A 110,513-nucleotide genomic window follows, 5' to 3' on the forward strand; every position below is an offset into this window, starting at 1 on the left:
ACTGATCATCGACCTTCGAGACGCCGCCCAGGATGGGCGCGACCTCGCCCGCCGCTACGCCGACGTCCTTCAAAACGTCGTCGACGAGTACTGCATCGAATTTGAAAAGCGCGCTGAAGCCGCGCTCGCCCGCCTGGAGGCCGCCGCATGAGCTTTGTATCCGTCAACATCGAGTCCGGTTCCGAAACCCCGGTGAAGCTGACCCGCCGGGCGCTCGCCAAGCAGCGCACCCGCGAACGCGTGCTGTCGGCCGCCCGCCAGCTGTTCAGCGAGCGCGGCTACGAAGGCGCCACGATCCGTGACATCGCCCAGGCCGCCGGCATGTCGACCGGCGCGGTGTTCGCCAGCTTCTCGGACAAGAGCGAGCTGTTCGACGAGATCCTGACCGCCGACTACGAAGTCATCTACGCCCAGATGAAGCAGGCGGCTCGCGACGGCGAGAACGTCGCCGACGCCCTGATCGGCCTGTTCGGCGTGGCCTACAGCTTCCACCTGGAGCAACTGCCGCTGCTGCAAGCCAGCATCGCCGTTTCCTGGACCCGTTCGGACGCCGCCGAGAAGCGCGCCCGCGGCGACATCAAGCACCTGTTCGCCCTGATCAACGACGCCCTGGAGCGCGGTGTGAAGGCCGGCGAACTGAAGGCCGACGTCAACACGAAACTCGTGGCCGAGATCGCCTGGGACGTGTATGTCGCCAACTATCGCCGCGCCGTCTTCGACGGTTGGACGGTCGAGAACCTGGTGGCTCACCTGCGCGAACAGCTCACGCTGATCCTCGCCGGCGCGCGCGCCTGAGGACGGTCCCGCCGGGGGGCGGATCGTCCCCCGGTCGGCCAGGCCAACGAAAAGAATGACGATGCGGACGTCCGTTGGGGTCGGGCGTTCGGGTCGATGTGCAATCAGCGCTGCGTGTCCGGAGGGGGAACTGCGTGGGCGTACGTGACGAACAGAAACAGGCGACGCGCGAGCGCGTGCTCGAGGCCGCGCGCGACCTGTTCAACGAGACCGGCTACGAAGAGACGACCATCCGCGCCATCGCCGAACGGGCGGGCGTGTCGGTGGGCAGCGTCTTCACGACCTTCGCCTCCAAGGCCGAGGTGCTCAGCCATGTGATGCAGCGGCGGCTCGGCGATCTCTATGCCGAGTTCGACCGGGTGCTGCCGTTCCTGCGCGGAACCACGGCGGATCGGCTGTGCTCGATCTTCGCCATCCACTACGAGTTCGAGACGCGACGGGTGCGGCTGTTCCTGGCCCACATCGCGGCTTCTTACAGCCCGACCAACGACCCTGGGGTCACCCCCTACGGCCGCAACGAACACCTGGCCGACATGCTGGAGATGGTGCTGCGCGACGGCGTCGGCCGCGGCGACGTGCGCCCCGACCTCGACTTCGCCCTGACGGTGGAAGTGCTGAAGGCCTGCTACGCCTCCAACTACCGCCTGGCGGCCGCCCAGGGCGCCGACGCGACAGCGATGTCGGCGGCCATGGACCGCCAGATCGGCCTGATCGCCAGCGGCTGGCGGCCGCGCGCCTGATCCCTCTCCCCTTGCGGGAGAGGGTGGCCCGCGAAGCGGGTCGGGTGAGGGGTCTCTCAGAAATCGAAGCTGCGTGCGGTGTCCAGGCTGGGTGAGGCGTCTCAAGTCTGAGAGACCCCTCATCCGACGGTCGGAGTTTACCCTCGGGCCGGCTTCGCCGGACCCGGGGGGCCGCCACCTTCTCCCGCAAGGGGAGAAGGACCCTAGTTCCCGTCTTCCAGCAGGCGCCGGGCGATGACCTGGGCCTGGATCTCGCCGGCGCCCTCGAAGATGTTGAGGATGCGGGCGTCGGCCAGCAGCCGGCTGGCGGCGTATTCCATGGCGAAGCCGTTGCCGCCGTGGATCTGCAGGGCGTTGTCGGCGGCGGCCCAGGCGACGCGGGCGGCGATCAGCTTGGCCATGCCGGCTTCCAGGTCGCAGCGCTTGCCCTCGTCCTTCTGGCGGGCGGCGAAATAGGTCAGCTGGCGCACGCCCATGATCTCGGCCGCCATCATGGCCAGCTTGTTGTGCACCCGGGGGAAGGCGAAGATCGCGTCGCCGAACTGCTTGCGGTCCAGCGCGTAGGAAAGCCCGACCTCCAGCGCCGCCTGGGCCACGCCCACCGCGCGGGCGGCCGTCTGGATGCGGGCGCTCTCGAAGGTGGCCATCAGCTGCTTGAAGCCCTGGCCCGGCACGCCGCCCAGCAGGTTCTCGGCAGGCACCGCGAAACCGTCGAAGCCCAGCTCGTACTCCTTCATGCCGCGATAGCCGATGACGCCGATCTCGCCGCCGCTCATGCCCTGGGCCGGGAAGTCGGCGCCCTCCACGCCGCGCGGCTTGGGGGCCAGCAGCATGGAGAGGCCGCGATAGTCGGTGGTGGCCGGGTCGGTGCGGACCAGCAGGGTCATGACGTCGGCGCGGGCGGCGTGGGTGATCCAGGTCTTGTTCCCGGTCACCACGTACTGCTCGCCCTCCAGCACGGCGCGGGTGCGCAGGGAGCCGAGGTCCGAGCCGGTGTTGGGCTCGGTGAAGACGGCCGTCGGCAGGATCTCGGCGCTGGCGATCTTGGGCAGCCAATACTGCTTCTGCGCTTCGGTCCCGCCGGTCAGGATCAGCTCGCCGGCGATCTCCGAGCGGGTGGCCAGCGAGCCGACGCCGATCCAGGCCCGCGACAGCTCTTCGGAGACCACGCACATGGCCGTCTTGCCCATGCCGCTGCCGCCGTATTCCTCGGGGATGGTCAGGCCGAACACGCCCAGCGCGCCCAGTTCCTCGACCAGCTCGATCGGGATCAGCTGGTCCTTCAGGTGCCAGTCGTGGGCGAAGGGCGTGACCTTCTCCTCGGCGAAGGCGTGGAACTGGTCGCGGATCATCTCGAAGGTCTCGTCGAGACCGGTGTGCTCGAGCGTAGGACGTCCCCGGGCCTCGGCCAGGCGCTGGGCGACGCGGGTCTTCACGGCCTGGGTCCCGCCCTCGACCATCAGCTTCATGATGCCGTTGGAGAACAGCCGGTTCATCACCGAGCGATCGGTGACCAGGTGCGCGGGACGCACGATCTCGCCCTGGTTCATCGGCACGCCGCCGATCAGCTGGGCGGCGTATTCACTGAACAGAAGCTGGGCCAGCAGGGCCTCGATCTCGCCGAAGCGCCCCTCGCCTTCCAGCCGCTCGGCCCAGCCGGCGACCTGGTTCATCAGCTCGGCATAGGCGGCGTACCAGCCGAAACCGTGCACGGCGTGCTGCTGGGCGTCGGCAAGCTTGCGGTCGATCCTGCCATCCTCACCGCTGACGCCCGCCTTCACCGCCGGCTTGGCCTCGGCGACGAACAGCTGGGCCGAGGTCGCCGCTTCGCGCAGCAGACCGGTCAGGCCGGGAAGGATCAGGGACTTGGACTCCTGGGCGACCGCGTCGGTCATGGCTCTCGAACTCCCCTGCGCCGTACTTCTATTTTTCCGGCACTCTGATCTCTTTCGCACCTGCGAGCAATGCCGCGACGCAGCATGCGGTTGCGCGCGGCATGGCCCTTAGATCGGGATCGGATCAGGAGAGCGCGCGCCCGCCCCGAAGGACGGGCGCGCATCAGGCTACTTGGGCTTGGCGGCCGCGGGAGCCTTGGCGGTCGTCGTCGGCGGCACCACCGCCGCACCAGCCACCGCCCACGAGAAGTCGGCCTGGGTGTTGCTGGTGGTGAAGTAGGTCGTGTCGGTGAAGAACGAGATCGGCGCGGTGTAGTTCGCCGGATAGGGCGCGTTCGCCGCGATCACCGCCACGCCGTGGCAGCTCATGCAGTTGGAGGTGATGCCCGACGGGATCTGGGTGCTGGTCTCCAGATAGGGGTTGAAGCACACCGTCATGGTCGAGCCGCCCGGCGTGGTCGTCTGGTTGTAGGCGGTGCAGCTGGCGTAGTTGTTCCACGGCGTCTTCAGCGTGGCGGGTTGGCCCTGCTTGCTGCCGGGGAAGCCGTTGGGCGTATCGCCGCCCGGCTGCCACCAGAAGGTCTGCCAGGTCCAGAACGGGATCTCCTTGGTGTTGACGTGCATGGCCTGCAGCACCGCGTAGTCGCCTTCCGCGGCCGACGGCGGCGGCGGGGCTGGCGGCGGCGGCGGCTGGTTGGCGGCGTTGTAAGCGACCGCCTCGGCCTTGCTGAGCTTGACCGCGTAGAAGGTGTCCAACCCGCCCCACAGGTAGGTCTTGCAACCGCTGAAGTAGTTGAACCCGGCCGCGTCCTTGGCCTTGGCGGCCTCGTCCTTCGTGGCCGGCCGCACCGCGCCCTTGTAGGTCGGGTCGATCAGCACGCAGGTGGTCCAGGTCGGCGGCATCGGGTTGGTCGCATTGGTCGAGCCCGACGGCCCCTGCCACAGGGGCTGGATCGTCAGGCCCGTGGCCTTGACCAGGCCGAACACCGGCTTGAGTTCGATGCCCCGCACCGGAAAGACATTGATCGTGCGGTTCTGGGCCGGCGTCGTGGCCGGCCAGGCCGCGTTCAGCAGGCCCAGGTCGTTGCCGTTGGAATAGGTGTAGGTCCCGCCCGGTCCCTGTTGGGTCGAGTCGATGAAGGCGGCCGCCTCGGGGCTGAACTTGTTGAACGCGGTGATGGCGCCGTCGAATTGCGGGCTGGGGATCCCGCCCCGGCCGTGGTGGAACTGGTTGGGCGAGATGAACTGGTGCGGCGAGCGCGGCGCCTTGACCCGGTCGGCCACGGTCGTCTTGGGCGTATTGGCCGTCGCCTGCAGGCCGGTCGGAGCCGGCGGGAACACTTCGTTGCTGCCGGCCCAGGTGTCCCAGATGGGCAGGTCCTGGCCGTTGAACACCTGGCCCGACGGCTGCGACATGGCCTGCCAGATCTGCCAGGCGTGGTTGCGGATGGCCGCGGTGTCGCTGTTGTTGATCCAGCCCTGGATCGTGGCCTGGGCGACCGGATAGTCGGCGGTGGTCGGCAGCGGCACGGGCGTGATCACCGCCGCATCCAACAGGACCTCGGGCTTGGACGCTTCCGGAGCCTTGCCGCAGCCCCACAGCCCCGCGCCCAGCACGACGGCCGCGGCCGCCGCGAAAGCGATCTTCCTCATGACATCCCTCCCCGACGCGGTGTTGCGGGCCGCGTGGCGGCCGCATCATGACGCATGACGATCCTTCTGGTTGTGTATTTCGACACCACGACCCCAGGGGCGCGAAAAGCGCCGCCTGACCGGTCTCCGAGAAAAATTTCAACATGAACGAATTCTGTCGAACGGCCTGACGGCGCGGTTCAGCTTCGCCCTGCCATGTTGCGTCTCACGGGGCCGACGCGCCCCGGCAAAATCATAAGGGACGAAGGACACTCGCCATGCAAAAGACCACCACTCTGAAGACCATCGGTCTGACCATCGCCGCCGCCGCCACCGCCTTTACCATGGCCGCGGCCCCGGCCGCCAACGCCGTCGAACAGCGCCTGGGCGGCGTCGTCGGCTGCGAGGCCTCGGGCAAGAAGCAGGAAACCGGCGCCGTGATCGGCGGCCTGCTGGGCGCCGTCGCCGGCTCGAACCTGGCCAAGAACGACCGCGGCACGGGCACCGCCATCGGCGCCGTGGTCGGCGCGGGCGCCGGCTCCTACGTCGGCTGCAACATGCAGAAGAAGGACGCCCGCAACGACGTCGGCGGGGCCTACAAGACCAGCAACGGCATCCGCATCTCGCACAACATCGACGCCGCGCCGATGACCAAGATCAGCGGCAAGTACGTCGCCCGCTCGAACCTGAACCTGCGCGCCTCGGCCTCGACCCGCGGCCAGCGCGTCGGCTCGGTCGTCACCGGCGAGACCTTCCAGGCCCTGGGTCGCACCGGCGACGGCAAGTGGATCCTGGTCGGCCAGAACGGCGTCGGCGTCGGCTACGTCTCCAGCGCCTACGTCTACCGCGCCTAACGGACGCTAGGGGCGCGCCCCCACCCCCGTCCCCCGCGCGCTCCGTGCGAGCCCGCCTGGCCCTTCCCCCCCCTGGCCAGGCGGGCTTTCCGCGTTTTGCCACCCTCTACTCCCGTCATTCCCGCCCTTGTGGCGGGAACCCCTGGTTCCGCTCGCAGATGAAGAGCCAGCGGACTGCTCAGCAGTCCGCCCCATCCGCCCTTGCGGCTGACAGAGGGTTTCCCGCCACAAGGGCGGGAATGACGGGAGGAAAGGAAGGCGGGACTGGAGCACGCGCTCCCCGCCTCACCCCAGCGCACTGACCCCGCCCAGCCAAGTCTGCCACACGATCACGAAGCCGCCGTGCAGCAGCACCGCCGGCCACAGCGACCCGGTGCGCAGCCGCATCAGGGCGCAGGAAAGCCCCAGGATCGTCGTGCAGACAAGGAAGTCCCAGCGCAGGAACGTCGTCGCGTGCGGCAGGAAGGTCAGGGTCTCCAGCGGGTGCCAGGCGACGTAGAGCGCCGTCGAGACGGCGACCCACAGCCAGGGCCGGCGGGTTTCGTCGCGGCCTGGCAGCAGCAGGCCGCGGAACGGTAGCTCTTCACCGAGCGCTGGGATGATCCAGACCAGCAGCAGCCTCAGCGGCAGGCCCGGCGCCGTCTCGGTCAGGCGATAGAGGCCAGTCGCGAACCCGATCGCCGCCATCAGCGCGCCGCAGATCACGGCCGCCAGCGCGCACCACCGCCAGCCGGCCGCGTCGGGCAGGGTCCGCAGCAGCGAGACCAGCCGGCGAACGACCGGGCGAAGCGGCGTCGAAGGCGGCTGGGGCGCCGGCGGCCGCCCGCGCACCTGCGCCAGCCGTGCGATCACGGCCTCGACGGCCTCCGTCGGCCCCTCGATCGACAGGCCGACATAGGTCTCGGCTTCGACCACCACGACACCGTGGGCGGTTTCCCACGCCTCGTGCGAGACGTCCTGCGAACCGCCAACGCCGGACCAGCGGTCCTTCAGCGTCGCGCCGCTTTCCAGCAACGCCGTCAGCAGCGCCGCGCGCAGATCGCGGTCGTATTCGTCGCCCAGATGGACGCCAAGCCGGTCGCTCAGCTGCGCCACTTCAGCGTGGTTTCCTTGACCGGATTGACGAAGGGCCGGCCCTCGGCGCGGCTGGCGGTCCATTCGCGCTTCAGCTGCTGGTACCACTTGGCCTGGGTGTCGGCGTCATCGATCCAGATCAGGGCCGGGTCGTATTTCAGCCCCTCGTTCTGCAGGTTCACCATGCGGCCGTCCTGGCGCAGGAACTCGCGGGCGAAGGGGGCGATCAGGGCGCGGAAGGCCATCACCGGATGGTCCGACCAGATCAGCTGGCTGATCCGCGTGCTGGTCTCGGTCAGCGGCGTCAGGCAGGTCAGGGCCAGCACCTGATGCTTGCCCACCACGATGTGCTCCCAGCGATAGCCGGGCAGGCGGAAGGTGATCTCGATCTCCGGCGCACCGCCGAGGATGTCGTACAGGCGGTTGGCCTTGCTGCGCCCGTGGCGGCGCATGACGAAGCCCTCGGGCGAGGGCGCGAAGACCTTGGTCTTCTCCGACTGGCGCTTGGACGAGCGGGCCCACCAGGCCTCGTGCACATAGGGGGCGTGGGTGGGGTCCATCAGCCCGACCACCGCGTGGTCCATGTGGGTCTCGAAGATCATCGAGTCGACGATCTTGGCCTGGCCGCCGACCACGCCGGGAAACTCGGGCGGCGGTTCGGGCGGCTCGCCGTCGAAGCGCGGGTCGGCGCTGATCCAGACGAAAACCATCCCCTGGCTCTCGGCCGCGGGATAGCGCCGCACGCGGATGCGCGAGACCTCCAGGCTCTGGTCGCTGGTCAGCGAGGGGATGGAGGCGCAGACGCCGTCCGAACCGAACCGCCAGCCGTGATAGGGGCACTCGACGCTGGAGCGGCCGTCGGCCTCCTGCGTCAGTTTTCCGCCCGACAGGGGCGCGGCGCGGTGCGGGCAGACGTCGCGGATCGCGAACACCTTGCCGTCCTTGCCCCGGCTGACCAGCACCGGCTCGCCGAGGATCTCGTAGCGGGTGAGCTTGCCGGTCTTCACCTCGCGCGACAGAGCCGCGTAATACCAGGCGTCGAACAGGAAGCCCTTGCCGAACTTGGCGGGCGGGGCCTTGGCGGCGCCAGCGGCGGTGGAAGCGATACGAGCGTCGTCGGCGGGCATGATCGGGGTTCTAGCGTCAGTAGCCCGGCATTTTAAGGGCGTGAACGTCCTCTCCCGCAAAATCCCCGCGAAAGCGGGGACCCAGGCTTTTTCTGCAACCCATGGCGCTCAACGATAAAACACCTGGGTCCCCGCTTTCGCGGGGATTTTACGGGAGAGGTATGGACGCGATCAGCGCCCCGCCGTCTCCACCAGCCGCTGGTAGAAGCGCACCATCTCCTCGAGATTGGCCACGGTCATGTGCTCGTTGGTGCCGTGGATCATCTTGGTGCCGTCCATCGACAGGGTGATCGGCTGGAAGCGGTAGATGTCGTCGGCGATCGGCGACATGAAGCGGCTGTCGGTGGCGGCGATGACGAGGCCCGGGGCGACCGGCGCGCCGCTCTCGTTTCCGGCCAGCGAGGCCAGGGTCTTCCAGCCGCCGGAAGAGGTCGACGACACCGGCGAGGGATCGTTGGGCTGGCGCTCCCAGGCGAAGGTCACCGGCAGGTCGCCGACGGCCTTCTTGGCGCGGGCCATCACGGCGTCGGCGGTGTCGCCCGGCGCGATACGGTAGTTGATCCAGGCCGTGGCGTCCTGCGGCAGGACGTTGTCCTTGGGCGAGCCCTTCAGCATGGTCGGGGCCGTGGTGGTGTGCAGCATGGCCGCCCCGGCCGGCGAGCGGGCCGTCTGCTTGATCAGCAGCGGCGAGAACAGCCAGGTGTTGGCCGCCGCCATCTTCACCACCGGCGAGGCGCTGGGGGCCAGGGCCTTCAGCATGTCGGCGCCGGGACCTGAGAACGTCATTGGATGCGGGTGGTCGGCGATGGCCAGCACGGCGCGGGCGAGGGTGGTCACCCCGGTCTGGGCGGGCGGGGTCGAAGAGTGGCCGCCCGGCGCTGAGGCGGTGATCCGCATGGTGCCATAGCCCTTCTCGGCCACGCCGATGATCGCCGCCGGACCCTGGGTGACCGGATTGTCGGCCACCACCACCATGCCCTCGTCGAGCACGAACCAGGCCTTGACGCCCCGCGCCTTCAGCGTCGCCGCCACGGCCCGGGCCCCGGCGCCGCCGACCTCCTCGTCATGGCCGCTGGCGATGATGACGGTGCGCTTGGGCGTGAAACCGCCGGCCGCCAGGCCATCAACCGCTTCGAAGAGGCCGATCAGCGAGCCCTTGTCGTCGACCGAACCGCGGCCCCAGACCGCGCCGTCAGCCACCACGCCGGCGAACGGCGGATGCTTCCAGTCCTTCTCGGTGCCGGGGGTCACCGGCACCACGTCCTGGTGGGCCATCAGCACCAGCGGCGGCAGCGACGGGTCCGAGCCCTTCCAGGTGTAGATCAGGGCGTGGCCGCCGACGACCTCGCGGGTCATGGCCTTGTGGGCGGCCGGATAGGTGGCCTGCAGCCAGGCGTGCAGGGCGTCCCATTGCGCCAGATCGTTCTGCGCGGCGTCCTGGTGGCTGACGGTCTGGAAGCGGACGGCCTCGCCCAGGTGGGCGGCGGCCTTGGCGGCGTCGAACGGACGGGCGGCCGCCAGGGGAACGTCGCCCGCCGGGGCCGGCGGCTTGAAGGTCGCCGTGCGCACCACGACCACACCGGCCAGCACCGCGACGACGCCGACCGTGCCCAGCGCGACCTTGCTCTTCCACCCCATGACGCCCCTCCGCGAATGTCAGGGCGAGACTGTGCGACGGGGCGGCGGGGTTGCCAATCCCCATTTCGATACGTGATGGATCGAAATAGTCTCCCGATCCTTCTCCGCCATTTCCGCTCGGCTCGCGGAAAACGGGCGCGCCCCTTCCGCGAAACCATGGTTTGTTGCCCCGCTCCCTTTCGCGAGCGGCCCTATCGGAGACTTCCATGATCGCAGCCATGCTCGCCGCCATCGCGCTCGGCGGTGCGGTCCCGCCGGCGTCCTCGACGAACGCCGCCGTGGCTGAAAGCCCCGCGCAAGCGCTCGATCCGGCGACCGTGAAGGCGGTCGAGGCGGCGGTCTATGACTATGTGGACGGCCAGCTGGAGGGCGATCCGGCCCGCGTCGCCCGGGTCCTGCACCCTGACCTCGCCAAGCGCGCCGTGCGCTCGCGGCCGGATCCCGACGAGACCCTGGGCCTTCGGCGCATGACCCGCGACGAACTCGTGGGCCTGACGCGGCAGGGCGCCCTGCGCACGCCGCGCGAAAAGTGGGACCGCAGCGTGAGGGTCCTGGACGTCGCCGGCAACGCCGCGGTGGCGCGCGTGGAGACGCCCTGGTTCGTCGACCACCTCAATCTGGGCCGGTTCGGGGACCGCTGGGTGATCGTCAACGCCCTGTGGTTCCCCAAGCCGCAGCCTGCGAAGTCCTAGTCCTTCACGTGCGTCGTCGGACGGTCGTGGCCGTCCGACAGCTCCTCGCGCCACTGGCCGCGCTCGTCCTCGTAGGTGATGCCGACCGTATCGCCCGCCACCTTCTGCTCGCCGGCCGCGCGCTTGGCGGCGGCCAATGCCGCGTCGTGCGTCCGGAAGGTCTCGGAGAACACCGCGCCCAGCTTGTAGGCCCAGCCGCCGTCGTGCTCGACGATGGTGTAGGTGATGTCGGTCATGGGCGATGCTCCTTCAGAGGCGAAACTGGAGGGAGAGGGACGCGGTTCCGACGGCGCTGTCTTGGACGCAGGCGCCGCATTCTCGCGCCCCACCCAAATTCGTCATCCCGGCCGGAGCGCAGCGTAGAGCCGGGACCCAGGGGACTGGGCGCAGGCGGGTCGGCTGGCTCCCGGCGTCGGCGGCGACGCGGTGCGGCGGCCCCTGGGTCCCGGATAAGCCCTGCGGGCTTTCCGGGATGACGGCGGTGGGGTTGAACGCCCCTACCCCTCCCCAGCCAGCTCCTGCACCTCCTCGAAGGTCCGCAGGCCGGGGCGCTGGGCGCAGACCAGCACGCCCATGTTGCCGGGCAGGTGCTGGTTGGCCAGCATCTTCTCGTGGGCGGCGGGGATCTGGTCCCAGGGGAACACTTCCGACAGGCAGGGATCGACGCGGCGGTCGATGACCAGCTGGTTGGCGGCGCTGGCCTGCATCAGGTTGGCGAAGTGGCTGCCCTGCACGCGTTTCTGCCGCATCCACAGGAAGCGGGCGTCCATGGTCAGGTTGAAACCGCTGGTGCCGGCGCAGATGGCCACCATGCCGCCGCGCTTCACGACGAACACCGAGACGGGGAAGGTCGACTCCCCCGGGTGCTCGAACACCAGGTCGACGTCCTTGTTGCCGGTGATCTGCCAGATGGCTTTGCCGAACTTGCGGCTCTCCTTCATGTAGTCGGAGAACTCCGGGCCGTTGACCTTGGGCAGCTGGCCCCAGCAGTTGAATTCCTTGCGGTTCAGCACCGCCTTGGCGCCCATCGACAGCACGAACTCGCGCTTGTCGTCGTCGCTGACCACGCCGATGGCGTTGGCCCCGGCCACCGCCGCCAGCTGCACGGCGAAGACGCCGAGGCCGCCGGACGCGCCCCAGACCAGCACGTTCTGGCCGGGCTTCAGCTCGTGCGGCTTGTGGCCGAACAGCATGCGGTAGGCGGTGGCGAGGGTGAGGGTGTAGCAGGCCGCCTCTTCCCAGGTGAGGTGGCGGGGCCTGGGCATCAGCTGGCGCGACTGCACGCGGCAGAACTGGGCGAAGCTGCCGTCCGGCGTCTCGTAGCCCCAGATCCGCTGGCTGGACGAATACATCGGGTCGCCGCCGTTGCACTCCTCGTCGTCGCCGTCGTCCTGATTGCAGTGGATAACGACCTCGTCGCCCAGCTTCCAGCGCTTCACCTTGGCGCCCACCGCCCAGACGATCCCGGAGGCGTCGGAGCCGGCGACGTGGAAGGGATGCTTGTGGCCGTCGAGCGGGCTGATCGGCTCGCCCAGGGCGGCCCAGATGCCGTTGTAGTTCACCCCCGCGGCCATCACGAGGACCAGCACCTCGTCCTCGCCGATCTCCCAGGTCGGCACCACCTCGACCTGCATGGCCGAGCCCGGCGGGCCGTGGCGCTCCTTGCGGATCGTCCAGGCGTACATCGACTTGGGCACGTGGAAGGGCGGCGGGATCTCGCCGATCTCGTAGAGGTCTTTGACAGCAGACGTGGCGGTCTCAAGGGTCGCGGCGGTCATATCACTCCCCGGCTTTTGGCCCCGGCTCTTCGGCGCTGCAACATGAACGCCAAAAGGACTGTTTGCGCTCCGCGGTACGGTTTGGCGCGAGTGAAAAACGCGCCGCCGGGCCGTCGTTCTTATCGTGTTCTCCGGCAGCGCTCAGCCTGCCGGTATGGCGAAGGCTGTGACAAGCATCCGGATCTGGCAAGCGGAATCCTTGTGCGTCGCAGCATGGTTGCACATGAAACCACATGTCGAGCCGGAGGTTGCGCGCTTCCCATTCGGCCCGCGTCGGGCGAGGTTGGCGACATGACGCCGACGATCCCGCCGCTGCTTCACGTCTCGCGCCCCACGGGCTCCATCATCCTACTGGAGCTGGACGCCCCGCCGGCCAATGCGCTCAGCCTGCCGCTGCGGGCCCAGCTGGTCCGGGCCCTGGACGAGATCGCCACCGACGACGACGTCCGCGCCGTGGTGCTGACCGGCCGGGGCGCGGTGTTCTGCGCCGGCGACGACCTGCGCGAGGCGGCCGTGCGCGGCGACGGCGCCCTGGCGGCGGTCGAGGACTTCAACCGGCTGATGGACTGGGTCGAGGCCCTGCGCGTGCCGACCATCGCCGCCATCGACGGCTGGTGCTTCGGCGGCGGGCTGGAACTCGCTTTGGCCTGCGACATCCGCCTGGCCAGCGACCGGGCGGTGTTCGCCGCCTCGGGCGTCAACATCGGCCTCGTGGCCTCGGCGACGCGCCTGCCCAGGCTGATCGGCGCGGCGAGGGCCAAGGCCCACCTGCTGACGGGCGCGAAGTTCGATCCGGCCCGCGCCCTGTTCGACGGCGTCGTCACCGCCGTCCACACGCCCGCCACCCTGCTGCGCGAGGCCATGAAGCTGGCCGAAGCCATCTCCTCCCGCGCGCCCCTGGCCGTGGAGGCGACCAAGCGCATCGTCGACGGCAAGGCCTATGTGGAAGAGGAACTGCCCGCCCTGATCGCCAGCGCCGACCACAAGGAGGCCATCGCGGCCTTCATGGCCAAGCGGACGGCGGATTTCCGGCGGCGATAGCCTCGCCGGCGACGATCACATGAGGGGGAGACCATGACGCACTTTTTGCGACGCCCGCTGGCGGCCTGTGCCTTGGCGCTGCTGGCCACGGCCTGCGCGACAACGCCGCCCGCCGGCCCGACCCGTTTCTACGCAAGCTACAGCGGCGATCATCCACCCACGAAGCCGCTGTTCGAGGCGGTCGACACGCGCATGCGACTGGAACCCGACTTCGTACGGGACTTTCGCGAACCGATGAGCATCCACATCGCCGATGGCGCGCCGACGTCCGACGGAAGGCTGCGCTATGCGGTGCGTATCAAGATCCCTGCGCGTCTTGCCGACCGGCGCGTCAGCGAGCGCAACAGAACCCTGGCGACCTTCGACGTCACCTGCGCCCCGGATCGTCCGGAGCCTTGCGTGGAAGAAATCGTCGCGCGCGCGAAGCTGCAGCCCGCGAGAATTCGCCGGATCCTGTCCCGCTCTCCGAAGGCGTGAAGATCACACCGGCCGATCGCCCGCGATCGTCACCCGGAAGCCCGAGCGCACGTCCGGGAAATAGTCCCAGATCGCCTGGTGCCAGGTGCAGCGGTTGTCCCAGAAGGCCACCGAGTTCGGCCGCCAGCGGAAGCGCACCTGGAAGTCGGGGTTGCCGGCGTGGTGATAGAGGTAGCCGAGGATCGCCGCGCTCTCGGCCTTGGGCAGGCCGGCGATGTGGGTGGTGTAGGACGGGTTGACGAACAGGCTCTTGCGGCCGCTGACCGGGTGGGTGCGCACCACCGGATGGGCGGTGCAGTTGTATTGCCGGTCGATGTCCGGAAAGATCGCCTTGTAGATCGGGTTGGCGTCGTGGACGGCGGTCAGGCCCTCCAGATAGGTCTTCATCCGATCCGAAAGGGTGTCGTAGGCCGCGTACATGCTGGCGAAGACGGTGTCGCCGCCGTCGTCGGGCACGACCGGCATGTGCAGGATGCTGCCGAGCGGCGGCTCGGGATCGCAGGTCAGGTCGGAGTGCCAGCTCTCGCCGGCCACGAACTTGGAATTTTCGTCGGCGTGGATGGCCACCACCTCGGGATGGTCGGCCAGGCCCGGCACGCCCGAATGGATGGCCAGCGGCCCGAACTTGCGGCCCAGGGCCTTGTGGGCGTCGTGGGTCATCTGCTGGTCGCGGAAGAACAGCACCTGGTACTGGGTCAGGGCCTGGTGCAGCTCCTCGAACTGCCGGTTCGACAGCGGCTGGCCCAGGTCGACGCCGAACACCTCGGCGCCGATCCGGCGGGTCATCGGCTTCACTTCCAGCACGTCGTAGGCCATCGAACGCTCTCTCAATTTTTCTTGGTCGCGTGGCAGGCGCCGAAACCGCTCACACTTTCGGCTGCCACGCTCAGGATTTAAGGAACTGGCCGCGCACATAGACGAGCGGCGGCTTGGACTCGTCGATGCGGACCGAGACGACCCGGCCGACGAGGATCTCGTGGTCGCCGCCGTCGTGGGCGGCGTGAAGCTCGCATTCGACCGCCGCGACGCCGCCGGCCAGCACCGGGGCGGCGGTCGCGCCCGGCTCCAGGGCGGCCAGGGCGAAGCGGTCGTCGCAGCCCGACTTGGCGAAGGCGTAGGCCAGCTCGCCCTGGTCGGCGGCCAGGATGTTGACGCAGAACACTCCGGCCTCGCGCACGGCGGCCAGGGTGCGGCTCTCGCGCTTCAGGCAGGCCAGCACCAGCGGCGGGTCCATCGACAGCGACGAAAACGCGCTGACCGTCGTGCCCGACAGCTGTCCGTCCAGCGCCGTGGTCACCACCGTCACGCCGGCCGCGAAGCCGCCCATGGCCTTGCGGAACAGGGCCGGATCGGCGTCCTGGGCCAGGGCCGCGCCCATCACTCGCCCCCGAACGGGTTGTCGCCATAGACCGGCGGGGCGCGGTTGGCCGCCTCGCCCGTCTCGGCACGGCCGCAGACCGCGAGCGCCGTCAGGGCGTAGACCAGGGCGCTGTCCACCAGGTCCTTCGGCGTCGGCCGCCAGCGGGCGAAGCCCGTGGTGATGGCCGGGATGCGGTGCATGTTGAAGACGTTGTGGTCGCGCCACATGCTGGAATAGACCGGTGCGGCCTTGGCCACCGGATGGCCCAGCGACAGCTGGGTGGCGACGTCCACGGCCCCGACCAGCGGGGCCACCTCGGCGGCATCGGCCTCGAAGCCGTGGCGCACGACCACCGGCTCGATCTCGATCCCGGCGATGCCCGTCTTGCGCGCCATGGCCTCCAGCGAATGCTGGATGTCGGCCACGCGCTGGCGGGGGTTGAGGCCCACTTCCAGATAGAGGTTCACCCGCTCGGTGCCGGCCCCGAAGGCGTAGGGGATGCCGCCGCGGATCGAGGCCAGCTGCGACTTCGGCTGGGCCGTGCCGCCGGGGCTCTCGTACAGGCTGGCCTTCTCCCATTCGCCGCTCCAGGCGTGGATGGCCTCGGTCAGCTTGCCGATCTTATAGAGCGGGTTGGGATGCTCGGCGGCCGTGGCCGGATGGGTCAGCAGCGGGGTGAACACCCCCTCGCCCCACACCGTGATCCGAAACACCGCATAGCCGCAGCCGACCCAGGTCAGGCCGAAGTCGCAGCCCTCGGCCGCGATGGCGTAGTCGGGGGCGACACCGCCGTGGTGGAACAGGTAGTGGGCGCCGATGTCCTTGCCCATATAGGCGATCCCGCGATGCTCCTCGATCGGCTCGGGGCCGATCTCGCCGGGGCAGGCGGTGAGATACATCTTGCCGGCCAGCTCGTAGCCGGCGGCCTTCAGCGCCTTGGCGGCGATCAGGAAACAGGCCATCGGCCCGCGGTCGTTGGCGATCGGATAGCCGTAGAGCTTGCCGTCCTCCAGCCAGCACTTCTCCCACTCGGGATTGGCCAGGGTCGAGGGGCTGTACTTGTAGGCGTCGAGATCGGGGTTCCAGGTCGGCGCCTCGGTGTCGAGGTGGGCGGTGAACAGCAGGTTCTTGCCCACGCCCTTGCCGCCGTGCGTGCCGATGATGTTCGGACGCTCGGGCGTGGCCCCCACCTTGCGCGGCGAGAAGCCCTCGCGCGCCATCCAGTCGTAGACGTAGGTCGCGACCTCCAGCTCCTTGCCCGAGGGGGCGGGGATGTTGCCGAGCGTCAGGGCCAGCTCGACGATCTCGCTTTCGCTGATCGCCGCGGCGATGGCGGCGCGGTCGGCTTCCGTCACCGTGTAAGGGGCGGCGACGCCCGGGATGTTGGCGAACCCGTCGGCCATCACGCGGCCTCCTTCCAGGCTTTGGCGACCTCGACGCTGTCGGTGAGGATCGCGGTGTTCAGCGCCATGGTCTTCAGAGCCACCTCGTGCAGGTCGGGCTCGTAGGCCGCGCAGGCGTCGGCGGCGACGAAGACATGGTAGTCGAGGTCGAAGGCGTCGGCGGCGGTGGCGGCCACGCAGCACTCGGTGGTCAGGCCGCAGACCACGAGCGTATCGACGCCCATGGCCTTCAGCTTCGTATCGAGGTCGGTGCCGACGAAGCCGCTGTAGCGGGTCTTGGCCACCACCAGTTCACCTTCGACGGGCTGCGGACCATAGAAGGCGCTGCCGGGTTGGCCGGCGCGGCACAGGGCCGCCTCGCTGTCGGGATCGCCGCCGCGACGGCGCATGCGCTCGTTCCACGACGGGCTGTCGGTGTCGGGCGAAGTGAACAGGCCGACGAACACCACCGGCACGCCCGCTTCCCGCGCGACGGCGACCAGCGCCGCCGCCGCATCCACGGCCGGCGCGGCCATGCCCATGTCGACGCCGTACTGGCCCAGCAGGCCGTCCGGCGAGGCGAAGTCGACCTGGATGTCGATCACCGCCAGCGCCGTGCGGCTGGGCGCGATCCAGGCCGGAAAGTCGCTCACGAGAACACCGAGCGCAGGCCCGGCAGGATCTCCGAGCCGAACATCGACAAGCCTTCCACATAGTCCGGGAAGATCAGCATCAGCCCGTCCAGCTCGCAGTCGGTGACGAAGGCCTGGATCTGCTCGGCGCAGGTGGCGGGCGAGCCGACCACGGTGTGGGTCATGAACGCGCCCTGCTGGGCCGCGACGCTCGACAGCTTCTCGGCCGGCACGCCCCAGCTTTCCAGCATGGCCAGGATGGCGCCCATGTCGGCCCCGTCCTTGTAGCGCTGGACCAGGGCCTCGGCCCCGGCGTCGCGCTCGGCGTGGACGACGGTGCACATGGCGTAGGTCTTGATGGTCTTGCCCATGCCTTGCGCGGCCAGTTTCGCCCGGCGGCTGGCGTCGCGGCGCTCTTCCGGCGTGCGGCCGCCGATGAAGCAGACGTCGGCCTCGCGCACCGAGAACTGGAAGCCCCGGTCGCTCATGCCCGCGCAGACCAGCTCCGGACGGGGACGGCTCAAGGGCTTGGGCTTGGACTGGCAGTCCTTCATCGTGAAGAACCGGCCGTCGAAATCGACGCTGTCCTCGCTCCACAGCCGCTTGACGATCTGGGTCCATTCCTCGGTCAGGACGTAGCGGTCGTCGTGGGTCAGGGCGTCATCCCAGGCGCCCATCTGCGAGAACTCGCCGCGATAGGCCCCGGCGACGATGTTCAGGCCCGCGCGGCCGCCGCTGATGTGGTCCAGCGTGGCGATCATCTTGGCCGCCACGGCCGGGTTCTGCAGCAGCGGGTGGATGGTGGCCCAGATGCGGACGTTCTTGGTGGCCTCGGCGATGCCGGCCATCATCGTCACCGACTCCAGGGCCGTGCCCCAGTGATCGGTCTCGCCGCCGAAGCCGCGGAACTTGCCCATCGACATGACGAAGTCCATGCCGACCTGGTCGGCGGCCACGGCCGCGGCCTTGTTGCTCTGGTAGAGGCCGTCGAGGGTGGGCGTGGTCTTGGAGATGATCCAGCCGCCGTTGGCCACCGGCAGGAAGACTCCGAAGTCCTTGTGCTTGGAGGGGCTGTGGAACATGGCGGACATCCTTGATTACGCGGCGTCTTGCAGAAGGGTGGGAACGGGCTCGCCGATCGGCTCGGCCTCGGCGGCCTTGCGCGGCGGGCGCATGAACAGGGCGGCGACGAAGATCACGCCGATCACCGCGGCGAAGACCTGGAAGGCCGGGGCGAAGCCGCCCAGCTGGTCGCGCATGAAGCCGCCGATCGCCGGCCCCAGGGCCGAGGCCGCGCCCGCCAGGCAGACCAGCGAGAAGAGCTCGAGATTGTTCTTCCGGCCGTAGTAGTTGAGCAGCAGGATGCTGACGGCCAGCACGGTCATGCCAAAGCCGATGCCCACCCCGACGGCGAACAGCATCATCAGCGGCCAGGTCGTGGCGTGGGTCAGGGCCAGCAGGCCGACGGCCATGACGCCTTGCGCGCCCGCCAGCAGCCAGCGCGGATCGATCCGGTCGCCGACCAGACCACCGCCCAGGCGCGCGGCCACCTGCATCAGGGATTCCAGGCTGATCGCCGAGATGGCGATGGTCATCGGCACGCCCAGCTCGCCGAAGTGGCTAGGGGCCAGGCTGACGGCGGTGACCCCGCCCAGCAGGTGGGCGAAATAGGCCGCCAGGATCACCCAGAACTGCGGGGTGCGGACGGCCTCTTTCACGGTCCAGTCGACGGCCGTGCGGTAGACGCGGGTGTTGGCCGGCGCGTTCTCGACATCCTCGGCGACGGCCTTGTCGGTCTCGGCGGCGGCGGCGTCCAGCCAGGCCTTTCCGCCCACCAGGGCGGTGCACAGAACACCGACGACCAGCGAGGCGGCCGCCTGCATCCACCAGTAGGGCCGCCAGGCGCCGCCGGCGATCTCCATCCCCGACAGGGCCATCCACGGCCCGACCACCCCGCCCAGCGAGCCGACGGTGAAATAGATCCCGAACGGCAGGGCGCGCTTCTTGAACAGCATGCCCAGCACGTGGGTGCCGGGGATCAGGGCCATCATCTGGTAGCCGACGCCCAGCAGCGCCGTGCCGAACAGATAGACGTAGAGGCCCGGCGTCGCCGCCAGGCACGAGAAGCCCGCCACCATCACCGCCGAGCCGGCCAGGATGGTCGGCCGCACGCCGAGCTTGCGGATCAAGAGGGCCGGCAGCCACGACGAGCCGCCGCAGAACGCCCCCAGCAGGGTGAAGCCGGTGAAGGCCGGGCCGAAGCCCCAGCCCTGCTCCTTGATCATCGCCGGCAGCACCACCCCCAGCGACGAGAAGGTCGAGGCGGTGATCAGAAACAGCAGCAGGGCGAAGACCGACAGGATCAGCCAGGCGCGCCAGGGGGAAGTCGACATCGCAGGGCTCCACGCAAGGTTGGAGCGACGCGCCCGTTGCAGCGGGCGCGCCGCAGGGGAACTAGAACTTCCGGGACAGGGTCACTCGCCACTCGCGGCCCTTGGAGGGCAGCGCGCCGAGGTTGGCGTAGGTGTCGGCGTCGGGGGTGAAGTAGAGCTTGTCGAACAGGTTATCGACGTTGAGCGTGGCCGTGTACGGACCGTACTCGTAGTAGGCGCTGGCGTTGGCCACGGCGTAGGCCGGATAGACCACAGCGCCTGGCAGCACGCCCGAGGTCTTGGTCACGTGCGTCACGCCCAGCGTGCCGCCGACCTTGCCCCAGTCGTAGGCGTCCGACGTGTAGGAGCCGTACAGGCTGACCACCGACTTGGGGATCAGGGTGTAGTCGTAGTCGCCGGCGCCGACGACGCTGCTGTAGCTCCACACCACGTACGAGCCGCCAAAGCCGTTGGCGCCCGAGACGCCCGCGGCCCAGGCCGGGATGTACTGGAACGAGGTATCGGGACCCTTCACCGAGGTGTGCTGGCTGTTGCCCGAGAAGGTGAAGCTGAAGTGCTCCGAAGCGAGGTAGCGCACTTCCAGCTCCACGCCCTTGGCGCGGGTGCCGGTGACCGTGCCGGCGATGCCGGTCAGCTGGGTGCGGTTCTGGCGGTAGCCGGCCAGCGAGCCGATCAGCGTGCCGTTCAGCCACTGGAACTTGACGCCGGTCTCGGCCAGGTCGCCGTCCGACAGCCAGGTGCCGTTGTTGACCAAACCAGGCGCGATGTCGCCCGCCTGGCTCATCTCCAGCGACGAGGTCTCGGCGTAGGTGATGTAGGGCATCAGGCCCAGCGGCAGCTTGTAGGTGGCGCTGGCGGTGTAGGTCCACTTGCCCTTCGACGCCTTCTGCACGCCGGCGATCGTGTAGGACAGGTAGCCGGTGTCGTTGGAGGTGACGTCGTAGTCGTCGTAGCGGCCGCCGACCATCAGGTTCAGCTTGCCGCCGATCATGATGTCGCTGGTGAAGAAGACGCCGACATCGCTCCACTGGCTGGAGTTGTCGTTCTCCCACTGCACGCCGTCCCCGGCGTTGAACGGGCTGCCGAGGATGTCGGTGGCGGTGGCCCCGTAGGAGAGATCGCGGCGGTCCAGCGCGATCATGCCGCTGTTGTAGCTTTCGCGGCGGCGGCCGTCGAAGTCGCGGTAGGAGGCGCCGACGAACGATTTGGTCTCGACCGCGCCGTCCAGGAAGTCGTGGTCGATGTTGTAGGTCAGGCGCGCTTCCCAGACCTTGCTGTCGAACCACGCCGGATAGCCGTAGGACGAGAAGCGCTTGTTCTCGAGGTCGTCGTAGAACAGCTGCAGCTTGATCGAGCTGTCGGCGCTGAGATCCTTGGCCAGGTCCCAGTAGAAGGTGTTGGTGCGGGTCTTCGAGAAGTCGGCCGACGAGACATAGACCGTGCGCGGCGACAGCTTGGTCATGCCCACCCCGGTGTCCAGCGTGTGCAGTGCGTCGCTGGCCGGGTAGCCGTAATAGGCCAGGTACATCGACGCGGCGTAGGGGTAGTAGCCGATCTCGTTGGGCGTCAGGCGGCCGTTGCCGTCGCTGTCGGTCAGGCTGGTGTCGCGGCCGGTGATGTAGGTGCCGTTGTCGATCAGGCTTTGCGTCAGGCGGTTCCAGCCGGCCGTCTGCACGTCGCCGTCGGAGTGGTAGAGCATCGCGCCCATGGCGGTGCTCCAGCCGTTCCCGAGGTCGAAGTCGGCCGAGATTTCGCCCGTCTGCCGCTTGGGATAGATGCCGTGGTAGTAGCTGTGGCTGTCTTCGGCCTCGCCGTAGAGATAGACGCCGCCGACCACGTCGCCGAACGACACGGGCAGGCCGACCTGGGCCGTGGCGTTCTTGCGATTGTAGCTGCCGTAGGTGGCCGTCACCTCACCCGTGGGTTCGGAGAGATAGCCGCCCTCGTTCTTGCCCGACTTCGGAATGAAGTTCAGCAGGCCGCCCACCTTGCCGGGACCGTAGATCGGGGTCGGCGGACCGCGCACGACCTGGATCTGCTCGGCGGCGCCGATCGGGGTGGAGTAGGTGCCGCGGTTCTCGACGCGCTTGAAGCCGCGGAAGTAGTTCTCGGCCAGAGTGCCGCGAATGTTGAGCGAGCCGGGCACGCCGTAAAAGCTGGCGGTGTAGGTGCCGGGCGAGACGGCGGTCAGGCCGTCGATGGTCTCGATGCCGTAGCGCTGCAGGGTCAGGTCGGAGACGAAGCTGGCCGAGCGCGGCGTCTCGATCAGCGGCTTGTCGAGACCGAATACGGTGTTGTTCGGCTGCTTCTCGATCAGGCCGGCCTTGTCGCGGGCCTTGACGACGATCTCGTCGACGGCGTCCGGCGCGGCGACAGGATCGGGCTCGGCCGCGTGAGCGGCGCCGGCCAGAGCGAGCAGAACGGCGGCGGAGCAGCCCGCCAGCAACATCCGTTGGTTCGACATGACGTCCTCGTTCGAGGCCGTCGCACCTTCCGCCCTCGGCGGTTATCCCCAGGGGCGACACCTCTTGGAGAAACCATCGCCTCACCGGTTCCGGACGTCCGGAGCCGCATCTGTAATTTCACTCAAAATGTTCGGGTCGCCCAGGATTTGCCCCGCCCTGCGCGGCTTTCGCCCACGGCGGGACCAGAAAACTTGATCCAGGGCGAACGAGACCGAGACTCAAGCGGCCTTGAAGCCAGGCCTTGGCGATCCGATCTACCGGTCGCTCCCGACAGCCCGGGTAGAGCCTGACGAAAATGTAATCCGCGGGCGAACGGCTCAGCTGTTTACAAACGTCTTACAACGCACCACGTTTCTATCCATGGTCGCGCTGAACACACCCTTGAGCGTCAGGTTGTCCGAGGAGGACGCCCTTTTCCTCGCCGGTCTCGAACTGGAGGGGGCGGTGACAGCCAGCGACAAGGTGCGCGGCCTGATCCGCCAGGCCCGCCAGCGCGCCCAGACGCCCGCCACCTGGGACGCCGCCCTGGCCGCCGCCCACGACATCGCCGCCCCGGCCCTGAAGGCCCTGCGCGCGGCCGAGCTGGCCAGCGACCGTCACTCCACCGTCGCCCTGGCCCTGACCACCGCCGTCGAGGAGCTGCTGGCCGTGCTGCTGGCCGCCCCCGCCGAGCTGGCAGGCGGCGATCCGCAAGCTCTGGCCCGGCACGAGGCGCGGCTCGTCGACGCCGCCGCCCGCCTGACCGAGCAGATGCTGCGCTGGGGCGTCACCCCCAGCGCCCCCGCCTACGATCCCACGATCGTCTCCCGCCGCGTCGCCGCCCTGGGCGAGCTGACCCGCCTGATCACCGCCGCGGCCGACCGCCCGGCGAGCGCCTGACGAGGACCCGATGGCAGATTCCCTTCGCGCCCGGGTGGGCCGCATCGTCAGCGGCGGGGCCCACGCCCTGATCGACGCCCTGGAAGAGGTGATGCCCGACGCTCTGGGCCAGCAGGCCCTGCGCGAGGTCGACCAGGCCGTCGACGAGGTGCGCGCCGAGCTCGGCCGCGCCATCGCCGCCCGGCATCTGGCCGCCAAACGCCTGACCGAGCAGTCCAGCCGCCACGACGACCTGTCGGCCCAGATCGAACTGGCCCTCTCGCAGGACCGCGAGGACCTGATCCGCGCCGCCCTCGAACACCAGCTCGACATCGAGGCCCAGGTTCCGGTGCTGGAGACCGCCGTCGCCGACGCCGCCCAGCGCCAGGCCGAGCTGGAAGGCTATCTGGCCGCCTTGCAGGCCACCCGCCGCGAGATGGCCGAGGACCTGACCGACCTGTCGGCCGCCCGCGCCAAGGCGCCCAGACCGCCGACCGACGGCGAACTGGCCCAGGGCGCCAAGCTCTCCGAACTTGAGCGCCTGACCCGCCGCCACCGGGTGGAGGAGCGCCTGGCCGCCCTGCGCGCCGCCAGGCAGGAGGGCTGACCGCGATGTGGAGCTTCCTCGCCGCCGACGGCAACACCCTGTTCCTGGCGGCCCTGCTGCTGATGCTGCTGATCGGCGCGGTCGAGGCCGCCGGCCTCGGCGCGGGCCTGGGCCATGACGGCCTCGACGGGCACGACCTGGATCATCCCTCGCTGCTGGGCTGGCTGAACGTCGGCCGCCTGCCGCTGCTGATGATCATCGTCGTCTTCCTGTTCGCCTTCGGGACGCTCGGCCTCGTGCTGCAGCAGCTGATCGCCGGCGTGTTCAAACATCCCGCGCCGATCTGGATCGCCGGCCCGCTGGCCGGCGCCGTCGCCCTGCCCTTCACCCGGGTTCTGGGGCGCCTCTTGGCCCGCATCCTGCCCGGCGACGAGACCACCGCCGTCTCGCGCGAGACCCTGGTCGGGCGCGTGGCCACCATCGTCACCGGCCAGGCCAAGGTCGGCTCGCCGGCCCAGGCCCGGGTGCGCGACGCCCACGGCCAGGCCCACTACGTGATGGTCGAGCCCGACGAGGACGGCGAGACCTTCGACCAGGGGACCAGCGTCATCATCGTCCGCAACGCCGGCGCCCGGTTCCTGGCCATCCGCAACGAAAGCGACGCCCTGCGCGAGCGCTGATCCCTTCCTCCCTTTTTCGCTTATCCAAACTTCGGGGGTTACCCACATGCCTGCCTTGATCGAAATCGGCGTCATCGCCGGCGGCAGCCTGCTCGGCCTGCTGATCCTGGGCCTGATCCTGGCCCGCCTCTACAAGCGCGCCTCCAAGGAGACGTCCTTCGTCCGCACCGGCTTCGGCGGCGAGAAGGTGGTGATGAACGGCGGGGCGCTGATCCTGCCGGTGTTCCACGAGACCATCCCCGTCAACATGAACACCCTGCGCCTGGCCGTGGCCCGCAGCGCCGAACAGGCCCTGATCACCAAGGACCGCATGCGCGTCGACGTGCTGGCCGAGTTCTATGTGCGGGTGCAGCCCAGCGCCGAGGCCATCGCCAGCGCCGCCCAGACGCTTGGCCAGCGCACCATGCACCCCGAGCAGCTGAAGGATCTGGTCGAGGGCAAGTTCGTCGACGCCCTGCGCTCGGTGGCCGCCGAGCTGACCATGACCGAGCTGCACGAGCAGCGCACCCACTTCGTCCAGAAGGTGCAGCAGGTCTCGTCCGAAGACCTGCTGAAGAACGGCCTGGAGCTTGAGACCGTGTCGCTGACGGGCCTGGACCAGACCGCCATGGAATACTTCAACCCCTCGAACGCCTTCGACGCCGAGGGCCTGACGCGGCTGACCGAGGAGATCGAGCTGCGCAAGAAGCTGCGCAACGACATCGAGCAGGACACCCAGGTGCAGATCCGCACCAAGAACCTGGAGGCCCAGCGCCGCACGCTGGAGATCAGCCGCGACGAGGAATACGCCAAGCTCGAGCAGGAGCGCGAACTGGCCATCCGCCGCGCCGCCCAGGCCGCCGAGGTCTCGCAGAAGGAAGCCGAGAAGTCGCGCGAGGCCGAGGGCGCCAAGATCGCCGCCCAGCAGCAGATCGAGACCGCCAAGATCGAGGCCGACCGGGCCGTGGCCCAGCAGCGCATCGCCGTGGAGCAGGAACTGGGCGAGCGCGAGATCGCCAAGGAACGCGCCGTCGAGACCCAGACCATCGAAAAGGCCAAGGCCATCGAGCTGTCCGAGCAGGACCGCGCCATCGCCGTCGCCGAGAAGTCGCGCGCCCAGTCCGAGGCCCAGGCCGACGCCGACAAGGCGCTGGCCCTCGCCGTCGCCGCCGAGGAACAGGTCAAGACCGTCCGCGAACGCGAGGCCGCCGACCGCCAGAAGATCATCGAGCTGATCGAGGCGACCAAGGAAGCCGAGCGCGAGGCCATCGCCGTCAAGATCGCCGCCGAGGCCGAGAAGACCGCCGCCGCCGACCGGGCCGAGGCCCTGCGCGAAGAAGCCAAGGGCGCGGCCGACAAGACCCGCATCGGCGCCGAAGCCGAGGCCCAGGCCGTTCGCCTGTCCGCCGAGGCCGCCCGCGTCCGCTACGCCGTCGACGCTTCCGGTCAGGAGGCCCTGAACAAGGCCGCCAACCTGCTGTCGGCCGACCAGGTGGCCATGGCCATCCGCATCAAGCTGATCGAGAACCTCGACCGGATCATCGCCGAGTCGGTGAAGCCGCTGGAGGCCATCGACTCGATCCGCATCGTCCAGGTCGACGGCCTGAACGGCGCGACCGGCGGGGCGGCCAACGACTCGGGCAGCGGTTCGAACGGCGGCGGCAACCTCGCCGACCAGGTGGTCAGCGGCGCCCTGCGCTATCGGGCCCAGGCCCCGCTGCTCGACCAGCTGATGGCCGAGGTGGGCCTGAACGGCGGCGCCCTGTCGGGCCTGACCGCTCCTCTGTCCGAGGCCCCGCCGCTGACCGCCGTGGTCGAGGACGCGCCCACGCCCCGTCGCGGCAAGAAGGCCAAGCCCGCCGCCATCGCCGCGCCGGTGGAAGCTGTCGAGGAAGAGGCTGAGGAAGAAGGGGAGGAGGAGGCGTAAGGGCGCTCTTCTCGCTCTAAATCGTCATCCCGGCCGAAGCGCAGCGAAGAGCCGGGACCCAGGGGCCGCCGCGATACGCCGGCTACCGTGAGGGCGCCCTGTCAAAATGCGGCGTCCAGTCTCCTGGGTCCCGGATAAGCGCTACGCGCTTTCCGGGATGACGACCGGGGGGACGTTGGCGGGAAGGTCGATCAGATCCGATTGTACGGATACCGGTCCCTGATCATCCGCTGGAAGAACCGCCCCTTCGACCGCGATCGCGTGAAGGCGGCGGTCACCCGTTCGGGCACCCCGACATAGACGTACTCGTCGCCGTCGATGAAGGTGACGATCAGCTTGCCGTGTTCGGGCTCGTAGTCGATCGCTCGGATCGCGGTGGAATTCACGAGCATGCGCGAGACCTTTCCTGAGAAGGGTTCGGACGGGTGTCTTCGAAGCTGAAAGCGCATGGACGCGGCGGCCGGTTCCGCCTTGGCCCTCGCGGCTTTGAGCTTCAACCCTGAATACGCTTAAGCTCCCCCCGCGCGCGCCGCCTTGAGCCGCGTCAAAAGGGGGAAGAACACGCCATGCAAACCCACGCCCTGGTCGCCATCGTCACGCTGGCCGCCCTGATCTGCTACATCTGGATGATCCTGCGGGTGGGCGGCGCGCGTCGCCGCACCGGCATCCAGGCCCCGGCCATGACCGGCGATCCCGATCTCGAACGCCATGTGCGGGTGCAGGCCAACACCCTGGAATGGCTGCCGATCTTCCTGCCGTCGCTTTGGCTGTTCGCCATCTACTGGAACGACCTGTTCGCCGCCGCGGCGGGCGTGGTGTGGATCCTCGGCCGGATCATCTATGCGCTCAGCTACACGGCCGATCCCAAGAAGCGCGGCCTGGGCTTCGCCATCCAGGGCCTGGCGACCTTCGTCCTGCTGCTGGGCGCGCTGGGCCGCGTGATCTGGGTGGCGGTTACGGTGGGGATGTAACCACCTCCTCTTCTCCCGTCATTCCCGCCACAAGGGCGGGAATGACGGGCGGATAGGCTGGAAGAAATTGAGGGAACGCTCCGCCTGGCCTATAGCCCCGCTCATGGTCCTGCCCGTCGATCCCGCCCGCTACAGCGCCTTCCTGGCGGCCATGTTCGTCATGGCCATCACGCCGGGCCCGGCCAACCTGTTCGCCATCGCCACCGGCATGGAGAAGGGCAAGGGCGCGGCGCTGCTGGGCGTGGTGGGGATGAACAGCGCCAGCCTGTGCTGGTTCGTGGCCGCGGCCCTGGGCCTGGGGGCGCTGATCGCCGCCTTCCCCGCCGCCTTCCACGTGCTGGCCATGGCCGGCGCGGCCTATCTGGTCTGGCTGGGGATCAAGTCGATCATCGGCGCCCTGAAGCCGGCCGCCGGCGAGGGCGCGGCCCTGGCGGCGGTGCGGACCTCGACCGGCCGCTCGGCCTTCCGCGACGGCTTCACCGTGCAGATCGCCAATCCGAAGATCCTGGTGTTCTTCGCCGGCGTGCTGCCGCCGTTCATCGACATCCACCGCCCACTGGTCCCGCAGCTGATCATGTTCGCCTGCGCCACCATCGGCATGGACCTGATCAGCATGAGCGCCTACGGCCTGGGCGGAGCGGCCCTGGCCACGTGGATGAACGAGCCGTCCTTCCGCAAGGGTTTCGGCCTGGTGGTGGGGGCGCTGCTGATCGGCGCGGCCTGCCTGATCGTCCTTCGCGGATAGGGCCGCGGGTAAGCCCCTTTTTTCGCTTTTGGAAACGGATCGCCTTGGCGAAACCGTAAAGCTGCGCCATCCGTTACGGTACGGGAGTAACGAGTTGTCGCAAAGGAGCGCGCCATGTCCCAGAAAAAGGTCAAGTGGCTCGCGATCGCGGCGGTGGCCGCCGCGCTGAGCGCCTGCGCCACGGCCACCCCCTACCAGCCCGCCGCGCCCGGCCAGAAGGCGTCCGGCGGCTTTTCCGAACTCCGCCTCGAGGGCGACCGCTATCGCGTCACCTTCGCCGGCAACAGCCTGACCGGCCGCGAGACCGTCGAGCGCTACCTGCTCTATCGGGCCGCCGAGCTGACCGTGCAGCAGGGCTACGACTGGTTCGAGACGGCCGACCGCCGCACCGACCGCACGGCCCGCACCGTGATCGACGAGGATCCGTTCATGCGGCCGGGCTTCGGCTACGGCTATCCGTACGGCGCCTGGCGTCCGTCCTGGCGCTACTACGGCCCCCGCTACGGCGGCTGGCGCGCCTGGGACCCGTTCTGGGGCGACCCCTTCTTCGCCAATCGCGCCGAGATCCGCACGATCGAGAAGTTCGAGGCCAGCGCCGAGATCGTCCTGCACAAGGGCTCCAAGCCCTCGGGCGACCCCCGCGCCTACGACGCCCGCGAGATCGTCAAGAACCTGGAGCCGAGCATTCAACGCGCTCCGGCCGGCTGATCCTTTCCTTCTCCCCTTGCGGGAGAAGGTGTCGGCGAAAGCCGACGGATGAGGGGTCTCTCAAACGCAAAACGCCGCGACAGCCGATCAGCTGTCGCGGCGTTTCTGTACGTGCAACCCCTCACCCGACCTCCTTCGGAGGCCACCCTCTCCCGCAAGGGGAGAGGGATCAGGCTCAGGCCACGCAGGCCTCGAAGCCCTTCTTCAGCTCGGCTTCGTCGAGGTCGCGGCCGATGAAGACCATGCGGCTGTAGCGGTTGTCCTTGTCGGTCCAGGGACGCTGGAAGTCGCCTTCCAGGATCATGTGCACGGCCTGGAACACCAGGCGGCGCTCCTCGCCCTTCACGTCGATGATGCCCTTGGCGCGCAGGATGTCGACGCCCTTGGCGGCCAGCAGGTTGTTGAGCCAGACGGTGATCTTCTGGCCGTCCACCGGCTTGTCGAGCGTCAGGGAGATCCCCTTCACACCGTCGTCGTGGATGTCGCTCTTGTGGTCGTGCCCATGATCATGACCGTGGTGATGGTCGTGACCGCAGTGCTCGTCATGCACGTGGTCATGGTCGTGGTGATGGTGACCATGATCGTGGCCGCAGTGCTCGTCGTGCACGTGGCCCGGCTCGCCGTGGCCGGGGTTCAGGAAATCCGGCTCCAGCTCGGTGATCCGTTCCAGGTCGAAACTGTGCTTGCCGATGATGGCGCTCAGCGGAACGTTCGAGCGCTGGGCGCGGTGGATCGGGGCCAGCGGGTTGATCTTGCGGATCCGCGCCTCGACGTGGCGCAGGTCGTTCTCGTCCACGAGGTCGGTCTTGTTGAGCACGATCTGGTCGGCGAAGGCGATCTGCTCGACCGCTTCCTTGCTGTCCGACAGCCGCAGCATGATGTGCTTGGCGTCGACCAGGGCGGTGACCGAGTCGAGATAGGTGCGAGCCTTGACGTCCTCGTCGACGAAGAAGGTCTGGGCCACCGGGCCGGGATCGGCCAGGCCCGTGGTCTCGACGACGATGGCGTCGAAGCCGCCCCCCTTCATGCTCATATGGCGCTTCATCAGGCCCGACAGAACGCGGATCAGGTCGCCGCGCACCGTGCAGCAGACGCAGCCGTTGTTCATCTCGAACACTTCTTCGTCCGCGCCGACCACCAGGTCGTTGTCGATGCCGACCTCGCCGAACTCGTTGACGATCACGGCGTAGCGCTTGCCGTGCTCCTCGGTGAGGATGCGGTTGAGCAGCGTGGTCTTGCCGGCGCCGAGATAGCCGGTCAGCACGGTGACGGGGATCTTGCCGGGGGCGGAAGCGGTCTGGGTCATGGCCGCTATTTAGGGGGCCGGACGCGGAAGCGAAAGTCAGGTCTTCAGGAACGCCACCGCCAGGCCGACCAGCACCAGGGCCGCGCCAAGGATGGTCTCCTCGTAGCGCTCCAGCCAGTCGAGGTTCAGGCGGCGCACGCCGGCGAGACTCAGGCCCGTGAACAGCAGCATCCCCGCCGCCGTCGCCGCCAGCAGCACGACGCTGAGCAGCAGGAACGCGGCCCAGCCGTGCTTCATCCCGGCCAGGTAATAGGGCAGGAAGGCCTCGCAGGGCGACAGGGTCAGCAGCACCACCAGGGCCATGATCGCCGCCCGGTCCGAAGTGTAGGCCTTGCGGCCGGCTTCCGGCAGGCCGTGGCTGTGGCGGCCCCGCGCTATATAGAAGAGACCGACGGCGACCATCAGCCCGCCGACCACCCAGTGGAACAGGCCGCCCAGCTTGGGCTCCAGCGCCAGGCCCGCGATCACCAGAAAGAGGCCCAGGAGGATGGTCAGGGCCACGTGGCCCAGGCCCGCCAGCAGGGTGACGCTCAAGGTGCGCGCCGCCGACCATTTCTGCGCGCGGCCGACCAGCACGAACGGCAGCCAATGGGTTGGCAGGGCCGCATGCAGGAAGGCCACCATAAAGCCGGTGGCCGCGATCGAGGCGAAGAAGGCGGACGTCACGCCCGCGCTATAGCCTGTTACAAAATAACGAGCCAGAGGACTCGTGCGCCGACGGCTGCTTGCCTCGCCTGGCGGTGGTAGAAGCGTGGCCATGACGCCTGGTCCGGAACTGCAAGCCGCCATCGACGCCGCCTATGACGTGTTCGCCGCTTACCGCCGCCCCGGCCGGCTGGAGGCCGCGCCGGCGCGCGACCCGGACCGCATCCTGGCGGACCTGACCTCCGCACCGCTGCGCGAGCTGAATTCCGAGCGGATCAGCTATTACGCCGGCAAGGCCATGACCACGGTCGGCGACGACAGGGATTATCGTCACTTCCTGCCTCGGCTTCTCGAACTCGCCGCCCAGAATGACTGCGGCGACATGGGAACCGATCCCGAAGGTCTCGCTAGAAAGATCGTCTATGGCGACTTCCACACATGGCCGCGCGACGAGCGGGCGGCGGTGATCGGCGTCTTCACGGCCGCCGCGCGCCAGGCGATCGGCGAGGCGCTCGACCAGGCCACCCCGGAGCCGTGGCTGATCGGCCTGGGCGAACTGGGCGAATCCGTTTCGCCGCTTCTGCAGGACTGGTTGGCCGCCACGTCGGTGGACGCGGGGCTGCAACTGGTCGAGGCGGTCCGATCCGAAGCCTTCCGCTCCGATCGCGACGCTCCGACCCAATCTCATCCCGAGGCCCTGGCCGTGCGGCTCTGGCTGCGGGGTCCGGCGGTCCGCGAACGGCTGGAGGCCCTGCTTTTCGAGGTCCCCGAGGACGAAACCTGGCGTGTCGAGGCCGCCCTGATCGAAAGCGCCACGGCCGACTGACCCCCGCCTGTTGCAGGGCCGCATATTGAATCTCGTCAAGCGCTTGAGAGGCGTCCTTGGCCGTTGACTCACAGCCTTTCGGCGCTATAAGTGCGCCCCTCTCGCCCGCCGGGTCTCCTCGCGGGCGTTCCGTTATTTTGCGAACAGCACGTTATTTAAGGCGCTAACCTATGTACGCGGTCATCAAAACCGGCGGCAAGCAGTACCGGGTCCAAGCCGGCGACCTGCTGGTCGTCGAGAAGCTCGACGGTCAACCTGGCGCGGAAGTCGCGTTCGGCGAAGTTCTGCTGCTGGGCGAAGGCGAGGCCGTGACGGTCGGCGCCCCCACCGTTGACGGCGCCGTCGTCAACGCCACCCTGATCGAAACCCGCAAGGGCGAGAAGGTGAAGATCTTCAAGAAGATCCGCCGTCAGGGCTACCGCCGCACCCGCGGTCACCGCCAGACCGAGTCGGTCCTGCGCGTGACGTCGGTTTCGGGCGCCGGCAAGGAAACCAAGTGGGAAGGCGCGATCGACCTGACCCCGAAGGTCATCCTCGACGCCCGCGCCCGCGGCCTCGGCGACGCCGCCGTGCCGGCCACCATCCCGGAAGCTCCGGTGAAGGCCGAAGCCGCCCCCGCTCCGAAGAAGAAGGCCGCGCCGAAGAAGGCCGCGGCTTCGGAAGCTCCGGAAGCTGAAGCTTAAGATCCGCCAGGGTCTTTTTTGGAATTGATCTGACCCAGGTCCGCTCGCGGAAACCAGGTCGAAGATTAGGAGAGCATCATGGCTCACAAGAAATCTGGCGGCTCGTCGAGCAACGGTCGCGACTCGGAATCGAAGCGCCTTGGCGTAAAGAAGTTCGGCGGCGAGAAGGTTCTCGCTGGCAACATCCTCGTGCGTCAACGCGGCACCAAGTTCTACCCGGGCGCCAACGTCGGCATCGGTAAGGACCACACCCTCTTCGCTCTCGTGCAGGGCGCCGTGGGCTTCGTGACCAAGAAGAACAACCGTACCTACGTGACCGTGGCCCCGGTGGCCCAGGCCGCCGAATAGTACGATCAGAAGTCTCCCTTCGGATCGTGCTTCCAAAAGAAGACGATCCGGACGCGACGAATACGAAGCGGGCAGTCCGGACGCCGGACTGCCCGCTTTTGTTTTGTCCACGCTCCACGAAATAGCCCCACCATGGCAATTGGAGCGTCACGGTCCCGCACTATCTGAGGCCTGTCGGAGCGACGGCCTCGGCGTGAAGAAGGACCGGGAAAGGGAGACGCGCCATGTGCGTGATCGAAAGAAGCCCCGTCATCGAGACGCGGCGGCTGACCTTGCGGGCTCCGGACATGTCCGACGCGCCGCGCATCGCCAGCCTGGGCGCTGACTACGCCATCCCCAAGATGACCACCCGCATGCCCTGGCCCTACGCCCTGGGCGACGCGGAGGAGTTCGTGGCCCGCGTGCAGTCGCAGGACTGGAGCCGCGCGGCCACCTTCGCCATCGAGCTGGAAGACGCCGGCGTCGTCGGCGTGCTGGGCTTCTTCCCCAACGAGGACGATCGGCTCGAGGTCGGCTACTGGATCGGCCGGCCGTTCTGGGGCCGGGGCCTGGCGACCGAAGCCCTGCAGGGCGGCCTGTCCTGGGCCGCGCACGACTGGCGTCGCAAGCTGGTCGTCGCTGGCCACTTCGCCGACAACCCCGCCTCGGGCCAGGTGCTGGTCAAGGCCGGCTTCCTCTATACGGGCGTCGTCGAGGACAAGCCCTCGGTGTCGCGCGGGGCGAGCGTGGCGACGCGGATGATGGTGTGGCTGGCCTGAGGGTGGCCCGCCCTCCCCCACACTCCCGTCATTCCCGCCCTTGTGGCGGGAAACCCTGCTTCCGCTCGCACGTGAAGAGCCGGCGGACTGCTTAGCAGTCCGCCCCTTCCGCCCTTGCGGCTGACAGAGGGGTTCCCGCCACAAGGGCGGGAATGACGGGAGGTGGAGGTAGAGGGGCACATCATGTAGAATGCATGCCCATAATATGGGAGGCATCATGCATCGTCGCGTTCTGGCCGGTCTGGCGCTCGCCCTGGCCCTTACGGCGCCCGCCGCCGCTTTCGCCGAGGCCAAGAAGCCCCTCTATCGCGACCCGGTGTTCGACGGCGCGGCCGACGTCGCCATCGCCTGGGACAAATCGGACAAGCTTTGGCGGATGTTCTACACCAACCGCCGCGCGACGCTGAAGCTGGAAGACCCCAAGGACGTGGCCTGGCTGCACGCCACCGCCATCGGCGTGGCGACTTCCAAGGACGGCCTGTCCTGGACCTATGCCGGCACGGCCAACATCCCGGCCGCCTGCACCGGCGAGACCCTGTGGGCGCCGGAGATCTTCACCGAGAACGGCGTCCACCACATGTTCCTGACCGTGGTGCCGGGGATCTTCCACCGCTGGAACCTGCCGGAAGCCGGCGCGAAGATCGTCCACCTGACCTCGACCGACCTGAAGGCCTGGAGCTGCGCCGACACCCTCGACCTCGGCTCGGACCGGGTGATCGACGCCGGCGTCATCAAGGCCCCGCAGGGCGGCTACCGCCTGTGGTTCAAGGACGAGCGCAAGAACAGCCGCATCTTCTTCGCCGACAGCCCGGACCTGAAGACCTGGACCCGCCAGCCGACCTTCGTCGCCGACTTCGCCGGCGAGGGCCCCAAGGTGTTCTTCTTCGAAGGCTCGTGGTGGATGATCGCCGACGCCTGGAAGGGCCTGGCCGTGCTGCGGTCCAAGGACGCCGTCACCTGGGAACGCCAGCCGGGCTTCCTCCTCGACAAGCCGGGCGCGGCGCCCACCGACCGCGACCTTGGCCACCACCCCGACGTCGTGGTCAACGACGGCCGGGCGCTGCTCTACTACTTCGTCGGCCAGGGCAAGGAAGACGAGGCCAAGACCGACCCGATCTGGAACCAGCGCACGGTGATCCAGCTGGGCGAACTGAAGGTGGTGGACGGCTGGCTGGCCGTGGACCGCGAGGCGGTCGTGAGCAAGGGGCTTAAGAGGCCCAAATGATCCCTCTCCCCTTGCGGGAGAGGGTGGCCCGCGAAGCGGGTCGGGTGAGGGGTTGCACGAACAGAAACGCCGCGAAAGCCGATCAGCTTTCGCGGCGTCTGACTTTTGATAGACCCCTCATCCGTCGGCTTCGCCGCCACCTTCTCCCGCAAGAGGGAGAAGGACCAGGTCAGGCCGCCCGGTGGGTGTGGATCACCTTCTGCGGGCCTTCGCGGAAGCGCTTTTCGGCCGTGACGATCCGCTCGCACAAGGCGTCGAGGTCGCTGAGCAGCGAATAGGTGGCGTAGATCGGGATTTCCATCATCGCCACCTGCGCCCGGGGCATGAACTCGCAGTACTTCTTCCACGAGATGTGGCTGTCGCGGGCGTTCATGGCGCGCTGGCCGAGCGGGTTCCACAGGTCGAGATCGACCAGCTCGTCACGGCATTCCTTCATCACCGGCAGGGCGATGTAGAGGAACAGGAAGGTCGGGGTGGCCGCGCGGCTGAACTGCGGCTGCACCTGCATGTGCCAGATGCGGAAGGCCTCGAAGAAGTTGGCCTTGCGGGTCGGATCCGGCGGCAGCCAGGTGGCTTCCTGGTTGATCACCTCGGCGGCGCTGGCGGCGCGCTTGACCAGTTCGTCGGCGCTGCGGCCGCCGGCCATGGTCTTCGACAGGGCGGCGACCGGGATGTTCAGCTTCTTGGCGACGTCGGTGAAGCTGACCTGCTGGCCGCCCATCGGGGTGAACTGGCCGAAATTGGGGGCGTTGGGAGCCTTGGCGCGGCGGATGGCGGCGGCCTCGTGCTCGATCTTCTGGGCCTCGCGCTTCTTCTCGGCCTGGAGGCGATCGAAATCGGCCTCGTGCGCGGCCTGCTCTTCCGGCGTCATCCAGCGGGCGCGACCGGGTCCGTAGGTGCGCTCGAGCCGGTTGATCAGGACCAGGACATGGTTTTCGGACGGCCGGGTGCCGATGTCGCCGAGGAAGGCGCGGAAGTCGCGCCAGGTGCCGGTCACGCCGGTGCCGCGGCTCATCAGGATGTTGCGATGGATCGAGGCCTCGCCGGCGTATTTGCGGCAAAGCGTCTGCAGAGTCAGATCCTTGAGATCCTGATCCAGTTCGCCTCTGACGTTCGCATCCGTCGACAACGTCAGCCTCCCCCTCCACGAGAAATAGAGAATTTTCGCCCCGGGACCGTTTGTCGCACCCGTACGTTTAACATTTCGTCACGATACCGAACAGCGTTCAAGGCAGCGTTTGTTTGTCGCAATCCCGACACGGGAAGCGTCCGAACGCACTTTCTCGAGGTTGCGCCAAGTCCATTTTACTCGACGCGAAACCCGTGTTGAGACAAAAGACGCCCATGAAATTCCTGGATCAATGCAAGATCTTCATCCGCTCCGGAAACGGCGGCGGCGGGTCGGTGTCTTTCCGACGCGAGAAGTACATCGAATACGGCGGCCCCGACGGCGGGGACGGCGGTCGCGGCGGCGACATCTGGATCGAGGCCGTCGAAGGCCTGAACACCCTGATCGACTACCGCTATCAGCAGCACTTCAAGGCCGGCACCGGCGTGCACGGCATGGGTCGCCAGCGCCATGGCGCGGCCGGCGACGACATCCTGCTGAAGGTCCCGGTCGGCACCGAGGTGCTGGAGGAGGACAAGGAAACCCTGATCGTCGATCTCGACACGGCCGGCATGCGCGTGCAGCTGGCCAAGGGCGGCAACGGCGGCTGGGGCAACCTGCACTTCAAGGGTCCGGTCAACCAGGCCCCCACCTGGGCCAATCCCGGCCAGGAGGGCGAAGAGCGCTGGCTTTGGCTTCGGCTGAAGCTGATCGCCGACGTCGGCCTGGTGGGTCTGCCCAACGCCGGCAAGTCGACCTTCCTGGCGGCCGCCAGCGCCGCCAAGCCGAAGATCGCCGACTATCCCTTCACCACCCTGACGCCCAACCTGGGCATGGTCGACCTGTCGACCAGCGAGCGCTTCGTCCTGGCCGACATCCCCGGCCTGATCGAAGGCGCGTCGGAAGGCGCGGGCCTGGGCACCCGGTTCCTGGGCCACGTCGAGCGCTCGGCCACCCTGATCCACCTGGTGGACGCCACCCAGGACGACATCGTCGGCGCCTGGACCACCATCCGCGGCGAACTCGAAGCCTATGGCGACGAACTGGCCGACAAGTCCGAGATCCTGGCTCTGAACAAGATCGACGCCCTCGACGAGGAGACCCTCGCCGAGAAGATCGCCGAACTGGAGGACGCCGCCGGCGTCCGGCCGATGCTGGTCTCGGGCGTCTCGGGCCAGGGCGTGACCGAACTGCTGCGGGCCGCCTACCGCCAGGTGCGCGAGCGTCGCGGCGAGGTCATTCCCGACGACGAGGACGAAGGGCCGATCGAGGAGACGCCGGGGGGCTGGCGGCCGTGAACCTGGGGGTCGGGGGACCGCTGGGCCAGGCCCGGCGGATCGTGTTCAAGGTCGGCTCGGCCCTGCTGGTCGACGCCGCCACCGGCGCCGCCAACAAGGGCTGGCTCGAAGCGTTCTGCGCCGACGCCGCGGCCCTGCGCGCGGCCGGCAAGCAGGTGGTCGTGGTCTCGTCCGGCGCGGGGGCCCTGGGTCGCCGACGCCTCGGCCTCTCGGGCCGCAAGACCACCCTGCCGGAAAAGCAGGCCGCCGCCGCCGCCGGCCAGAGCCTGCTGATGCGGGCCTGGGAGGAGGCGTTCGAGCCGCACGGCGTCGGCGTCGCCCAGATCCTGATGACCCGCGACGACACCGAGATCCGCCGCCGCTGGCTGAACGCCCGCGCCACGGTCGAGACCCTGCTGTCGCTGGGCGTGGTTCCCGTGGTCAACGAGAACGACACGGTGGCCACCGAAGAGATCCGCTACGGCGACAACGACCGCCTGGCCGCGCGCGTCGCCCAGCTGGCCGGCGCCGACCTCTTGGTGCTGCTGTCCGACATCGACGGGCTCTACACGGCCGATCCGCGCCGCGACCCGACCGCCACCCACATCGCCCGCGTCAGCGAGATCACCCCGCAGATCGCCGGCATGGCCGAGGGCGCCAACGCCTCGGCCGGGGTCGGCACCGGCGGCATGGCCACCAAGATCGCCGCCGCCCGCATCGCCCGGGCCGCCGGCTGCGCCACCCTGATCACCCTGGGCTCGCGCCCGCATCCGCTGGCCGCCATCGAGGAGGGCGCGCCCGCCACCCTGATCGAGGCCGGGGCCTCGCCCGCCGCCGCCTACAAGGCCTGGATCGCCGGCTCGCTGGCCCCCCAGGGCTGGGTGACGATTGACGCCGGCGCCGCCGCGGCCCTCGCCAAGGGCAAGAGCCTGCTGGCCGCCGGGGTGCGCGCAGTCGAGGGTCCGTTCGACAAGGGCGACGCCGTCCGCGTCCGCGACGAGACCGGCCAGGAAGTCGCCCGGGGTCTGGTCCGCTACGACAGCGCCGACGCCCACAAGATCGCCGGCCTGCGCAGCGACGCCATCGAGGCGGAGCTGGGCTTCACCGAAGGCCCGATGATCCACGCGGACGACCTGGCGGTGGGCGGCTGATCATCAGCTTAGCCCTCCCCCTTGATGGGGGAGGGTTGGGTGGGGGTGACAGCAGCCTTGCCGGCTGAGCCGCCGCATCACCCCCATCCCCGGCCCTTCCCCCATCAAGGGGGAAGGGAGACGTCTTACCGATGCGGGTTCTCGAAGATCTCTTCGATCGGCCGCTCGAACACGGCGGCGATGCGGTAGGCCAGATCGAGCGAAGGGTCGTGCTTCTCGGTCTCCAGGGCGTTGACCGCCTGGCGCGAGACGTTGAGCACCTGGCCCAGCTGCTCCTGGGTCCAGCCGCGCTCGACGCGCAGCAGCTTCAGGCGGTTCTTCAACGGGTGCTCCGGACGAAGACGGCCGTCAGGCCGAACATGGCCCAGAACAGCGGCAGGATCAGCCAGCCCGGGGCGTGCGGGGCGTGGGCGTAGCTCTCGCCGAAACCCCAGCCGGTGAACAGGGCGATGGCCAGGCCCGCGGCGATGATGAACTGGCGCGCCAGAAGGCCGCGCACGAACTCGTCGGACTCGGCCATCAACGCCAGCAGCGCCCAGATCTGTCCGACCACCGGCGCGGCCACCACCAGGGCCAGCAGCCAAGCGGCGACAGGGTTGGCGCCTACTTCGTCGAAGGCCCCGAAGATCGCGCCCATGTTGACCAGCACATAGGGGATGGTGAAGGCCATGATGCGGATCGTGTAGCGCTTCTGCGCCGAGGTCTGGAATTTGCCGATGGCCAGCATGGCTCGCCTCCCGTTGATGTAAGGCAAACCTCACACGGGCAAAATGTCATGTCAACCTGACATAATGTCGGGAAAACACGACATCACTTCGGATAGGGCGTCAGCGAGTACGGCCGCGCGTCGGCCTTGGCGCCCCACGTCTTGTTCGGCGTCGCGCCCATGGTGAAGACCAGCTCGCCGCCGGCCCGGATCTCGGCGTCGCGCAGGAAGACGCGGTCCAGCGGCTTGCCGTTCAGGGTGACCCTGGCGACGTAGGGATGGGCGTCCGACAGCCCCAGCGTCCGCACCGTGAAGCGCTTGCCGCCGTCGAGGGTCAGCACCGCCCGCTCCACGAACGGCCGGCCGATGACGTATTCGTTCGAGCCCGGCGCGACGGGGTAGAAGCCCAGCGCCGTGAACACCAGCCAGGCCGACATCTGGCCCAGGTCGTCGTTGCCCGACAGCCCCTCGGGCGTCGGCCTGTACTGGCTCTCGACGATCTGCTTCAGCCGGGCCTGGGTCCGCCACGGCGCGCCGGCATAGGCGTACATGTAGGCCACGTGGTGGCTGGGCTCGTTGCCATGGATGTACTGGCCGATCAGGCCGGCGATGTCCTCGGCGTGCGAGTAGTCGAGCTTGGAATTGTCGTACTCGAACATGGCGTCGAGCTTCTTCACCACGGCCGCGTCGCCGCCCATCGTGGAGACGAGCCCGCCCAGGTCGTGCGGGGCGAACCACGAATACTGCCAGGCGTTGCCCTCGGTGTAGTCGGAGCCGTAGTTGATCGCCGTCGGGTCGAAGGGCTCGCGGAACGTCCCGTCGCTCTTCCTGGCGCGCAGGAAACCGGTCTTGGGATCGAAGCTGTTCCTCCAGTTCAGCGAGCGCTTCTCGAAGGTCGCGGCGATATCGGCCCTGCCCAGCGCCTTGGCCATGCGAGCGATGGTCCAGTCGTCGAAGGCGTATTCGACGGTCTTCGACGCCGCCTCCGGCTCGCGGTCGATCGGCACGTAGCCCAGGGTCATGTAGTCGGAGAGCCCGCCATAGGGGCCGTAGGTCGCGCTCGCGACCATGGCGTCCAGCGCCGCGTCAGCGTCGACGCCGCGGATCCCCTTCATCCAGGCGTCGGCGATCACCGGCACGGCGTGATAGCCGATCATCGTCCAGGTCTCCTGGCCGTGGAACGCCCAGACCGGCAGGATGCCGTAGGGGCTGACCTTCTGCGAGGCGACCAGCGAATTGACGAAGTCGGCGTTGCGCCGCTGCGGCTGCACCAGGGTCAGCAGCGGGTGCTCGGCGCGGAAGGTGTCCCACAGCGAAAAGGTCGAGTGATATGTAAAGCCTTCAGCCTGGTGCACCGCATTGTCGGGACCGCGCCAACGGCCGTCGACGTCGCCGGAGACGCTCGGCGCGATCAGGGCGTGATAGAGGGCGGTGTAGACGTTGGTCCGCATCGGCGCCGGCGCGGCGATATCAAGCGCGCCCAGCGCCTTCTCCCAGTCGACCCGGGTGCGGGCGCGCAAGCCGTCGAAATCGAAGCCCTTCTCGTCGCTGTCGAGATTGGCCAGGGCCCCGGCCTCGTCGACGGTGGAGATGGCGACCTTCGCCACCAGCGGCCCGTCGATCTGGCCGAAGTCGAAGACGCCGACCAGGGCGCGGCCTTCGAGCTGGGCGCGGTCGCTGCCGGTGCGGCCAGGCTGTTTGAAGCCCTTGTAGGCCACGTCGGTCTCGGTGCTGGTCAGGCTGCGGCCGACCATCGGCCTGTCGAAGCGGATGGCGAAATAGAGCTGCCGGCCCGGCGCCCAGCCGCGCGTCTCGCGCATGCCGGTGACCGTCCCGTCGTCGCGCACCCGGATCCGCGACCAGGAGACCTTGCCCGGATAGTTGTAGATCGAGCTCCTCAGGTCGAGCAGCACCTGGGCCCGCGCGCCCTTCTCGAAGGCGTAGCGGTGCAGGCCGGTGCGCGCCCCGGCGGTCAGCTCGGCCCGCACCCGGCTGTCGGTCAGGGTGACGGCGTAGTAGCCGGGCTGGGCGATCTCGCCGTCGTGGGTGAAGCGCGAACGGTAGCCCGAGCCGGGGACCTTCGGATCGCCGGGCTCCAGCCTGGCCTCGCCGCTGACCGGAGCCAGCAGGATGTCGCCCAGGTCCGAATGGCCGCTGCCCGAGAAATGGGTGTGCGAGAAGCCGAGGATGGTCGGGTCCGAGCGCCGATAGCCGGCGGCGCGGGCGTAGCTCTGCTTGAACGGCAGTACATCGGTGTCGGGCGACAGCTGCACCATCCCGAACGGCGCGACCGCGCCCGGGAAGGTATGCCCCTCCCCGTCCGTGCCGATGAACGGATCGACGGCCTCGTAGGGCGTCTTCGCTGGAGCCTGCGCAAGCGCGGGGGCCGCGCAAAGGGCCGCCAGCGCGGCGAGCACCAGTCCAGGACGCATGATCTTCCTCCTCGGGAGGCCGACCCTAGCCGCAGGACGCGCGCGCCGTCACGCCGCTTCCAGCTGCGCTGAGGGCGAATCCAGCGTTTGGCCATTCCCCCCGAGGCCCAAAGCGCCTAGGTAAGGCTCACTCTGAGCATATCCGGGGACGGACGAGCCATGGACGACGCGGCCGGTGGCCTGCAGGCGACGATGAGGGCGATGGGCCAGGCGGCTCGCGAGGGCGCGCGCGCGCTGCGCCTCGCCACGCCAGCCCAGCGCACCGCCGCCCTGACCGCCATCGCCGCCGCCATCCGCGCCGACGCCCCCGCCATCCTGGCCGCCAACGCCCGCGACCTGGAGAAGGCCGGCAAGAACGGCCTGACCGCGCCGATGATCGAGCGGCTGATGCTGAACGAGCAGCGCCTGGAAGGCGTGGCCGCCGGCGTCGAGGCCGTGGCCGCCATCCCCGATCCCCTGGGCGTGGAGACCTCGCGCTGGACCCGGCCGAACGGCCTGGACATCGCCCGGGTGCGCACGCCGATCGGCGTCATCGCCATGATCTACGAGAGCCGTCCCAACGTGACGGCCGACGCCGCGGCCCTGACCCTGCGCTCGGGCAACGCCGTGATCCTGCGCGGCGGCTCGGAGTGCTTCGAGTCCAACCTCGCCATCCACGGCGCGGTGCTGAAGGGGCTGGAGGCCGCCGGCTTGCCGGCCCAGGTGGTGCAGATGGTGCGGACCACCGACCGCGCCGCCGTCGGCGCCATCCTCTCGGGCCTGGACCGCAGCATCGACCTGATCATCCCGCGCGGCGGCAAGAGCCTGGTCGCCCGCGTCCAGGCCGAGGCCCGCGCTCCGGTGCTGGGCCACCTGGAAGGCCTCAACCACGTCTTCGTGCACGCCGCCGCCGACCTGAAGAAGGCCGCCGACATCGTGCTGAACGCCAAGATGCGCCGCGTCTCGGTGTGCGGCTCGGCCGAGACCCTGCTGATCGACCGCGCGGCCGCCGCCAGGCTGCTGCCGCCGATCGCCGACGTGCTGATCAAGGCCGGCTGCGAGATCCGCGGCGACGCCGCCTCGCGCGCCATCGAGCCCGACCTCAAGGCCGCCACCGTCGAGGACTGGACCACTGAATACCTCGCCCCGATCATCGCCGTGGCGGTGGTCGACGGCGTCGAGGGCGCGGCCGAGCACATCGCCACCTACGGCTCGGGCCACACCGACGCCATTGTCACCGAGGACGCGAACGCCGCCGAGGCCTTCGTCGCCAAGGTCGACAGCGCCATCGTGCTGGTCAACGCCTCGACCCAGTTCGCCGACGGCGGCGAGTTCGGCTTCGGGGCCGAGATCGGCATCGCCACCGACAAGCTTCACGCCCGCGGCCCGGTTGGGGCCGAGCAACTGACGACGTTCAAGTATGTGGTTCGCGGGACCGGCCAGACTCGTCCCTGAGGCCGGTCGTCCCAGCGCCCAGCGCCTCGGCTTCCACCTGGAGGCCGGGATGCGCGTCGGGCTGTTCGGCGGCAGCTTCAACCCGGCGCACGAGGGCCACGCCCACGTGGCCGAGACGGCCATGCATCGCCTGGGCCTGGACCGGGTGATCTGGCTCGTCTCGCCGCAGAACCCGCTGAAGTCCTCGCACGAGACCCGCCCCCTGCCCGAGCGCATGGCCCAGGCCCGCAAGTGGGCGCGCGGCTCGGGCATGATCGTCTCCGACGCCGAGACGCGCCTGGGCTCGCAGTACACGATCGACACCCTGCGGGTGCTGAAAGCCCGCTATCCCGGCGTGAAATTCGTCTGGGTGATGGGCGCCGACAGCCTGGCCACCTTCCACCGCTGGCGCGGCTGGACCCAGATCATGCGCTCGGTGCCCGTGGCCGTGGTCTCGCGGCCGTGGGCGGCGCTGAAGGCCCGCACCTCGCCGGCCGCCCGTCGCTTCGCCTTCGCCCGCCGCCCGGCCAGCGCCGCGTCCACCCTGGCCGACGCCGACACGCCCGCCTGGGTCTACCTCACCGGCCCGCTGAACTTCGCCTCGTCGACGGCGCTTAGGGCGCGGCCGCCCAAGGGTTAGGCTGGATCGCGCCTAGTGCGGCGCGATCGGCCCTGTCCACAGGGTGGCGACGTCGCCGTCGGACGCGATCGAAAGCGTCCACCCCGTCCGTCCGGCCATCTCGCCGTTCAGCGTCAGCGAACCGCCTTCCGAGCCATGGACGCTTCTCAGGTCCTCCAGCCGCACCTGGGCGATGTCGCAGCCGGGATGCGCGCAGCTGAACCGCCAGCGGCCGGGCGCGGCCAGCAGATTCGCCAGCCGCTTCACGCCGAGGCTCGCCACCGCGTCGGACGACGCCTTGAACGGCGGCCAACCGGCCCCCGCGCAGTCGCGACCGCCCGGGGCGACGAGCAGATAGTCGTCGGCCACCGACAGCCGGTCGGCGACGCTGGGCGGATCGACGCGACGGACGGCCCCATCGGCGGCCACGGGCTCGAAAAGAATGGTCAGGGTCTGCTGGCGGCAAACGCGGTCGGCGATCGGGCGCGGCGCCATCCGCACGTTGATCTTCCGCAGGGCGTAGGCTTCGGGCGTCCCGTCCTCGATATGGACGGAAGGATCGGAGCCCACGGCCTGGGCGAGCACGCGGGCGACAAGCTCGGCCGACGGCAGATCGCGGACCTCTTTCAGCGTCAGTCCGTTCTCGCCCGCCAAGGCCGCGACCGGCGACGACGCGATCAGCAGCAGCCCCGCCGCCCAGCTCGAAAACCCGCCTCCACGCACGATTCCCCCCTCCCCGAACCGCCGCAATATAGCCCGCCGCCGCCCTGCGACCACGATCCCCCTCACGTTTCGAGTCTTTCCGTGCTAAGGGAGGCTTTGCGCGAAGCCAATAAGGAGCATTCCGCTGCGTAGCGACCCCGCGCCGACGGCGCACGAGGGACCGGCTGGAGCCGAATCCTCGACTGAAAATCCGACGCTCAGTACGGACCTGAACATCAAGGCGCTCGAGACGCTGATCCTCTCGCGCCTCGACGACGACAAGGCCCAGGACATCGTCCACATCGACCTCACGGACAAGAGCTCCGTGGCCGACAGCCTGATCGTGGCTTCCGGCCGCTCGCACCGTCACGTCGGCGCGCTGGCCGATCACGTGCTGCGCGCGCTGAAGGACCACGGCCTGGGCAAGGCCCGGGTCGAAGGCCTGCCGCACTGCGACTGGGTGCTGATCGACGCCGGCGACGTCGTCGTTCACCTGTTCCGCCCCGAAGTGCGCAGCTTCTACAACATCGAGAAGATCTGGGCCGTCGACGCCCCGCACCGGATGCCGGCGGCTTCGAACTGATCTCTCGCAAGGCGGGCCTCGCCCCTGAGCAGCGCTCGGGGCGGGGCCTCGCCATGCCCTCTCCCCCATGAAGATCACCATCCTCACCGTCGGGAAGCTCGGCCGCATGGTCGAGGCGCAGCTGGCGCTGGACTACGCGTCCCGCGCCACCGCCTCCGGTCGCGCCCTGGCGCTGGGTCCCGTCGAGATCCTCGAGGTCGAGGCCCGCAAGCCCGGCAAGGCCGCCGAGGCCGAGGTTCTGCGCCCCCACCTCGAAGGCGCCTATGTCGTCGCCTGCGACGAGCACGGCAAGGTCCACACCTCGCGCGCCTTCGCAGGGCGCCTGGAGCGGCTGCGCGACGACGGCCAGCGCAAGATCGTGTTCCTGATCGGCGGCGCCGACGGCCTGGACCCGTCGATCCTTAGCCAGGCCAACGAGCTCCTGGCCTTCGGCCCCCAGACCTGGCCCCACGCCCTGGCCCGCGCCATGCTGGCCGAACAGATCTATCGCGCCGTCACCATCCTGTCGGGCTCGCCGTATCACCGGGATTGAGACGGCCGGTCACCTCGACAGCCCTTTTTTCCTCCCGTCATTCCCGCCCTTGTGGCGGGAAACCCTCTGTCAGCCGCAAGGGCGAATGGGGCGGCGTGCTCAGCACGCCGCTTGTACTTCACGTGCGAGCGGAACCAGGGGTTCCCCGCCACAAGGGCGGGAATGACGGGAGGTTGGTGGGGCAAGGCCTTTGAAACCGGCGCGCCCTCAGGCAGATAGGGACGCAATGCCCCGCCGCCTCGCGATCGCCGCCGCCAGCGCCTGCGCCCTGCTCCTCGCCGGAGCCGGGGCCGTCGTCGCGCAGCAGATCGGCGACCAGCGCACCCGCGACCTGCAGCAGGCCGCCGACACCCGCCGCGAGATCGAGGACCTGCGGGCCGAGCTGACCCGGCTGAACCAGCAGCAGGTCTCGGCCGGCGCCGATGTCGACATCAAGCGCCAGCGGCTGGAGGTCCTGCACCGCCGGGAGTCGGCGCTGATCGGCGAGATGGGCCGCGACCGGGGCCAGCTGGCCCGGCTGCTCAGCGCCCTGCAGCTCTTCCGCCGCAATCCGCCGCCGGCCCTGCTGGTCAATCCCGGCGACGCCCGCGACGCGGTGCGGGCGGCGATCCTGATCCGCGCCATGACGCCCGAGCTGCAGGCCCGGGCCGACGCCTACGCCCGCCAGGCCCGCGCCGTCGGGGCCCTGCGCCGCGAGGCCGCCGCCGCCTCCGAGCAGCTGTTCACCGCCGAAAGCGCCGTGGCCGACCGCCGGGGCGAACTGGAGCGGATGATCGTCGAGAAGACCGAGTTGGAGCGCGCCTACGCCCAGGACGCGATCGCCGCCGACCAGGAGCGCCGCACCCTGGGCGCCCTGACCGACGGCCTGACGACCGCCAGCACCGGCCCGCTGGCCCTGCGCGCCCCGGCCCCGGGCGATGTCATCCGCCGCTTCGGCGAGGCCCTGCCCGTCGGCGGCAAGTCCGAGGGCCTGTCGATCCGCACGGCCAAGGGCCAGGCCGTCGGCAGCCCCGCGGCCGGCACCGTCGAATACGCCGGTCCGCTGAACGGCTGGGACATGGTGGTCATCGTCCGCACCCAGGGCGCCTATCACCTGGTCATGGCCGGCATGGCCGACGTAAAGGTCGCCCCCGGACAATCGGTCGCAGCCGGCGCCGAGCTGGGCAGCATGACGGACCGTGGACCTTTGGAGCCGGAGCTCTATCTTGAAGTGCGCGAGAACGGCGTTCCGGCCGACCCGGGACGTTGGCTCAAGCAGGAGTCGCGGTAGACGTCTTTTTCAGCAATGATGGGCGTTCATCATGACGCACGGCCGCGTCGGGGATGGACACGGCCGGACCAGTAACGCGGCGTCACCGCCGCAAGGGAGCCTTTCAGGCCTTATGCGCAAGTACCTGCTCATCGGTGTTTCGGCCTTCATCCTCGGCGCGGGGACGATGGCCTATGTCAGCCCCATCGCCCAAGCGACCATCCCCTCGCAGAAGGCCAAGACCTACAAGCTTCTCGAACTGTTCGGCGACGTGCTCGCCACGGTCGAGGACCAGTACGTCACCGAGGTCGACGACAAGAAGCTGATCGAGGCGGCGCTGGACGGCATGCTGACCAGCCTCGACCCGCACTCGGGCTACCTGTCGCCCGACAGCTTCGAGGATATGCAGGACACCACCCGCGGCGAATACGGCGGCCTCGGCATCGAGGTCACCAGCGAGGACGGCGTGGTCAAGGTGATCTCGCCGATGGACGGCACGCCCGCCGACCGCGCCGGGATCCACGCCGGCGACTACATCACGGCCGTCAATGGCCAGTCGGTGCTAGGCCTGACGGTCAACGAGGCCGTCAAGCAGATGCGCGGCCCGGCCGGCGAGACGGTGACCATCACCATCGCCCGCGAGAAGACCGACCCGTTCGACGTCAAGCTGGTGCGCGAAGTCATCAAGCCCAAGGCCGCCATCGCCCGCATGGAAGGCGACTACGGCTATGTGCGCCTGCCCGGCTTCAACGAGAAGTCCACCGACGCGCTCTCGGCCGCCATCACCGACCTGAAGACCAAGAACCCGCAGATGAAGGGCCTGGTCTTCGACCTGCGCAACAATCCGGGCGGTCTGCTCGACCAGGCGCGCGGCGTCGCCGACCTGTTCCTGCAAGGCGGCGAGATCGTCAGCCAGCGCGGCCGCAATCCGCGCGACATCCAGCGCCTGAACGCCACCCCAGGCGACATCCTGAACGGCATGCCGATGGTGGTGCTGATCAACCAGGGCTCGGCCTCGGCCGCCGAAATCGTCGCCGGCGCCCTGCAGGATCGTCATCGCGCCGAACTCGTCGGCATCACCAGCTTCGGCAAGGGCTCGGTGCAGACCGTGATCCCGCTGCGCGGCGGCGCCGACGGCGCGCTGAAGCTGACCACGGCCCGCTACTTCACCCCGTCGGGCCGCTCGATCCAGAAGACCGGCATCGAGCCCGACCTGGAAGTGGCCCAGACCAAGGACCAGGCCCAGGACATCGCCAACCGCGTGTGGTTCAGCGAGGCCAGCTTCAAGAACGCGCTGAACGCCGACGAGGGCAAGGCCCGCAAGGGCGTCCACACCCCGGCCGAGGCGCCCCCCGCCGGCTTCGACGAGAAGAAGGGCGACTTCCAGCTGGAACGCGCCGTCGCCGTGCTCAAGGCCGGCTCGGTCGAAGCCGTGGTCAAGCTGCCCAAGCCGCAGCCTAAGATCGCCGAGGTCACCGCCAAGGCCGCCGCCGCGGCGGCCACGCCCGGCAAGCCCCCGGTCGAGAAGAAGTAAGGACGTTTTCCAGCGTTCGAACGAAGAGCCGCCCGTCGAAAGATGGGCGGTTTTTTCTTTTGAGACCTTGTCCCGTGGCGGAGGTGGCCGAAGGCCGTTCGGGGACGTTTTCAGCCACGCATCCCCCTCCCCCGTGGACACCCCGGCCCCTCTCCCCTTGCGGGAGAGGGTGGCCTGCGAAGCAGGTCGGGTGAGGGGTCTCTCAGAAATCAAAGCTGCGTGCAGCGGCAAGGCCGGGTGGGGCGTCTCACATCTGAGAGACCCCTCATCCGTCGGCTTCGCCGCCACCTTCTGCCGCAAGGGGAGAAGGAAACCGCGCTATTACATCCCCAGCGCCGCGATCAGCACCACGGCCAGGCCCAGGGCCAGTCCCGCCCCCGCCCGCAGCACCGCGGCGAGGCAGACGGCGCGGGCCTCGGGGGCCGCGGTGGTGGAGAAGCGGGCGATCTCGGTCATGCTCATCGGACGAGGCCTCCTGATCCGAAGCTTGCGCCCGAGGATCGGCCGGCGGAAAGGCCCGTAAAGCCCCCAAGGCCCCGCCCACCGCCAGACGGTCATTCCTTCACCGCCCTCGCCGCAAAAACCGGCGCCCAAGCCCCATACATTTCGCCGCAGCTTTCGCCAAACAGCGTTAACCATATCTTGGAAGCTTGCCTCGTAAGGCTCGTCCATGGCCGCCGTGTTCTCCCGCAAGCCCGCCTACACCGCCGCCGCGCCCGCCGTTGACGCGGGCGGCGGCGACCTGCGCGCGCGTCTGCTGGCGGCCGCCGGCAATCCCTATATCGGCGCCAGCGCCGCGGCCTTCCTGTTCCTGCTGAGCCTGGCCGTGCTGGTGATGATCACCGGCGACCCCAAGGCCGGCGCGCCCGTGCTGCGCCTGGAACTGACCAAGATCGGCGCCACCACCAACCCGCCCGAAGGCTGGCGCGAGGCCCTGGCGCCGGAAGGCGCCGAGGAAGCCCCGCTGCTGCCCGGCGCGATGGACCTGTCCGACCACCCCTTCGCCCGCCGCGCGGCCGCGCCGGAAGCCGAAAGCGAAGCCGTCGATCTTGCCGCCCCGCCCGTCCCGTCCGGCGGCGCCCTGGTCCAGGCCCCACTGCCCGGCCTGTCGGTTCCCGGCCCCGGCGGCGGTCCGCTGCCGGTGATCGGCCCCGACGGCCGCACGGTCGCCGAGGCCTATGCCCGCCCCTTCACGCCCGACGGCCGCCCGCGCGTGGCCCTGGTGATCGGGGGCCTTGGCCTAAACGCCCAGACCACCCGCGCCGCCATCGAGACCCTGCCGCCCGAGATCACCCTGTCGTTCGCGCCCTATTCCGAGGGCCTGCAGGGCTGGATCGATCTGGCCCGCTCGCACGGCCACGAGGTGCTGCTCGAGACGCCGATGGAGCCCAACGACTATCCGGCCAACGATCCGGGTCCCTACACCCTGATCGCCGCAAACCGTCCCGACGAGACCGTGCGCAAGCTGGAATGGCTGATGTCTCGCGCCACCGGCTATTTCGGCCTGACCAACTATCTGGGCTCGAAGTTCCTGGCCTCCGACCCGGCCATGGCCACCTTCATGGCCTCGCTCAAGGCCCGGGGCCTGGCCTTCGTCGACGACGGCGCGGCCGCCCGTCGCGGCGGCCCGATCCCGCGCGCCTCGGCCGAGCGCGGCATCGACGATGATCTGTCCGGCGAGGCCATCGAGGGCCAGCTGCGGGCCCTGGAAGCCGGCGCCGGCGCGCGGGGCGCGGCCCTGGGCGTGGGCTTCGCCTACCCGGTCACCATCAGCCAGGTGCGCAACTGGGCCGGCGGGCTGAACGCACGGGGCGTGCAACTGGCCCCGGCTTCGGCTATCGCCAGGCGATGAGCGCCAAGCAAGACCTCTCCCACTACCGCCCCAATGTGGGCGTCGCCCTCTTCCACCCGACCGACGGCCGCGTCTGGCTGGGCATGCGCCACAAGCAGGAGCCGCCCTACAACTGGCAGCTGCCGCAGGGCGGCGTCGACGAGGGCGAGGACCTGGAAGCCGCCGCCCGCCGCGAGCTGCACGAGGAGACCGGCGTCACCTCCGCGACGCTGCTGGGCCGCACCGAGGGCTGGCTGACCTACGACTATCCGGCCGACTTCCTGGGCACGAAACGCGCGCGCGGGTACCTGGGCCAGAAGCAGGTGTGGTTCGCCTTCCGCTTCACCGGACCGGAATCCGAGATCGATCTGGCCGCCCACGGCGACATCGAGTTCGACGCCTGGCGCTGGGGCGCTCTCGACGAAACGCCCGAACTGATCGTACCCTTCAAACGCGGCGTCTACGAACAGATGGTCGTCGCTTTCTCGGGGTTCGCGCGCGTCGCCTGACACCCAAGGCTCGCGCGCCGATCCTCCCTTGGGGATTGGAGGCGCGGGCGTGACCAGAACCATCCTGATGATCCATGGCTACGGCATGACCGGCGACGGCTGGTCGCCGGCGGCCGAGGTGTTTCGCAAGGCCGGCTATGCGGTCGAGACGCCGACCATCCGTCCGAAGCTGCGCGTATCGGCCTCGCCCTCGGCGGAGCTGGGCGGGCTTAGCCTGGCCGACTATGTCGCCGAGCTCAGCGCCTTGGCGGCGGTGACCGCCGCCCGCGACGGGATCAAGCCGATCGTCTTCGGCCACTCGATGGGCGGGCTGATCGCCCAGAAGCTGGCCGAGAGCGGCCTGACCTCGGGCATCGTGCTGTTCGCCCCCGCCTCGCCGGCCGACGCACGCGGCAAGCCGAAACTCTCGCCGCTGATCACCTTCCTCAACGCCGTGCTCAGCCAGGGCGGTCCGCCCAAGCCGGTGAAGATGTGGAAGACCGGCTTCAAGTTCGGCGTGGTCAACGCCGTGCCCGCCGCCCGCCACGACGCGCTCTACGCCACGGCGGTGTACGACTCCGGCCGGGTGCTGCAGGACCTGGCCTATCCCGACCGCGATCCCTCGCGCACCGCCCATGTCGACGCCGCCAAGGTGACCGTGCCGGTGCTGGTGCTGGCCGGAGCCCGCGACCGCACCACGCCGGTCGAGGACGTGCGGCTGGTCGGCCGCAAGTACGCCGGCGCCGACTATCGCGAATATCCCGACCACGCCCACTGGCTGATCGACGAGCCGGGCAGCGCGGCCCTGTACGACGCGGCCAAGGCCTGGCTGTCTGAAAAGGGCCTGGGCCCGGCCTCCGCCCCGCCGCCGAGCAAGGCCAAGGTCGAGCCGAAGGCCGAACAGGCCCCCGCTCCGACGCCGGCTCCCGAACCCAAGGCCGAGGCTCCGGCGCCCGCTCCGGCCGCCAAGTCCAAGGCGCCCGCCAAGGCCCCAGCCAAGACCAAGACGCCCAGCAAGGCCAAGGCCGTCGTCGCCGAACCGGTCGTGAAGCCCGCCGCAAAGGCGCCGGCCAAGCCCAAGGCGGCCCCTGCGCCGAAGCCTGTCGCCCCAAAGGCCGAAGTCGCGCCCGCTCCCGCCAAGACCGAGGCGAAGCCGAAGGCCGCGCCGGCCAAGACCGCCAAGCCGAAGACGCCGCCGCCCGCGCCGGTCGAACCGGCTCCTGTGGCGAAGGCCCCGGCCAAGTCGGCGCCCAAGCCCAAGACCGAAGCCAAGACCGCGCCCGCCGCCAAGGTCGCCAAACCCAAGGCGGCCGCCAAGCCCGCAACGCCTCCCGCCGAACCGGCAAAGCCGGCGACCGCGAAGCCTGCCGCCAAGGCCAAGCCTGCTCCCACCGCCAAGACGGACCCCGCGCCGACGCCAGCCAAGGCCGCGCCGAAGGCCAAGAGCGCGCCCGCCGCGAAGGCCGCTCCCAAGGCCCCTCCGGCCCCCAAGGCCGAAGCCAAGCCCAAGGCGACCCCGAAAGCCGCCGCAACCAAGACTGCTGCGACAACGACGCCCGCCAAAACTTCGCCACGCGGCAAGAAGAGCGTGTAGGCTCCATTGAAACGCTCGTATCAGTCACACGGGCGGGGTTGACCTAAGAGGCGGGCGTGAAGGCTCCGGTGATCATGGTCCACGGCGCCTTCTGCGGCGGCTGGACGTTCGATGTGTTTCGCGCGCCGTTCGAGGCCGCCGGTCATCAGGTGCTGACGCCCGACCTGCCTGGCCGCGCGCCCGGCGAGTCGACCGTCGGCCTGTCGATGAGCGACTACGCCCGCGCCGTCGTGCGCCTGATCCGCTCGTGCGAGAAACCGCCGATCCTGATCGGTCATTCGATGGGCGGCCTGGTGGCGCAGCTAGCCGCCGGCCGCGCCCCGGTCGACCGCCTGATCCTGCTGGCCCCCTCGCCGCCCTGGGGCGTGCACGGGGCGAGCCTTGAGGAGGCGGTCTCGGCCGTCAGCCTCTATTCGCTGGGTCCCTACTGGCTGCAGGCCATCGCGCCGGACTACGGCGTGGTGCGCCGCTACAGCCTCGACCGCCTGCCCCGCGAGACCCGCCGCGCCCTCTACGCCCGCATGACCTCGGAGAGCGGCCGGGCGCTGTGGGAGACGCTGAACTGGTGGCTCGACCCGTTCATGACCACCAGCCCCGGCGCGGTGAAGGCCCCGGTGCTGGCCATCGCCGGCGGCCAGGACGTCGTCCACCCGCCCGCCACCGTCCGCCAGACCGCCGCCCGCCTGGGCGGGGTGTTCCGCGAGTTCCCGGAGATGAGCCACTGGCTGCCGGGCGAACCGGGCTGGGAAGACGTGGCGCAAGCGTGCCTGGACTTCATCGCGGCGGAAAACCGGGCGGCGGCTTAAGGCTCACCCTGACCCTCTCCCATAGGGAGAGGGAGGGGCCCATGCGCAGCATGGGAGGGTGAGGGGTTAGGAACCTTTCCGGACAGGGCGAGGACGAAGGGGATAGGACGTTCGACGTCTTACCCCCTCACCCTCCCACGCCTGCGGCGCGGGCCCCTCCCTCTCCCCATGGGAGAGGTTTTCCGTTTCCGGCCTTAATGGCCCGAGCTGAACACCTTCAGCCCCAGGATCCCCGAGACGATCAGCGCCAGGCAGACCAGCCGCGCCGCCGTCGCCGGCTCCTTGAAGACCAGGATGCCGACGATGGCCGTGCCGACCGCGCCGACGCCGGTCCACACCGCGTAGGCCGTGCCCAGCGGCAAGCTCTTCACCGCCCAGCCCAGCAGTCCCATCGAAGCGACGAGGCTGACGGCGGTCAGGACGGTGGGGATCGGGCGGGTGAAGCCCTCGGTGTATTTCAGGCCGACGGCCCAGCCGATTTCGAAAAGACCGGCGATGAAGAGGATGATCCAGGCCATGACCTGCTCCCGTTGATCGCGCGCCCGGCCTGTGGCCTCGGCGTCGCGAGAAGCGGGGTCGTCCCCGGAAAAAAGCAAAGGCGCGGGGTCGTCCCCGCGCCTTTCCTAGATAGCTTCTCGATCCCGGAGGGCAAGCCCTCCTGTCATCACTGGCTGGTGTAGAGGATCTGGGCCTGCTCGAAGTTCTTGCCGACCGAGCTGTCGTCCAGCTTCTTGATGCGGACGTAGACCAGACCGGCCTTGCCGCCGGCGGCGTTGTTGTCCCAGGTCACGGTCAGGCGCTTGACGTCGGTGACCAGCTGGTCGTTGCGGATCAGGCGCAGCTGCGGGCTGTTTTCCCAGCTCGCCCAGTCGTGCAGGGCGGTGGCCAGGGCCTGGGCCTGCTCGGGGCCTTGAGCGTGCTGGACGTTCAGGGTGCAGACGTTCTTGTTCGAACCCGGGTTGTCGAGGACGATCTGGTAGGGCTTGCCCAGGTCCAGGGTCCACAGGTCGCGCTTCTTCTTGAAGCCCGCGGCCTTGGCCAGGGCGTTGAAGTCGCCGCCGACCACGGCCGGCTTGCAGATGGTGTCGAGGACGCTGAGGATCCGCACCGAGACCGGGTCGGTCGGCGGCGGCGGACGCACGGGCTCCGGAGCGACCGCGGCGGCGGCGGCTTCGGGCGTGCCGGCGGCCGGAGCCGGAACCACGGGCGCGGCCTGATCGGCGGGCGCGGCGGCCGGGGCTTCAGCAGGAGCTTGGGCCGGGGCGGCGGCGGGAGCGGGCTGCTCCTGGGCAACGGCGGTCGAGACGACGCCGAGGGCGATCAAGCTGGCGAGCGCAAGGCGCATAGTCTGGATATCCCCTAGAGACTTGGAGGTCGGCATTAAAACCGACAAGCGTTCCCTCGCAACCCTTATGGTGACGGATTGCGGCGTCGATAGGGTCACAATCGTAATTTTTATAGTCGGCGCCCTCTTCCTTCTCCCCCTGCGGGAGAAGGTGGCGGTCGAAGACCGACGGATGAGGGGTCTCTCAAACATGAGACGCTTCATCCAACTTGACCGCTACAGGCGGCTTTGAGGTCTGAGAGACCCCTCACCCGACCTCCTTCGGAGGCCACCCTCTCCCGCAAGGGGAGAGAGACAAACGAAAACGCCCCCGCTGTTTCCAGCGGGGGCGTTTCCAGGTCGTCCGAGAGAAGCGGCCCTTAGGCGGCCACTTCCACCGCGTGTTCGGCCAGGATCGTGAAACCGTCCGGACCCACGTCGGCGAAGCCGCCCTGGATGTCGAACAGCTTGACGGTCGCGCCGTCGCGCACCGTCACCCGGCCCTCGCGCAGCGTCGTCATGAACGGCGCGTGGTTCGGCAGGACGCCGAAGTCGCCTTCCGTACCCGGCGCGTCGACCTGGTCGACGTCGGCGGAGAACAGTTCGCGCTCGGGCGCGACGAGGGAGAAGTGCAGCTTGGCCATCAGTCGTAGGTCTCCACGGCGCCCAGGGCCGCTTCGATGTCTTCGTCGGTCTGGATCTCGGTGCCGCAGAACGGACAGAAGCGGATGGTGGTCAGGACCGTGCCCGTCTCACCATCGGCTTCCCGTTGACCCAGGTTCAACAGGATCAGGCCGCTGTCGTGCTCGATGAGGGAGGCCTCGGTGTCCGAAGACACCGCGTCCTCCAGCTCATCACAGCAGAAGTGGCCGAGATCGCCGTCTTCTTCGGTCATCAGGCGTCCGCCGCCATCTTCTCGGCCTTGGCCACGGCTTCTTCGATCGGGCCGACCATGTAGAAGGCGCCTTCCGGCAGGTGGTCGTATTCACCGTCCACGATGCCCTTGAACGAGCGGATCGTGTCCTTCAGCTGGACGAAGGCGCCCGGCGTGTTGGTGAACTGCTCGGCCACGTGGAACGGCTGCGACAGGAAGCGGCTGATCTTGCGGGCGCGAGCGACCGTCAGCTTGTCCTCTTCCGACAGTTCGTCCATGCCCAGGATGGCGATGATGTCCTTCAGCGCCTTGTACTGCTGCAGGACTTCCTGGACGCGGCGAGCCACGGTGTAGTGCTCTTCGCCGATGACCAGCGGGTCCATGATCCGCGAGGTCGAGTCCAGCGGATCGACGGCCGGGAAGATGGCCTGGGCGGCGATGTCGCGCGACAGAACGGTGGTGGCGTCCAAGTGGGCGAACGAAGCGGCCGGGGCCGGGTCGGTCAGGTCGTCGGCGGGAACGTAGATGGCCTGGACCGAGGTGATCGAACCCTTGTTGGTCGAGGTGATGCGCTCCTGCAGGTTGCCCATCTCGGTGGCCAGGGTGGGCTGGTAGCCCACGGCCGAGGGGATGCGGCCCAGCAGAGCCGACACTTCGGCGCCGGCTTGGGTGAAGCGGAAGATGTTGTCGACGAACAGCAGCACGTCCTTGCCTTCTTCGTCACGGAAGTATTCCGCGATCGACAGGCCGGTCAGGGCGACGCGGGCGCGGGCGCCCGGGGGTTCGTTCATCTGGCCATAGACCAGGGCGCAGCGCGAGCCTTCGGTCGAGCCGTTGTTGGCCTTCGGGTCGACGTTGACGTTCGACTCGATCATCTCGTGATAGAGGTCGTTGCCTTCGCGGGTGCGTTCGCCCACGCCGGCCAGAACCGAGTAACCGCCGTAAGCCTTGGCGATGTTGTTGATCAGTTCCTGCATCGTCACGGTCTTGCCGACGCCGGCGCCGCCGAACAGGCCGATCTTGCCGCCCTTGGTGTAGGGGCACATCAGGTCGATGACCTTGATGCCCGTGACCAGCACTTCAGCGGTGTTGGTCTGCTCGGCGAAGGTCGGGGCGTCGCGGTGGATCGTGCGGGTGATGTCCGACTGGATCGGGCCCTGCTCGTCGATCGGCTCGCCGATGACGTTCATGATGCGGCCCAGGGTGCCCGGACCGACCGGCACGCGGATGGCTTCGCCGGTGTCGCGCACGGGCTGGCCGCGGACGAGACCTTCGGTGGCGTCCATGGCGATGGCGCGGACGGTGTTCTGACCCAGGTGCTGGGCGACTTCGAACACCAGGCGCTGGCCGGTGGCGGTGTTGGTGGTCTCGACGGCGTTCAGGATCGCCGGCAGCGGGCCGGTGAACTCGATGTCGACGACGGCGCCGATGATCTGGACCAGACGACCGGTGGCTTCGCCGGCGACGGGCGCCGGAGCCTTCGGAGCGGCGGCGGCCTTGGGAGCAGCCGGCTTCTTGGCGGCCGGAGCCTTGGGAGCGGCAGCAGCAGCGGCCGGAGCGGCGGCGGCGGCCTTCGGGGCGGCGGGCTTCTTGGCGGCGGCCGGCTTTTCAGCGGCGGCGGCGGGAGCCTTAGCGGGGGTCTTGGCCATGGCGTGCGGGTCTTTCGTGCGTCTCTGCGTGCGTTTTTGGCGTTAGGCTAGATCAGACGGCTTCGGCGCCGGAGATGATCTCGATCAGCTCCTTGGTGATCTGGGCCTGGCGGGAACGGTTGTACTCGAGGGTGTAGCGCTTGATCATGTCGCCCGCGTTCCGCGTGGCGTTGTCCATGGCCGTCATCTGGCTGGCGTAGAAGCCGGCCATGTTGTCGAGCAGCGCCGACAGGATCTGGACCGTCAGGTTGCGCGGCAGCAGGGTCTCGAGAATGGCCTCTTCCGAGGGCTCGTACTCGTAGACCGCGGCCGGACCGGACGCGACTTCACCGCCCTCGACCACGGCCGGGATCAGCTGCAGCGCGGTCGGGATCTGCTGCACCACCGACTTGAAGCGGCTGTAGAACAGGGTGACCACGTCGATGTCGCCGGCTTCGTAAAGCTTGGTCACGACGTCGGCGATCGGCTGGGCCACCGACAGCGTCAGCTGGCGATAGGCCGACAGGTCGAAGTTCTCGACGATGCGACCGGCGTAGAGGCGACGCAGCTGGGCGGTCACCTTCTTGCCGACGCAGACGATCTTCACGTCCTTGCCCTGGGCGATCAGCCCGTCGATGTGGGCGCGGGAAGCGCGCACGATCGACGAGGTGAAGCCGCCGGCGAGACCACGGTCCGCCGCGGCCACCACCACCAGGTGACGGTCGTCGCGGCCGGTGCCGGCCAGCAGCGCCGGAGCGCCGTCGCCCGACACGCCGGTCGCGAGGTTGGCGATGACGCTGGCCAGACGCCGGGCGTACGGACGGGCGGCTTCAGCCGCGTCCTGGCTCCGGCGCAGCTTGGCAGCCGCCACCATCTGCATCGCCTTCGTGATCTTTTGCGTCGCTTTGACGCTCGAGATCCGATTGCGCATTTCCTTCAAGCTGGCCATTCGGCGCTACTCTCTCCGAGCGGTTCCGAGGGGGCTTAGGCGAAGGTCGACGAGAAGCTGTCGAGCGCGCTCTTCAGCGACGCTTCCAGGTCCTTGTCGAGGGCCTTCTTGGTGGCGATGCCGGTCAGCAGGTCCTGGTGGGCGCTGTGCAGGCGGGCCAGGAACTCGGTCTCGAAGCGACGCACCGACGAGGTCGGGATCTTGTCGAGATAGCCGCGGGTGCCGGCGTAGATCACGCAGACCTGCTCTTCGACCGACAGCGGCGCGTATTGCGGCTGCTTCAGCAGCTCGGTCAGGCGCTCGCCGCGGGCCAGCATCTTCTGGGTCGAGGCGTCCAGGTCCGAGCCGAACTTCGCGAAGGCGGCCATTTCGCGATACTGGGCGAGCTCGCCCTTAATCGGACCGGCGACTTGCTTCATGGCCTTGATCTGGGCCGACGAGCCGACGCGCGACACCGAGATGCCGACGTTCACGGCCGGGCGGATGCCCTGGTAGAACAGGTCGGTTTCCAGGAAGATCTGGCCGTCGGTGATCGAGATCACGTTGGTCGGGATGTAGGCCGACACGTCGTTGGCCTGGGTTTCGATGATCGGCAGAGCCGTCAGCGAGCCCGAACCGTTGTCTTCGTTCAGCTTGGCGGCGCGTTCCAGCAGGCGGGAGTGCAGGTAGAACACGTCGCCCGGATAGGCTTCGCGGCCCGGCGGACGGCGCAGCAGCAGCGACATCTGACGGTAGGCGACGGCTTGCTTGGACAGATCGTCATAGATGATCAGGCCGTGCAGGCCGTTGTCGCGGAACCACTCGCCCATGGCGCAGCCGGCGAACGGGGCCAGGTACTGCAGCGGTGCCGGCTCCGAGGCCGAAGCCACGACGACGATGGTGTATTCCAGGGCGCCGTGCTCTTCCAGGGTCTTGACGATCTGGGCGACGGTCGAGCGCTTCTGGCCGATGGCGACGTAGACGCAGTAGAGCTTGGCGCTCTCGTCCTTGCCGGCGTTGGCGGCCTTCTGGTTCAGGATGGTGTCGATGGCGACGGCGGTCTTGCCGGTCTGACGGTCACCGATGATCAGCTCGCGCTGGCCGCGGCCGACCGGGATCAGGGTGTCGATCGACTTCAGGCCGGTCTGCACGGGCTCGTGCACCGACTTGCGCGGGATGATGCCCGGGGCCTTCACGTCGACGCGGCGACGCTCGGTGTATTGGATCGGGCCCTTGCCGTCGATCGGCTCGCCCAGCGGGTTGACGACGCGGCCCAGCAGGCCCTTGCCGACCGGCACGTCGACGATTTCGCCGAGGCGGCGGACTTCGTCGCCTTCCTTGATCTCGGCGTCAGCGCCGAAGATCACGGCGCCGACATTGTCGCGCTCGAGGTTCAGGGCCATGCCCTTCACGCCGGCCTTCGGGAATTCGACCATCTCGCCGGCCTGGACGTTGTCCAGACCGTAGATACGGGCGATGCCGTCGCCGACCGACAGAACTTGGCCGATGTCCGAGACGGCGGCTTCCTCGCCGAAGTTGGCGATCTGCGACTTGAGGATGGCCGAAATTTCGGCGGCGCGGATGTCCATGGCTGGGTCGGGCTCTTTCTTAGGGCTCTCTGCGTACGTACGTTTTTTGCGCGGTTATACGCTTAGGCGCGCTTGAGGGCGAATTTCAGGGAATCGAGCTTCGAACGGAGCGAAGCGTCGAACAGACGGGAACCGACGCGCACCTTGACGCCGCCCAGGATGGACGGGTCGACGCGGGTCGAGATTTCGGGGGTCTTGCCGAGCGCCTCGGAGACGCCGGCGGTGACGGCCTTCAGCTGGGCGGCGGTCAGCGGGGCGGCCGAGATGACCTCGGCGGCGACCACGCCGCGGTGCTTGGCCGACAGGGCGACGAAGGCGTTGATCGCGCCGACCAGCTCGATGGCGCGGCCGTTGGAGGCGATCAGGCCCAGGAACTTGGCGGTCAGGATGTCGAAACCGGCCTTCACGGCGACGGCGGTCAGGCCCTTGGCCTTGTCCTCGGCCGAGAACGCGGGCGAGTCGATCAGACGGCGCAGGTCGGCGCTGTCGGCGATCAGACCCTTAAGGTCCTTCAGGTCGCGTTCGACCTTCGCCAGGTTGCCGCCTTCGATCGTCAGTTCGAACAGGGACTGCGCATAACGCTGACCCGCATCCGTCGCCTTGGTTTCTTCCGCCACTTGTTCCGCCCGGTGTGCGTTGCAATCGCCGCGGAAGAGAAGCTGCCCCCTCTTCCCGGCTTAAAGACTTGATCGCGCTTGAGAAAAGCGCACGGGCGGCCCGCGCATTCACGCTGCCCTTCCCGAAGCCCGGCGCCTGATAACACGGGGTGTTCGCAGTCGCAACCAAGCCGAGACGATCGCGTTCGGCCAAGTTTCGGAAAAAAGCCGTTTATCCGTCAGACGTTGACGCGGCGGAATACGCCGGAGGCCGAGCCGGCCAAGGCGCCGCCCGGCGTACGGGCCTCGGCCTGGGCGAACACCAGACTGCGAGTGGCCCGCTCGATCCAGCCGCGCAGGGCCAGGTCGCCGCCTTGTCCCTGGCCGTAATCGACGGTCAGCGACACCGGTGCGGCGTCGGAACCGGCGGCTTCCTTCAAGGCGTCTTCCAGCAGGGCGGCGATCGACTGGGTCATGGGCGACACTTAACTCCCGGACGGACGAAAGAAAAAGGCGGCGGAACAAGCCCGCCGCCCTGTCAGGCGATGATCGAGGAAAACAGCCGGAGGCGACGAGCCTCCGGTGTTGGAGAGGCCTCAGGCGGCCTTGGCCGAAGCGTTGCAGCGCTCCAGCTCATCGGCGGCCAGGACCTTGGCGTCGCCGCCGAAGGCCGAGACGCGGCCGGCTTCTTTTACCAGCGCCTTGCACGAGGCGACGCTGAGGGCCCGCGACGGCGCCGAGGCGGCGACACAGGCGGCGTCTTCGCAGACGAAGACCGCGCCGCCGGCGACAATCTTGGTCTTGGCGGAGACGGGTTTTTCGAGGGTGACCGCCAGGCGGCCGTCGGCCAGGGCGGGGGCCGCGACGAGCGCGGAAACGGACAGGGCGGCGACAGCCGCCAGGGCGCGGAGCTTCATGAGAAAAGCCCTCCAGCTTCGGGGATGATGGGAAGATCGATGATCGACGCGTAAGCTGTACTGGCCGTCCGGTGCGTGGGATGTTTGGACGCCAGTATCCCCACCGGCGCCCCGCAATCGAACTAAGCACCGCTTAGATATCAGCGTTCAGAAATAGCGCAAGGCGGTTTTCGTTCGCGTGCGCATATTTTATCGAAACGGATGTTTTTGGACGGCGACAACTTTTTAGAGCGCCGCAACCAGCTTTTCGCACGTGGCTCGGACCATGGGCTCGGCCCACGCCTGCGCACGGTCGTGCTTCTCATCTTCGCGCACACGCACGTCCGGATGCCACAGATCCCGCCTGTGGCCGAACGGTATGGCGTCCGTCTCGCTTGAAACGGCCACCATGTCCGTCAGGAACTCTCGAAGCTCGACGGGAACGGCGCCTTCGAACGGCGCGAGTTCGACTGCCGCTTCCAATGCCGAAAGGCGGCCCTCCAGGAACCCAGCCGCGATCGTCTTCAGGGCCGCGCGTATACCCGGTTCCATAGCCCCGGCGTCGTGAGAATGATCCAGATTCGCCACGGGCCGCCCTCGGTCGATACACGTCCTTCTTGAGGGAATGGGGGCCGATTGGGAAGCGCGAAGCGCCCGTTCAGAGCCCGAGGATCGACTCGATCCGGCTCTCGGCCCGGGCGTGGATCTCGCGCTGCTCGACCATGCCCTCCATGCGGGCGTAGCGGCCGTCCTTGCCGGCCTTGCGGCGCAGGCCGTCGGCGGTGACCAGCACCGGCGGGCGGCGGGCGTCGGTCAGGCCGCCCAGCAGGGCGGCGAACACCGCCCCGACGGCGGCGGCGGCCACGGGGCCGGCGAAGTCGATCAGGGTCTCGCCGAACACGGCGTGCATCTGCAGCAGCAGGTGCTCGCGATTGACCTGGTGCGACAGGATCTGCAGCGACCAGGCCGCCACGCCCTGCACCACGCCGGCCAGCACGACCGCGATCACCACCCCCACGAAGCGGGGGCGCCAGAAGAGCCCGAGCAGGGCTCCCAGGAACGCGAAGGCGACCAGCAGGATCATGGAAGGAAACTAAGACCCTCCTTTCTCAAAGTCCGGTTAAGAGCCCGCCGCGGCAGGACGTCGCGATCTGGCGTCCCGATTGGGCGCTTGGGCGGCTCTCCCGGCTTACGCACACGTGATCTTTCCCAACCGAAATTTCCGGCCTACGGTGCAGGCAATTCAAACTAACGTTTAAACAGGGAAGAAGCGCCATGCGCGAAGCGGTCATCGTCTCTTACGCTCGGACCGGTCTGGCCAAGTCCGTCCGCGGCGGCTTCAACAACACCCACGGCGCGGCCATGGCCGGCCACGCCATCCAGCACGCCGTCAGCCGCGCCGGGCTCGACGGTCCGGAAATCGAGGACGTCGTCCTGGGCTGCGGCGGTCCCGAAGGCGCCACCGGCATGAACGTGGCCCGCAACGCCGCCATCTGGGCCGGCCTGCCGGTCACCACCTCGGGCCAGACCGTCAACCGCTTCTGCTCGTCGGGCCTGCAGGCCATCGCCACCGCGGCCAACTACGTCCGCAACGACGGCGCCCCGGCGGCCATCGGCGGCGGCGTGGAGTCGATCTCGCTGGTCAACGCCGGCGGCCACATGAACCGCTTCCACATCACCGAAGAAAAGCTGATGCGCGAGAAGCCCGCGCTGTGGATGGCGATGATCGACACCGCCGACATCGTGGCCAAGCGCTACAACGTCAGCCGCGAGTACCAGGACGAATATTCGCTGCGCAGCCAGCAGCGGATCGCCGCCGCCCAGGCCGCCGGCCTGTTCGACGACGAGATCGTGCCGATGGCCACCAAGATGAAGGTGGTCAACAAGGAGACCAAGGAAGAGAGCCTGGTCGACTACGTGGTCAGCAAGGACGAGTGCAATCGTCCGGAGACCACCCTGGAGGGCCTGGCCAAGCTGGAGCCGGTCAAGGGCCCGGGCAACTTCGTCACCGCCGGCAACGCCAGCCAACTGTCGGACGGCGCCGCCGCCGTGGTGGTGATGGAGGCCAAGGAGGCCGCCCGCCGCAACCTCGAGCCGCTGGGCCTGTTCAAGGGCTTCGCCATCGCCGGCTGCGAGCCCGACGAGATGGGCATCGGCCCGGTCTTCGCCGTACCGCGCCTCTTGGAACGCCACGGCCTGAAGGTCGACGACATCGACCTGTGGGAGCTGAACGAGGCCTTCGCCAGCCAGTGCCTCTACAGCCGCGACCGCCTGGGCATCGATCCGGAGAAGTACAACGTCAACGGCGGCTCCATCGCCATCGGCCACCCCTTCGGCATGACCGGCGCCCGCTGCGCCGGCCACCTGCTGCTGGAAGGCAAGCGCCGCAAGGCCAAGCTCGGCGTGGTGACCATGTGCATCGGTGGCGGCATGGGGGCCGCGGGTCTGTTCGAGATCTTCTAAGGTCGGGCTCGGCGATGCTCCCCCTCTGGGGGAGCTGTCGCGGAGCGACTGAGGGGGGACGTTTTCAGCTGCTGCTGGGTTTGGCCGGTGTCGCAGCCACTCCCCCCTCCGGCCCTTCGGGCCACCTCCCCCAGAGGGGGAGGATTTAGCAATCTAAACCCCCAGATCCTTCCGCACGAACCGATACGTCTCGCGCTTCTCACAGGCGCAGGCCTTCATCTGGCCGTCCGGCGTCCACCAGACCAGCAGCGGATAGGCGAAGTTCACGCCGTTGGCCTTGAGCAGCGGCCGCAGGTCCTCGACCGACTTGCGGCCGGCTTCGATAACGGCGGTGCGGGCGATGTCGCCGTCGGCGGGCTTCACGCCCGGGGCCTTCCAGGCCTCGACCGGGGTGGCGTCCCACTTCTCGGCCAGTTCCCACGAGCGGTTGATCCACAGCTCGGCCACCGTCGCCCGCTCCACCGGCGTCGACTTCGGCACGCCGTTGCGGTCGGCGCGGGCGATCTCGATCAGGCGGGTGTCGACGCCCGCCTTGTGCAGCTTGGGATACTCTTCCTTCTTGAAGCGGATGCAGTCGGGGCAGGTGCGGAAGCTGACCATGTAGAGCTTGCCGCCCTTCAGGCCCGGCGACACCCAGCCGGAGCCTTCGAGGATCTTGGCGATCTCGGCCTGGTTCTTGGTAATGGTCTTGGGCCGCCAGCGCAGGTCGAAGTTCCACCATGCCCAGAGGCCGGCGCCGACCACCGCCACGACGACCACCAGGCCGGCCCACAGCTTGAACTTCTTCATCTCTACCGATCCTCTGGGGATTGCTTGAGCTGGTGATAAGACGCCGCGCGCACCGCGGCGACGGCAAAATTCCTGAAAGCCGCTTGAGGCCCGCGTGGGGGACTCTAGATTGGCGCGATGTCCATGTCACAGGCGCCCGCGACCGCCGCCCCCCTAGAAATCGACCTGCCTGACGAGGCCGCCACCAAGGCGCTCGGCGAACGGCTGGCCGCCGTGCTGTTTCCGGGCGCGGCCCTGTGCCTCTACGGTCCGCTCGGCGCCGGCAAGTCGACCCTGGCCCGCGCCCTCGTGCGCGCCCTGACCTCGCCCGAGGAAGAGGTGCCCAGCCCGACCTTCACCCTGGTGCAGTTCTACGAGGCGGCCGACTTCCCGCTGGCCCATTTCGACCTCTATCGCCTGGAGGATCCGGACGAGGCCTACGAGATCGGCCTCCTCGAAGCGCTGGAAGACGGCGCGGCCCTGATCGAATGGCCCCAGCGCCTGGAGGGCCGTCTGCCGCCCGACCGACTCGATGTAGAGATTTCCCCGGTTCTGGATGATACGGCCGGCGAAGCGCGCCGGGTCCGGATCACCCCGTACGGCGCCTTCAAGGAACGCAAGCTTGAGCTCTGACCGCGAAACCCTGAAGGCCGACTTTCTGGCCCGCCACGGCTATGGCGACGTGCGCCGCCAGCCGCTGGGCGGCGACGCCTCGACCCGCTCGTACGAGCGCCTGCATCGCGGCGAGCAGACCTTCATCTTCATGGACCAGCCGCCGGCCCTGGAGACCGCCCCCTGTCCGCCCGACGCGACGCCGGACGAGCGCCGCACGCTCGGCTTCAACGCCGCCTATCGCCTGGCCGCCGGTCGGGTGGACGCCTTCGTCGCCGTCGCCGGCTGGCTGCGCGGCCAAGGCCTTTCCGCGCCTGAGGTGCTGGCCGCCGAGCCGGCCCTGGGCCTGGCCGTGCTGGAAGACCTGGGCGACGACCTCTACGCCAAGGTGATCGCCGAGGGCGGCGACGAGCCGCTGCTCTACGACGCCGCCGTCGACGCCCTGGTCGCCCTGCATGCCGCCACGCCGCCCGCCGTGCTGGAAGCCGGCGGCTCGACCTGGCCGCTGCTGACCTATGACGACCTGGCCCTGCGGATGGCCCAGGACCTGTTCGTCGAGTGGCTGCCAAAGCTCAAGCCGGTGACCTTCGACGCCGCCGCCCTGGCCGACTGGCAGGCGCTGTGGAGCCCGATCCGCGCCCGGGCCGAGGCCGGCGCTTCGGTGTTCTGCCACCGCGACTATCACGCCGAGAACCTGCTGTGGCTGCCCGACCGCGAGGGTCCGGCGCGCGTGGGCCTGATCGACTTCCAGGACGCCGTGGTCGCCCACCCGGCCTGGGACTTCTCGATGCTGCTGCACGACGCCCGCCGGGATGTGTCGCCGCAGATCGAGCAGCGCGGCCTCGACCGCTATCTCGCCGCCCGTCCGGACCTCGACCGCACCCAGTTCCTGGCCGACTACCATGCGCTGGGAACGCTCAACATCGCCCGCATCCTCGGCATCTTCGCACGCCTGGTCACCCGCGACGGCAAGCCGAAGTACGAGAGCTTCATGCCCCGCCTGTGGCGCTATCTGGACAGCTGCCTGGCCGATCCGGCGCTGGCGGGGCTGAAGGCCTGGTTCGACGCCCACGTGCCGGCGGAGGCCCGCTCGTGAGCGCTCCGAAAAAAGCGATGGTGCTGGCCGCGGGTCTGGGCACCCGGATGCGCCCCCTGACCAACGACCGCCCCAAGGCCCTGGTCGAGGTCGCCGGCCGCACCCTGGTGGACCACATGCTCGACCGCCTGGCCGAGGCCAGGGTCGAGACCGCCGTGGTCAATGTCCACGCCTTCGCCGACCGGCTGGAGGATCATCTGAAGAGCCGCACCGGCGCCCCCACGATCGTCATCTCCGACGAACGCGGCGAACTGCTGGAAACCGGCGGCGGCCTGCGCAAGGCCCGGCCGCTGCTGGGCGAAGAGCCGGTGTTCGTCGCCAATATCGACTCCGTCTGGACCGAAGACAGCGCGCCGGCGATCGACAGCCTGGCCAAGGCCTGGGATCCAGAAAAGATGGACGTCTGCCTGCTGCTGGCGCGCCTGGACCGCACGCTGGGCTTCGACGGGGCCGGCGACTTCTTCCTGGCCGAGGACGGGGCCCTCACGTTCCGGGGCGAGGCCACCAGCGCGCCTTTCGCCTATATGGGCGTGCACATCTGCAAGCCGGGCCTGGTCGATGACGGCCCCGAGGGCGCGTTCTCGCTGGCGACGATCTGGCGCAAGCTCGCGCCCCAGGGCCGCGTGCACGGCGTGGTGATGGACGGCTTCTGGATGCACGTCGGCGATCCCGGCGCGCGCGACGAGGCCGAGGCCCGCTTGGCCGGGGTCCCGGCAGGATGAGCGGCCCGGCCGGTTCCGGCTGGTTCTCGATCCCGGCCCACCGGCCGTTCGTCGACGACGTGGCCGCCGGCCTCCTCGAGCGCCTGGCCCACTTGGGTCCCGACGCCCTGTCGCACGCCACCCTGCTGACCCCGACCCGGCGCGGCGCCCGCGCCCTGGCCGACGCCTTCGTGGCGGCCGGCGGCGGCCGGGCCGTGCTGCTGCCGCAGATCCGCCCCCTGGGCGACCTCGACGAGGGCGAGCCGCCGTTCGAGCCCGGCGACCTGGCGCTGGACCTGCCGCCCGCCGTCTCCAGCCGTCGTCGGCGGTTCGAGCTGGCGCGGCTGGTGCACGACAACGCCAGCCTGCTCGACAGTCCGCCCAGCGCCGGCCAGGCCCTGGAGATGGCCAAGGCCGTGTCCGACCTGCTCGACAGCTGCCAGATCGAGGAGGTCCCGATCATCGAGCGCCTCGACGGCTTGGCCGACGGGGATCTGGCCGCCCACTGGCAGGTCTCGGCGCGGTTCATCCGGGCCATGGTCGAGGGCTGGACCGCCCGTCTCGAAGACCTCCAGATGATGGACGTCAGCGAGCGCCGCGTGCGGCTGCTGCGCGCCCTGGCCGAGCAGTGGATGGCCAATCCGCCGCCCGGCGTGCTCGTCGCCGCCGGTTCGACCGGCACCGCTCCGGCCACCGCCGACCTGCTGATCGCCGTCTCCCGCGCCCCGCAGGGCTGCGTCGTGCTGCCGGGCCTGGACGAAGATCTCGCCGACGACGCCTGGGACAAGGTCGGCGAGCAGCACCCGCAGGGGGCCATGCGCCGGCTCCTGCACCGGGCCGAGGTGGATCGCGGCGCGGTCCGCCGCTGGCGCGCCGAGGCCGACAGCCGGGGCCGGTGGCGTCGCCGCCTGGTCAACGAGGCCCTGCGCCCGGCCGAGGCCACCGCCGACTGGCTGGCCCAGATCGCCAAGCTGCGGGCGGAGTCCGCCACGCTCGACCCGATCGCCGAGGGCCTGTCGGGCCTCTCCCTGGTCAATGCGTCCGGCGAGGAAGAAGCCGCCCTGGCCTGCGCCCTGCTGCTGCGCGAGGCGCTGGAGACGCCGGGCAAGACCGCCGCGCTCGTGACCCCCGACCAGCAGCTGGCCCGCCGAGCGGGGCTCTATCTCGCCCGCTGGGGCGTCGTGCCCGACAGCTCGGCCGGCGCGCCCCTGGCCGCCTCGCCCCCCGCCGTCCTGGCCCGCAAGCTGGCGGGGCTCGTCCTGGCGCCGCTGGATCCCGTCGGCCTGCTAGCCGTGGCCAAGCACCCGCTGCTCAAGGCCGACGACGCCGCCCGGACGCTGGAGCTGCGGGGCCTGCGCGGGTCGGCCCCGGCCGACGCGGCGGCGCTGGAGCGCCGCATCGCCGCCTATCCCGAGGCCGTGGACCTGGCCCGCCGCATCCACGCCGCCGTCGAGATCGCCTGCGCGCCCTACGCCGCCGGCCCTGTCGCCCCGCCGCACCTTGCCGCCGAAGAGCTAGCCAAGGCGCTGGAGAGCCTGGCCGAGCCCCAGGCGCTGTGGGCCGGCTCCGGCGGCGAGGCCCTGGCGGCGCTGATCTCGGCCCTGATCGACGACGGCCAGGCCCTGCCGCCGACCAATCCGCTGGGCTTCCTCGACCTGCTGGGCCGGCTGGTGGACGAAGAGACCCTGCGGGTCGGCGGCGCCACGCACCCTCAGTTGCGCATGCTGGGCGCCATCGAGGCCCGTCTCGTCCGCGCCGACCGGCTGATCCTGGCCGGGCTGGAGGAAGGCGTCTGGCCGCTGGCCGCGCCGATCGACCCGTTCCTGTCGCGGCCGATGCGCGAGAAGCTTGGCCTGCCGCCGCCCGAGCGCAAGATCGGCCTCACCGCCCACGACTTCGCTCAGGCCGCCAGCGCCCCCGACGTCATCCTGGTGCACAGCCAGCGCCGCGGCGGCGCCCCGGCCGTCGAGAGCCGCTGGCTGTGGCGGATGAAGACCCTGGCGCGCGGCGCCAACCTGACCCTGACCGAGCGTCCCGACGTGCTGGACTGGGCCCGGGCGCTCGACGCTCCCGGTCCCTACGCCCCGGTCCGGCGCCCGGCCCCCTGCCCGCCGGTCGCCGACCGCCCGCGCAAGATGGCCGTCACCCGCGTCGAGGCCCTGACGCGCGATCCCTACGCGGTGTGGGCGCGCGATATCCTAAAGCTCTATCCCCTCGACCGTCCTGACGAGCCGGTGGAGGCGCGCGCGCGCGGCACCGCCATCCACGCCGCCTTCGAGGTGTTCGCCGAGACGTATCCGCAAGAGCTTCCGCCCAACGGCGCCGAGATCTTCGAGGGCCTCTACATCGCCGAACTGGTCGCCGCCGGCATGCCGCCCTCGGCCCTGGCCCGCGAACGCGCCCTGGCCCGCGAGGCCGCCCTCTGGGTCATGGACCTGGAAGCCCGTCGCCGCGCGGGCGCGGAAAAGATCGTGGTCGAGGCCGCCGGCGAGATCACCTTCCAAGTCGACGGCCGCCCCTTCACCCTTACGGCCAAGACCGACCGTCTGGAGCCGACCCGCGACGGCCTTTCCGCCCACATCCTCGACTACAAGACCGGCGCCGCCCCCAGCCAGAAGCAGGTCGACACCGGCTTCTCGCCGCAGCTGACCCTGACGGCGGCGATCCTGCAGAACGGCGGCTTTCCCGAACTCGGCGCCCGCGCCCCGGGGGACCTGACCTATGTCCGCGTCACCGGCCGCCGTCCGGCCGGCGAGGAGCAGACCCGCGCCAGGGCCGGCGGCGAGAGCGAGGACGCCGCCCGCAAGGCCTTCGACGGCCTGGTCGAGCTGATCCGCAAGTACGACGAGCCGACGAGGCCGTATCTCTCGCGCACGGCGCCGCAGTTCGTGCACGACCATGCGGGGGACTACGGTCACCTGGCGCGGGTGTTCGAGTGGTCCACCAGCGGCGACGAGGGGGACGGGGAATGAGGGCGACCGCATTCTCAAGAAACCTCCCCCTCTGGGGGAGGCGGCCGAAGGCCGGTGGGGGGCCGTTTTCAGCCGCCGCCGTGTTGGCCCGTGTCGCAAAGACTCCCCCCACCGATCGCTTCGCGATCGCCTCCCCCAGAGGGGGAGGTTCCTCGTGAGCATCCTCGACCCCCAGCGCATCGCCGCCGACCCGGCGATCTCCGCCTTCGTCACGGCCAACGCCGGCTCGGGCAAGACCAAGACCCTGATCGACCGGGTCGCGCGCCTGCTGCTGGGCGGCGCCGAGCCGGCGGCGATCCTGTGCGTGACCTACACCAAGGCCGCCGCCGCCGAGATGCAGCACCGGCTGTTCGACCGGCTGGGCAAGTGGTGCATCACGCCCGACGACGCGCTGCGCGCCGAGATCGCCGACCTCGTGGACCGCCCGGCCAACGAATTCGACGCGGCCGCCTTGTCCAAGGCCCGCAGCCTGTTCGCGAAAGCCCTCGAGACCCCCGGCGGCCTGAAGATCCAGACCATCCACGCCTTCTGCGAGAAGCTGCTGCGGCGCTTCCCGATCGAGGCCGGGGTCTCGCCCGGCTTCCAGGTGATGGACGACGGCGCCTCGTCGGCCGTGGCCCAGGCGGCGCTGCACAAGCTGGCCGACCACGTCACCCACAGCGACGACGTGTTCGCCGACGCCTATGCCCGCTTCTCGGTGGCGCTGGACTTCGCCTCGTTCGAGGCGATGTTCGCCACCTTCGAGCACCAGCGCTCCGGCATCGCCGCCTATCTCGACCGCTGCGGCGGCCTGGAGGGCGTCATCGCCGACCTCTGGACGGTCTGCGGCTTTCCCGAGCCGACCACCGCCGACGAGGTGGCGGCCGAGGCCATGGCCGAGCTCGACCGGGTGCTGTGGCGCTCGATCGCCGACGTGCTGGCCGGCGGCGGCAAGACCGACATCAAGTGCGGCGATCAGATGCGGGCCGTCGCCGTCGATCCCGACGCGACGCTGGAAGACGCCCTGGCGGCCCTCTTCACCGAGAAGGGCGTCGGCACGCCCGCGACCTGGCCGGCCAAGACCTCGGGCCTGAAGAGCCGGGAAGACCTGCGCGACCGGCTGCTGGCCGAGCAGGAGCGCCTGGAGGAGGCCCGCGAATACCTCCGCGCCGCCAAGGTGGCCGAGGACAGCGTCGCGGCCCTGCGGCTGGCGGCGCTCTACCTGGCCAAGTTCATCGAGGAAAAGCAGGCCCACGGGGCGCTCGACTTCTCCGACCTGATCGAGAAGACCCGCGACCTGCTGACCCGCAAGGTCGACGCGGCCTGGGTGCTCTACAAGCTGGACGGCGGCGTGTCGCACATCCTGCTCGACGAAGCCCAGGACACCGCGCCAGAGCAGTGGGAGATCCTGTCGGCCCTGACCGAGGACTTCTTCGCCGGGGCCGGGGCGCCGGGCCGCGACGGCAAGGCCGCCGACGGCCGCACCCTGTTCATCGTCGGCGACGAGAAGCAGTCGATCTATTCCTTCCAAGGCGCCCAGCCCGAGCGGCTGCTGATCGAGACGCAGGGCTACATCGCCCGCATCGAGGCCGTCGGCCGCACCGGCAAGGCCGTGCCGCTGTCGATGTCCTATCGCTCGACCCAGCAGGTGCTGAGCTTCGTCGACGCCCTGTTCGAGGCGCCGGACGCGCGGCTGGGCCTGGCCCCGACCGGCGAGGACATTCCCGGCCACGAGGCCTTCCGCCGCGACCATCCGGGGTGCGTGGACCTGTGGCCGCTGGAACGCGAGCCGGTCGCCGCCGAGCGCGAGGCCTGGGACGCGCCGCTCGACGTCGAGACCGAGCAGGGCGCCAACCGCCGCCTGGCCGAAAAGATCGCCGCCGAGATCAAGGCCCTGGTCGAGCGCGGCGATGCGGTGTTCGACAAGGACAGCCGAACCTGGCGCCCGGCCCACTACGGCGACGTGCTGGTGCTGGTGCGGCGGCGCAAGGCGCTGTTCGAGGAAGTGCTGCGGGCCCTGAAGCGGCGCGGCGTGCCGGTGGCCGGCGCGGACCGCCTATCGCTGTCGGCCCACATCGTCTTCGACGACCTGCTGGCCCTGGGCCGCTTCTGCCTGTTCCCGGACGACGACCTGACGCTGGCGGCGCTGCTGAAGAGCCCGTTCTGCGGCCTGGCGGACGATGATCTCTACGCCCTGGCCAAGGGACGGCGTGGGACGCTGTGGACCGTGCTGGCCGCCCGGGCCGACGAGCGGCCGCTATGGCGCGAGGCCCACGCGCTGCTGGACTGGGCCCTGACCGCCCGTCGCCGCCGCCAGCCCTACGAATTCTACGCCCTGTTCCTGGGCAAGCTCGACGTCAACGGAACCAGCAACCGCGCCCGCGCCCTCACCCGTCTGGGCGAAGAGGCCGCCGACGCCCTGGACGAATTCCTGGCCCAGATCACCAACGCCGAAGCGCGCGGCGTACGCGATCTGGAGACCCTGGTCGCCGAGTTCGCCGCGCTGGACATCGTGGTCAAGCGCGAGATGGAGGGCGTGCGCCGGCAGGTGCGGGTCATGACCGCCCACGGCGCCAAGGGGCTGGAGGCGCCGATCGTCTTCCTGCCCGAGACGACGATGAAGGGCGGGGCGCGCGGCTCGCCGCTGCTGGCCACCGCGGATAAGGGTTATGTCTGGTGCGCCTCGGGCAAGTACGACTGCGAGGCCTCGGCGAGCGCCCGGAAACTGCGCGAGGACAAGGCCCAGCAGGAGGCCTATCGCCTGCTCTATGTGGGCCTGACCCGGGCGCGGGATCGCCTGATCCTCTGCGGCCGCATCGACGCGCGCACCAAGGACGAGAACGTCGGCGGCTGGTACGCCGCCGCCCGCGCCGCCTTCGCCCATCCGCTGATCGAGGGCGACACCCGGACGATCGACACGGAGAGTGGCTCGGAGACCGGGGTCCTGCGCTACGGCCCCGATCCCCTGCCCGCCCCGCCGGCGGCGCAAGTGGTCGACGCCGTCCCGCACGCCCTGCCCGCCTGGGCGCGCAAGGCGGCCGAGCCGGTGTCGGCCGGCGCCCGCTGGGCCGCGCCCTCGGCGCTGGAGGCCGAGGAGGAGGCGGTCGGCTCCGCCCCTTCGCCGCTGGCCAGGATCGAGGGCCTGGGCCGCTATCGCCGGGGCGAGGTGATCCACCGGCTCTTGCAGCTCCTGCCCGACATCGCGCCCGCCGAGCGCCGCAGCGCCGCCGCGCGGCTGCTGGCGGCCGAGCGCGACCTGACCGATCCGCAAAGGGCCGAGATGACCGCCGCCGCCTTCGGGGTGCTGGAGGACGACCGCTTCGCCGCCGTGTTCGGCCCCGGCTCGCGCGCCGAGGCCGCCCTGGCTGGAGCCGCTTCCAGGCTGCCGCAGGGCATGGCGATCTCGGGCCGGGTCGACCGGCTGGTGGTCTCGCCCGACCGCGTGCTGGTGGTCGACTACAAGACCAACCGCCCCTCGCCCGACCGCATCGAGGACGCCGACCCGGCCTATCTGGCCCAGATGGCCGTCTATGCGGCGGTGCTGGCCGAGATCTTCCCCGGGCGCGAGATCGACGCCGCCATCGTGTGGACGGATGGTCCCAAACTGATGGCCGTTCCAGAAAACGTGCGGGCGGCGGCGCTTTCGCGCCTCTTCTGAGTTATTGCCGGGCGGCTTTCCCACGCCTACATCTTCGGACAAGAGGCGGCTGGAACCGCCACTGTTCTCAATTCCGCATCGCGGCCGCCCCCGACCCGCGACGCTTGCAAGGAGCCTGACTCATGAGCACCGTGACGGTGACCGACGCCACCTTCGAACAAGATGTCCTGCAAGCCGAGGGCCCCGTGCTCGTCGACTTCTGGGCCGAATGGTGCGGCCCGTGCAAGCAGATCGCCCCGGCCCTGGAGCAGATCTCCGAAGAGCTCGCCGACCACGTGGTCGTCGCAAAGATCAACATCGAGGACAGCCCGACCACCCCGTCGCGCTACGGCGTCCGCGGCATCCCGACCATGATGCTGTTCCGCGGCGGCCAGATGACCTCGATGAAGGTCGGCGCCATGCCCAAGGCCAAGATCCTGGAATGGCTGACCGAAGCCGGCGTCCAGCAACCTGCCTGAGCCTGAGCGTTCAGAACTGACAAAGAGCCCCGGCCGGCAACGGCCGGGGCTTTTTCGTTATGGAGAGAAAGGCGCCTCTCTATCCTCCCGTCATTCCCGCCCTTGTGGCGGGAACCCCTGGTTCCGCTGACACGTGAGGCGCAAGCGGCGTGCTGAGCACGCCGCCACGACTGCCCTTGCGGCTGGCAAAGGGTTTCCCGCCACAAGGGCGGGAATGACGGGAGTTATGAAAGCACTGTTCAGAACCCCCGCAGTTCCCCCCAGACCTCGAACGGCTCCCGCCGCGAACGCCACTGGTTCACGGCCGCGTCCTCGTCGGCCACGCCCAGCGCCATGCCCGAGAACACCATGTGGTCATCCGGCAGCCCCAGGAACTCCGCCGACAGCTTGCCGTAGGCCGACCAGAACTCCTGGGCGCATGTGGCCAGGCCCCGCTCGGTGGCCAGCAGCATCACCGTCTGCATGTACATGCCCAGGTCCGACCATTGCGGAGGGCCAAGCTGGCGGTCGATGGAGAAGAACAGGCCCACCGGCGCGCCGAAGAACTCGGCGTTGCGGGCGAACTGCATCAGGCGGCCCATCTTGTTCTCGCGGGGGATCTCCAGCGCGCCGTAGAGGTCCTCGCCGACCTGGAAGCGGCGGCTGCGGAAGGGCTCCCAGAGATTGGCCGGATAGACGGCGTATTGCGCCTCGTCGGGCGAGCCCAGCCGCGCGGCGACCTGGGCCTTGAAGTCGGCCAGCGCCTCGCCGGCGACGGCGTGGACCTTCCACGGCTGGAGATTTCCGCCCGAGGGCGCGCGGGCGGCGGCCTCGAGGATGGCCCGCACGGTCTCGCCCGGCACCGGATCGGCCTTGAACGCCCGCGCCGAAAACCGCGCGGCGACCGCTTCCGACACGCTCATGCCATCAGGCATCAAGGCCTCCCTAACCAACGCGCCCTATCGAGCGTCTCGATCGTTGGCTAGCATCCGGCCGCAAGGTCAAGGCAAGGGGCGTCGAGTTTGAAGGTTCTGCTGCGCAACATCTTCCTGGCGCTGTTCATCGTGCTGGTCGTCGGCCCGATCCTGGCGGTGCTGGTCTATCGCTTCGTGCCGGTGCCGGCGACGCCGCTGATGGTCATCCGCGCGGTCGAGGGCAGGGGCTGGGACCACCGCTGGCGGCCGCTGTCCAAGGTCTCGCCCAGCCTGCCGCGCGCCCTGATCGCCGCCGAGGACGCCCGCTTCTGCGAGCACCACGGCTTCGACGTCGAGGCCCTGCAGAAGGCCTACGAGAACAACGAGAAGGGCAAGAAGGTGCGCGGCGGCTCGACCATCAGCCAGCAGACCGCCAAGAACGTCTTCCTGTGGCCGGACCGCTCCTACCTGCGCAAGGGGCTGGAGGCCTGGTTCACGGTGCTGATCGAGCTGGGCTGGGGCAAGCAGCGGATCATGGAGGTTTATCTGAACTCCATCGAGTTCGGCCCCGGCATCTACGGCGCCGAGGCCGCCGCCCAGCGCTACTTCAAGACCAGCGCCGCCAATCTGACGCCCGCCCAGTCGGCGCGGCTGGCGGCGATCCTGCCCAGCCCGCTGAAGTGGAAGGCCGTCAAGCCCGGCCGCTACGTCCAGAAGCGCTCGCGCCGGATCGGCGCGGCCTCGGGCACGGTGCGCCGCGACGGCCTGGAAGCCTGCGTGATCTAGAGAAGAAAAAGAGGGAGGAAGTTCGATGGCCACAGCGCCCGGTCCCACGCTGGAGACCGCCCGCCTGATCCTGCGCCCCACCGCCGCCGAGGACCTCGACGGCTGGGCCGAATTGATGGGCGACGCCGAGGCCGCCCAATATATCGGCGGCTACCAGAACCGCGACACCGCCTGGCGTGGCATGGCGAGCATGGCCGGCTCGTGGGCGATGAACGGTTTCGGCATGTTCTCGCTGCTGGAGAAGACGACCGGCGAGTGGGTCGGCCGCATCGGCCCCTGGCGGCCCGAGGGTTGGCCAGGCACGGAGGTCGGCTGGAGCCTGATCCGCCGCGCCTGGGGCAAGGGCTATGCGGTGGAGGCCGCCACGACCGCCATCGACTGGGCTTTCGACCACCTGGGCTGGGACGAGGTGATCCACTGCATCCACCCGGAGAACGTGGCGTCGCAGCAGGTGGCGATCCGGTTGGGGTCGACGAACCGGGGGCCCAAGCCGCTGCCGGCGCCGTATTCGGAGGTTCCGAACGAGGTTTGGGGGCAGACGAAGGAAGAGTGGCGAGCCCGATAAATCTTCTCCTCCCCCGCTTGCGGGGGAGGGGGACCGCGAAGCGGTGGAGGGGGCGAGACTGGGCGCCGTGCCGGCCGTCGCCCCCTCCGTCACGGCGCTGATAGCGCCGCGCCACCTCCCCCGTTTCTCGGGGGAGGAGTGAAGTCCGCGGCGGCTGAAAACGTCCCCCCTCCGGCCCTCCGGGCCACCTCCCCCAGAGGGGGAGGATCTGATCCGACGCCTCGCCAAGAAGATGCTCCCCCTCTGGGGGAGCTGTCGGCGAAGCCGACTGAGGGGGTCTTCCTAAGAAGCCCGCGGCCGCCACCCGTCCGGCGCCAGCTCGAACCCCTCGAACCTGAACCCCGGCGCCACGGTGCAGCCGACCAGGGTCCAGGCCCCCAGCGACACCGCCGTCTGCCACCAGCCGACCGGCACCACCACCTGCGGCCGGCAGCCGGCCCGCAGATCAGGGCCCAGCGTATGGGGCGTCATGCCGACGCCGTCGGGGGGCGACAGGGTGAGCGAGATCGGGGCGCCGGCGTACCAGTGCCAGACCTCGACCGCGTCGATGCGGTGCCAGGCCGACATCTGCTCGGCTTCCAGCAGGTAGTAGATCGCCGTCGAGGCCGGGCGGCCCTCGGCGTTGGGGGCGTCCTCGAACACCCGCACGTACCAGCCGCCCTCGGGGTGGGGCTGCATGCCCAGCAGACGCACGATCTCGCCGGCGCCCAGGTCGCCGGAAATCCCCACAACGCTCATCGAACTCATCCCTTGAAACTGTCCTTGGCCGCGCGGATCTCGGCGAAGGCCTGGGCCGGCGGCAGGTCCGGCCGCAGCAGCGGCGCGCGCAGAAACGGATTGGTGGCCTTCTCCAGGCCGATGCTGGTGGGCACGGTGGCCTCGCCGCGCTCGCGGGCGGCGAACACCTGGTCGGCGCGCGCCTTCAGGGCAGGGTCGGCGTCGACCGACAAAGCAAAGCGGGCGTTGGAGGCGGTGTATTCGTGGGCGCAGTAGACGGCGGTGTCGTCGGGCAGGTCGGCCAGCCGCGACAACGAGGCCCACATCTGCTCGGGATCACCCTCGAACATCCGCCCGCAGCCCAGGGCGAACAGGGTGTCGCCGACGAAGGCGATGTGGTCGCCAGCGTCGTGATAGGCCACGTGGCCCAGGGTGTGGCCGCCGCTGTCGATGACCGCGAACTTCGTCTCGCCCAGCTCGACCACGTCGCCGCCGGCCACCGCACGGTCGAGCGGGGCGATGCGGGTCACCTCCTGCGGGCCGGCGATGGTCGCGCCGGTGGCGGCCTTGACCTTCTCGTTGCCGCCGGCGTGGTCGGGGTGCCAGTGGGTGTTGAGGATCATATCCAGGCCCCAGCCCAGCTTTTCCAGCTGCGCGAGGATGGCGTCGGCGTCCGGGGTGTCGATGCAGGCGGTCTTGCCGGTCGCGACATCGCGCACGAGAAAGCCGTAATTGTCGGACAGGCAGGGAAACTGGTGGATTTCGAGCGACATGCGAACGGCCTCGGTCACGGACGGGGGTCGGCGGGCGTGACGTGGAGGATTCGCCCGCCTAAATAAGTGACGCCTGGGCCACGGAGATTCAATGCGCCGCGACGTGCTCGACCTCAGGGCCTTCTACGCCGCCCCGCTCGGCCGGGTGGCGCGGGAGATGCTTGGCCGCAAGGTGGCCGAGGCCTGGGGCGACGCCAACGGGCTGGACGTGCTGGGCCTGGGCTACGCCACGCCGTTCCTCGACGAGGCCCGCGCCAGGGCCCGCCGCGTGGTGGCCGCCATGCCCGCCACCCAAGGCGTGGAGGTCTGGCCCGGCGGCGAGCGCAACCAGGCCGCCCTGGTCGAAGAGACCGCCCTGCCCTTTCCCAACGCCATGTTCGACCGGATCCTGGCCGTCCACGCCCTGGAGGAGGCCGACGACCCGGCCGCCGTGCTGCGCGAGATCTGGCGGGTCATGGCCCCGTCCGGCCGGCTGATCGTCGCCGTGGCCTCGCGCGACGGGGTCTGGGCCGGGGCCGAGAGCACGCCTTTCGGGCACGGCCGCCCGTTCAGCCGCAGCCAGCTGGAAAGCCTGCTGCGCGAGGCCGACCTGGAGCCCGCCGGCTGGACGCGCGCCCTCTACGCGCCGCCGATGGCCTTCACCGCCGGCTGGGCCGAGGGCTTCGAGCAGGTGGGCGCGCGCCTGTGGCCGCGCTTCGCCGGCCTGATCCTGATGGAGGCGGTCAAGCAGACCTTCGCGGTCAAGCCGCGCGGCACGCGGGCCCGGGCGCGGGTGTTCGCGCCGGTCATGCCGCCCGTTCCGGCGGGCGCGGCGCCTGTTCGAAAGGCGCCGGGAACCGTAAGGACCGGAATACTATTGGAAGCTGTGGCGGCAGGGCCTAGCCTGGAGTCGCCGACACAGCCGTAACCGGCCGCGTATGAAGGGGATGCCGCGCCATGAAGATGATCGTCGCCGTGATCAAGCCCAGCCGCCTGGACGCCGTGCTCGAAGCGGTCACAGAAGCCGGCGCTTCGGGCCTGACGGTGACCGAAGTGCGCGGCTACGGCCGCCAGAAGGGCAAGACCGAGGTCTATCGCGGCGCCGAGTACGAGGTGAAGCTGCTGCCGAAGGTCAAGCTCGAGATCGCCGTGCCCACCGACGTGGCCGACGCGGTGATCGAGGCCCTGCAGCGCACCGCCAACACCGGCAAGATCGGCGACGGCAAGGTCTTCGTCATGGACCTGGAGCAGGCCCTGCGCATCCGCACCGGCGAGCGCGACGCCGCCGCCATCGCCGGCTGATCTTTCCGGCAAGCGGAGCCATATTCGCCGCCGCACGTTTTCGAGCGGAGTAGCGGCGTAGGGGCGTCATGGCAGAATCCGAATCCGTCTTCTGTCCGGGCTCGACCTGTTGGCGGGTCGAGACCGCCGACCGGCTTGCGCTGTTCATCGACAACGACGAGGCCTTCGACGCGCTGAAGGCCCTGCTGCTGTCGGCCAAGCACTCGATCTGGATCCTGGCCTGGGTGTTCGATCCGCTCACCCGGCTCGATCCCGACCGGGTCAAGAAGAGCCGCGATCCCGAGCACGCCGACCGCATCGGCCTTCTGCTGCGCCGACAGGCGGCGCTGAACCCGGCGCTGGACGTGCGGGTGCTGGCCTGGGACATGCCGTTCCCGATCGCCGCCTCGCAGCTGTTCGGCCCGCAGCGCGGCGCGGCCTTCTTCGCCGGCTCCAAGGTCAAGTACCGGCTGGACAACACCCTGCCGGCCAGCGCCTGCCATCACCAGAAGGTGGTGGTGGTCGACGGGGTCACGGCCCTGCTCAGCGGCGGCGACATCGGGGTCGACCGCTGGGACACCACCGCCCATCTCGACAACGACCCGCGCCGGCGCCTGCCCACGGGGCATCACTATCCGGCCCGCCACGAGGTCGCCGCCCTGGTCGACGGCCGCACGGCCGAGGCCCTGGGCGAGCTCTTCGCCGAACGCTGGCGCAAGGCGACGGGTGAAACGGTCGATCCGCCGCAGCGTCCGGCGATCACGCCCTGGCCCCAAGGCCTGACGCCGCTGCTGCGCCGCGTGCCCGTGGCCATCGCCCGCACCCAGCCGGCCTGGCGACACGACCCCGAGATCACCGAGTGCCTGCAGCTGCACCTGCAGACCATCCGCACGGCCCAATGGCTGATCTATGTGGAAAACCAGTACCTGACCTCGCCGATCGTGGTCGAAGCCCTGGCCGAGCGCCTGGCCGAGCCCGACGGCCCGGAGGTGGTGACCATCGGCCCGGCCCGCAGCCCGAGCTATTTCGACCAGGTCACCATGGACAGCGCCCGCACCGCGGCGATCAATCGCCTGCGCGAGGTCGACGTCCACGGCCGCTTCTACGCCTTCAGCGCCCGCACGCCCAAGGGCGCGCCGATCATCGTCCACTCGAAGGTGGCGGTGGCCGACGACCGGGTGCTGCGCCTGGGCTCGGCCAATCTCAACAACCGCTCGATCGGGCTCGACACCGAGTGCGACATCGGCTTCGAGGCCCGCGACGAGGACGAGCGCCTGGCCATCGCCGCCTTCCTCGGGCGGTTGGTCGGCCACTTCCTAGGGGTCGAGACCGAGGTGCTGCTGGAAGCCTTCCTGGAATATGGCGGCCTTGGCCCCGCCATCGAGGCCCTGGACGGCAAGACCGGCCCGCGCCGGCTGGAGCCGGTAGGCGTCGTGCCGCTGAAGGGCCTCAAGAAGTTCGTCGCCGACTGGAGCCTGGGCGACGCCATCGCCCCCGACGACGCCTGGCGCCCGTGGGGCCGCCGCAAGCGGCTGCGGCACGACCTGGCGCGGCTGACGGCCCCGCCGCCGGAACCGCCGGAGCATTTGCAGCTGTAGATTCTGCGTCTAGAATCGCCCTGTACGCCCGCCATCACGCCAAGGCCGATGCACGATCTCCCACCCGACCTGATGGCGCTTTTCGTTGACGCCGGATGGAAACCCGATCGACGCGCCAAGACAGCGCCCGGACTGCCGGCGGATCATCCCGCCAGGTCGATTCTCGAGGCCTTTTCCGGCCTCCAGGTCGGTAAGAACAAGACGGGGGTCGAGTGCGCGGCGGGAGACGTCGTCTTCACCGGCGAAGTTCATACGCCGGCCGAGATACAGGAAATCCAGAGGCTGTCAGGCGAGCGTCTCATCGCCATCGGGCGTACCCATGAGGATTACGCCGTCCTCCATATCGGAGCGTCCGGACGCTGTTTCGGAGCCTGCGACATAATGGAGACCCCCTGGTTCGCCGGAGAGACCTTCGTCGAGGCGATCCGTTCCATCGTCACGGGGCTATGCGTCAGGCCGATCCTCCTGCCCGGGCAGGCAAGCGCCACCTTCTACGGAGACGTCTACAGGGCCGGCGATCCGCGCCTGTATGACCTGGGGGGCGGTCGATAGCGGGAGCGGAAACTCCCGCCTCGAGGTCCTGGCGGAGCTTCCAGCCTTCCGGTCAGTCCTCGATCTCCAGATCCACCACCAGCGGCAGGTGATCCGACGCCACCCGCGCCAGGGCGTCGTAGGGCGAGAAGACGTTCACCGTGCGCAGGCCCTTGGTCAGGAACACGTGGTCGATGCGCATGAACGGGAAGTTCGAGGGGAAGGTCGCGGTCGGGGCCTTGCCCCAGCCTGAGGCCAGGGTCTGGGCGTCGCGGGCGGCGGCCTTCAGCAGGCGGTAGGTGGCCGAATAGGGGGTGGCGTTGAAGTCGCCCAGCAGCACGCCCGGCGCGGTCCAGCGATCGGACGCCATCCAGGCCTCGCCGACCAGGGCGGCGGCCTGGCGCTTCTGCTCCTGGGGGATCAGGCCAAGGTGGGTGTTGATGATCTGCACCGGCTTGCCGCCGATCATCACCTCCACCCACAGCGCCCCGCGCGGCTCCAGCCCGGGCACGGCGCGATAGAACGGCAGCGGGCCGGACTTGATCAGCTTTTCGGGCAGGTGGGTGAGGATGGCGTCGCCATAGAGCTCCTCCTCCACCGTCATGGCCGGATGGAAGTGGAAGCCCATCTTCAGGAGTTCGGCCAAGCGGTGGGCCTGATCGACGTTGCCGGTGCGCAGCCGGCCGACGTCGAGTTCCTGCAGGGCCACGACGTCGGGCTCGTGCGCCGAGATCACCTCGGCCACGCGTTCCACGTCGAGCCTGCGGTCGCCGCCCACGCAACGGTGGACGTTGTAGGTCATCAGCCGCAGCTTCATGGGATCAGAAGATCGCCTGAAACGGCGCTAGGTTCCACACGCTGCGCGGGCGCCCCCCGGCTGAGCAGGAAAAGACAGCTCTCCGAGCGCCAGTTCTCCAGGGCCTTGGTCGGATCGATGGGCCGCGCGGGGCCGTTTCCGGCGAAGGCGGCGCTGGAATCCACGCGTACGCCGAGATCCTCCGTCAGGGCCATGAAGTCGGCCAGGGTGCACAGGTGGATGTTCGGCGTCGCCCACCAGGGCGTCGGCAGGGCCTTGGTCTCGGGCATCCGTCCCCGGCTGAGCAGCGACCAGCGCACGCTCCAGTGGCCGAAATTGGGGAACGACACGATGGCCCGGTCGGCGATGCGCAAGAGCTCGTCCAGCACGTGGCGCGGATTGCGCGTGGCCTGCAGGGTCTGGGACAGCACCGCGTAGTCGAAGGTCTTGTCGGGGAAGTGGTCGAGATCCTGGTCGGCGTCGCCCTGCACCACCGACAGCCCCCGCGCCATGCAGGCGGCCACGCCATGGGCGCTGATCTCCAGCCCCCGGCCGTCGACCTCCTTCTCCCGGGTCAGCAGCTCCAGCAGCGCCCCCTCGCCGCAACCGACGTCGAGCACCCGCGCGCCGGGGCGGACGAGGCGCAGGATTTCCCGGAAGTCCTCGCGGATCATTTCTCCTCCCCCGTGAAACGGGGGAGGTGGCGCGGCGCCATCGGCGACGTGACGGAGGGGGCGACCGCCGGCACAGAGCCCAGTCTCGCCCCCTCCACCACTTCGTGGTTCCCCTCCCCCGCCATGCGGGGGAGGAGATGTCCGCCGCAGATCAATTTCATCGCCCGATCCCCCGTTCCCGCTCCACCGACGCCATGAACCCGGTCAGGGCCGCGTCCATCACCGGCTCGTCCAGCAGGAAGGCGTCGTGGCCCTTGTCGCTGTCGATCTCGGCGAAGGCCGCGCGGCAGCCGGCGGCGGTCAGGGCGCGGACGATGTGGCGGCTCTCCGAGGTCGGATAGAGCCAGTCGCTGGTGAAGCTGAGCACGCAGAACCGCACGTCGCGCGCGGCCTTGAAGGCGTTGGCCAGCACCCCGCCGTGCGGCGCGGCCAGGTCGAAATAGTCCATGGCCCGGGTGATGTAGAGATAGGAGTTGGCGTCGAAGCGGTCGACGAAACTGGCGCCCTGGTGGCGCAGATAGCTCTCGACCTGGAAGTCGGCGTCGAAGCCCCAGGACAGGCCGTCGCGCTGCAGCTCGCGCCCGAACTTGCGCTGCAGGGCGGGCTCGGAGAGGTAGGTGATGTGGGCGGCCATCCGCGCCACGGCCAGGCCCTTTTCCGGCCGCGCGCCCTGGCTGGCATAGGCCCCGCCGCGCCATTCGGGATCGGCCATGATCGCCTGGCGGCCCACCTCGTGGAAGGCGATGTTCTGGGCCGAATGCCGCGAGGCCGAGGCCACGATCACCGCGCTGAACAGCTTTTGCGGATAGTCGGCCGCCCACTGCTGCACCTGCATGCCGCCCATCGAGCCGCCGACCACCGCCAGCAGGGTGTCGACCCCCAGGGCGTCGATCAGCATGGCCTGGGCCCGCACCATGTCGGCGATGGTCAGGATCGGGAACGACAGGCCCCACGGCTCGCCCGTCGCCGGATTGGTCGAGGCGGGGCCGGTCGAGCCCATGCAGCCGCCGATGACGTTGGAGCAGATGACGAAGTGCCGGGCCGGATCGATCGGCTTGCCGGGACCCACCAGCCGCGTCCACCAGCCGGGCTTGCCCGTCGTCGGATTGGCCCCGGCCACGTACTGGTCGCCGGTCAGGGCGTGGCAGATCAGGATGGCGTTGGAGCCGTCCTCGTTCAGCGCGCCATAGGTCTGGTAGGCGATCTCCAGGCCGGCGATCTTCGCCCCTGAATCGAGCACCAGCGGACGGTCGGCGGGGAAGCGCCAGACACCGCCGCCGAGCGGCGCGGAAACGTCCAGGTCGAGATCGGCCATGTCGCCTTGGACCGCCTGTCGGCGAAGGTGTCAACCATGCGCTTTGCGCCAGGCTCCCGGCCCCGTATGAGGAGATCGTCGAGACGGCGTTTCTCGCCATTTGCCCCGCTTCGAAACCGCTCGCGGAGCGCGGCAGCCGAAAGTGGTTGCCGGTTTCGGCGCCTGCCGCGCTCCACTAGTTTGTCGTAGAGCCTGTTTATCCGCTTCGGATGATTCCATCCGAAGCGGACAGGCTCTATGGAGGGCGCCATGGACCGTCTGATCCTGATGCGCCACGGCAAGGCCGAGCGGCACGCCGCCCAGGGCGGAGACTTCGAGCGCGCTCTGGCCGAGCGCGGCCGCCAGGACGTGGCGCTGATCGCTTCGGCTCTGGCTTCGGAGGGCCTGTCGCCCGACCTGGTGCTGGTCTCGGCCGCCCGCCGCACCCGCGAGACCTGGGACGCCGCCGCCGGCGCCTTTCCCGGCGCGAAGGCTGAAATCGACAAGAGCCTCTATCACGCCGAGGCCCAGGAGGTTCTGGCCGCCGTGCGCGAGGCCGACGCGCCCGCCGGCACGGTGATGGTGGTCGGCCACAATCCGGGCCTGCACGACCTGTCGCTGCGCCTGGCCCTGGGCAATCAGGCAGAGGCCGACGCGGGCGAGCTTTCCAAGCTGCGCGGCCGCTTTCCCACCGCCACGGCGGCGGTCTTCGACATCGACGCGTCCGGCGCCCCGCGGCTGGCGCGCGTCTTCTACGCATCCGAACACGGCGGGCACGGCGGCGAATGACCCTGGTCTACAAGATCCTGCCCAAGGCCCTCTGGGACGAGGCCAAGGCGGCCGGCCGCTTTGACGGCGCCCCCATCGACCACGCCGACGGCTTCATCCACCTGTCGGCCGCCGGCCAGGCCCAGGAAACCGCCGCCCTCTATTTCCGCGACCAGGAGGATCTGCTCCTGGTCGGTTTCGACGCCGACGCCCTGGGCACGGACCTGAAGTGGGAGGCCTCGCGCGGCGGGGCGCTTTTCCCGCACCTGTTCCGCAGCCTCTCGCCGGCCGAAGCCGTTTCGGAAAAGCCGATCCCCCTCGACGCCGACGGCGTGCCGCAACTGGGCGACCTTTCCGCATGAGCCTGCACGACATCGCCTCCCGCGCCCTGCACGCGCTGGACCCCGAAGACGCCCACGGCTGGGCGATCCGCGGCCTGAAGTGGGGCCTGGGTCCGCGCGACGGCGGCGTCGACGATCCGATCCTGGCCACCAGCGTCGCGGGCCTGCAGCTGTCGAACTGCGTTGGCCTGGCCGCCGGCTTCGACAAGAACGCCGAGGTTCCCGACGCCATGCTGGCCGCCGGCTTCGGCTTCGTGGAGGCCGGCACGGTCACGCCCCTGGCCCAGGCCGGCAATCCGCGCCCGCGCCTCTTCCGCCTGACCGACGACCAGGCGGTGATCAACCGCATGGGCTTCAACAACGAGGGGCTGGAGCCCTTCGCCGCGCGTCTTGCGGCCCGCAAGCACGCCCACGCCGACCGCCTGGGCGTGTTCGGCGCCAATATCGGGGCCAACAAGGACGCCGACGACCGCATCGGCGACTACGTCACGGGCCTGACCCGTCTGTGGGGCCTGTCGGACTATTTCACCGTCAACATCTCCTCGCCCAACACGCCGGGCCTGCGCGCCCTGCAGACCAAAGCGGCGCTGGAGGAACTGCTGGGCCGGATCGCGCAGGCCCGCGCGGGCCTGGCCAAGGGCGGCGCGGACTACCCGATCTTCCTGAAGGTCGCGCCCGACCTGGAGGACAGCGAGGTCGAGGCCATCGTCGAGACCGTGCTGGCCCAGGGCCTGAACGGGATCATCGTCTCCAACACCACCATCGCCCGCCCCGACAGCCTCAAGTCTGCGCAGAAGGGCGAGGGCGGCGGCCTGTCCGGCGCGCCGCTGCTGGGCGCCTCGACCGCGGTGCTGGCCCAGTTCCACGCCGCCGCCAAGGGCCGCCTGGCGCTGATCGGGGCCGGCGGCATCGCCAGCGGGGCCGACGCCCTGGCCAAGATCAAGGCCGGCGCCTGCGCGGTGCAGCTCTATTCGGCCCTGGTCTATGGCGGGCCGGGCCTGGTCGTCCGCATCAAGAAGGACCTGGCCGCCCGCCTGCGCGCCGAGGGTTTCGCCAGCGTTTCCGAGGCGATCGGGACCGCATGAATCCCGACCAGAGCCTGGCCTGGCTGAGACGCTTCGGACCGCTCGCGGTTCTGGCGATCCTGCTCGCCGTGGCTCTGGGGTCGGGCCTGGCCGGCAAGCTTTCCCTGGAAACCCTCCAGGCCCAGGGCCAGGCCTTGCAGGCCTTCGCCCACCAGCATCCGGCCCGCTGCGCCGTGATCTTCGTGCTGGTCTATGTGGCCACCGTCTCGGTCTCGTTGCCCGGGGCCCTGATCCTGTCGCTGAGCAGCGGCTTTCTGTTCGGCCCGCTGGGCGGCGCCCTGGCCCTGACCGGCGTGACCGGCGGCTCGACCGTGGTCTACGCCGCCTGCCGCACCGCCTTCGGCGACTTCCTGCGCCGCAAGCCGGGCGCCCTGCTGACCAGGATCGAGGAAGGCTTCAAGGCCGACGCCTTCTCCTACCTCCTGACCCTGCGGCTGATCCCGGCCTTCCCGCTGCTGCTGGTCAATGTCGCCTCGGGCCTGATGCGCATCCCCTTTCGCACCTATCTGCTGGCCTCGGTGCTGGGCATGGCGCCGAGCTCGTTCATCTATGCCGGGATCGGTTCGGGCCTGGGCCATCTGTTCGCCACGGGAGAGCCGGTGACCCTGTCCACCCTGGCCTCGCCGCGTATCTATCTGCCGATCGTCGGCCTGGGCGTGCTGGCGCTGATCCCGCCGCTCTGGAAGACCGCGCGCAGGCGCCGCGTTGCCCCGGCCCCCGACGTGAAGTAACCCAGACACATGGCCGAACCGGTCACGCCGCCCGCCGCACCCGACAAGCCGCCCGGAAGACGCCTTCCGTGGCCCGGCGGCCTGTCGGCGCGCCTGCTGCTCTTGACCGCCCTCTTCGTGTTCCTGGCCGGCGCCTGCATCCTGCCGCCGGCCCTGGCGGACCTCGAAAAGCAGTGGCTGCTCGACCGGGTGCGGGCCGCCGAACTGGCCTCGACCATCGCCGACGCCGATCCCGAGCGCCGGGTCACCGACCAGGTCTCCCAGCGCCTGCTCGACCAGGCCGGCGTCGTCATCGTGGCCTTGCAGGTCGACGGCGCCCGGCGTCTCGTCCTGCCCACCGAGCCGCGCAGCATCGAGCAGCCCTATCTGGTCGACCTGCGCCGCCAGAACTCCGGCTCGTGGCTGGCCGCCCCGTTCTTCACCCTGAAGAGCAAGCCGGGCAGCCTGGTGCGCGTCATGGCCGAGCCGCGCTTCCGCCAGGAGGCCGAGTTCGTCGAGATCGTGCTGCCCGACGCCCCGCTGAAGGCCTATCTGATCGCCAACTTCTGGCGCCTGGCGGGCGTGACCTTGTTCGCCGCGGGCCTGGCCGGGGGCCTGATCTACCTGTCGCTGAACTTCCTGCTGGTGCGGCCGATGCAGCGCATCACCAAGGCCATGGAGCGGTTCCGCGCCGATCCCGAGGATCCCGAGGCCCGGGTCGTCGTCTCGCGCCGCCGCGACGAGATCGGCCGCGCCGAGGCCGAGCTCGACGCCATGCAGACCGACCTGCGCACCGCCCTCCAGGCCAAGGCCCGCCTGGCGGCCCTGGGCGAGGCGGTGGCCAAGATCAATCACGACCTGCGCAACATGCTGACCAGCGCCCAGATGGCGTCCGACCGCCTGGCCGCTCTGGGCGATCCCAAGGTGGCCCAGGCCCTGCCGCGCCTGGAGCGGGCTCTGGACCGCGCCATCACCCTGGCCAGCGACGTCATGGCCTACGGCAAGTCCAAGGAGCCGGCCCCGGTATCGCGCACCGTGGCCCTGCGCGCGGCGCTGGAGATGGCGGCCGAGGACTCCGGCCTGTCGCCCAAGGGGGTGGCCCTGGAGACGGTGATCGACCCGCGCGAACTGGTGATCGCCGATCCCGACCAGCTGCACCGCATCCTCACCAACCTGCTGCGCAACGCCCGCGAGGCCATCGAGGGCGCGCCCGATCGCGGCGGCAAGGGCCGGGTGTTCGTTGAGCTGCGCCGCGTCGACGGCATGAGCCACCTGCGGCTGTCGGACGACGGCCCCGGCGTGCCCGAGCGGGCGCGGGCCAACCTGTTCCAGCCGTTCGTGGGATCGGTGCGCCGCGGCGGCACGGGCCTTGGCCTGGCCATCGCCCGCGAACTGGCCCAGGGCCACGGCGGGGATCTTGCGCTGGTGGAGACGGGCCCCGGCGGCTCTGTGTTCGACCTGACGCTGGCGGGGGTTCCGGAGCCTGCGCCGGCCGAGGAAACGGAAGCGGCGAAGTCGAAGCCCTGACCCTTCTCCCCTTGCGGGAGAAGGTGGCGGCCGAAGGCCGACGGATGAGGGGTCTCTCAGACCTGCGACACCGCATCCAGCCGGCAGGCCGTCGCAGCGGCGAGGGCTTTCAACCCCTCACCCGACCTCGCTCCGCGAGGCCACCCTCTCCCGCAAGGGGGAGAGGGATGCGACATCAGACCACGTACTGCTTGGGCAGAGGCGCGCCCTGCTCGGCCGGCGCCAGGGGCGCGCGGAGCTCGACCGGTTCACTGGTCGGATGGTCCGAAACCGGCGGCGGGCTGAAGGTCCCGGTCGCCAGCACGGCGGCGACGACAAGGCTGCAGGTTCCCAGGCCAAGGCCCAGGGCGATGGTCTTCTTCAAGGTCATGGTCAAAAAGGTATCCGCGTCGGGGAGGGCGCTTTTACGTACTGAAACCAAGTCGCAGACATGCCCGTCGGTTCCCGGGCGCGCCATGCGGCACGTGGTCCGCCGGAGAGGCGGACGCGCTTTTGCCTCTAAACCGTCCACAGGTCCAGCCTGGGGCGCCTTAAGGGCGATCTCGCCTTATTTGGGCGAACGATGGTTGCAAAGCGTCGCCATGGGCTGTGCGTCAACGCGGTTTCCGGCGCGCCTGGGACCCCTTATGTTCGCCGCCATGACCGACGTCGCCGCGCCCGATTCCGCCCAGACCCGTCCCCTCACCCAGGACGGTCCGACCATGCGCCTCTTCCTGGTGGACGGCTCGGCCTATCTGTTCCGCGCCTATCACGCCCTGCCGCCCCTGACCCGCAAGAGCGACGGCCTGCCCGTCGGCGCGGTGCAGGGCTTCTGCAACATGCTGTGGAAGCTGATGCGCGACATGCAGGGCGACGCCCCCACGCACCTGGCGGTGATCTGGGACCACTCGGAAAAGACGTTCCGCAACAAACTGTACGACCAGTACAAGGCCCACCGTCCGCCGCCGCCGGAAGACCTGATCCCGCAGTTCCCACTGGTGCGCGACGCCACCCGGGCCTTCGGCGTGCCGGCCATCGAGCTGCCGGGCTACGAGGCCGACGACCTGATCGCGGCTTACGCCTGCGCGGCGCGCGACGCCGGCGGCGAGGCGGTCATCGTCTCGTCCGACAAGGACCTGATGCAGCTGGTCGGCGACAACGTCTCGATGTTCGACCCCATGAAGGGCGTCCGCATCGGCCGAAACGAGGTGTTCGAGAAGTTCGGCGTCTATCCCGAGCATGTCGTGGACGTGCAATCGCTGTGCGGCGACAGCGTCGACAACGTTCCCGGCGCCCCCGGCATCGGCATCAAGACCGCCGCCCAACTGATCACCGAATACGGCGACCTCGACACGCTGCTGGCCCGGGCCGGCGAGATCAAGCAGCCCAAGCGTCGCGAGACCCTGATCAACTTCGCCGACCAGATCCGTCTGTCAAAGGCCCTGGTCACCCTGGACTGCAACACCCCCCTGCCCGAGCCGCTGGACGACCTGGTGGTGCGCGAGCCGGACAAGGCCGTGCTGGCCGACTTCCTCGAGCAGATGGAGTTCCGCACGCTTGCCAGGCGCGTAGGCGACGGCAACGCCGCGGCCGCGCCCCGCAGCCTGGACGTCCGCCCCTCGGACAAGCAGGTGACCGCGCCGGTCACCACCGTCTCCTACGCCTCGGCCGCCGCCCGCGCCGCGGCCAGCCCGGTGGCCGAGCCCGTCGCCATCGACACCGCGGCTTACGTCTGCGTGCGCGACCTGGCGACGCTGCAGGTCTGGATCGACAAGGCTCGCGCCAAGGGCGTGGTCGCCTTCGACACCGAGACCGACGCCCTGTCGTCGGCCAACGCCGGCCTGTGCGGCGTGTCGCTGGCCATCGCGCCCGGCGAGGCCTGCTACATCCCCGTCAGCCACGAGGAGAAGGCCCAGGACGGCGGCCTGATCTTCGAAGCCCCCGCCAAGCTGGAGCAGATCTCCGAGGAAGACGCCCTGGCCGCGCTGAAGCCGCTGCTCGAAGACCCTTCGGTGCTGAAGGTCGCCCAGAACGCCAAGTACGACATCGCCGTGATGCTGCGCCGGGGGATCAAGGTCGCCCCGATCGAAGACACCATGCTGATCAGCTACGTGCTGGAAGCCGGCCTGCACGGCCACGGCATGGACGAGCTGTCGGAGCTGTGGCTGGGCCACAAGCCCATCTCCTTCAAGGAAGTGGCGGGCACCGGCAAGAGCCAGATCAGCTTCAAGCACGTGGCCCTCGACAAGGCGACGGCCTACGCCGCCGAGGACGCCGACGTCACCCTGCGGCTCTACAACGTGCTGCGCCCGCGCCTGGCGGCCGAGGGCCTGCTGACCGTCTACGAGACCCTGGAACGCCCCCTGCCGGCCGTGCTGGCGACCATGGAGAACGACGGCATCCGCGTCGATCCCGAGACCCTGCGCCGGCTCTCCAACGAATTCTCGCTGCGCATGGCCGACTTCGAGGAGCAGGCTCAGAAGCTCGCCGGCCGCCCGTTCAACCTGGGCAGCCCCAAGCAGATCGGCGACGTGCTGTTTGGCGAAATGTCGATGAAGGGCGGCAAAAAGACCGCCACCGGCCAGTGGTCGACCGACAGCGACGTGCTGGAAAGCCTGGCCAACGAAGGCCACGAGCTGCCGCGCGTGCTGCTCGACTGGCGCCAACTGAGCAAGCTGAAGGGCACCTATACCGAGAACCTGATCGCCGCGATGAGCGAGCGCACGGGCCGAGTGCACACCTCCTACGCCCTGGCCGCGACCACCACGGGCCGCCTGTCGTCGTCGGACCCCAACCTGCAGAACATCCCGGTCCGCACCGAGGAAGGCCGCAAGATCCGCAAGGCCTTCGTGGCCGCGCCGGGCAAGGTGCTGATCAGCGCCGACTACAGCCAGATCGAGCTGCGCCTCCTCGCCCACATCGGTGACATCCCGCAGCTGCAGAAGGCCTTCCGCGACGGCCTGGACATCCACGCCATGACGGCCTCGGAGATGTTCGACACCCCGATCGAGGGCATGGACCCGCTGATCCGCCGCCGGGCCAAGGCCATCAACTTCGGCATCGTCTACGGCATCTCAGCCTTCGGTCTGGCCAACCAGCTGGGCATCGGCCAGGGCGAGGCCGGGGCCTATATCAAGACCTATTTCGAGCGCTTCCCCGGCATCCAGGCCTATATGGACGCCACCAAGGCCTTCGTGCGCGAGCACGGCTACGTGACCACGATCTTCGGCCGCAAGATCAACATCCCCGACATCCACGCCAAGTCGGTGGGCCAGCGGCAGTTCTCCGAACGCGCCGCCATCAACGCCCCGATCCAGGGCGCGGCCGCCGACGTCATGCGCCGGGCCATGGTGCGCATGCCGGGCGCGCTGGAAGAGGCGGGCCTCGAGGCGCGCATGCTTTTGCAAGTGCACGACGAACTGGTCTTCGAGGCCCCGGAAGCCGAGGCCGAGGCCGTCTGCGCGCTCGCCCGCCGGGTGATGGAGGGCGCGGCCAAGCCGGCCGTGGCGCTTTCCATTCCCCTCACGGTGGAGGCGAGAGCCGCCAGCAACTGGGACGAAGCCCACTAATTCGACGTCGCAGGCAAAAAACTTCACTGCGCCTTTGTCGCACGCCCGCTCCGCCCCAGGTGGAGCGGGCGTTGTATTATCAGCGGTAACCCCATACGCAGCGCAATCCTGAGTATCCGCAGGTCGAGCCAGCTGCGAATGGCTGACATTTTCAGTCTCGAGGGTGCGACGTTCCGCCACAGTACGGTTAATGTCGTGGAAACCGCGAACTCGCCAGAGCTTCCGTCGTGACATGTGCTCACAGGCACAGATGTCGGGAATGAACTTTGGAGGCGGGCTGTGCGGTTTGGCGACTTGAAGATCCCTCAGAAGCTGATGATCGTGTTCGGCGTGATGCTGGCCGCGATCCTGGCCATGGGTGTTACCCTCTACGTCAACCAGGAGGTCTACGAGGCCTCGGTGAAGCAGTCGACGCTCGCCCAGCAGAGTCTTCGCGCCGCTGATACGGCCGCCTTCCGCCTGACCCGCCAGGAAAACTCGCTGCGCGGCTTCCTGCTCTCGGGCGACGACTACTACGTCAAGCGCCTGGAAGAGGCCCACAAGCCGAAGTTCCTCGGCGCGCTCGATGATCTGCGCAAGCTGGCGGGGGCCGACGAGGCCGACCTGAACCGCATCGCCGCCGTCGAGGCCGCCTACGCCAACTATCGCAAGATGGCCATCGAGCCGGCCGAGCAACTGGGCGCCGATCCGGCGACCCGCGCCCAGGCCATCGATCTGGTCAAGCATGACGGCGTCGCCGACAAGGCCGTCGAGCCGGTGGAAGACGCCATCCAGGCCATCACCGACGACGCCGAAGCCGTGGTCACCGCCCAGGCCGAAGCCCAGGCCGCCGCCTCGCTGCGCAACACCCTGGTGCTGGCCATCGGCATCGCCATCGTCCTGGCCGTCGCCATCGCCGGCGGACTGATGCTGACGGGCGGCATCGCCGCGCCGGTCGCCGCAATGACCACCGCCATGCGCCGCCTGGCCGCCGGCGACAACACCGTCGCCGTGCCCGCCGCCGGCCGCAAGGACGAGATCGGCGAGATGGCCGGCGCCGTCGCCACCTTCAAGGACGCCGCCATCCACAAGCTGCGCCTGGAAGAAGAGGCCGCCGCCGCCGCCGCCCGCACCGAGCGCGAACGCGCCGAACGCGAAGCCGAAAAGGCCGCCGAGGCCGAGACCGACCGCATCGCCATCCAGGCCCTGGGCTCGGCCCTGGGCGCCATGGCCGACGGCGACCTGACCTACCGCATCGACGCCCACTTCGCGCCCAAGGCCGAGCAGCTGAAGTCCGACTTCAACGCCGCCGCCGGCCGCCTGCAGGACGCCATGCGCGGCATCAACGGCGCCACCGGCGGCATCCGCGCCGGTTCGGAAGAGATCGCCCAGGCCTCCGACGACCTGTCGCGCCGCACCGAGCAGCAGGCCGCCAGCCTGGAAGAGACCGCCGCCGCCCTCGACGAGATCACCGCCACGGTCCGCAAGACCGCCGCCGGCGCCAAGGAAGCCTCCAGCGTGGTCGCCGCCGCCCGCGCCGACGCCGAACGCTCGGGCCAGATCGTCAGCCAGGCCGTCAGCGCCATGGCCGGCATCGAGCAGTCCTCGGGCCAGATCGGCAACATCATCGGCGTGATCGACGAGATCGCCTTCCAGACCAACCTGCTGGCCCTCAACGCCGGCGTAGAAGCGGCTCGCGCCGGCGACGCCGGCAAGGGCTTCGCGGTCGTGGCGCAGGAAGTGCGGGCCCTGGCCCAGCGCTCGGCCGAAGCGGCCAAGGAGATCAAGACCCTGATCTCGACCTCGACCCAGCAGGTCGGTTCGGGCGTGTCCCTGGTCGGCCAGACCGGCGAGGCCCTGCAGCGCATCGTCGACCAGGTCGCCACCATCGACAGCCTGGTCAACGAGATCGCCGCCTCGGCCACCGAGCAGTCGACCGGCCTGCACCAGGTCAACAGCGCCGTGAACCAAATGGACCAGGTGGTTCAGCAGAACGCCGCCATGGTCGAGGAAGCCACCGCCGCCACCCACTCGCTGAAGGGTGAGACCGGCGAGCTGGCCGCCCTGGTCGGCCGCTTCCGGGTCGGCGGCGAAAGCGCCATCCGCGCGCCGGCCGCCGCGCCCAGCCCGGTGCATGCCGCCCAGGCCCGCGCCCAGACCTTCGTCCGCCCGGGCCGCTCCGGCGGCGCGGCCACCGCCGCCGCGACCAAGGTCGAGGAGTGGGAAGAATTCTGAGCCGACAGGCTCAGGCACTGACGGAAAGGGCGGCCCACGAGGGCCGCCCTTTTTCGTTGCGTGACGCGGCAATCTAAACCACGACACGAACACCGGTCTCCAAGGCGGACCGGATGGTGTCGGGGGGCGTCGAATGCGACTGCGGATGATCGGACTGGTGCTTTCCGCCTTCGCGCTCGCCTCATCCGGCCCGGTCCCGGAAATCCTGCCCCATACTGTGGTCGACCAGCCCCAGCACGGCGTGATCTCGCTGCAGTTCGAGGCCTCGAGCAAGACGCCCGTCTGCATGCGCGAGGACTGGATCCTGAACGGCGGCCCCGACGGCGGACCCATCGTGCTGCAGGTCGCCGGCAAGCCTTATCCGCTGCAAGCCGACGCGGTCCGGCGCTGCGAGCGCGACTGCGTCGCCCGCCTGGTCAAGGGCTACACCCAGAAGAGCCACATCCCCTACGAGGCGTTCGGCCTGCCGGAAGACCTGGCCGATGCGCCCAAGACCGTGGAGGCCACCCTCGTGGCGGCCTCCTGCGAGGGCACTGCGCCCCTTCGCGAAGAGAGCTTCAAAAGCTCGGACTGGATGTCGGTGGGCTCGACCGAGAAGCAGATCTGCGCGGTCTTCGGCGCGGCGACGCGGTGGGACAACCGCGACCAGATCCGCCTGGCCCGGTCCAGCGGCGAAAGCCTTCGACATCCGTACGAATACGACCCCGAGCAGCTTCCCGGCGGCGCGATCTTCGACTTCTACCTGTCCCTGCCGGCGGCGCAGATGACCGATCCAAAGGAGTTCAGCCGCGACTTCCGCTACTACATCCTGGCTGAACGCGGACGAACGGCCGGGATGTCGAAGATCGAGCAGATGCGCCACCTGCTGATCAGCGCCCTGCCCCCGGCCAGCGAGATCCGCGATTTTGGCGGCGCTGACGAAAGCGTCCGCTTCAACGAGAGTAGCATGGTCGGCGCCTATATGCCGGCGATGTGCCGCTTGCAGGCCCTGTGCAAGCCGCACGGGACCGTCCGCCCCGCCCGCAAGCTGCCGTGCGGCGATCTCCGGGATCTGACGCCCCAAACGCCCTGATCAGCCGATCGCCAGGATCTCGATCCGCGAGGCGACGCCCAGCAGCAGGCAACGCGGCGCCAGGGTCGCGCTCAAGTCTTCGTCCGCCCCGAAGGCCAGGATGAAGCCGTCCAGATAGCCGCGATAGTTGCGGACCTCCCAGGCCCAACCCAACCGCTGGCCCACAGCATAGGCCAGCGCCGGCGGCGGAACCCAGAGCGGGGCCTTTGGGTCGAACGGCAGGCGCTCGACGAACAGCTGGTCGGTGTCGAAATCGACGGAGACGACCACCGCCTCTCCATCGAGCACGAAGGCGATCTTTTCCCACTGGCCCGGCGCGCCGGCGTCCTCGCCCGGTTCAGCCGGCGTCTCGTAAGCCAGCACGGCCGAGACCCGCACGCCCTCGACCGCCTCCCAGTCGAACCGCAGCATGTCGTGAGGATTGGGCGGAAAGCGCGTCATGCCCCATGAGGTCGCACGCGTCGCCGGACGCCTCAAGGCCGTCGCCCCGTCGGCATGACGCCCGTGACCGTGTAGCGACGACTCCCATTGCCGCCGCCCCCCGCGCCCGATGGGGCTCTACTGTCCCAGCTGACGAATCGGACGGAGCGCCCCGTGATCCCTATCGTGTTCTGGCTGCTGGCCGCCGGCATGCTGGCCGCCGCCGCCTTCGCCGGCTCGCTGCGCATATGGCTGCTGGCCCTGATCGCCGCGACGCTGTGCTGGGACAACCTGATCATCGCCGCCGGATCCTCGATCGGGGCTGGCGACCTGCTGCGCAACCTGTCGATCCCGCGCTACGTCGCCCACGCGGTGCTGACACCGATGCTGATCCTGGTGGTGTTCGGCGTCGCCGGACTGCGCCGCCGGTTGTGGGTGTGGGTGCTGACCGCCGCGCTGATCGCCGTCGGCGTCTGGACCGACCTGGTGCACATGAGCCTGGAGGTGCGCGAATACGCCGGCACCCTGCGCTACGCCTACGCCCACGCCAGTCCGCCCATCCCCTCGATCGTCACGGTGGTGGTGCTGATCGGGGTCGGCGCGATCCTCTGGCGGCGCGAGAAGCTGCCGTGGCTGTGCCTGGGCGCCCTGGCGATGTTCGCCGCCGCCGGCAGCGGGATCTTCTGGCTGGGCAACGCCGGCGAACTGGCGCTGATCTCGTCGATCGTCTTCACGGCGTTCAAGCTGCGCGGCCTCAAGCGTGGATTGCAAAGCTAGCGGTTTGGCTGTCCTCTGCCCCGATCCGTCGGGGGCGAAGTGAGCGAAGACCATCCGAGGCCGGCTGAGCCGGCGATGAAGCCCGCCGTCGCCGTGTTCGGCGACCCGAAGGTGCGCCTCGCCCTTCTGGGTCTGGCCCTGGCGATCGGCGTCCTCGTCGCCTTCCTGCTGATCCGGCAAGGACGGAACACCCCGCCCGTCGCGGGGCTCGGCGCGCCGGACGTCGTCTTCATGGCCTACGAGGACAGCAGCGACCCGACCCAAGTCCACAAGGTCGAGATCCATCGCGGCGGCGAGGTCGTGTTCGAAGGCGACCCCGAGGTGTTGCTGCCGGGACGACACGTTTATCGGCCGCCTCCCGAACGGGTGGCCGCCTTCTTCGCCCTTGTCGACAATTCCCGCTTCCGCTGGCTGCGGCCCCGCTACAGCGCCTTCCTGGGCGGCGACTACACGACGACCGTCTGCCTTCGTCAGGGCGTGCGGGAAAAGTGCGTGAGCTCCCGCGGCTCCAGGCTGTTCGGCGCTCGCGCGCCGGCCCCGTTCGGCGAGATCGCCGTCGGCGTCGACCAGCTCGCCTCGCCCCGCCGCTGGCTGACCGCCGACGACCACACGCTCGAACTCTTCGGCGAGCATGGGATCGATCCGCGCTCCATCGGCGGCCAGAGGCTGGTCGTCCAGGCCGCCAGGTCGCTTTCGCCCGACGCCATGCGGGCGCTGATCGCCGCGGGCTTTCCGATAGACCGCGCCGCCCGCGTCGAACGATACGACCCCGCTGCGGCGACGCCCCTGGCCGTCGCCCTGGACAACCGGCGCGACGAGACCGCCAGGATCCTGATCGCCGCCGGCGCCCTGGACAGCGTCACCCCGGCCGCGCGTGCGCGGCTGGCGGCCTCCGCCGCGCGAGGGTGCCGGCCGGACATGCTGGACGCCCTGCTCGACACGGGCGCCCGCTTCGATTTCACCGCGACGCCGCCGAACGCCTTTTGGTGCGAGCATTGGGCGTCCGAGAAGGAGGCCCTGGCCACGGCGAAGCTTCTGCTGGACCGCGGCGCCAGCCCCGCCGCGCGTGACGAGCAAAACCGCACGCCGCTGCATCGGGTCACGTCGGCGGCTGTCGCAAGCCTGCTTCTACGGCGAGGCGCCGACCCTAACGTTCGCGACAGCCAGGGCTTCAGGCCGCTGGACGCGGCCGACACCGAGGATCTGGCCGTCGTCCTCGTCGAAGGCGGCGCCGCCGTCGGGCCGCCCCCCAGCGGCGCGCCAGCCGCAGGTTCGATCGATCAGCGGGCCGCCGACAAGGGCTGGACGCGCCTGCAGACCCTGCTGGCCGAGCGCCGGACGAGCGGCGCGGCCAGCTAGAACCAGCCGGCCTCGCGCAGGGCCTTGGCGTAGGCGCGGCTGACCGGGACCTCGGCGCCCGAGGCCAGGGTCAGGGTGGCGCGGCCGTCGCCGCGCTTGGCCTCGACCACCGCCTCGCGCGCCACCCACCACGAACGGTGGGTCTGGGCGCCCTCGATGCCTTCCAGCTCGGCCACCGCGTCGGACAGGCGCATCAGGATCAGGTCCTCGCCCTTGGAGGTGTGCAGGCGCAGATAGTGGTCCTCGGCGGCGACGGCGTAGAGGGTCGCGCCGCGCAGCTTGGCCGGCAGGCGCTCCAGGAAGCGCGGCGGCGGAGCCTCGGGCGCGGCGGCGTGGGTCTCGACCGGCTGGCGGGTGGTCAGGAAGTTCAGCGCCGTGATCGCCGCGGTGATGACCAGCACCGGCAGGAAGAAGCGCGGCAGGGTCGCCGCGTGCGGGACTTGGCCGAACAGCAGGCTCGACACCGCCCAGACATAGACCGTGCCCGGCAAGGCCACGCCCAGGGTGATGACCACGCCGCCGACGAACGGTCGTCGCTCGGTCAGGCCGCTGTTCTGGACGAGCGCGCTGACGCCCGCCCCCGCCGCCGCGCCCGACCAGCACAGCACCAGCCAGTAGGCGATGCGGATCCCCAGCGGCGCGTCGCCGGTGCCGAACGCGCCGACCAGGGCCAGGAACACGCCGGCGATCCCCGCGACCAGGAAGCCTCGCCCGTGACGGGCGACGAGGACCGCCATTCGCGAAGCGTGAACGGCGCCCGGCGGCGATTGGCGAAGCGGGGCCGTCGGCTGGCGTAACGTCGATTGAGGCACGGCCCGGCGGGCTCCTAAAGCGGTCTTCGAAAGCGGCGACGCAAGCCCGCCGCCCACGGAGATCAAGATGTCCGAGACCGCCCTGTCAATGCATGACGCCGACGCCCGCCGCATCCGCCGCCGCGGCGTGGCCGGGGTGCTCGTCGCCACGGCGCTGGCCGCCGCCCCCGTGCTGCTGGCGAGCCGGAGCGGAGCGCACCTGCCCGACCTGTCGCTGGTGCTGGCCGCCTCGACCAAGATCCAGATCCACCTGACCGCGGCCATCAGCGCCCTGGTGATCGGCACGGTGCTGATGATCGGGGTCAAGGGCTCGGCCCTGCACCGCACGCTGGGCTGGGCCTGGGTGATCGCCATGGCGACCACGGCGATCAGCTCGCTGTTCATCCACGAGATGAACCACGGCGCCATGAGCTGGATCCACCTGCTGTCGGGCTGGACGATCATCGCCCTGCCGATCGCCGTCTACGCCGCCCGTCGCCACAAGGTCAGCCTGCACCGCCGGTTCATGACCGGCCTGTTCGTCGGCGGACTGATCGTCGCCGGCGGCTTCACCTTCCTGCCCGGCCGCCTGATGTGGCGCGTGTTCTTCGGCTGAGCGTTTGTCGCTCTGACCAACCCCTTTCCCCGCACCTCCAACCACAAGGACCCTTCCGATGCGCCTTCTCCCGCTCCTGGCCTGCGCCGCCCTGCTGACCGCTCCCGCCGCCGGCCTGTGCCAGACCGCCGTGCCGGACGCCGCCGCCGCGGCTCCCATTCCCGCGCCGGCCCCGGCCGCCGGCGACGCCAGCCTGGCCCTGGTCTTCCCCGCCCTGAAGTCACACGACGGCGTGCTGATGGTCGCCCTGTTCGACAGCCAGGCGGCCTGGGCCGGCGGCAAGCCCGTGCGGGTCGCCTTCGTCCAGGCCGCGTCGGCCGAACCGATCGTGCAGATCCACGACCTGGCCGCCGGGACCTACGCGGCCCGGGTGTTCCAGGACCTCGACGGCGACCAGCGCCTGAGCATGAACCCCTTCGGCCTGCCGGTGGAGCCCTACGGCTTCTCGGGCGGCGCCAAGGCCAACATGGGCCCGCCGGCCTTCGCCGCGGCCGCCTTCACCGTCACGCCGGGCGACAACGCCCAGGCCATCGCCCTGCGCTAAAGACCAGAGACAGACGGAATACCCATGGATCGCCGCACCTTCCTCCGCGCCGCCGGCCTGACCGGCGCCGCCGCCCTGCTGACCCCCGAGACCGTGTTCGCCGCCGGGGCCGCCGACTGGACCCTGGGCTTTCGCGACGTCGAGGCCGACATCGCCCCCACCGGCCTGACCCGCCTGCGCGGCAAGGCCCCGGCCGACCTGACCGGCGCCCTGGTCCGCAACGGCCCGGCCCGCTTCCGCCGGCCGGGCGGGTCGGTCGGCCACTGGTTCGACGGCGACGGCCTGGTGCGGCGCTTTTCGATCCAGGACGGCGAGGCGACCCTGGCCGCCCGCTTCGTCGACACCCCCAAGCGCCGCGCCGACACGGCCGCCCACGCGGTGATCACCCCCGGCTTCGGCACCGCCCCTGGCCCCGGGGCGGCCGTGGGCGGTCCCGACGACGCCAACGCCGCCAACACCTCGGTGATGATGGCCGGCGGCGAGCTGTGGGCGCTGTGGGAACCGGGCTCGCCCTGCGTGCTCGATCCCGTCACCCTGGAGACCAAGGGCTTCAAGACCCTGCGGCCCGACCTCAAGGCCATGCCGTTCCTGGCCCATCCCCGTCGCGAACCGAACGGCCGGACCTGGAACCTGGGCCTGGCCGGCCACCGCGCCATCGTCTGGCGCCTGGCCGCCGACGGCAGCCTGGAGGACGCCCAGCTGATCGCCCTGCCCCGCGCCAGCTACATCCACGACTTCACCGCCACTGAGCGCCACCTGATGATCGTCCTGCAGCCCTGGATACAGGAGCGGGGCGGCGTGCCCTACATCGCCGGCATGGCCTGGAAGCCCGAGCTGGGAACCCAGGTGCTGGTGCTCGACAAGGCCGACCTGACCCAGCGCCGGGTGTTCGACCTGCCGCCGTTCTTCTTCTTCCACCTGGGCGACGCCTGGGAGGACAAGGACGGGACCATCCGCTTCGACGCCTGCATCGACGACGATCCGCGCGGCACGGCCGCGGCCGGCGAGCAGCTGCTGCGCGGCGTGCCGTTCAAGGGCGTGGCCCCGCCCAAGCTCGGCTTCGTCACCCTGCACGCCGACGGCAAGGCCGACCTGCAGCGGTTCGAGACCGTGGCCGAGTTCCCGCGCTCGGACGATCGCTTCGCCGGCCAGGGCCGCCGCTTCAGCGTCCACGCGGCGGTCGGCGAGGTCGGCAAGCCGGCCTTCCACGGCCTGGCCGTGCGCGACTGGAAGACCGGCCGCGAGACCGCCTTCGACTTCGGCCGCCGGCATCTGGTCGAGGAGATGGTGTTCGTCCCCCGCCCCGGATCGTCGGAAGAGTTCGACGGCTGGCTGCTCGGCACGAGCCTCAATCTCGACGCCCAGGCGACCGAGCTGCACGCCTTCGACGCCCCCCGCGTCGCCGACGGTCCGCTGGTCACCTGGCGGGCGAACACGGCCTTGCCGCTGGGATTCCACGGGATTTTCACGGCCTGACCGGACGTTCACGGAACGGCGGCGCTCTTGCCAGGGTAGCGAAAGCAGGCCTATCCGGGGACAGCGAAGTTCTCGGAGAGGCCTCCCCGACATGACCGCCGCCAAGCCCCGCGCCCGTTCCGGCGGGCGGGGCCGTCCTTCCAAGGCCACGGGCCTGGACCTGAAGGAGACCATCCTCGACTCCGCCGAGGGGCTGTTCGCGCGCCACGGCTTCCATGGCGTGACCACCCGCCAGGTGGCCGCCGAGGCCGGCGTCGATACCGCCCTGATCCACTACTATTTCGGCGCCAAGCGCGAGCTGTTCGACGCGGTGTTCGTGCGCCGCGCCGAGATCCTCAACCAGGCCCGCAGCGTCTCGATGAACGCCTATGTCGAGACCCACGGCGACGCCATGACGGTGGAAGGCGTGATCGAGGCCTTCATCGACCCGCTGCTGCGCATCTCGCAGGACGGCGGCCAGGGCTGGAAGAGCTACTTCGCCCTGGTGGCCCAGGTGAACAACACCCCGGCCTGGGGCGGCGAGACCATGGCCCGGTTCTTCGACCCCGTCGTCCACCAGCTGGTCGACACGCTGAAGGTCGTCCGTCCCGACGCGGAATATCGCGACCTCTACTGGTGCTACCAGTTCCTGACCGGCTCGATGATGCTGGCCCTGTCTGAGACCGGCCGCATCGACTCGCTGTCGGAGGGCCTGTGCCACTCCAGCGACCTGGAGGCCGTGCGGGCCCGTCTGTTCGCCTATTGCGCGGCGGGCTTCGAGGCCGTGGTCGCCAAGCGCAAGGCCTAGCTCCCTTCCCGTTGGCGGATGGGGGAAGGGCCGGGGATGGGGGTGGAGCGGCGGTTCAAGCACGCGCTCCTCGGCCGACGCCGCAACCACCCCCACCCAACCCTCCCCCATCAAGGGGGAGGGCTAAAACAGCGACCGTCAGCCCCCGGATTACACTTTTCATCATCTGGTGAAAAAACGCTGGCGCATTCCCTCAACCTAGGTGACAGTGCCGTCGAATTCCTGCGGCGGTGAAATCGTGCGGGAAACGCCGGATACGAGGCTGCGTGAGATGGCTCGATCGGCGGAAGGGACGAAACGCATCTAGGGAAGAGGGGCTTGCCTATGAAAACGATGTGGAAGGCCGCGCTGCTGGCTGGCGCGGCGTGGGGTGCGACCTGCAACCTGGCGGTGGCCCAGGAAAAGCCGGCCGCGGAGCAAAGCGTAGGCGTCGAGGAGGTGGTGGTCACCGCTCGCCGGCGCGAGGAAACCCTCAAGGACGTGCCGGTGGCCGTCTCGGCCTTCAGCGCCGCGGCGCTGGAACGCCAGGGCGCAGCCGACATCACAACCCTGCAGCAGACCACCCCCAACATCACCGTCCAGGTGGCCCGGGGCTCGAACTCCACCCTGATCAGCTACATCCGCGGCGTCGGCCAGCAGGACCCGCTGTGGGGCTTCGAACCGGGCGTCGGCCTCTATATCGACGACGTCTACGTGGCCCGCCCGCAGGGCGCGGTGCTCGACATCTTCGACATCGAGCGCATCGAGGTGCTGCGCGGCCCGCAGGGCACGCTCTACGGCCGCAACACCATCGGCGGCGCCATCAAGTACGTCACCAAGAAGCACGACGACGAGACGGCGCTGAAGCTGAAGGGCACGGTCGGCTCGTACAACCAGCGTGACGGCCTGATCGCCGCCTCGACCCCGCTGGGCGGCGGCCTGTCGGTCGGCGGCGCCTTCGCCGTCTACAAGCGCGACGGCTACGGCAAGAACCTGACCACCGGCGCCGAGCAGTACAACAAGGACGTCCAGGCCGGCCGCCTCTCCGTCGAGTACGCGCCCAACGACGACCTGTTCTTCCGCATCGCCTACGACAAGGTGGTCGACGACAGCAACGCCCGCCACGGCCACCGCGAACTGCCCACCCTGACCGGCGGCTACAAGGTGCTCGACACCTACGACACCCAGGCGGGCCTGGGCGACGCTAACCACGTCGAGACCGAAGGCGTCTCGGCCCTGGCCACCTGGAAGGCCAGCGAGCACCTGACCTTCAAGTCGATCACCGCCAACCGCAAGGGCGGCACCCAGACCAACATCGACTTCGACGGCACGCCGCTGCCGACGCTGGACGTGCCGGCCACCTATGGCGACCGCCAGTTCTCGCAGGAACTGCAGGCGGTCTATGCCGACGAGACCTTCCAGGGCGTGTTCGGCGTCTACTACATGAACAGCCAGGCCTCGGGCGAGTTCGACACCATCGCCGGCAACCTGGGCGTGGCCATCGCCGCCGCCGGCAAGGTCAACACCCGCAGCTTCGCGGTGTTCACCGACGTCTCGGCCAACTTCACCGACCGCTTCAAGGTCTCGCTGGGCGGCCGCGCCACCCAGGACAAGAAGACCGGCACCGTGGTGCGGCTGTTCTATCTGGGCGCCACCAAGACCCCGTGGCAGGGGGGCACGGCCCGGCCGGTGCTGCAGACCCGCACCAACTACACCGCCAGCAAGACCTTCTCGGAATTCACCCCGCGGGTCAGCGCCTCCTACGACTTCAGCGACGACCTGACCGGCTACGTCTCCTATTCCAAGGGCTTCAAGTCCGGCGGCTGGGACATGCGCGGCGACGCCTTCCTGACGCCGCAGACGGTCAACGGCTACGATCCCGAGACGGTCGACGCCTACGAGGCCGGCCTGAAGGGCTATCTGTTCGACCGCCGCCTGTCGTTCGCCTCGGCGGCCTTCCGCTCGAAGTACAAGAACCAGCAGGTGACCACCCAGGTGGCCGTGCCCAGCGGCATCGCCAGCTCGGTCGACAACGCCGGCGCCTCGACGATCTGGGGCCTGGAGTTCGAAGGCACGGCGCGCTTCACGCCCAACCTGTCGAGCACCCTGGCGCTGGGCTACATCAAGGCCAAGTACGACGAGTTCGAGCGCTACGACGCCGTCACCGGCACGATCGTCAATGTCGCCAACCTCTACGGCTTCCAGAACACGCCGGAAAAGACCGCCAACCTCAGCGCAACCTGGACCGGCGAACTGCTGGGCGGCCGCCTGGCCGTCACCCCGATGGTCAGCTACCGCGACAAGTACCAGCAGTTCGAGCAGCCGCTGCCGACCCTCGACCAGAAGGCCTTCACCCTGGTCGACCTCAGCGCCGTGTGGAACGCGCCGGGCGGCCGCTACAAGGTCTCGCTGGTCGGCAAGAACCTGACCGACGAAACCTATCGCATCGGCGGCTACAACTTCGGCGTCGCGACCTATAACAACTCGGTCATCGGCTTCTACGGCCCGCCGCGCAGCGTGTCGGCGAGCCTGGAGTTCAATTTCTAAGTTCTCGGTCGAGATCTGACGGGGCCTGCTGCAACGGGCCCCGTCGTTCTTTTCCGGAAGCGTGCGCGTAGCCAGAGGGGGCGGGCGATGAGCGAAGCGAACGGCGAAGGCGCCGCGACGGGCGGTAGCCGCTACCGCTATCTGGTGCTGGCGACGCTGATCCTCGTCTACACCCTGAACTTCCTCGACCGGCAGATCCTCGGCATCCTGGCCAAGCCGATCAAGGACGAGTTCGGCCTCACCGACGGCCAGTTCGGCCTGATGGGCGGTCTCGCCTTCGCCCTGCTCTACACCACCCTGGCGATCCCGATCGCCTGGCTGGCCGACCGCTTCAGCCGCGTCTGGATCATGACCGCCGCCCTCACCGTATGGAGCGGCTTCACCGCCCTGTGCGGGTTCGCCGGCGGGTTCGGACAACTGTTCCTGGCCCGCATGGGCGTGGGCATCGGCGAGGCCGGCGGCGTCGCCCCAGCCTATTCGCTGATCGCCGATTACTTCCCCAAGCGCCAGCGCGCCCGGGCGCTGGCGGCCTACGCCTTCGGCATCCCGCTGGGCTCGGGCCTGGGCACGCTGGTCGGCGGCCTGCTGGCGGCGACCTATGGCTGGCGCACGGCCTTCATCGTCGTCGGGTGCCTCGGCGTGGTGCTGGCCCCGATCTTCCGCGCCATCGTCAAGGACCCCGTGCGCGGCGGCGCCGACCGCGTGGAGGGCGCGCCGCCGGCGCCCCCCGCCCCGGCCATGCCGCTGGGCCAGGCCGCGCGCCTGCTGGCCGCCAAGCCGTCGTTCTGGCTGCTGGCCTTCGGCGCGGCCTCGTCGTCGGTGTGCGGCTACGGCGTCGCCGCCTGGCTGCCCAGCTTCTTCATGCGCAGTCTGGGCCTGACCCTGTCGCAGACGGCCTGGTACTATTCGGGCATCGCCCTGTTCGGCGGCCTGCTGGGCATCTGGCTGGGCGGGGCGGTGGCCGACAAGCTGGGGGCCAAGTCCAAGGCCGGCTATCCGATCACCCCGGCCATCGCCTTCCTGATCTCGGTGCCGTGCTTCCTGCTGGCCATGAACAGCGGCAGCCTGATGGGCGGCCTCGGCGGCAAGGCCTCGCTGGCCGTGGCCTTCGTGATCTTCCTGATCCCGACGGGCCTGAACCTGGCGTGGCTGGGCCCCATCACCGCCGCCGTCCAGCACCTGGGCCCGGCCCCGATGCGCACCACCGCCTCGGCCCTGTTCCTGCTGATCAACAACCTGCTCGGCATCGCCGTCGGCATCTATTATTTCGGCCTGGTCTCCGACCTGCTGAAGCCGACCTTCGGGGCGGAGTCGCTGCGCTGGTCGATCTACAGCGGCATGGGCTTCTACCTCGTCGCCGCCCTGCTGTTCTTCCTGGCCAGCAAGCGGTTGGACAAGGACTGGGTGGACTAGCCCTCCCCCCGTAAAATCCCCGCGAAAGCGGGGACCCAGGCTTTTTATCGTAGAGCGCCACGCGTTTCAGAAAACACCTGGGTCCCCGCTTTCGCGGGGATTTTACGGTGGTGGGGGGCTTTCCCCAGCCAAAAGGTCGCAGGCGCGTAACGAGGGTCCTAGCGCCACCGTTCGGACATGATCCAGGATCATTGCGCCGCCGAAACCGTGTTATTGGCGGGACGGACAGGTTTTGGCGCGATGAGCGGCGACGATCGGCATATCTTCCACGACCCCACCGGCAAGCGCCGGCGCAGGTTCACCCTGACGGCGGGGATCGCCCTGTCGGGGGTGGCGGCCGTCGTGGCCGGCTTCCTGGCGACCCTGGCTTTCGCCCCGCGCCTGCCGGCGGTGACGCTGAAGGACCCGCACGTGCTGTCGGCCCTGCACGAAGAGACCGTGCACCGCCTCAAGCCCGGCAAGCCGTCGGCCTGGCGCCGCCTGCCCGCCCCCAAGACGCCGGCCGCCATCGGCGCGGCCAAGCCGCTCAGCGTCGGCTTCTACGTGCCCTGGGACGAGGACAGCCGCGAGTCCCTGCGCCGCCACGTCGCCCAGTTGGACGTGGTCTCCCCGCAGTGGGTGGCGCTGAAGGGCCGGACGGGCGACATCACGGCCGACGATGATCCGATCGGCACCGCCCGCATCGCCGCCGCGCCCAACCATCCCACCGTCCTGCCGCTGGTCCACAACTCGGCCGACGCCAAGTTCGACGGCCCGATGGCCGACGCCCTGCTGGCCAATCCCGCCGCCCGCAAGGCGCTGATCGACAACCTGACCGCCCTGGCCCAGCGCCGCGGCTTCGGCGGCTACATCTTCGACCTGGAGAACCTGTCGCCCAAGGGCCTGGCCAACTATCCGCTGCTGCTGGACGAGGCCCGCGCGGCCTTCAAGGCCTCGGGCCGCGAGGTCTGGGTCACCGCGCCCTTCGACGAGCAGGGCTGGCCGCTCAAGCGCCTGCAGCAGTCGGCCGACACTATCGTGCTGATGGCCTACGACCAGCACTACGGCGGCGGCGACCCCGGCCCCAACGCAGGGCAAGACTGGTACGAGAGCGAGCTCGACAAGCGCTTCTCCGCCCTCGACCCGGCCCGCACGGTGCTGGCGCTCGGCGCCTACGGCTACGACTGGACGCTGAAGGCCGACGGCACGGCGGCCAACGGCGACGCGGCCACCTTCCACGAGGCCATCCGCAACGCCCAGGACGCCGGCGCCGACATCCGCATGGACGACGACGCCCTCAACCCGACCTACGGCTATCAGGCCGACAACGGCGACAAGCACGTGGTCTGGTTCCTGGACGCCCCCACCCTGTTCAACCAGATCAAGGCCAGCGACCCGTTCCGGCCGCGCGGCTATGGCCTTTGGCGGATGGGCGGCGAGGATCCGGGCGTGTGGAGCGTGCTGGGCCAGCCCTACGGCAAGGGCGCGGCTTCGGCTCTCACCCGCATCCCGTCGGGCCAGAGCGTCGACTTCGACGGCGGCGGCGAGGTGCTGCGCGTCTCGTCCCTGCCCACGCCCGGCAAGCGCAGCCTCGAGACCGACCCCGACACCGGGCTGATCTCGGGCGAGACCTACGACGTCCTGCCCAGCTCCTATGTCATCGAACGCTACGGCCAGCGGCCCGGCCTGGTGGCCCTGACCTTCGACGACGGCCCCGACCCGCGCTGGACGCCGAAGATCCTCGACATCCTGAAGGAGAAGAACGCGCCCGCGACCTTCTTCGTCATCGGCCAGAACATGCAGAAGCATCCGGGCCTGGTGGAGCGCGAGATGCGCGAGGGTCACGACGTCGGCGGCCACACCTGGACCCACCCCAACATCGGCGAGACGCCGCTGCCCCAGACCCAGGTCGAGCTGAACGCCACCCAGCGCCTGTTCGAGGTGGTCACCGGCCGCTCGATGCGCCTGTTCCGGCCGCCGTTCTTCGGCGACGCCGAGCCCTCGACCCCGCGCGAGGTCGACCCGCTCGTCATCGCCCAGACCCTGGGCTACCTGATCGTCGGCCTGCGGATCGACACCGACGACTGGCAGAAGCCGCCGCCCCAGACGATCATCGACCGCGCCCTGGACCGCCTCGACAATCCGGGTCCCAACCCCGGCCAGGTGGTGCTGCTGCATGACGCCGGCGGCAATCGCGAGAACACCATCAAGGCCCTGCCCGGCCTGATCGACGGCATCCGCGCCCGCGGCTACCGCCTGGTCACCATCGGCGAGCTGGCCGGCATGACGCCCGACCAGGTGATGCCGCCGACCACCCGCGACCCGGTCGGCCTGGCGCTGGACCGCCTGGGCTTCGGCTTCTTCCGGGGACTGAACACCCTGCTGACCTGGCTGTTCATCACCGCCATCGCGCTCGGTGTCGCGCGGCTGGTGTTCCTGGCGGCCCTGGCCCTGGTCCACAAGGCGACCGAGCACACGCCGGACGATCTGGATCCCGCGACCGGTCCGCTGGTCAGCGTGCTGATCCCCTGCTTCAACGAGGAGAAGGTGATCGCCGCCTCGATCGCCCGGATCCTGGACTCGGACTGGACCAATATCGAGGTGCTGGTCCTCGACGACGGCTCCAAGGACCGCACGGCCCAGGAGGTGCGCGACCACTTCGCCGGCGATCCGCGCGTGACGCTGCTGTCGTTCGAGAACGGCGGCAAGGCGCGGGCGGTGAACCGGGGCCTGGCCGTGGCCAAGGGCGAGTTCGTGGTGGCGCTGGACGCCGACACCCTGTTCCCGAAGTCGACGATCGGCCGCCTGGTGCGCTGGTTCGCCGACCCGAAGATCGGCGCGGTGGCCGGCAACGCCATCGTCGGCAATCGCCTCAACATCGTCACCCGCTGGCAGGCCCTGGAATACGTCACCGCCCAGAACCTGGAGCGGCGGGCGCTGGCGGCCCTGGGCGCGGTCACCGTGGTGCCCGGCGCGGTCGGGGCCTGGCGCAAGAGCGTGCTCGACGCCCTGGGCGGCTATCCCTCCGACACCCTGGCCGAAGACCAGGACCTGACCATCGCCTGCCAGCGCGCCGGCTGGAAGGTGGCCTTCGACCCGGCCGCCCGCGCCTATACCGAGGCGCCGGACACGGTGGGCGGCCTGCTCAAGCAGCGCTTCCGCTGGTCGTTCGGCACCCTGCAGTGCGTGTGGAAACACCGCTCGGCGATGTTCAACCCCAAGACCCCGGTGCTGGGTTTCGTGGCCCTGCCGCAGATCTGGCTGTTCCAGATCCTGCTGGCCGTGGCCGCGCCGCTGGTCGACCTGGCCGTGGTCTGGAGCCTGGTCTCGGGCCTCTACGGCGCGGTGGCCCACCCGGTGGAATGGCGTCCCGACGACACCATCCGGGGCCTACTCTACTGGGCGGTGTTCATCCTCGTCGACCTGTCGGCCGGGGCGCTGGGCATGGCCCTGGAGAAGCGTGCGCCCTGGGCCGACCTGCCCTACCTGCCGGTGCAGCGTTTCGGCTACCGCCAGTTGATGTACTACGTGGTGGTCAAGTCGGTGCTGACCGCCGTGCGCGGCGGCCGCGTCGGCTGGGGCAAGCTGGAACGCCGGGCGACCGCGGCGGTGAAGTAGCCGCGACCAAGCCCTCCCCCGATCCCAATTCCACCTCTCCCCATGGGAGAGGTTTCAACTAGGCCGGACGGCGGATCGGCTGGCGGCGGATCTCGGACGGGGCGATCTGGCCGCCGCCGCTGGTGCTGAAGCGCGAGATCAGCTGGGCGAGCTCGGCGGCCTCCATCTTCAGGCTGGCCGAGGCCACCGTGGCCTCCTCGACCATGGCGGTGTTGCGCTGGGTCACCTCGTCCATGCGGTTGACGGCCGTGTTGACCTCCGAGAGGCCGGTGGCCTGCTCGCGCGAGGACTCGGCGATCTCCAGGATCAGGCCGTCGATGCGGCCGACCTTCTCGACGATGGTCGACAGGGCCTCGCCGGTCTCGCCGACCAGCCGCACGCCGCGACCGACCTGGGAGGTGCTCTTGGCGATCAGGGCCTTGATCTCCTTGGCGGCTTCCGCCGAGCGCTGGGCCAGGGCCCGCACTTCCGAGGCCACGACCGCGAAACCCTTGCCGGCGTCGCCCGCCCGCGCGGCTTCCACGCCCGCGTTCAGGGCCAGCAGATTGGTCTGGAAGGCGATCTCGTCGATCACCCCGATGATGCTGGTGATCTTGCCCGAGCTTTCCTCGATCTCGCCCATGGCCGCGACCGCCTCGCCGACGATCTCGCCCGAGCGGGTGGCGTCGACGCGAGCGGCAGACGCGACCTGCGAGACCTCGCGCGCGCCCTCGGCGCTGCGATTGACGGTGGCGGTGATCTGGTCGAGGGCGGCGGCGGCCTCCTCGAGGTTGGCGGCCTGGATCTCGGTGCGGCGCGACAGGTCGTCGGCGGCGATCGAAATCTCCTGCGCGCCGGCCCCGACGCTGCGGGTGGCCGACGACACCACGCCCATGGCCCCGTCCAGGGCCGACATGGCGCTGTTGAAGTCGTTGCGCACCTTGTCGAACTGCGGATCGACCGGCTTGCTGATGCGATAGGTCAGGTCATTGCGGGCCAGGTGGTCGAGGCCCTGGGCGATCTCGTTGACAGCGTGCACGCGGCCGGTGACCACGGTGGCGAACTTCACGACCTTGGCGATGCGGCGCTTGTGGTCGAAGATCGGGTTGTACGAGGCCTGGATCCACACCTCGCGCCCGCCCTTGCCCACGCGCTTGAACTCGGCGGCGACGAACTCGCCGCTGTTCAGGCGGTCCCAGAAGGCGGCGTAGTCCGGCGAGCTGGCGTAGGCGCCCTCGACGAACATCCGGTGATGGCGGCCCTGGATCTCGCTCAGCGTATAGCCCAGGGCGTCGAGGAAGTTCTGGTTGGCGGTGACGATCTCGCCGGCCGGGGTGAACTCGATCACCGCCTGGGCGCGGCTGACGGCCTCCATCTTGCCGTGCTGCTCGGCGGCGCGGCGCTTCTGCTCGGTGATGTCGGTGGCGACCTTGACGATGCGCGTGACGCCCCCGCGCGCGCCGCGGATCGGATTGTAGGAGGCCTGGATCCAGACCTCGCGGCCGCCCTTGCCCACGCGCAGGTACTCGCGGGCGTCGAATTCGCCCCGGCCGAGCTTGGCCCAGAAGGCGGCGTAGTCGGCGCTGGCGGCGTAGTCCGGCTCGACGAACAGGCTGTGGTGACGGCCGACGATCTCCGACAGCGCATAACCCATCGCCGCGCAGAAGTTCTCGTTGGCGGTGAGGATCCGGCCCTTGGGATCGAACTCGATGGTCGCCAGCGACCGGTCCAGCGCGGCCAGGGTCTCGACGGCCTGGACTTGCGAGCGATTGAACATGGAAGTCTTCCATTGCAGGCCGGGACGACGTTCGCCAGGCGCACATCCGGCAAGCAAAAGCTTCGAGGCGGTAAATAGATTATTTATACTACGGAAGCGTCTCGAAACCCCAAGTAGAGCCCCACTCCCGCTCACCTATTTCGCGCGAAGAGCATCGTATTTAAGTCGTTGTTTCTTAGGCGAGCTTCAGCCCCAAACGGCCAGGCTCGCCCCGAAAACCAAAGTTCCGCGACAAAACGTGTCAACGCCGAACAGCGGTCGGCGCGGGTCGGCTGGCGCCCACTTCGCAGGCGCCGCATGCCCAGAAACAAGGATCTGCCTCAGGAGCCCCCCAAACCACGATTCCAGATAACCGGAGTCTGTGGGCGCTTTCGTAAAAGTGCAGGTTTTTCCTGCCTCTCGCCTTCTCGGATGGGCCGCGGGCGTTCTTTCGGACAATCGATCAGCAGAAGGCGACACCTTATCGCCCCCATGCGGTTGCGCCTGCGAAATCACGCTCCTATAACGCCGCCACATTCAAGAACCGTCGCGGAAGACCGGTCCCCTCATGA

Annotated in this window: 108 protein-coding genes and 1 pseudogene (2 of these 109 cut by a window edge); 63 read left to right on the forward strand and 46 right to left on the reverse strand. The window is 69.5% G+C overall.

Annotation, left to right across the window (positions count from 1 at the left end):
- The 3 genes from AC2YHT_RS11590 to AC2YHT_RS11600 all read left to right on the forward strand — a co-directional run.
- On the forward strand, positions 1-151 hold the 3' portion of the coding sequence (locus AC2YHT_RS11590; RefSeq protein WP_110119254.1) for a CC0731 family SpdR-regulated protein. The gene continues 68 nt to the left of window position 1, outside the view; 151 of the gene's 219 nt are visible here — the last part of the coding sequence; its start codon lies beyond the left edge, outside the window; the stop codon is at positions 149-151.
- Complete coding sequence (locus tag AC2YHT_RS11595; protein WP_110119245.1) at positions 148-795, forward strand: TetR/AcrR family transcriptional regulator; 648 nt, start codon at positions 148-150, stop codon at positions 793-795. The genes AC2YHT_RS11590 and AC2YHT_RS11595 overlap by 4 nt, the downstream gene beginning before the upstream one ends.
- Before the next feature lie 134 nt (positions 796-929).
- A complete protein-coding gene (locus AC2YHT_RS11600; RefSeq protein ID WP_487289872.1) occupies positions 930-1,535 on the forward strand; it encodes a TetR/AcrR family transcriptional regulator in 606 nt (201 codons plus the stop codon).
- A 203-nt stretch (positions 1,536-1,738) separates the two neighbouring features.
- Here AC2YHT_RS11600 and AC2YHT_RS11605 read toward each other — a convergent pair whose 3' ends face one another.
- Both AC2YHT_RS11605 and AC2YHT_RS11610 read right to left on the reverse strand, forming a co-directional pair.
- Complete coding sequence (locus tag AC2YHT_RS11605) at positions 1,739-3,430, reverse strand: acyl-CoA dehydrogenase family protein (protein WP_487289874.1); 1,692 nt, start codon at positions 3,428-3,430, stop codon at positions 1,739-1,741.
- Positions 3,431-3,598: 168 nt separating this feature from the next.
- Positions 3,599-5,083 (reverse strand): hypothetical protein, encoded by a 1,485-nt coding sequence (locus tag AC2YHT_RS11610; protein WP_487289876.1) that lies wholly within the window; start codon positions 5,081-5,083, stop codon positions 3,599-3,601.
- 257 nt (positions 5,084-5,340) lie between these two features.
- On the opposite strand from AC2YHT_RS11610, the gene AC2YHT_RS11615 reads away from it, so the two are divergent.
- Positions 5,341-5,916 carry an SH3 domain-containing protein gene (locus tag AC2YHT_RS11615; RefSeq protein WP_487289878.1) on the forward strand — a complete coding sequence of 192 codons (576 nt, stop codon included), beginning with the start codon at positions 5,341-5,343 and terminating at the stop codon, positions 5,914-5,916.
- Positions 5,917-6,201: 285 nt separating this feature from the next.
- On the opposite strand, the gene AC2YHT_RS11620 is transcribed toward AC2YHT_RS11615, so the two are convergent.
- From AC2YHT_RS11620 to AC2YHT_RS11630, 3 genes are all read right to left on the reverse strand, one after another.
- Positions 6,202-7,011 carry a CPBP family glutamic-type intramembrane protease gene (locus AC2YHT_RS11620; protein ID WP_487289880.1) on the reverse strand — a complete coding sequence of 270 codons (810 nt, stop codon included), beginning with the start codon at positions 7,009-7,011 and terminating at the stop codon, positions 6,202-6,204.
- Positions 6,999-8,117, reverse strand: a complete 1,119-nt coding sequence (locus AC2YHT_RS11625; RefSeq protein WP_487289882.1) for a Rieske 2Fe-2S domain-containing protein — start codon at positions 8,115-8,117, stop codon at positions 6,999-7,001. The genes AC2YHT_RS11620 and AC2YHT_RS11625 overlap by 13 nt, the downstream gene beginning before the upstream one ends.
- A gap of 171 nt (positions 8,118-8,288) precedes the next feature.
- The gene (locus tag AC2YHT_RS11630; RefSeq protein WP_487289883.1) at positions 8,289-9,755 is read right to left on the reverse strand and encodes a M20 family peptidase; all 1,467 of its coding nucleotides are present in this window, start codon (positions 9,753-9,755) and stop codon (positions 8,289-8,291) included.
- Between the two features lie 206 nt (positions 9,756-9,961).
- Between AC2YHT_RS11630 and AC2YHT_RS11635 the strand changes: the two genes are divergently transcribed.
- A complete protein-coding gene (locus AC2YHT_RS11635; RefSeq protein ID WP_487289885.1) occupies positions 9,962-10,447 on the forward strand; it encodes a nuclear transport factor 2 family protein in 486 nt (161 codons plus the stop codon).
- On the opposite strand, the gene AC2YHT_RS11640 is transcribed toward AC2YHT_RS11635, so the two are convergent.
- Positions 10,444-10,683 carry a DUF2188 domain-containing protein gene (locus AC2YHT_RS11640; protein ID WP_110119224.1) on the reverse strand — a complete coding sequence of 80 codons (240 nt, stop codon included), beginning with the start codon at positions 10,681-10,683 and terminating at the stop codon, positions 10,444-10,446. The genes AC2YHT_RS11635 and AC2YHT_RS11640 overlap by 4 nt on opposite strands.
- Positions 10,684-10,744: 61 nt before the next feature.
- Here AC2YHT_RS11640 and AC2YHT_RS11645 point away from each other — a divergent pair.
- Positions 10,745-10,900 (forward strand): annotated as a pseudogene (locus AC2YHT_RS11645) (hypothetical protein).
- A 44-nt stretch (positions 10,901-10,944) separates the two neighbouring features.
- Here the strand turns inward: AC2YHT_RS11645 and ccrA are convergent.
- On the reverse strand, positions 10,945-12,225 hold the full coding sequence (gene ccrA / locus AC2YHT_RS11650; protein WP_487289887.1) for a crotonyl-CoA carboxylase/reductase: 1,281 nt from the start codon (positions 12,223-12,225) through the stop codon (positions 10,945-10,947).
- Positions 12,226-12,516: 291 nt separating this feature from the next.
- Here ccrA and AC2YHT_RS11655 point away from each other — a divergent pair, with 291 nt between their 5' ends.
- Positions 12,517-13,266 (forward strand): enoyl-CoA hydratase/isomerase family protein, encoded by a 750-nt coding sequence (locus AC2YHT_RS11655; protein ID WP_487289889.1) that lies wholly within the window; start codon positions 12,517-12,519, stop codon positions 13,264-13,266.
- A 33-nt stretch (positions 13,267-13,299) separates the two neighbouring features.
- Positions 13,300-13,743: a hypothetical protein gene (locus AC2YHT_RS11660; protein WP_487289891.1), complete on the forward strand. Its 444-nt coding sequence runs from the start codon at positions 13,300-13,302 to the stop codon at positions 13,741-13,743.
- 3 nt (positions 13,744-13,746) lie between these two features.
- Here the strand turns inward: AC2YHT_RS11660 and AC2YHT_RS11665 are convergent, their stop codons facing one another.
- The 7 genes from AC2YHT_RS11665 to AC2YHT_RS11695 form a co-directional block, all read right to left on the reverse strand.
- The gene (locus AC2YHT_RS11665) at positions 13,747-14,559 is read right to left on the reverse strand and encodes a TauD/TfdA dioxygenase family protein (protein WP_110119220.1); all 813 of its coding nucleotides are present in this window, start codon (positions 14,557-14,559) and stop codon (positions 13,747-13,749) included.
- 70 nt (positions 14,560-14,629) lie between these two features.
- Positions 14,630-15,121, reverse strand: coding sequence for a flavin reductase family protein (locus AC2YHT_RS11670; RefSeq protein ID WP_487289893.1), 492 nt, complete (start codon positions 15,119-15,121; stop codon positions 14,630-14,632).
- Positions 15,121-16,506 carry a zinc-binding metallopeptidase family protein gene (locus AC2YHT_RS11675; RefSeq protein WP_110119218.1) on the reverse strand — a complete coding sequence of 462 codons (1,386 nt, stop codon included), beginning with the start codon at positions 16,504-16,506 and terminating at the stop codon, positions 15,121-15,123. The genes AC2YHT_RS11670 and AC2YHT_RS11675 overlap by 1 nt, the downstream gene beginning before the upstream one ends.
- The gene (locus AC2YHT_RS11680) at positions 16,506-17,138 is read right to left on the reverse strand and encodes a cysteine hydrolase family protein (protein ID WP_487289895.1); all 633 of its coding nucleotides are present in this window, start codon (positions 17,136-17,138) and stop codon (positions 16,506-16,508) included. The genes AC2YHT_RS11675 and AC2YHT_RS11680 overlap by 1 nt, the downstream gene beginning before the upstream one ends.
- Positions 17,135-18,199: an LLM class flavin-dependent oxidoreductase gene (locus AC2YHT_RS11685; protein ID WP_487289897.1), complete on the reverse strand. Its 1,065-nt coding sequence runs from the start codon at positions 18,197-18,199 to the stop codon at positions 17,135-17,137. The genes AC2YHT_RS11680 and AC2YHT_RS11685 overlap by 4 nt, the downstream gene beginning before the upstream one ends.
- A gap of 15 nt (positions 18,200-18,214) precedes the next feature.
- Entirely contained in the window at positions 18,215-19,552 is a 1,338-nt protein-coding gene (locus AC2YHT_RS11690; RefSeq protein ID WP_487290046.1) for an MFS transporter, read from the reverse strand.
- Positions 19,553-19,571: 19 nt separating this feature from the next.
- Positions 19,572-21,974 carry a TonB-dependent siderophore receptor gene (locus tag AC2YHT_RS11695; RefSeq protein ID WP_487289899.1) on the reverse strand — a complete coding sequence of 801 codons (2,403 nt, stop codon included), beginning with the start codon at positions 21,972-21,974 and terminating at the stop codon, positions 19,572-19,574.
- A 382-nt stretch (positions 21,975-22,356) separates the two neighbouring features.
- Here AC2YHT_RS11695 and AC2YHT_RS11700 point away from each other — a divergent pair, with 382 nt between their 5' ends.
- Genes AC2YHT_RS11700 through AC2YHT_RS11715 form a run of 4 tightly spaced genes read left to right on the forward strand, consistent with a single transcriptional unit; the run spans position 22,357 to position 25,966 of the window.
- Positions 22,357-22,854, forward strand: a complete 498-nt coding sequence (locus AC2YHT_RS11700; RefSeq protein ID WP_487289901.1) for a hypothetical protein — start codon at positions 22,357-22,359, stop codon at positions 22,852-22,854.
- Between the two features lie 10 nt (positions 22,855-22,864).
- Positions 22,865-23,440 (forward strand): PspA/IM30 family protein, encoded by a 576-nt coding sequence (locus tag AC2YHT_RS11705; RefSeq protein ID WP_487289903.1) that lies wholly within the window; start codon positions 22,865-22,867, stop codon positions 23,438-23,440.
- Positions 23,441-23,445: 5 nt separating this feature from the next.
- The gene (locus AC2YHT_RS11710) at positions 23,446-24,060 is read left to right on the forward strand and encodes a YqiJ family protein (protein ID WP_110119208.1); all 615 of its coding nucleotides are present in this window, start codon (positions 23,446-23,448) and stop codon (positions 24,058-24,060) included.
- 46 nt (positions 24,061-24,106) lie between these two features.
- Complete coding sequence (locus AC2YHT_RS11715) at positions 24,107-25,966, forward strand: flotillin family protein (RefSeq protein ID WP_487289905.1); 1,860 nt, start codon at positions 24,107-24,109, stop codon at positions 25,964-25,966.
- A gap of 191 nt (positions 25,967-26,157) precedes the next feature.
- Here AC2YHT_RS11715 and AC2YHT_RS11720 read toward each other — a convergent pair whose 3' ends face one another.
- Positions 26,158-26,358 carry a KTSC domain-containing protein gene (locus AC2YHT_RS11720; protein ID WP_110119204.1) on the reverse strand — a complete coding sequence of 67 codons (201 nt, stop codon included), beginning with the start codon at positions 26,356-26,358 and terminating at the stop codon, positions 26,158-26,160.
- Between the two features lie 174 nt (positions 26,359-26,532).
- Here AC2YHT_RS11720 and AC2YHT_RS11725 point away from each other — a divergent pair, with 174 nt between their 5' ends.
- The 3 genes from AC2YHT_RS11725 (at position 26,533) to AC2YHT_RS11735 (ending at position 28,390) form a co-directional block, all read left to right on the forward strand.
- On the forward strand, positions 26,533-26,937 hold the full coding sequence (locus tag AC2YHT_RS11725; protein ID WP_487289908.1) for an MAPEG family protein: 405 nt from the start codon (positions 26,533-26,535) through the stop codon (positions 26,935-26,937).
- Between the two features lie 103 nt (positions 26,938-27,040).
- Positions 27,041-27,682, forward strand: coding sequence for a LysE family translocator (locus AC2YHT_RS11730; RefSeq protein WP_487289910.1), 642 nt, complete (start codon positions 27,041-27,043; stop codon positions 27,680-27,682).
- Positions 27,683-27,796: 114 nt separating this feature from the next.
- Positions 27,797-28,390, forward strand: a complete 594-nt coding sequence (locus AC2YHT_RS11735) for a CC0125/CC1285 family lipoprotein (protein WP_487289912.1) — start codon at positions 27,797-27,799, stop codon at positions 28,388-28,390.
- Positions 28,391-28,565: 175 nt separating this feature from the next.
- On the opposite strand, the gene AC2YHT_RS11740 is transcribed toward AC2YHT_RS11735, so the two are convergent.
- A complete protein-coding gene (locus AC2YHT_RS11740; protein WP_487289914.1) occupies positions 28,566-29,696 on the reverse strand; it encodes a CobW family GTP-binding protein in 1,131 nt (376 codons plus the stop codon).
- A 36-nt stretch (positions 29,697-29,732) separates the two neighbouring features.
- Positions 29,733-30,362, reverse strand: coding sequence for a hypothetical protein (locus AC2YHT_RS11745; protein WP_110119192.1), 630 nt, complete (start codon positions 30,360-30,362; stop codon positions 29,733-29,735).
- 91 nt (positions 30,363-30,453) lie between these two features.
- Here AC2YHT_RS11745 and AC2YHT_RS11750 point away from each other — a divergent pair, with 91 nt between their 5' ends.
- The 5 genes from AC2YHT_RS11750 (at position 30,454) to AC2YHT_RS11770 (ending at position 34,181) form a co-directional block, all read left to right on the forward strand.
- Entirely contained in the window at positions 30,454-31,167 is a 714-nt protein-coding gene (locus AC2YHT_RS11750; protein WP_487289916.1) for a hypothetical protein, read from the forward strand.
- Positions 31,168-31,337: 170 nt separating this feature from the next.
- Positions 31,338-31,850: a 50S ribosomal protein L21 gene (gene rplU / locus AC2YHT_RS11755; RefSeq protein ID WP_487289918.1), complete on the forward strand. Its 513-nt coding sequence runs from the start codon at positions 31,338-31,340 to the stop codon at positions 31,848-31,850.
- 78 nt (positions 31,851-31,928) lie between these two features.
- A complete protein-coding gene (gene rpmA, locus AC2YHT_RS11760; RefSeq protein ID WP_110119187.1) occupies positions 31,929-32,198 on the forward strand; it encodes a 50S ribosomal protein L27 in 270 nt (89 codons plus the stop codon).
- Positions 32,199-32,422: 224 nt separating this feature from the next.
- Positions 32,423-32,956, forward strand: coding sequence for a GNAT family N-acetyltransferase (locus AC2YHT_RS11765; protein ID WP_487289920.1), 534 nt, complete (start codon positions 32,423-32,425; stop codon positions 32,954-32,956).
- Between the two features lie 217 nt (positions 32,957-33,173).
- A complete protein-coding gene (locus AC2YHT_RS11770; RefSeq protein WP_487289922.1) occupies positions 33,174-34,181 on the forward strand; it encodes a glycoside hydrolase family 43 in 1,008 nt (335 codons plus the stop codon).
- Between the two features lie 169 nt (positions 34,182-34,350).
- On the opposite strand, the gene AC2YHT_RS11775 is transcribed toward AC2YHT_RS11770, so the two are convergent.
- A complete protein-coding gene (locus AC2YHT_RS11775) occupies positions 34,351-35,310 on the reverse strand; it encodes a hypothetical protein (protein WP_487289924.1) in 960 nt (319 codons plus the stop codon).
- 215 nt (positions 35,311-35,525) lie between these two features.
- Between AC2YHT_RS11775 and obgE the strand changes: the two genes are divergently transcribed.
- Both obgE and proB read left to right on the forward strand, forming a co-directional pair.
- Positions 35,526-36,587, forward strand: coding sequence for a GTPase ObgE (gene obgE / locus AC2YHT_RS11780; protein WP_487289926.1), 1,062 nt, complete (start codon positions 35,526-35,528; stop codon positions 36,585-36,587).
- On the forward strand, positions 36,584-37,717 hold the full coding sequence (gene proB, locus AC2YHT_RS11785; RefSeq protein WP_487289928.1) for a glutamate 5-kinase: 1,134 nt from the start codon (positions 36,584-36,586) through the stop codon (positions 37,715-37,717). The genes obgE and proB overlap by 4 nt, the downstream gene beginning before the upstream one ends.
- A 125-nt stretch (positions 37,718-37,842) precedes the next feature.
- On the opposite strand, the gene AC2YHT_RS11790 is transcribed toward proB, so the two are convergent.
- The 3 genes from AC2YHT_RS11790 to AC2YHT_RS11800 all read right to left on the reverse strand — a co-directional run bounded on the left by AC2YHT_RS11790 (position 37,843) and on the right by AC2YHT_RS11800 (position 40,858).
- Positions 37,843-38,040 carry a helix-turn-helix transcriptional regulator gene (locus tag AC2YHT_RS11790; RefSeq protein ID WP_110133292.1) on the reverse strand — a complete coding sequence of 66 codons (198 nt, stop codon included), beginning with the start codon at positions 38,038-38,040 and terminating at the stop codon, positions 37,843-37,845.
- Complete coding sequence (locus AC2YHT_RS11795) at positions 38,037-38,444, reverse strand: hypothetical protein (protein ID WP_487289930.1); 408 nt, start codon at positions 38,442-38,444, stop codon at positions 38,037-38,039. Before AC2YHT_RS11795 ends, AC2YHT_RS11790 begins: the two co-directional genes overlap by 4 nt.
- Positions 38,445-38,527: 83 nt before the next feature.
- Positions 38,528-40,858, reverse strand: a complete 2,331-nt coding sequence (locus tag AC2YHT_RS11800; RefSeq protein WP_487290047.1) for a GH92 family glycosyl hydrolase — start codon at positions 40,856-40,858, stop codon at positions 38,528-38,530.
- A 156-nt stretch (positions 40,859-41,014) separates the two neighbouring features.
- Here AC2YHT_RS11800 and AC2YHT_RS11805 point away from each other — a divergent pair, with 156 nt between their 5' ends.
- Both AC2YHT_RS11805 and AC2YHT_RS11810 read left to right on the forward strand, forming a co-directional pair.
- Positions 41,015-42,289 (forward strand): glutamate-5-semialdehyde dehydrogenase, encoded by a 1,275-nt coding sequence (locus AC2YHT_RS11805; RefSeq protein WP_487289932.1) that lies wholly within the window; start codon positions 41,015-41,017, stop codon positions 42,287-42,289.
- Entirely contained in the window at positions 42,255-42,908 is a 654-nt protein-coding gene (locus AC2YHT_RS11810) for a nicotinate-nucleotide adenylyltransferase (RefSeq protein WP_487289934.1), read from the forward strand. Before AC2YHT_RS11805 ends, AC2YHT_RS11810 begins: the two co-directional genes overlap by 35 nt.
- A gap of 12 nt (positions 42,909-42,920) precedes the next feature.
- Here the strand turns inward: AC2YHT_RS11810 and AC2YHT_RS11815 are convergent, their stop codons facing one another.
- The gene (locus tag AC2YHT_RS11815; protein WP_487289936.1) at positions 42,921-43,610 is read right to left on the reverse strand and encodes a hypothetical protein; all 690 of its coding nucleotides are present in this window, start codon (positions 43,608-43,610) and stop codon (positions 42,921-42,923) included.
- A gap of 124 nt (positions 43,611-43,734) precedes the next feature.
- Between AC2YHT_RS11815 and rsfS the strand changes: the two genes are divergently transcribed.
- From rsfS to AC2YHT_RS11835, 4 genes are all read left to right on the forward strand, one after another.
- Positions 43,735-44,172, forward strand: coding sequence for a ribosome silencing factor (gene rsfS / locus AC2YHT_RS11820; protein WP_199228392.1), 438 nt, complete (start codon positions 43,735-43,737; stop codon positions 44,170-44,172).
- A gap of 67 nt (positions 44,173-44,239) precedes the next feature.
- A complete protein-coding gene (gene rlmH / locus AC2YHT_RS11825; RefSeq protein WP_487289938.1) occupies positions 44,240-44,704 on the forward strand; it encodes a 23S rRNA (pseudouridine(1915)-N(3))-methyltransferase RlmH in 465 nt (154 codons plus the stop codon).
- Positions 44,705-44,930: 226 nt separating this feature from the next.
- Complete coding sequence (locus tag AC2YHT_RS11830) at positions 44,931-45,974, forward strand: murein hydrolase activator EnvC family protein (RefSeq protein ID WP_487289940.1); 1,044 nt, start codon at positions 44,931-44,933, stop codon at positions 45,972-45,974.
- Between the two features lie 112 nt (positions 45,975-46,086).
- On the forward strand, positions 46,087-47,487 hold the full coding sequence (locus AC2YHT_RS11835) for a S41 family peptidase (RefSeq protein ID WP_487289942.1): 1,401 nt from the start codon (positions 46,087-46,089) through the stop codon (positions 47,485-47,487).
- Between the two features lie 321 nt (positions 47,488-47,808).
- On the opposite strand, the gene AC2YHT_RS11840 is transcribed toward AC2YHT_RS11835, so the two are convergent.
- Complete coding sequence (locus AC2YHT_RS11840) at positions 47,809-47,949, reverse strand: hypothetical protein (protein ID WP_487289944.1); 141 nt, start codon at positions 47,947-47,949, stop codon at positions 47,809-47,811.
- Positions 47,950-48,157: 208 nt separating this feature from the next.
- Here AC2YHT_RS11840 and AC2YHT_RS11845 point away from each other — a divergent pair, with 208 nt between their 5' ends.
- The 4 genes from AC2YHT_RS11845 to AC2YHT_RS11860 are packed head-to-tail and all read left to right on the forward strand — an operon-like array spanning position 48,158 to position 52,206.
- Positions 48,158-49,339 (forward strand): divergent polysaccharide deacetylase family protein, encoded by a 1,182-nt coding sequence (locus tag AC2YHT_RS11845; protein WP_487289946.1) that lies wholly within the window; start codon positions 48,158-48,160, stop codon positions 49,337-49,339.
- The gene (locus tag AC2YHT_RS11850) at positions 49,336-49,827 is read left to right on the forward strand and encodes an RNA pyrophosphohydrolase (protein WP_487289948.1); all 492 of its coding nucleotides are present in this window, start codon (positions 49,336-49,338) and stop codon (positions 49,825-49,827) included. Before AC2YHT_RS11845 ends, AC2YHT_RS11850 begins: the two co-directional genes overlap by 4 nt.
- 49 nt (positions 49,828-49,876) lie before the next feature.
- Entirely contained in the window at positions 49,877-51,400 is a 1,524-nt protein-coding gene (locus tag AC2YHT_RS11855) for an alpha/beta hydrolase (protein ID WP_487289950.1), read from the forward strand.
- A 56-nt stretch (positions 51,401-51,456) separates the two neighbouring features.
- Entirely contained in the window at positions 51,457-52,206 is a 750-nt protein-coding gene (locus tag AC2YHT_RS11860) for an alpha/beta hydrolase (RefSeq protein ID WP_487289952.1), read from the forward strand.
- Positions 52,207-52,400: 194 nt separating this feature from the next.
- On the opposite strand, the gene sugE is transcribed toward AC2YHT_RS11860, so the two are convergent.
- The 12 genes from sugE to AC2YHT_RS11920 all read right to left on the reverse strand — a co-directional run bounded on the left by sugE (position 52,401) and on the right by AC2YHT_RS11920 (position 61,125).
- A complete protein-coding gene (sugE, locus tag AC2YHT_RS11865; protein ID WP_487289954.1) occupies positions 52,401-52,724 on the reverse strand; it encodes a quaternary ammonium compound efflux SMR transporter SugE in 324 nt (107 codons plus the stop codon).
- A 146-nt stretch (positions 52,725-52,870) separates the two neighbouring features.
- Positions 52,871-53,551: a hypothetical protein gene (locus AC2YHT_RS11870; RefSeq protein WP_487289956.1), complete on the reverse strand. Its 681-nt coding sequence runs from the start codon at positions 53,549-53,551 to the stop codon at positions 52,871-52,873.
- Positions 53,552-53,910: 359 nt separating this feature from the next.
- On the reverse strand, positions 53,911-54,174 hold the full coding sequence (locus tag AC2YHT_RS11875; protein ID WP_110119155.1) for an ATP synthase F1 subunit epsilon: 264 nt from the start codon (positions 54,172-54,174) through the stop codon (positions 53,911-53,913).
- On the reverse strand, positions 54,174-54,425 hold the full coding sequence (locus AC2YHT_RS11880; protein ID WP_487289957.1) for a hypothetical protein: 252 nt from the start codon (positions 54,423-54,425) through the stop codon (positions 54,174-54,176). Before AC2YHT_RS11880 ends, AC2YHT_RS11875 begins: the two co-directional genes overlap by 1 nt.
- Positions 54,425-56,053, reverse strand: coding sequence for a F0F1 ATP synthase subunit beta (atpD, locus tag AC2YHT_RS11885; RefSeq protein ID WP_487289958.1), 1,629 nt, complete (start codon positions 56,051-56,053; stop codon positions 54,425-54,427). Before atpD ends, AC2YHT_RS11880 begins: the two co-directional genes overlap by 1 nt.
- 52 nt (positions 56,054-56,105) lie before the next feature.
- Positions 56,106-56,981, reverse strand: coding sequence for a F0F1 ATP synthase subunit gamma (locus AC2YHT_RS11890; protein WP_110119150.1), 876 nt, complete (start codon positions 56,979-56,981; stop codon positions 56,106-56,108).
- A 35-nt stretch (positions 56,982-57,016) separates the two neighbouring features.
- Positions 57,017-58,549 (reverse strand): F0F1 ATP synthase subunit alpha, encoded by a 1,533-nt coding sequence (gene atpA / locus AC2YHT_RS11895; protein ID WP_110133024.1) that lies wholly within the window; start codon positions 58,547-58,549, stop codon positions 57,017-57,019.
- Positions 58,550-58,611: 62 nt separating this feature from the next.
- Positions 58,612-59,166, reverse strand: coding sequence for a F0F1 ATP synthase subunit delta (locus tag AC2YHT_RS11900; RefSeq protein ID WP_110119146.1), 555 nt, complete (start codon positions 59,164-59,166; stop codon positions 58,612-58,614).
- A gap of 218 nt (positions 59,167-59,384) precedes the next feature.
- Positions 59,385-59,621: a hotdog family protein gene (locus tag AC2YHT_RS11905; protein WP_110119144.1), complete on the reverse strand. Its 237-nt coding sequence runs from the start codon at positions 59,619-59,621 to the stop codon at positions 59,385-59,387.
- Between the two features lie 120 nt (positions 59,622-59,741).
- Complete coding sequence (locus AC2YHT_RS11910) at positions 59,742-60,062, reverse strand: DUF8200 family protein (RefSeq protein ID WP_487289959.1); 321 nt, start codon at positions 60,060-60,062, stop codon at positions 59,742-59,744.
- Positions 60,063-60,287: 225 nt separating this feature from the next.
- Entirely contained in the window at positions 60,288-60,629 is a 342-nt protein-coding gene (locus tag AC2YHT_RS11915) for a hypothetical protein (protein WP_487289961.1), read from the reverse strand.
- A 70-nt stretch (positions 60,630-60,699) separates the two neighbouring features.
- A complete protein-coding gene (locus AC2YHT_RS11920; protein ID WP_487289963.1) occupies positions 60,700-61,125 on the reverse strand; it encodes a hypothetical protein in 426 nt (141 codons plus the stop codon).
- A gap of 191 nt (positions 61,126-61,316) precedes the next feature.
- On the opposite strand from AC2YHT_RS11920, the gene AC2YHT_RS11925 reads away from it, so the two are divergent.
- The gene (locus AC2YHT_RS11925) at positions 61,317-62,504 is read left to right on the forward strand and encodes an acetyl-CoA C-acyltransferase (protein ID WP_487289965.1); all 1,188 of its coding nucleotides are present in this window, start codon (positions 61,317-61,319) and stop codon (positions 62,502-62,504) included.
- 153 nt (positions 62,505-62,657) lie between these two features.
- On the opposite strand, the gene AC2YHT_RS11930 is transcribed toward AC2YHT_RS11925, so the two are convergent.
- On the reverse strand, positions 62,658-63,293 hold the full coding sequence (locus AC2YHT_RS11930; RefSeq protein ID WP_487289967.1) for a hypothetical protein: 636 nt from the start codon (positions 63,291-63,293) through the stop codon (positions 62,658-62,660).
- 123 nt (positions 63,294-63,416) lie between these two features.
- Here AC2YHT_RS11930 and tsaE point away from each other — a divergent pair, with 123 nt between their 5' ends.
- The 6 genes from tsaE to trxA all read left to right on the forward strand — a co-directional run bounded on the left by tsaE (position 63,417) and on the right by trxA (position 72,748).
- Positions 63,417-63,905: a tRNA (adenosine(37)-N6)-threonylcarbamoyltransferase complex ATPase subunit type 1 TsaE gene (gene tsaE, locus AC2YHT_RS11935; protein ID WP_487289969.1), complete on the forward strand. Its 489-nt coding sequence runs from the start codon at positions 63,417-63,419 to the stop codon at positions 63,903-63,905.
- Positions 63,895-64,980: an N-acetylmuramate/N-acetylglucosamine kinase AmgK gene (gene amgK, locus AC2YHT_RS11940; protein ID WP_487289971.1), complete on the forward strand. Its 1,086-nt coding sequence runs from the start codon at positions 63,895-63,897 to the stop codon at positions 64,978-64,980. Before tsaE ends, amgK begins: the two co-directional genes overlap by 11 nt.
- 17 nt (positions 64,981-64,997) lie before the next feature.
- Entirely contained in the window at positions 64,998-65,702 is a 705-nt protein-coding gene (gene murU, locus AC2YHT_RS11945; protein ID WP_487290048.1) for an N-acetylmuramate alpha-1-phosphate uridylyltransferase MurU, read from the forward strand.
- Positions 65,699-68,653: a double-strand break repair protein AddB gene (gene addB / locus AC2YHT_RS11950; RefSeq protein ID WP_487289973.1), complete on the forward strand. Its 2,955-nt coding sequence runs from the start codon at positions 65,699-65,701 to the stop codon at positions 68,651-68,653. Before murU ends, addB begins: the two co-directional genes overlap by 4 nt.
- A gap of 160 nt (positions 68,654-68,813) precedes the next feature.
- Positions 68,814-72,290: a double-strand break repair helicase AddA gene (addA, locus tag AC2YHT_RS11955; RefSeq protein ID WP_487290049.1), complete on the forward strand. Its 3,477-nt coding sequence runs from the start codon at positions 68,814-68,816 to the stop codon at positions 72,288-72,290.
- A gap of 122 nt (positions 72,291-72,412) precedes the next feature.
- Positions 72,413-72,748: a thioredoxin gene (gene trxA, locus AC2YHT_RS11960; RefSeq protein ID WP_487289975.1), complete on the forward strand. Its 336-nt coding sequence runs from the start codon at positions 72,413-72,415 to the stop codon at positions 72,746-72,748.
- 239 nt (positions 72,749-72,987) lie between these two features.
- Here trxA and AC2YHT_RS11965 read toward each other — a convergent pair whose 3' ends face one another.
- Positions 72,988-73,650: a nitroreductase gene (locus AC2YHT_RS11965; protein ID WP_487290050.1), complete on the reverse strand. Its 663-nt coding sequence runs from the start codon at positions 73,648-73,650 to the stop codon at positions 72,988-72,990.
- 99 nt (positions 73,651-73,749) lie between these two features.
- Between AC2YHT_RS11965 and mtgA the strand changes: the two genes are divergently transcribed.
- Both mtgA and AC2YHT_RS11975 read left to right on the forward strand, forming a co-directional pair.
- Entirely contained in the window at positions 73,750-74,427 is a 678-nt protein-coding gene (gene mtgA, locus AC2YHT_RS11970; RefSeq protein ID WP_487289977.1) for a monofunctional biosynthetic peptidoglycan transglycosylase, read from the forward strand.
- 25 nt (positions 74,428-74,452) lie between these two features.
- The gene (locus tag AC2YHT_RS11975; protein WP_487289979.1) at positions 74,453-74,992 is read left to right on the forward strand and encodes a GNAT family N-acetyltransferase; all 540 of its coding nucleotides are present in this window, start codon (positions 74,453-74,455) and stop codon (positions 74,990-74,992) included.
- Between the two features lie 282 nt (positions 74,993-75,274).
- Here AC2YHT_RS11975 and AC2YHT_RS11980 read toward each other — a convergent pair whose 3' ends face one another.
- Both AC2YHT_RS11980 and gloB read right to left on the reverse strand, forming a co-directional pair.
- A complete protein-coding gene (locus AC2YHT_RS11980) occupies positions 75,275-75,730 on the reverse strand; it encodes a cupin domain-containing protein (protein ID WP_370444616.1) in 456 nt (151 codons plus the stop codon).
- Positions 75,731-75,735: 5 nt separating this feature from the next.
- Positions 75,736-76,482 carry a hydroxyacylglutathione hydrolase gene (gene gloB, locus AC2YHT_RS11985; protein WP_487289981.1) on the reverse strand — a complete coding sequence of 249 codons (747 nt, stop codon included), beginning with the start codon at positions 76,480-76,482 and terminating at the stop codon, positions 75,736-75,738.
- Positions 76,483-76,573: 91 nt separating this feature from the next.
- On the opposite strand from gloB, the gene AC2YHT_RS11990 reads away from it, so the two are divergent.
- From AC2YHT_RS11990 to AC2YHT_RS12005, 4 genes are all read left to right on the forward strand, one after another.
- Positions 76,574-77,389: a class I SAM-dependent methyltransferase gene (locus AC2YHT_RS11990; protein ID WP_487289983.1), complete on the forward strand. Its 816-nt coding sequence runs from the start codon at positions 76,574-76,576 to the stop codon at positions 77,387-77,389.
- 29 nt (positions 77,390-77,418) lie between these two features.
- A complete protein-coding gene (locus AC2YHT_RS11995) occupies positions 77,419-77,763 on the forward strand; it encodes a P-II family nitrogen regulator (RefSeq protein ID WP_110120108.1) in 345 nt (114 codons plus the stop codon).
- Positions 77,764-77,831: 68 nt separating this feature from the next.
- Positions 77,832-79,340 carry a phospholipase D-like domain-containing protein gene (locus AC2YHT_RS12000; RefSeq protein WP_487289985.1) on the forward strand — a complete coding sequence of 503 codons (1,509 nt, stop codon included), beginning with the start codon at positions 77,832-77,834 and terminating at the stop codon, positions 79,338-79,340.
- A gap of 72 nt (positions 79,341-79,412) precedes the next feature.
- On the forward strand, positions 79,413-79,892 hold the full coding sequence (locus AC2YHT_RS12005) for an SUKH-3 domain-containing protein (protein ID WP_487289987.1): 480 nt from the start codon (positions 79,413-79,415) through the stop codon (positions 79,890-79,892).
- Between the two features lie 52 nt (positions 79,893-79,944).
- Here AC2YHT_RS12005 and AC2YHT_RS12010 read toward each other — a convergent pair whose 3' ends face one another.
- The 3 genes from AC2YHT_RS12010 to metX form a co-directional block, all read right to left on the reverse strand.
- Positions 79,945-80,688, reverse strand: coding sequence for an endonuclease/exonuclease/phosphatase family protein (locus AC2YHT_RS12010; protein WP_487289989.1), 744 nt, complete (start codon positions 80,686-80,688; stop codon positions 79,945-79,947).
- Positions 80,685-81,341 carry a methionine biosynthesis protein MetW gene (gene metW, locus AC2YHT_RS12015; protein ID WP_487289991.1) on the reverse strand — a complete coding sequence of 219 codons (657 nt, stop codon included), beginning with the start codon at positions 81,339-81,341 and terminating at the stop codon, positions 80,685-80,687. The genes AC2YHT_RS12010 and metW overlap by 4 nt, the downstream gene beginning before the upstream one ends.
- 157 nt (positions 81,342-81,498) lie before the next feature.
- On the reverse strand, positions 81,499-82,656 hold the full coding sequence (gene metX, locus AC2YHT_RS12020) for a homoserine O-acetyltransferase MetX (protein WP_487289993.1): 1,158 nt from the start codon (positions 82,654-82,656) through the stop codon (positions 81,499-81,501).
- Between the two features lie 249 nt (positions 82,657-82,905).
- Here metX and AC2YHT_RS12025 point away from each other — a divergent pair, with 249 nt between their 5' ends.
- From AC2YHT_RS12025 to AC2YHT_RS12045, 5 genes are read left to right on the forward strand one after another with little or no spacing between them, the layout of a single operon-like run.
- Positions 82,906-83,424, forward strand: coding sequence for a SixA phosphatase family protein (locus AC2YHT_RS12025; protein ID WP_487289995.1), 519 nt, complete (start codon positions 82,906-82,908; stop codon positions 83,422-83,424).
- Positions 83,421-83,765: a DUF952 domain-containing protein gene (locus AC2YHT_RS12030; protein WP_487289997.1), complete on the forward strand. Its 345-nt coding sequence runs from the start codon at positions 83,421-83,423 to the stop codon at positions 83,763-83,765. The genes AC2YHT_RS12025 and AC2YHT_RS12030 overlap by 4 nt, the downstream gene beginning before the upstream one ends.
- Entirely contained in the window at positions 83,762-84,829 is a 1,068-nt protein-coding gene (locus tag AC2YHT_RS12035; RefSeq protein WP_487289999.1) for a quinone-dependent dihydroorotate dehydrogenase, read from the forward strand. Before AC2YHT_RS12030 ends, AC2YHT_RS12035 begins: the two co-directional genes overlap by 4 nt.
- Positions 84,826-85,560 (forward strand): TVP38/TMEM64 family protein, encoded by a 735-nt coding sequence (locus AC2YHT_RS12040; RefSeq protein ID WP_487290001.1) that lies wholly within the window; start codon positions 84,826-84,828, stop codon positions 85,558-85,560. The genes AC2YHT_RS12035 and AC2YHT_RS12040 overlap by 4 nt, the downstream gene beginning before the upstream one ends.
- Before the next feature lie 9 nt (positions 85,561-85,569).
- Entirely contained in the window at positions 85,570-87,066 is a 1,497-nt protein-coding gene (locus AC2YHT_RS12045) for a sensor histidine kinase (protein ID WP_487290003.1), read from the forward strand.
- A 175-nt stretch (positions 87,067-87,241) separates the two neighbouring features.
- On the opposite strand, the gene AC2YHT_RS12050 is transcribed toward AC2YHT_RS12045, so the two are convergent.
- Positions 87,242-87,436 (reverse strand): hypothetical protein, encoded by a 195-nt coding sequence (locus tag AC2YHT_RS12050; protein WP_487290005.1) that lies wholly within the window; start codon positions 87,434-87,436, stop codon positions 87,242-87,244.
- Between the two features lie 268 nt (positions 87,437-87,704).
- Here AC2YHT_RS12050 and polA point away from each other — a divergent pair, with 268 nt between their 5' ends.
- The 3 genes from polA to AC2YHT_RS12065 all read left to right on the forward strand — a co-directional run bounded on the left by polA (position 87,705) and on the right by AC2YHT_RS12065 (position 93,900).
- Complete coding sequence (gene polA / locus AC2YHT_RS12055) at positions 87,705-90,614, forward strand: DNA polymerase I (protein WP_487290051.1); 2,910 nt, start codon at positions 87,705-87,707, stop codon at positions 90,612-90,614.
- Between the two features lie 315 nt (positions 90,615-90,929).
- Positions 90,930-92,828 carry a methyl-accepting chemotaxis protein gene (locus AC2YHT_RS12060; protein ID WP_487290007.1) on the forward strand — a complete coding sequence of 633 codons (1,899 nt, stop codon included), beginning with the start codon at positions 90,930-90,932 and terminating at the stop codon, positions 92,826-92,828.
- Positions 92,829-92,961: 133 nt separating this feature from the next.
- Positions 92,962-93,900 carry a hypothetical protein gene (locus AC2YHT_RS12065; protein WP_487290009.1) on the forward strand — a complete coding sequence of 313 codons (939 nt, stop codon included), beginning with the start codon at positions 92,962-92,964 and terminating at the stop codon, positions 93,898-93,900.
- On the opposite strand, the gene AC2YHT_RS12070 is transcribed toward AC2YHT_RS12065, so the two are convergent.
- Positions 93,901-94,341, reverse strand: a complete 441-nt coding sequence (locus AC2YHT_RS12070) for a DUF6334 family protein (RefSeq protein ID WP_487290011.1) — start codon at positions 94,339-94,341, stop codon at positions 93,901-93,903.
- Between the two features lie 153 nt (positions 94,342-94,494).
- On the opposite strand from AC2YHT_RS12070, the gene AC2YHT_RS12075 reads away from it, so the two are divergent.
- On the forward strand, positions 94,495-95,097 hold the full coding sequence (locus tag AC2YHT_RS12075) for a hypothetical protein (protein ID WP_487290012.1): 603 nt from the start codon (positions 94,495-94,497) through the stop codon (positions 95,095-95,097).
- A gap of 75 nt (positions 95,098-95,172) precedes the next feature.
- Positions 95,173-96,456, forward strand: a complete 1,284-nt coding sequence (locus tag AC2YHT_RS12080; protein ID WP_487290014.1) for an ankyrin repeat domain-containing protein — start codon at positions 95,173-95,175, stop codon at positions 96,454-96,456.
- Here AC2YHT_RS12080 and AC2YHT_RS12085 read toward each other — a convergent pair.
- Entirely contained in the window at positions 96,453-97,193 is a 741-nt protein-coding gene (locus AC2YHT_RS12085) for a LytTR family DNA-binding domain-containing protein (RefSeq protein WP_487290016.1), read from the reverse strand. The two genes, AC2YHT_RS12080 and AC2YHT_RS12085, sit on opposite strands and share 4 nt — an antisense overlap.
- Before the next feature lie 142 nt (positions 97,194-97,335).
- Between AC2YHT_RS12085 and AC2YHT_RS12090 the strand changes: the two genes are divergently transcribed.
- The 7 genes from AC2YHT_RS12090 to AC2YHT_RS12120 all read left to right on the forward strand — a co-directional run bounded on the left by AC2YHT_RS12090 (position 97,336) and on the right by AC2YHT_RS12120 (position 108,206).
- The gene (locus tag AC2YHT_RS12090) at positions 97,336-97,863 is read left to right on the forward strand and encodes a DUF2306 domain-containing protein (protein ID WP_487290018.1); all 528 of its coding nucleotides are present in this window, start codon (positions 97,336-97,338) and stop codon (positions 97,861-97,863) included.
- Between the two features lie 58 nt (positions 97,864-97,921).
- Complete coding sequence (locus tag AC2YHT_RS12095; RefSeq protein ID WP_487290020.1) at positions 97,922-98,407, forward strand: DUF2141 domain-containing protein; 486 nt, start codon at positions 97,922-97,924, stop codon at positions 98,405-98,407.
- Between the two features lie 24 nt (positions 98,408-98,431).
- On the forward strand, positions 98,432-99,883 hold the full coding sequence (locus tag AC2YHT_RS12100; protein WP_487290022.1) for a carotenoid oxygenase family protein: 1,452 nt from the start codon (positions 98,432-98,434) through the stop codon (positions 99,881-99,883).
- 91 nt (positions 99,884-99,974) lie between these two features.
- The gene (locus tag AC2YHT_RS12105) at positions 99,975-100,670 is read left to right on the forward strand and encodes a TetR/AcrR family transcriptional regulator (protein ID WP_487290024.1); all 696 of its coding nucleotides are present in this window, start codon (positions 99,975-99,977) and stop codon (positions 100,668-100,670) included.
- Positions 100,671-100,994: 324 nt separating this feature from the next.
- Positions 100,995-103,196, forward strand: a complete 2,202-nt coding sequence (locus AC2YHT_RS12110; protein WP_487290026.1) for a TonB-dependent receptor — start codon at positions 100,995-100,997, stop codon at positions 103,194-103,196.
- An 87-nt stretch (positions 103,197-103,283) separates the two neighbouring features.
- On the forward strand, positions 103,284-104,609 hold the full coding sequence (locus AC2YHT_RS12115; RefSeq protein WP_487290028.1) for a spinster family MFS transporter: 1,326 nt from the start codon (positions 103,284-103,286) through the stop codon (positions 104,607-104,609).
- A gap of 240 nt (positions 104,610-104,849) precedes the next feature.
- The gene (locus AC2YHT_RS12120) at positions 104,850-108,206 is read left to right on the forward strand and encodes a glycosyltransferase (protein ID WP_487290029.1); all 3,357 of its coding nucleotides are present in this window, start codon (positions 104,850-104,852) and stop codon (positions 108,204-108,206) included.
- Between the two features lie 58 nt (positions 108,207-108,264).
- Here the strand turns inward: AC2YHT_RS12120 and AC2YHT_RS12125 are convergent, their stop codons facing one another.
- A complete protein-coding gene (locus AC2YHT_RS12125) occupies positions 108,265-109,962 on the reverse strand; it encodes a methyl-accepting chemotaxis protein (RefSeq protein ID WP_487290031.1) in 1,698 nt (565 codons plus the stop codon).
- Positions 109,963-110,509: 547 nt separating this feature from the next.
- Here AC2YHT_RS12125 and sucC point away from each other — a divergent pair.
- Positions 110,510-110,513, forward strand: partial view of an ADP-forming succinate--CoA ligase subunit beta gene (sucC, locus tag AC2YHT_RS12130; RefSeq protein WP_487290033.1) — the 5' end (the start) only. Its footprint extends 1,196 nt past the window's final position; the window shows 4 of its 1,200 coding nt (coding positions 1-4); the start codon lies at positions 110,510-110,512; its stop codon lies off the right edge, out of view.

Source organism: Caulobacter sp. SRI_008, from assembly GCF_057586355.1.

Bases quoted from the DNA above. Each gene is read 5' to 3' on its own strand.
- AC2YHT_RS11595 (WP_110119245.1), top strand. From the start codon at position 148: ATGAGCTTTGTATCCGTCAACATCGAGTCCGGTTCCGAAACCCCGGTG.
- AC2YHT_RS11605 (WP_487289874.1), bottom strand. From the start codon at position 3,430: ATGACCGACGCGGTCGCCCAGGAGTCCAAGTCCCTGATCCTTCCCGGC.
- AC2YHT_RS11610 (WP_487289876.1), bottom strand. From the start codon at position 5,083: ATGAGGAAGATCGCTTTCGCGGCGGCCGCGGCCGTCGTGCTGGGCGCG.
- AC2YHT_RS11615 (WP_487289878.1), top strand. From the start codon at position 5,341: ATGCAAAAGACCACCACTCTGAAGACCATCGGTCTGACCATCGCCGCC.
- AC2YHT_RS11625 (WP_487289882.1), bottom strand. From the start codon at position 8,117: ATGCCCGCCGACGACGCTCGTATCGCTTCCACCGCCGCTGGCGCCGCC.
- AC2YHT_RS11630 (WP_487289883.1), bottom strand. From the start codon at position 9,755: ATGGGGTGGAAGAGCAAGGTCGCGCTGGGCACGGTCGGCGTCGTCGCG.
- AC2YHT_RS11635 (WP_487289885.1), top strand. From the start codon at position 9,962: ATGATCGCAGCCATGCTCGCCGCCATCGCGCTCGGCGGTGCGGTCCCG.
- AC2YHT_RS11640 (WP_110119224.1), bottom strand. From the start codon at position 10,683: ATGACCGACATCACCTACACCATCGTCGAGCACGACGGCGGCTGGGCC.
- ccrA (WP_487289887.1), bottom strand. From the start codon at position 12,225: ATGACCGCCGCGACCCTTGAGACCGCCACGTCTGCTGTCAAAGACCTC.
- AC2YHT_RS11655 (WP_487289889.1), top strand. From the start codon at position 12,517: ATGACGCCGACGATCCCGCCGCTGCTTCACGTCTCGCGCCCCACGGGC.
- AC2YHT_RS11660 (WP_487289891.1), top strand. From the start codon at position 13,300: ATGACGCACTTTTTGCGACGCCCGCTGGCGGCCTGTGCCTTGGCGCTG.
- AC2YHT_RS11665 (WP_110119220.1), bottom strand. From the start codon at position 14,559: ATGGCCTACGACGTGCTGGAAGTGAAGCCGATGACCCGCCGGATCGGC.
- AC2YHT_RS11670 (WP_487289893.1), bottom strand. From the start codon at position 15,121: ATGGGCGCGGCCCTGGCCCAGGACGCCGATCCGGCCCTGTTCCGCAAG.
- AC2YHT_RS11675 (WP_110119218.1), bottom strand. From the start codon at position 16,506: ATGGCCGACGGGTTCGCCAACATCCCGGGCGTCGCCGCCCCTTACACG.
- AC2YHT_RS11685 (WP_487289897.1), bottom strand. From the start codon at position 18,199: ATGTTCCACAGCCCCTCCAAGCACAAGGACTTCGGAGTCTTCCTGCCG.
- AC2YHT_RS11695 (WP_487289899.1), bottom strand. From the start codon at position 21,974: ATGTCGAACCAACGGATGTTGCTGGCGGGCTGCTCCGCCGCCGTTCTG.
- AC2YHT_RS11705 (WP_487289903.1), top strand. From the start codon at position 22,865: ATGGCAGATTCCCTTCGCGCCCGGGTGGGCCGCATCGTCAGCGGCGGG.
- AC2YHT_RS11710 (WP_110119208.1), top strand. From the start codon at position 23,446: ATGTGGAGCTTCCTCGCCGCCGACGGCAACACCCTGTTCCTGGCGGCC.
- AC2YHT_RS11715 (WP_487289905.1), top strand. From the start codon at position 24,107: ATGCCTGCCTTGATCGAAATCGGCGTCATCGCCGGCGGCAGCCTGCTC.
- AC2YHT_RS11720 (WP_110119204.1), bottom strand. From the start codon at position 26,358: ATGCTCGTGAATTCCACCGCGATCCGAGCGATCGACTACGAGCCCGAA.
- AC2YHT_RS11725 (WP_487289908.1), top strand. From the start codon at position 26,533: ATGCAAACCCACGCCCTGGTCGCCATCGTCACGCTGGCCGCCCTGATC.
- AC2YHT_RS11730 (WP_487289910.1), top strand. From the start codon at position 27,041: ATGGTCCTGCCCGTCGATCCCGCCCGCTACAGCGCCTTCCTGGCGGCC.
- AC2YHT_RS11735 (WP_487289912.1), top strand. From the start codon at position 27,797: ATGTCCCAGAAAAAGGTCAAGTGGCTCGCGATCGCGGCGGTGGCCGCC.
- AC2YHT_RS11740 (WP_487289914.1), bottom strand. From the start codon at position 29,696: ATGACCCAGACCGCTTCCGCCCCCGGCAAGATCCCCGTCACCGTGCTG.
- AC2YHT_RS11750 (WP_487289916.1), top strand. From the start codon at position 30,454: ATGACGCCTGGTCCGGAACTGCAAGCCGCCATCGACGCCGCCTATGAC.
- rplU (WP_487289918.1), top strand. From the start codon at position 31,338: ATGTACGCGGTCATCAAAACCGGCGGCAAGCAGTACCGGGTCCAAGCC.
- rpmA (WP_110119187.1), top strand. From the start codon at position 31,929: ATGGCTCACAAGAAATCTGGCGGCTCGTCGAGCAACGGTCGCGACTCG.
- AC2YHT_RS11765 (WP_487289920.1), top strand. From the start codon at position 32,423: ATGTGCGTGATCGAAAGAAGCCCCGTCATCGAGACGCGGCGGCTGACC.
- AC2YHT_RS11770 (WP_487289922.1), top strand. From the start codon at position 33,174: ATGCATCGTCGCGTTCTGGCCGGTCTGGCGCTCGCCCTGGCCCTTACG.
- obgE (WP_487289926.1), top strand. From the start codon at position 35,526: ATGAAATTCCTGGATCAATGCAAGATCTTCATCCGCTCCGGAAACGGC.
- AC2YHT_RS11795 (WP_487289930.1), bottom strand. From the start codon at position 38,444: ATGCTGGCCATCGGCAAATTCCAGACCTCGGCGCAGAAGCGCTACACG.
- AC2YHT_RS11805 (WP_487289932.1), top strand. From the start codon at position 41,015: ATGGACGACGCGGCCGGTGGCCTGCAGGCGACGATGAGGGCGATGGGC.
- AC2YHT_RS11810 (WP_487289934.1), top strand. From the start codon at position 42,255: ATGTGGTTCGCGGGACCGGCCAGACTCGTCCCTGAGGCCGGTCGTCCC.
- rlmH (WP_487289938.1), top strand. From the start codon at position 44,240: ATGAAGATCACCATCCTCACCGTCGGGAAGCTCGGCCGCATGGTCGAG.
- AC2YHT_RS11830 (WP_487289940.1), top strand. From the start codon at position 44,931: ATGCCCCGCCGCCTCGCGATCGCCGCCGCCAGCGCCTGCGCCCTGCTC.
- AC2YHT_RS11835 (WP_487289942.1), top strand. From the start codon at position 46,087: ATGCGCAAGTACCTGCTCATCGGTGTTTCGGCCTTCATCCTCGGCGCG.
- AC2YHT_RS11840 (WP_487289944.1), bottom strand. From the start codon at position 47,949: ATGAGCATGACCGAGATCGCCCGCTTCTCCACCACCGCGGCCCCCGAG.
- AC2YHT_RS11845 (WP_487289946.1), top strand. From the start codon at position 48,158: ATGGCCGCCGTGTTCTCCCGCAAGCCCGCCTACACCGCCGCCGCGCCC.
- AC2YHT_RS11850 (WP_487289948.1), top strand. From the start codon at position 49,336: ATGAGCGCCAAGCAAGACCTCTCCCACTACCGCCCCAATGTGGGCGTC.
- sugE (WP_487289954.1), bottom strand. From the start codon at position 52,724: ATGGCCTGGATCATCCTCTTCATCGCCGGTCTTTTCGAAATCGGCTGG.
- AC2YHT_RS11870 (WP_487289956.1), bottom strand. From the start codon at position 53,551: ATGCGCCTTGCGCTCGCCAGCTTGATCGCCCTCGGCGTCGTCTCGACC.
- AC2YHT_RS11875 (WP_110119155.1), bottom strand. From the start codon at position 54,174: ATGGCCAAGCTGCACTTCTCCCTCGTCGCGCCCGAGCGCGAACTGTTC.
- AC2YHT_RS11880 (WP_487289957.1), bottom strand. From the start codon at position 54,425: ATGACCGAAGAAGACGGCGATCTCGGCCACTTCTGCTGTGATGAGCTG.
- atpD (WP_487289958.1), bottom strand. From the start codon at position 56,053: ATGGCCAAGACCCCCGCTAAGGCTCCCGCCGCCGCCGCTGAAAAGCCG.
- AC2YHT_RS11890 (WP_110119150.1), bottom strand. From the start codon at position 56,981: ATGGCCAGCTTGAAGGAAATGCGCAATCGGATCTCGAGCGTCAAAGCG.
- atpA (WP_110133024.1), bottom strand. From the start codon at position 58,549: ATGGACATCCGCGCCGCCGAAATTTCGGCCATCCTCAAGTCGCAGATC.
- AC2YHT_RS11905 (WP_110119144.1), bottom strand. From the start codon at position 59,621: ATGACCCAGTCGATCGCCGCCCTGCTGGAAGACGCCTTGAAGGAAGCC.
- AC2YHT_RS11910 (WP_487289959.1), bottom strand. From the start codon at position 60,062: ATGAAGCTCCGCGCCCTGGCGGCTGTCGCCGCCCTGTCCGTTTCCGCG.
- AC2YHT_RS11920 (WP_487289963.1), bottom strand. From the start codon at position 61,125: ATGATCCTGCTGGTCGCCTTCGCGTTCCTGGGAGCCCTGCTCGGGCTC.
- AC2YHT_RS11925 (WP_487289965.1), top strand. From the start codon at position 61,317: ATGCGCGAAGCGGTCATCGTCTCTTACGCTCGGACCGGTCTGGCCAAG.
- AC2YHT_RS11930 (WP_487289967.1), bottom strand. From the start codon at position 63,293: ATGAAGAAGTTCAAGCTGTGGGCCGGCCTGGTGGTCGTCGTGGCGGTG.
- tsaE (WP_487289969.1), top strand. From the start codon at position 63,417: ATGTCACAGGCGCCCGCGACCGCCGCCCCCCTAGAAATCGACCTGCCT.
- murU (WP_487290048.1), top strand. From the start codon at position 64,998: ATGGTGCTGGCCGCGGGTCTGGGCACCCGGATGCGCCCCCTGACCAAC.
- addB (WP_487289973.1), top strand. From the start codon at position 65,699: ATGAGCGGCCCGGCCGGTTCCGGCTGGTTCTCGATCCCGGCCCACCGG.
- trxA (WP_487289975.1), top strand. From the start codon at position 72,413: ATGAGCACCGTGACGGTGACCGACGCCACCTTCGAACAAGATGTCCTG.
- AC2YHT_RS11965 (WP_487290050.1), bottom strand. From the start codon at position 73,650: ATGAGCGTGTCGGAAGCGGTCGCCGCGCGGTTTTCGGCGCGGGCGTTC.
- AC2YHT_RS11975 (WP_487289979.1), top strand. From the start codon at position 74,453: ATGGCCACAGCGCCCGGTCCCACGCTGGAGACCGCCCGCCTGATCCTG.
- AC2YHT_RS11980 (WP_370444616.1), bottom strand. From the start codon at position 75,730: ATGAGCGTTGTGGGGATTTCCGGCGACCTGGGCGCCGGCGAGATCGTG.
- gloB (WP_487289981.1), bottom strand. From the start codon at position 76,482: ATGTCGCTCGAAATCCACCAGTTTCCCTGCCTGTCCGACAATTACGGC.
- AC2YHT_RS11990 (WP_487289983.1), top strand. From the start codon at position 76,574: ATGCGCCGCGACGTGCTCGACCTCAGGGCCTTCTACGCCGCCCCGCTC.
- AC2YHT_RS11995 (WP_110120108.1), top strand. From the start codon at position 77,419: ATGAAGATGATCGTCGCCGTGATCAAGCCCAGCCGCCTGGACGCCGTG.
- AC2YHT_RS12000 (WP_487289985.1), top strand. From the start codon at position 77,832: ATGGCAGAATCCGAATCCGTCTTCTGTCCGGGCTCGACCTGTTGGCGG.
- AC2YHT_RS12005 (WP_487289987.1), top strand. From the start codon at position 79,413: ATGGCGCTTTTCGTTGACGCCGGATGGAAACCCGATCGACGCGCCAAG.
- AC2YHT_RS12010 (WP_487289989.1), bottom strand. From the start codon at position 80,688: ATGAAGCTGCGGCTGATGACCTACAACGTCCACCGTTGCGTGGGCGGC.
- metW (WP_487289991.1), bottom strand. From the start codon at position 81,341: ATGATCCGCGAGGACTTCCGGGAAATCCTGCGCCTCGTCCGCCCCGGC.
- metX (WP_487289993.1), bottom strand. From the start codon at position 82,656: ATGGCCGATCTCGACCTGGACGTTTCCGCGCCGCTCGGCGGCGGTGTC.
- AC2YHT_RS12025 (WP_487289995.1), top strand. From the start codon at position 82,906: ATGGACCGTCTGATCCTGATGCGCCACGGCAAGGCCGAGCGGCACGCC.
- AC2YHT_RS12030 (WP_487289997.1), top strand. From the start codon at position 83,421: ATGACCCTGGTCTACAAGATCCTGCCCAAGGCCCTCTGGGACGAGGCC.
- AC2YHT_RS12035 (WP_487289999.1), top strand. From the start codon at position 83,762: ATGAGCCTGCACGACATCGCCTCCCGCGCCCTGCACGCGCTGGACCCC.
- AC2YHT_RS12040 (WP_487290001.1), top strand. From the start codon at position 84,826: ATGAATCCCGACCAGAGCCTGGCCTGGCTGAGACGCTTCGGACCGCTC.
- AC2YHT_RS12045 (WP_487290003.1), top strand. From the start codon at position 85,570: ATGGCCGAACCGGTCACGCCGCCCGCCGCACCCGACAAGCCGCCCGGA.
- AC2YHT_RS12050 (WP_487290005.1), bottom strand. From the start codon at position 87,436: ATGACCTTGAAGAAGACCATCGCCCTGGGCCTTGGCCTGGGAACCTGC.
- polA (WP_487290051.1), top strand. From the start codon at position 87,705: ATGACCGACGTCGCCGCGCCCGATTCCGCCCAGACCCGTCCCCTCACC.
- AC2YHT_RS12060 (WP_487290007.1), top strand. From the start codon at position 90,930: ATGATCGTGTTCGGCGTGATGCTGGCCGCGATCCTGGCCATGGGTGTT.
- AC2YHT_RS12065 (WP_487290009.1), top strand. From the start codon at position 92,962: ATGCGACTGCGGATGATCGGACTGGTGCTTTCCGCCTTCGCGCTCGCC.
- AC2YHT_RS12070 (WP_487290011.1), bottom strand. From the start codon at position 94,341: ATGACGCGCTTTCCGCCCAATCCTCACGACATGCTGCGGTTCGACTGG.
- AC2YHT_RS12080 (WP_487290014.1), top strand. From the start codon at position 95,173: ATGAAGCCCGCCGTCGCCGTGTTCGGCGACCCGAAGGTGCGCCTCGCC.
- AC2YHT_RS12085 (WP_487290016.1), bottom strand. From the start codon at position 97,193: ATGGCGGTCCTCGTCGCCCGTCACGGGCGAGGCTTCCTGGTCGCGGGG.
- AC2YHT_RS12090 (WP_487290018.1), top strand. From the start codon at position 97,336: ATGTCCGAGACCGCCCTGTCAATGCATGACGCCGACGCCCGCCGCATC.
- AC2YHT_RS12095 (WP_487290020.1), top strand. From the start codon at position 97,922: ATGCGCCTTCTCCCGCTCCTGGCCTGCGCCGCCCTGCTGACCGCTCCC.
- AC2YHT_RS12100 (WP_487290022.1), top strand. From the start codon at position 98,432: ATGGATCGCCGCACCTTCCTCCGCGCCGCCGGCCTGACCGGCGCCGCC.
- AC2YHT_RS12105 (WP_487290024.1), top strand. From the start codon at position 99,975: ATGACCGCCGCCAAGCCCCGCGCCCGTTCCGGCGGGCGGGGCCGTCCT.
- AC2YHT_RS12110 (WP_487290026.1), top strand. From the start codon at position 100,995: ATGAAAACGATGTGGAAGGCCGCGCTGCTGGCTGGCGCGGCGTGGGGT.
- AC2YHT_RS12115 (WP_487290028.1), top strand. From the start codon at position 103,284: ATGAGCGAAGCGAACGGCGAAGGCGCCGCGACGGGCGGTAGCCGCTAC.
- AC2YHT_RS12120 (WP_487290029.1), top strand. From the start codon at position 104,850: ATGAGCGGCGACGATCGGCATATCTTCCACGACCCCACCGGCAAGCGC.
- AC2YHT_RS12125 (WP_487290031.1), bottom strand. From the start codon at position 109,962: ATGTTCAATCGCTCGCAAGTCCAGGCCGTCGAGACCCTGGCCGCGCTG.